92 protein-coding genes, 1 tRNA gene and 2 pseudogenes (2 of these 95 cut by a window edge) are annotated in these 115,343 nt (G+C 66.8%); 45 read left to right on the top strand and 50 right to left on the bottom strand.

The window, feature by feature from the left end; translation table 11 throughout:
* Positions 1 to 148 carry the beginning of a response regulator transcription factor gene (locus tag QE385_RS09060; RefSeq protein ID WP_307101071.1) on the bottom strand. The gene continues 533 nt to the left of window position 1, outside the view, so 148 of the gene's 681 nt are visible here — the first part of the coding sequence; it begins with the start codon at positions 146 to 148; its stop codon lies off the left edge, out of view.
* 218 nt (positions 149 to 366) lie between these two features.
* Between QE385_RS09060 and QE385_RS09055 the strand changes: the two genes are divergently transcribed.
* The 8 genes from QE385_RS09055 to pelF are packed head-to-tail and all read left to right on the top strand — an operon-like array spanning position 367 to position 12,525.
* Positions 367 to 3,729, top strand: a complete 3,363-nt coding sequence (locus tag QE385_RS09055; RefSeq protein WP_307101069.1) for a M10 family metallopeptidase C-terminal domain-containing protein — start codon at positions 367 to 369, stop codon at positions 3,727 to 3,729.
* Between the two features lie 21 nt (positions 3,730 to 3,750).
* Positions 3,751 to 5,148, top strand: a complete 1,398-nt coding sequence (gene pelG, locus QE385_RS09050; protein WP_307101066.1) for an exopolysaccharide Pel transporter PelG — start codon at positions 3,751 to 3,753, stop codon at positions 5,146 to 5,148.
* Complete coding sequence (locus QE385_RS09045) at positions 5,148 to 6,029, top strand: endo alpha-1,4 polygalactosaminidase (RefSeq protein ID WP_307104650.1); 882 nt, start codon at positions 5,148 to 5,150, stop codon at positions 6,027 to 6,029. Before pelG ends, QE385_RS09045 begins: the two co-directional genes overlap by 1 nt.
* Complete coding sequence (locus QE385_RS09040) at positions 6,026 to 7,741, top strand: hypothetical protein (protein ID WP_307101064.1); 1,716 nt, start codon at positions 6,026 to 6,028, stop codon at positions 7,739 to 7,741. Before QE385_RS09045 ends, QE385_RS09040 begins: the two co-directional genes overlap by 4 nt.
* Positions 7,738 to 9,228 (top strand): hypothetical protein, encoded by a 1,491-nt coding sequence (locus tag QE385_RS09035; protein ID WP_307101062.1) that lies wholly within the window; start codon positions 7,738 to 7,740, stop codon positions 9,226 to 9,228. The genes QE385_RS09040 and QE385_RS09035 overlap by 4 nt, the downstream gene beginning before the upstream one ends.
* Entirely contained in the window at positions 9,225 to 10,172 is a 948-nt protein-coding gene (locus QE385_RS09030; protein WP_307101060.1) for a hypothetical protein, read from the top strand. The genes QE385_RS09035 and QE385_RS09030 overlap by 4 nt, the downstream gene beginning before the upstream one ends.
* Entirely contained in the window at positions 10,169 to 11,041 is an 873-nt protein-coding gene (locus QE385_RS09025; protein ID WP_307101057.1) for a hypothetical protein, read from the top strand. Before QE385_RS09030 ends, QE385_RS09025 begins: the two co-directional genes overlap by 4 nt.
* Positions 11,038 to 12,525 carry a GT4 family glycosyltransferase PelF gene (gene pelF, locus QE385_RS09020; RefSeq protein ID WP_307101055.1) on the top strand — a complete coding sequence of 496 codons (1,488 nt, stop codon included), beginning with the start codon at positions 11,038 to 11,040 and terminating at the stop codon, positions 12,523 to 12,525. Before QE385_RS09025 ends, pelF begins: the two co-directional genes overlap by 4 nt.
* A gap of 128 nt (positions 12,526 to 12,653) precedes the next feature.
* On the opposite strand, the gene QE385_RS09015 is transcribed toward pelF, so the two are convergent.
* The 4 genes from QE385_RS09015 to QE385_RS09000 all read right to left on the bottom strand — a co-directional run bounded on the left by QE385_RS09015 (position 12,654) and on the right by QE385_RS09000 (position 18,652).
* On the bottom strand, positions 12,654 to 14,246 hold the full coding sequence (locus QE385_RS09015) for a TolC family outer membrane protein (RefSeq protein ID WP_307101053.1): 1,593 nt from the start codon (positions 14,244 to 14,246) through the stop codon (positions 12,654 to 12,656).
* A complete protein-coding gene (locus tag QE385_RS09010) occupies positions 14,236 to 15,579 on the bottom strand; it encodes an HlyD family type I secretion periplasmic adaptor subunit (protein WP_307101052.1) in 1,344 nt (447 codons plus the stop codon). The genes QE385_RS09015 and QE385_RS09010 overlap by 11 nt, the downstream gene beginning before the upstream one ends.
* Entirely contained in the window at positions 15,576 to 17,333 is a 1,758-nt protein-coding gene (locus QE385_RS09005) for a type I secretion system permease/ATPase (RefSeq protein WP_307101050.1), read from the bottom strand. The genes QE385_RS09010 and QE385_RS09005 overlap by 4 nt, the downstream gene beginning before the upstream one ends.
* Before the next feature lie 83 nt (positions 17,334 to 17,416).
* On the bottom strand, positions 17,417 to 18,652 hold the full coding sequence (locus QE385_RS09000; RefSeq protein ID WP_307101048.1) for a histidine-type phosphatase: 1,236 nt from the start codon (positions 18,650 to 18,652) through the stop codon (positions 17,417 to 17,419).
* 199 nt (positions 18,653 to 18,851) lie between these two features.
* Between QE385_RS09000 and QE385_RS08995 the strand changes: the two genes are divergently transcribed.
* Together QE385_RS08995 and QE385_RS08990 are read left to right on the top strand one after the other, a co-directional pair.
* The gene (locus QE385_RS08995; RefSeq protein ID WP_307101046.1) at positions 18,852 to 21,659 is read left to right on the top strand and encodes a TonB-dependent receptor; all 2,808 of its coding nucleotides are present in this window, start codon (positions 18,852 to 18,854) and stop codon (positions 21,657 to 21,659) included.
* Between the two features lie 187 nt (positions 21,660 to 21,846).
* A complete protein-coding gene (locus QE385_RS08990) occupies positions 21,847 to 22,602 on the top strand; it encodes a DeoR/GlpR family DNA-binding transcription regulator (RefSeq protein WP_307101044.1) in 756 nt (251 codons plus the stop codon).
* On the opposite strand, the gene QE385_RS08985 is transcribed toward QE385_RS08990, so the two are convergent.
* Positions 22,560 to 23,864, bottom strand: coding sequence for an MFS transporter (locus tag QE385_RS08985; protein ID WP_307101042.1), 1,305 nt, complete (start codon positions 23,862 to 23,864; stop codon positions 22,560 to 22,562). The two genes, QE385_RS08990 and QE385_RS08985, sit on opposite strands and share 43 nt — an antisense overlap.
* 115 nt (positions 23,865 to 23,979) lie before the next feature.
* Here QE385_RS08985 and QE385_RS08980 point away from each other — a divergent pair, with 115 nt between their 5' ends.
* A complete protein-coding gene (locus QE385_RS08980) occupies positions 23,980 to 24,915 on the top strand; it encodes a glutaminase (RefSeq protein ID WP_307101040.1) in 936 nt (311 codons plus the stop codon).
* Here the strand turns inward: QE385_RS08980 and QE385_RS08975 are convergent.
* Genes QE385_RS08975 through QE385_RS08965 form a run of 3 tightly spaced genes read right to left on the bottom strand, consistent with a single transcriptional unit; the run spans position 24,821 to position 27,076 of the window.
* Complete coding sequence (locus QE385_RS08975) at positions 24,821 to 25,195, bottom strand: hypothetical protein (RefSeq protein ID WP_307101038.1); 375 nt, start codon at positions 25,193 to 25,195, stop codon at positions 24,821 to 24,823. The genes QE385_RS08980 and QE385_RS08975 overlap by 95 nt on opposite strands.
* Complete coding sequence (locus tag QE385_RS08970) at positions 25,188 to 26,753, bottom strand: PepSY domain-containing protein (protein ID WP_307101036.1); 1,566 nt, start codon at positions 26,751 to 26,753, stop codon at positions 25,188 to 25,190. Before QE385_RS08970 ends, QE385_RS08975 begins: the two co-directional genes overlap by 8 nt.
* A complete protein-coding gene (locus QE385_RS08965) occupies positions 26,750 to 27,076 on the bottom strand; it encodes a hypothetical protein (protein WP_307101034.1) in 327 nt (108 codons plus the stop codon). The genes QE385_RS08970 and QE385_RS08965 overlap by 4 nt, the downstream gene beginning before the upstream one ends.
* Before the next feature lie 82 nt (positions 27,077 to 27,158).
* On the opposite strand from QE385_RS08965, the gene QE385_RS08960 reads away from it, so the two are divergent.
* The 4 genes and pseudogenes from QE385_RS08960 to QE385_RS08945 all read left to right on the top strand — a co-directional run bounded on the left by QE385_RS08960 (position 27,159) and on the right by QE385_RS08945 (position 34,122).
* Positions 27,159 to 29,444, top strand: a complete 2,286-nt coding sequence (locus tag QE385_RS08960; protein ID WP_307101031.1) for a TonB-dependent siderophore receptor — start codon at positions 27,159 to 27,161, stop codon at positions 29,442 to 29,444.
* An 85-nt stretch (positions 29,445 to 29,529) separates the two neighbouring features.
* A pseudogene (locus tag QE385_RS08955) lies at positions 29,530 to 30,343 on the top strand (ferredoxin--NADP reductase).
* A 131-nt stretch (positions 30,344 to 30,474) separates the two neighbouring features.
* Positions 30,475 to 33,351 (top strand): TonB-dependent receptor, encoded by a 2,877-nt coding sequence (locus QE385_RS08950; RefSeq protein ID WP_307101028.1) that lies wholly within the window; start codon positions 30,475 to 30,477, stop codon positions 33,349 to 33,351.
* Between the two features lie 294 nt (positions 33,352 to 33,645).
* The gene (locus QE385_RS08945) at positions 33,646 to 34,122 is read left to right on the top strand and encodes a hypothetical protein (RefSeq protein WP_307101026.1); all 477 of its coding nucleotides are present in this window, start codon (positions 33,646 to 33,648) and stop codon (positions 34,120 to 34,122) included.
* A 24-nt stretch (positions 34,123 to 34,146) separates the two neighbouring features.
* Here QE385_RS08945 and QE385_RS08940 read toward each other — a convergent pair whose 3' ends face one another.
* From QE385_RS08940 to QE385_RS08870, 15 genes are all read right to left on the bottom strand, one after another.
* On the bottom strand, positions 34,147 to 34,440 hold the full coding sequence (locus QE385_RS08940; RefSeq protein WP_307104648.1) for a hypothetical protein: 294 nt from the start codon (positions 34,438 to 34,440) through the stop codon (positions 34,147 to 34,149).
* Positions 34,441 to 34,442: 2 nt separating this feature from the next.
* A complete protein-coding gene (locus tag QE385_RS08935) occupies positions 34,443 to 35,456 on the bottom strand; it encodes a chemotaxis protein CheB (RefSeq protein WP_307101024.1) in 1,014 nt (337 codons plus the stop codon).
* Positions 35,457 to 35,506: 50 nt separating this feature from the next.
* Positions 35,507 to 35,950, bottom strand: a complete 444-nt coding sequence (locus QE385_RS08930; RefSeq protein ID WP_307101021.1) for a chemotaxis protein CheW — start codon at positions 35,948 to 35,950, stop codon at positions 35,507 to 35,509.
* A gap of 25 nt (positions 35,951 to 35,975) precedes the next feature.
* The gene (locus QE385_RS08925) at positions 35,976 to 36,353 is read right to left on the bottom strand and encodes a response regulator (protein WP_056436364.1); all 378 of its coding nucleotides are present in this window, start codon (positions 36,351 to 36,353) and stop codon (positions 35,976 to 35,978) included.
* A 32-nt stretch (positions 36,354 to 36,385) separates the two neighbouring features.
* Positions 36,386 to 36,976, bottom strand: a complete 591-nt coding sequence (locus QE385_RS08920) for a chemotaxis protein CheD (RefSeq protein ID WP_307101019.1) — start codon at positions 36,974 to 36,976, stop codon at positions 36,386 to 36,388.
* Between the two features lie 8 nt (positions 36,977 to 36,984).
* Positions 36,985 to 38,001 carry a chemotaxis response regulator protein-glutamate methylesterase gene (locus tag QE385_RS08915; RefSeq protein ID WP_307101016.1) on the bottom strand — a complete coding sequence of 339 codons (1,017 nt, stop codon included), beginning with the start codon at positions 37,999 to 38,001 and terminating at the stop codon, positions 36,985 to 36,987.
* Entirely contained in the window at positions 38,001 to 38,858 is an 858-nt protein-coding gene (locus tag QE385_RS08910) for a protein-glutamate O-methyltransferase CheR (RefSeq protein WP_307101014.1), read from the bottom strand. The genes QE385_RS08915 and QE385_RS08910 overlap by 1 nt, the downstream gene beginning before the upstream one ends.
* The gene (locus tag QE385_RS08905) at positions 38,855 to 41,050 is read right to left on the bottom strand and encodes a chemotaxis protein CheA (RefSeq protein ID WP_307101012.1); all 2,196 of its coding nucleotides are present in this window, start codon (positions 41,048 to 41,050) and stop codon (positions 38,855 to 38,857) included. Before QE385_RS08905 ends, QE385_RS08910 begins: the two co-directional genes overlap by 4 nt.
* 13 nt (positions 41,051 to 41,063) lie before the next feature.
* Complete coding sequence (locus QE385_RS08900; RefSeq protein WP_307101010.1) at positions 41,064 to 41,333, bottom strand: lipid asymmetry maintenance protein MlaB; 270 nt, start codon at positions 41,331 to 41,333, stop codon at positions 41,064 to 41,066.
* An 89-nt stretch (positions 41,334 to 41,422) separates the two neighbouring features.
* Positions 41,423 to 42,883 (bottom strand): methyl-accepting chemotaxis protein, encoded by a 1,461-nt coding sequence (locus tag QE385_RS08895; RefSeq protein WP_307101008.1) that lies wholly within the window; start codon positions 42,881 to 42,883, stop codon positions 41,423 to 41,425.
* Between the two features lie 159 nt (positions 42,884 to 43,042).
* On the bottom strand, positions 43,043 to 43,555 hold the full coding sequence (gene gloA / locus QE385_RS08890; RefSeq protein WP_307101004.1) for a lactoylglutathione lyase: 513 nt from the start codon (positions 43,553 to 43,555) through the stop codon (positions 43,043 to 43,045).
* A 99-nt stretch (positions 43,556 to 43,654) separates the two neighbouring features.
* A complete protein-coding gene (locus QE385_RS08885) occupies positions 43,655 to 44,080 on the bottom strand; it encodes an organic hydroperoxide resistance protein (RefSeq protein ID WP_307101002.1) in 426 nt (141 codons plus the stop codon).
* A gap of 116 nt (positions 44,081 to 44,196) precedes the next feature.
* Positions 44,197 to 45,582, bottom strand: a complete 1,386-nt coding sequence (locus tag QE385_RS08880) for an efflux transporter outer membrane subunit (RefSeq protein ID WP_307101000.1) — start codon at positions 45,580 to 45,582, stop codon at positions 44,197 to 44,199.
* Complete coding sequence (locus QE385_RS08875) at positions 45,579 to 46,757, bottom strand: HlyD family secretion protein (RefSeq protein WP_307100998.1); 1,179 nt, start codon at positions 46,755 to 46,757, stop codon at positions 45,579 to 45,581. The genes QE385_RS08880 and QE385_RS08875 overlap by 4 nt, the downstream gene beginning before the upstream one ends.
* Complete coding sequence (locus QE385_RS08870) at positions 46,754 to 48,406, bottom strand: MFS transporter (RefSeq protein WP_307100997.1); 1,653 nt, start codon at positions 48,404 to 48,406, stop codon at positions 46,754 to 46,756. The genes QE385_RS08875 and QE385_RS08870 overlap by 4 nt, the downstream gene beginning before the upstream one ends.
* Positions 48,407 to 48,632: 226 nt before the next feature.
* Between QE385_RS08870 and QE385_RS08865 the strand changes: the two genes are divergently transcribed.
* Both QE385_RS08865 and QE385_RS08860 read left to right on the top strand, forming a co-directional pair.
* Complete coding sequence (locus QE385_RS08865; protein ID WP_307100995.1) at positions 48,633 to 48,935, top strand: helix-turn-helix transcriptional regulator; 303 nt, start codon at positions 48,633 to 48,635, stop codon at positions 48,933 to 48,935.
* A gap of 6 nt (positions 48,936 to 48,941) precedes the next feature.
* Positions 48,942 to 49,112: a metallothionein gene (locus tag QE385_RS08860; RefSeq protein WP_307100993.1), complete on the top strand. Its 171-nt coding sequence runs from the start codon at positions 48,942 to 48,944 to the stop codon at positions 49,110 to 49,112.
* A 58-nt stretch (positions 49,113 to 49,170) separates the two neighbouring features.
* Here the strand turns inward: QE385_RS08860 and QE385_RS08855 are convergent, their stop codons facing one another.
* Positions 49,171 to 51,699, bottom strand: a complete 2,529-nt coding sequence (locus tag QE385_RS08855) for a PAS domain-containing sensor histidine kinase (protein ID WP_307100990.1) — start codon at positions 51,697 to 51,699, stop codon at positions 49,171 to 49,173.
* Between the two features lie 295 nt (positions 51,700 to 51,994).
* Here QE385_RS08855 and acs point away from each other — a divergent pair, with 295 nt between their 5' ends.
* A complete protein-coding gene (gene acs / locus QE385_RS08850; protein ID WP_307100988.1) occupies positions 51,995 to 53,947 on the top strand; it encodes an acetate--CoA ligase in 1,953 nt (650 codons plus the stop codon).
* A 177-nt stretch (positions 53,948 to 54,124) separates the two neighbouring features.
* Here acs and QE385_RS08845 read toward each other — a convergent pair whose 3' ends face one another.
* Positions 54,125 to 54,994 (bottom strand): peptidylprolyl isomerase, encoded by an 870-nt coding sequence (locus QE385_RS08845; protein WP_307100987.1) that lies wholly within the window; start codon positions 54,992 to 54,994, stop codon positions 54,125 to 54,127.
* A 96-nt stretch (positions 54,995 to 55,090) separates the two neighbouring features.
* Here QE385_RS08845 and QE385_RS08840 point away from each other — a divergent pair.
* The 5 genes from QE385_RS08840 to QE385_RS08820 all read left to right on the top strand — a co-directional run bounded on the left by QE385_RS08840 (position 55,091) and on the right by QE385_RS08820 (position 59,415).
* Positions 55,091 to 55,181, top strand: a tRNA-Ser gene (locus QE385_RS08840).
* Positions 55,182 to 55,361: 180 nt separating this feature from the next.
* A complete protein-coding gene (locus QE385_RS08835; RefSeq protein WP_307100985.1) occupies positions 55,362 to 56,279 on the top strand; it encodes a hypothetical protein in 918 nt (305 codons plus the stop codon).
* Complete coding sequence (locus QE385_RS08830) at positions 56,279 to 57,994, top strand: RNA-directed DNA polymerase (RefSeq protein WP_307100984.1); 1,716 nt, start codon at positions 56,279 to 56,281, stop codon at positions 57,992 to 57,994. The genes QE385_RS08835 and QE385_RS08830 overlap by 1 nt, the downstream gene beginning before the upstream one ends.
* Positions 57,995 to 58,164: 170 nt before the next feature.
* Positions 58,165 to 58,791, top strand: coding sequence for a recombinase family protein (locus tag QE385_RS08825; protein ID WP_307100982.1), 627 nt, complete (start codon positions 58,165 to 58,167; stop codon positions 58,789 to 58,791).
* Positions 58,792 to 59,076: 285 nt separating this feature from the next.
* The gene (locus tag QE385_RS08820) at positions 59,077 to 59,415 is read left to right on the top strand and encodes a hypothetical protein (protein ID WP_307100980.1); all 339 of its coding nucleotides are present in this window, start codon (positions 59,077 to 59,079) and stop codon (positions 59,413 to 59,415) included.
* A 142-nt stretch (positions 59,416 to 59,557) separates the two neighbouring features.
* Here the strand turns inward: QE385_RS08820 and QE385_RS08815 are convergent, their stop codons facing one another.
* The 3 genes from QE385_RS08815 to QE385_RS08805 form a co-directional block, all read right to left on the bottom strand.
* On the bottom strand, positions 59,558 to 59,860 hold the full coding sequence (locus tag QE385_RS08815; RefSeq protein ID WP_307100978.1) for a hypothetical protein: 303 nt from the start codon (positions 59,858 to 59,860) through the stop codon (positions 59,558 to 59,560).
* A gap of 16 nt (positions 59,861 to 59,876) precedes the next feature.
* The gene (locus QE385_RS08810; protein WP_307100976.1) at positions 59,877 to 60,419 is read right to left on the bottom strand and encodes a MucR family transcriptional regulator; all 543 of its coding nucleotides are present in this window, start codon (positions 60,417 to 60,419) and stop codon (positions 59,877 to 59,879) included.
* A gap of 100 nt (positions 60,420 to 60,519) precedes the next feature.
* The gene (locus QE385_RS08805) at positions 60,520 to 61,521 is read right to left on the bottom strand and encodes a hypothetical protein (RefSeq protein ID WP_307100975.1); all 1,002 of its coding nucleotides are present in this window, start codon (positions 61,519 to 61,521) and stop codon (positions 60,520 to 60,522) included.
* A 99-nt stretch (positions 61,522 to 61,620) separates the two neighbouring features.
* Here QE385_RS08805 and QE385_RS08800 point away from each other — a divergent pair, with 99 nt between their 5' ends.
* Positions 61,621 to 62,385 (top strand): hypothetical protein, encoded by a 765-nt coding sequence (locus tag QE385_RS08800; RefSeq protein WP_307100974.1) that lies wholly within the window; start codon positions 61,621 to 61,623, stop codon positions 62,383 to 62,385.
* Between the two features lie 598 nt (positions 62,386 to 62,983).
* Here QE385_RS08800 and QE385_RS08795 read toward each other — a convergent pair.
* The 4 genes from QE385_RS08795 to QE385_RS08785 all read right to left on the bottom strand — a co-directional run bounded on the left by QE385_RS08795 (position 62,984) and on the right by QE385_RS08785 (position 67,014).
* A complete protein-coding gene (locus QE385_RS08795; protein ID WP_307100971.1) occupies positions 62,984 to 64,336 on the bottom strand; it encodes a hypothetical protein in 1,353 nt (450 codons plus the stop codon).
* A 752-nt stretch (positions 64,337 to 65,088) separates the two neighbouring features.
* Positions 65,089 to 65,274: a helix-turn-helix transcriptional regulator gene (locus tag QE385_RS19845; RefSeq protein WP_373424711.1), complete on the bottom strand. Its 186-nt coding sequence runs from the start codon at positions 65,272 to 65,274 to the stop codon at positions 65,089 to 65,091.
* A gap of 113 nt (positions 65,275 to 65,387) precedes the next feature.
* Positions 65,388 to 65,759, bottom strand: coding sequence for a hypothetical protein (locus tag QE385_RS08790; RefSeq protein ID WP_307100969.1), 372 nt, complete (start codon positions 65,757 to 65,759; stop codon positions 65,388 to 65,390).
* A 47-nt stretch (positions 65,760 to 65,806) separates the two neighbouring features.
* A protein-coding gene (locus tag QE385_RS08785; protein WP_307098189.1) for an IS3-like element ISGbe2 family transposase occupies positions 65,807 to 67,014 on the bottom strand; the annotation gives its coding sequence in 2 pieces (ribosomal slippage) (positions 65,807 to 66,690 and positions 66,690 to 67,014; 1,209 coding nt in all).
* A gap of 388 nt (positions 67,015 to 67,402) precedes the next feature.
* On the opposite strand from QE385_RS08785, the gene QE385_RS08780 reads away from it, so the two are divergent.
* From QE385_RS08780 to QE385_RS08750, 7 genes and pseudogenes are all read left to right on the top strand, one after another.
* Positions 67,403 to 68,041, top strand: coding sequence for a hypothetical protein (locus QE385_RS08780; RefSeq protein WP_307100967.1), 639 nt, complete (start codon positions 67,403 to 67,405; stop codon positions 68,039 to 68,041).
* Positions 67,974 to 68,378: a hypothetical protein gene (locus tag QE385_RS08775; RefSeq protein WP_307100965.1), complete on the top strand. Its 405-nt coding sequence runs from the start codon at positions 67,974 to 67,976 to the stop codon at positions 68,376 to 68,378. Before QE385_RS08780 ends, QE385_RS08775 begins: the two co-directional genes overlap by 68 nt.
* Complete coding sequence (locus tag QE385_RS08770; RefSeq protein ID WP_307100963.1) at positions 68,318 to 69,781, top strand: terminase gpA endonuclease subunit; 1,464 nt, start codon at positions 68,318 to 68,320, stop codon at positions 69,779 to 69,781. The genes QE385_RS08775 and QE385_RS08770 overlap by 61 nt, the downstream gene beginning before the upstream one ends.
* 56 nt (positions 69,782 to 69,837) lie before the next feature.
* Positions 69,838 to 71,033 (top strand): annotated as a pseudogene (locus QE385_RS08765) (IS3 family transposase).
* Positions 71,034 to 71,760: 727 nt separating this feature from the next.
* Positions 71,761 to 73,326 carry a TonB-dependent receptor gene (locus QE385_RS08760; protein ID WP_307100961.1) on the top strand — a complete coding sequence of 522 codons (1,566 nt, stop codon included), beginning with the start codon at positions 71,761 to 71,763 and terminating at the stop codon, positions 73,324 to 73,326.
* Entirely contained in the window at positions 73,327 to 74,502 is a 1,176-nt protein-coding gene (locus QE385_RS08755; protein ID WP_307104645.1) for a TonB-dependent receptor domain-containing protein, read from the top strand. It begins immediately after the preceding gene.
* Positions 74,503 to 74,945: 443 nt separating this feature from the next.
* A complete protein-coding gene (locus tag QE385_RS08750; protein ID WP_307100959.1) occupies positions 74,946 to 76,691 on the top strand; it encodes a methyl-accepting chemotaxis protein in 1,746 nt (581 codons plus the stop codon).
* A 26-nt stretch (positions 76,692 to 76,717) separates the two neighbouring features.
* Here QE385_RS08750 and QE385_RS08745 read toward each other — a convergent pair whose 3' ends face one another.
* Complete coding sequence (locus QE385_RS08745; RefSeq protein WP_307100957.1) at positions 76,718 to 76,918, bottom strand: DUF3606 domain-containing protein; 201 nt, start codon at positions 76,916 to 76,918, stop codon at positions 76,718 to 76,720.
* Positions 76,919 to 76,933: 15 nt separating this feature from the next.
* Positions 76,934 to 78,142, bottom strand: coding sequence for a Na+/H+ antiporter NhaA (gene nhaA, locus QE385_RS08740; protein WP_307100956.1), 1,209 nt, complete (start codon positions 78,140 to 78,142; stop codon positions 76,934 to 76,936).
* 416 nt (positions 78,143 to 78,558) lie between these two features.
* On the opposite strand from nhaA, the gene QE385_RS08735 reads away from it, so the two are divergent.
* Together QE385_RS08735 and QE385_RS08730 are read left to right on the top strand one after the other, a co-directional pair.
* Positions 78,559 to 79,236, top strand: coding sequence for an ABC transporter ATP-binding protein (locus QE385_RS08735; RefSeq protein ID WP_307100954.1), 678 nt, complete (start codon positions 78,559 to 78,561; stop codon positions 79,234 to 79,236).
* Between the two features lie 15 nt (positions 79,237 to 79,251).
* Complete coding sequence (locus QE385_RS08730; RefSeq protein WP_307100952.1) at positions 79,252 to 81,678, top strand: ABC transporter permease; 2,427 nt, start codon at positions 79,252 to 79,254, stop codon at positions 81,676 to 81,678.
* On the opposite strand, the gene QE385_RS08725 is transcribed toward QE385_RS08730, so the two are convergent.
* Entirely contained in the window at positions 81,675 to 83,162 is a 1,488-nt protein-coding gene (locus QE385_RS08725; RefSeq protein ID WP_307100950.1) for a PAS domain-containing protein, read from the bottom strand. The two genes, QE385_RS08730 and QE385_RS08725, sit on opposite strands and share 4 nt — an antisense overlap.
* 135 nt (positions 83,163 to 83,297) lie before the next feature.
* On the opposite strand from QE385_RS08725, the gene QE385_RS08720 reads away from it, so the two are divergent.
* From QE385_RS08720 to galA, 3 genes are all read left to right on the top strand, one after another.
* Complete coding sequence (locus QE385_RS08720; protein ID WP_307100948.1) at positions 83,298 to 84,473, top strand: zinc-dependent alcohol dehydrogenase; 1,176 nt, start codon at positions 83,298 to 83,300, stop codon at positions 84,471 to 84,473.
* 11 nt (positions 84,474 to 84,484) lie between these two features.
* Complete coding sequence (locus tag QE385_RS08715; RefSeq protein ID WP_307100946.1) at positions 84,485 to 85,078, top strand: hypothetical protein; 594 nt, start codon at positions 84,485 to 84,487, stop codon at positions 85,076 to 85,078.
* A 292-nt stretch (positions 85,079 to 85,370) separates the two neighbouring features.
* Positions 85,371 to 88,346 carry a beta-galactosidase GalA gene (gene galA, locus QE385_RS08710; RefSeq protein ID WP_307100944.1) on the top strand — a complete coding sequence of 992 codons (2,976 nt, stop codon included), beginning with the start codon at positions 85,371 to 85,373 and terminating at the stop codon, positions 88,344 to 88,346.
* A gap of 91 nt (positions 88,347 to 88,437) precedes the next feature.
* Here the strand turns inward: galA and QE385_RS08705 are convergent, their stop codons facing one another.
* The 5 genes from QE385_RS08705 to QE385_RS08685 all read right to left on the bottom strand — a co-directional run bounded on the left by QE385_RS08705 (position 88,438) and on the right by QE385_RS08685 (position 96,790).
* Positions 88,438 to 89,553 carry an acyltransferase family protein gene (locus tag QE385_RS08705; protein ID WP_307104643.1) on the bottom strand — a complete coding sequence of 372 codons (1,116 nt, stop codon included), beginning with the start codon at positions 89,551 to 89,553 and terminating at the stop codon, positions 88,438 to 88,440.
* A gap of 5 nt (positions 89,554 to 89,558) precedes the next feature.
* Positions 89,559 to 91,844, bottom strand: coding sequence for an alpha-N-acetylglucosaminidase (locus QE385_RS08700; RefSeq protein WP_307104641.1), 2,286 nt, complete (start codon positions 91,842 to 91,844; stop codon positions 89,559 to 89,561).
* Between the two features lie 81 nt (positions 91,845 to 91,925).
* Positions 91,926 to 94,709 carry a TonB-dependent receptor gene (locus QE385_RS08695; RefSeq protein ID WP_307100943.1) on the bottom strand — a complete coding sequence of 928 codons (2,784 nt, stop codon included), beginning with the start codon at positions 94,707 to 94,709 and terminating at the stop codon, positions 91,926 to 91,928.
* Between the two features lie 576 nt (positions 94,710 to 95,285).
* Positions 95,286 to 95,597: a hypothetical protein gene (locus QE385_RS08690; protein ID WP_307100942.1), complete on the bottom strand. Its 312-nt coding sequence runs from the start codon at positions 95,595 to 95,597 to the stop codon at positions 95,286 to 95,288.
* Positions 95,594 to 96,790, bottom strand: coding sequence for a hypothetical protein (locus QE385_RS08685; protein ID WP_307100940.1), 1,197 nt, complete (start codon positions 96,788 to 96,790; stop codon positions 95,594 to 95,596). Before QE385_RS08685 ends, QE385_RS08690 begins: the two co-directional genes overlap by 4 nt.
* A gap of 110 nt (positions 96,791 to 96,900) precedes the next feature.
* On the opposite strand from QE385_RS08685, the gene QE385_RS08680 reads away from it, so the two are divergent.
* The 5 genes from QE385_RS08680 to QE385_RS08660 are packed head-to-tail and all read left to right on the top strand — an operon-like array spanning position 96,901 to position 101,328.
* Positions 96,901 to 98,496: a sensor histidine kinase gene (locus tag QE385_RS08680; RefSeq protein WP_307100938.1), complete on the top strand. Its 1,596-nt coding sequence runs from the start codon at positions 96,901 to 96,903 to the stop codon at positions 98,494 to 98,496.
* Entirely contained in the window at positions 98,493 to 99,089 is a 597-nt protein-coding gene (locus tag QE385_RS08675; protein WP_307100936.1) for a response regulator transcription factor, read from the top strand. The genes QE385_RS08680 and QE385_RS08675 overlap by 4 nt, the downstream gene beginning before the upstream one ends.
* Positions 99,090 to 99,118: 29 nt before the next feature.
* Positions 99,119 to 99,487: a hypothetical protein gene (locus tag QE385_RS08670; RefSeq protein WP_307100934.1), complete on the top strand. Its 369-nt coding sequence runs from the start codon at positions 99,119 to 99,121 to the stop codon at positions 99,485 to 99,487.
* The gene (locus QE385_RS08665) at positions 99,477 to 100,997 is read left to right on the top strand and encodes a DUF2779 domain-containing protein (protein WP_307100932.1); all 1,521 of its coding nucleotides are present in this window, start codon (positions 99,477 to 99,479) and stop codon (positions 100,995 to 100,997) included. Before QE385_RS08670 ends, QE385_RS08665 begins: the two co-directional genes overlap by 11 nt.
* A gap of 10 nt (positions 100,998 to 101,007) precedes the next feature.
* Positions 101,008 to 101,328 (top strand): hypothetical protein, encoded by a 321-nt coding sequence (locus QE385_RS08660; RefSeq protein WP_307100931.1) that lies wholly within the window; start codon positions 101,008 to 101,010, stop codon positions 101,326 to 101,328.
* 21 nt (positions 101,329 to 101,349) lie between these two features.
* Here the strand turns inward: QE385_RS08660 and QE385_RS08655 are convergent, their stop codons facing one another.
* The gene (locus QE385_RS08655; protein ID WP_307100929.1) at positions 101,350 to 101,721 is read right to left on the bottom strand and encodes a hypothetical protein; all 372 of its coding nucleotides are present in this window, start codon (positions 101,719 to 101,721) and stop codon (positions 101,350 to 101,352) included.
* A 193-nt stretch (positions 101,722 to 101,914) separates the two neighbouring features.
* On the opposite strand from QE385_RS08655, the gene QE385_RS08650 reads away from it, so the two are divergent.
* The gene (locus QE385_RS08650; RefSeq protein WP_307100927.1) at positions 101,915 to 102,826 is read left to right on the top strand and encodes a crotonase/enoyl-CoA hydratase family protein; all 912 of its coding nucleotides are present in this window, start codon (positions 101,915 to 101,917) and stop codon (positions 102,824 to 102,826) included.
* Here QE385_RS08650 and QE385_RS08645 read toward each other — a convergent pair whose 3' ends face one another.
* Complete coding sequence (locus QE385_RS08645; RefSeq protein WP_307100925.1) at positions 102,827 to 104,788, bottom strand: bifunctional diguanylate cyclase/phosphodiesterase; 1,962 nt, start codon at positions 104,786 to 104,788, stop codon at positions 102,827 to 102,829.
* 118 nt (positions 104,789 to 104,906) lie between these two features.
* Positions 104,907 to 105,152, bottom strand: a complete 246-nt coding sequence (locus QE385_RS08640; protein WP_307100923.1) for a hypothetical protein — start codon at positions 105,150 to 105,152, stop codon at positions 104,907 to 104,909.
* Positions 105,153 to 105,334: 182 nt separating this feature from the next.
* On the opposite strand from QE385_RS08640, the gene QE385_RS08635 reads away from it, so the two are divergent.
* A complete protein-coding gene (locus tag QE385_RS08635; RefSeq protein WP_307100921.1) occupies positions 105,335 to 107,704 on the top strand; it encodes a membrane-bound PQQ-dependent dehydrogenase, glucose/quinate/shikimate family in 2,370 nt (789 codons plus the stop codon).
* A 19-nt stretch (positions 107,705 to 107,723) separates the two neighbouring features.
* On the opposite strand, the gene QE385_RS08630 is transcribed toward QE385_RS08635, so the two are convergent.
* The 5 genes from QE385_RS08630 to QE385_RS08605 all read right to left on the bottom strand — a co-directional run bounded on the left by QE385_RS08630 (position 107,724) and on the right by QE385_RS08605 (position 111,850).
* Positions 107,724 to 108,662: an amidohydrolase family protein gene (locus tag QE385_RS08630; protein WP_373424650.1), complete on the bottom strand. Its 939-nt coding sequence runs from the start codon at positions 108,660 to 108,662 to the stop codon at positions 107,724 to 107,726.
* A 121-nt stretch (positions 108,663 to 108,783) separates the two neighbouring features.
* Positions 108,784 to 109,557, bottom strand: a complete 774-nt coding sequence (locus QE385_RS08620) for an SDR family oxidoreductase (protein ID WP_307100919.1) — start codon at positions 109,555 to 109,557, stop codon at positions 108,784 to 108,786.
* A complete protein-coding gene (locus QE385_RS08615; RefSeq protein ID WP_307100917.1) occupies positions 109,554 to 110,465 on the bottom strand; it encodes a Brp/Blh family beta-carotene 15,15'-dioxygenase in 912 nt (303 codons plus the stop codon). Before QE385_RS08615 ends, QE385_RS08620 begins: the two co-directional genes overlap by 4 nt.
* Positions 110,462 to 111,175, bottom strand: a complete 714-nt coding sequence (locus QE385_RS08610) for a bacteriorhodopsin (RefSeq protein ID WP_307100915.1) — start codon at positions 111,173 to 111,175, stop codon at positions 110,462 to 110,464. The genes QE385_RS08615 and QE385_RS08610 overlap by 4 nt, the downstream gene beginning before the upstream one ends.
* Positions 111,176 to 111,334: 159 nt before the next feature.
* Positions 111,335 to 111,850, bottom strand: a complete 516-nt coding sequence (locus QE385_RS08605; RefSeq protein ID WP_373424649.1) for a DUF882 domain-containing protein — start codon at positions 111,848 to 111,850, stop codon at positions 111,335 to 111,337.
* A gap of 200 nt (positions 111,851 to 112,050) precedes the next feature.
* Between QE385_RS08605 and QE385_RS08600 the strand changes: the two genes are divergently transcribed.
* The gene (locus QE385_RS08600) at positions 112,051 to 113,481 is read left to right on the top strand and encodes a L,D-transpeptidase family protein (protein WP_307100914.1); all 1,431 of its coding nucleotides are present in this window, start codon (positions 112,051 to 112,053) and stop codon (positions 113,479 to 113,481) included.
* A gap of 138 nt (positions 113,482 to 113,619) precedes the next feature.
* The gene (locus QE385_RS08595; RefSeq protein ID WP_307100911.1) at positions 113,620 to 114,540 is read left to right on the top strand and encodes a DUF1080 domain-containing protein; all 921 of its coding nucleotides are present in this window, start codon (positions 113,620 to 113,622) and stop codon (positions 114,538 to 114,540) included.
* A gap of 13 nt (positions 114,541 to 114,553) precedes the next feature.
* On the opposite strand, the gene QE385_RS08590 is transcribed toward QE385_RS08595, so the two are convergent.
* Positions 114,554 to 115,343, bottom strand: the 3' portion of a protein-coding gene (locus QE385_RS08590) for a type 1 glutamine amidotransferase (RefSeq protein ID WP_307100909.1). 53 nt of this gene lie beyond the right edge of the window; only the last 790 of its 843 coding nucleotides appear in the window; its start codon lies beyond the right edge, outside the window; it ends in the stop codon at positions 114,554 to 114,556.

Here is a 115,343-nt window from a genome sequence, read left to right as displayed (position 1 = left end):
CCGCATCATATTGTTCGCGGTCGAGCGCGGCGAGCGCCTGTCGTCCGTCGCCGACATGCTCGACCCGGTGATCCAGCGCATGCAGCGCCCGGACCAGATGGTCCGCATATTCGACATCGTCCTCGACGAGGAGCAGGTGCAGGCTCATTCGAGTCTTTCCAAAAACCAGACGGGCTTTTGCCCTATCGAGCAAAATTGTGCTGGCAAGATCGTCCCGTCCGTATCGCTGTGGAACAGGCGGGACAAAGGCGGCGCGGACTCCGTCATATCGCCGCGCGTCCCCCGCGCGTACGAGCCGGACTAACACAGGCGAACCATGCCCGCCGGGCGGGGCGTCATGGGGCCGCGGGGGGCAACGGGGAAATCATGGCGACGACACCGATCAACGTGGATGGCGACCTGTCCGACTGGAACGCGGCCGACCGCATCGATACCGGGCTGGGCGAGGGCTATTCCATCTATGCCAGGAGCGACGGCAGCGACTTCGTCTTCGCGATGACCGCGCCGATGGCGATCGGGGCCAACACCACCGCCTGGTTCAACACCGACCGCAACGCCGCGACCGGATATCAGGTGTTCGGCTTTGCGGGCGGCGCCGAATATAACGTCAACTTCAACGCCGACGGCACCGTCTCGCTCTATCAGGGCGGGGCGGGCGAGACGCTGGTGATGGCGGGGTTGCAGGCGGCATGGTCGGCGGACCGCAAGACGGTCGAGTTCCGCGTCCCCAAGGCCGCGATCGGCAATCCGCAGGCGATCGACACGCTCTATGACGTGAACGACCAGGTCTTCCTGCCAGGCAATTATTCCGCCAAGCCCTTCACCGTCTTCAACGACACCGGCATCGTCGCCGACCCCTCGCACCGCATCGCCATCGTCTGGTCCGAGACGACGGCCAACGCCTATTTCAGCAAGACCGCCTATTCGCAGCTGTTCATGGCCGCGCAGAGCCAGGCGATGCAGGCGGGCACCCCCTTCGACATCATCACCGAAGACGACCTGACCAACCTGTCGACGCTGGCCAAGTACGACTCGATCGTCTTCCCCTCGTTCCGCAACGTCCAGGCGGACAAGGTGGACGCCATCGCCCACACGCTGGAACAGGCGACCAGGCAGTTCGGCATCGGCCTGATCGCGGCGGGCGAGTTCATGACCAACGCCGCCGACGGCACCGCGCTGGCGGGTGATAGCTATGCGCGGATGAAGCTGCTGTTCGACGCGACCCGCGTGACCGGCGGCTGGCCCGCCGACGTGACGATCAAGGCGGCCGACGCCAATCACAGCGTCCTCGACGGCTATGCCACCGGCGAGACGATCCGCGACTATAAGGGCGTCGGCTGGAACGCCTTCACCAGCGTCAGCGGCACCGGCGAGACGATCGCGACCCAGACCGTGAACGGCCAGGACTATGCCGCCGCCATCGCGACCAAGACCGGCGGCCGCAACGTCATCTTCTCGACCGAAGCGGCGATGGCCGACGACAATCTGCTGCAAAAGGCGATCAGCTATTCGGTGAACGGCTCGGCCAGCACCGGCGGGCTGAAGGTCGGGCTCCAGATGACCCGCGACGCCGGGCTGTTCGCGGCCCGTGTCGACATGGACCAAAGCCAATATTCGGACGAGGTGAAGCCCGAGGACGGCTCGGCCGGCATCTATACCAAGCTGCTGCCCATCCTCGACCAGTGGAAGTCGCTCTATAATTTCGTCGGCAGCTATTACGTCAATATCGGCAACGACCCGGCGCAGCAGCGTTCGACCGACTGGTCGGTCTCCGCGCCGATCTATGCCAGGATGATGGCGGCGGGCAACGAGATCGGGCTGCACAGCTATACCCATCCCGAGGACACCAATGTCCTGACCACCGAACAGATCGCCTATGAGTTCGGGGCCGAGCGCGCCGAGCTGGAAAAGCAGATGAGCGCCTATCTGGGCCGCCAGGTCTCGCTGGGCGGCGCGGCGGTGCCCGGCGCGCCCGAGACGATCGCGACCAGCCAGGAGATCATGAAGCATGTCTCCTATCTGTCGGGCGGCTATACCGGCGTCGGCGCGGGCTATCCCAACGCCTTCGGCTATCAGACGCCGGGCAATGCGGCGGACGGCAAGGTGTATCTGGCGCCCAACACCATGTTCGACTTCTCGCTGATCGAATTCCAGAAGAAGACGGTCGCCGAGGCTGAGGCGGAGTGGGCCAGGGAGCTGGCTTCGCTGACCTCGCATGCCGATGCGCCGGTCATCGTCTGGCCGTGGCATGATTACGGCCCCGCCATGTGGACCGGCGATGCCGCGCAGGCGAGCCCCTATGTCACGTCGATGTTCACCAACTTCATCGCCAAGGCGGCCGCCGCCGGGGTCGAGTTCGTGACGCTGGCCGATCTGGCGAGCCGCATCTCGACCTTCCACAAGGCGTCGATCACGACCAGCGTGTCGGGCGACACGATCACCGCCACCGTGTCCTCGACCGAGGGGCTGGGCACCTTCGCGCTCGACGTCGACGGGCAGAAGGCGGGGCAGGTCATCAAGGGCGTGGCAGGCTGGTACGCCTATGACGCCGACAAGGTGTTCCTGCCCAAGTCGGGCGGCACCTATACCATCACCATGGGCCAGGCGGCGGACGATGTGACCCACATCACCGACCTGCCGATGCGCGCCTCGCTGATCTCGCTGAGCGGCGACGGCCGCGACCTGAGCTTCTCGGTCGAGGGCGAGGGCAAGGTCGTGATCGACCTGAAGGCGCCGGGCACCGACTGGACCACGGTCAAGGGCGCGACCGTGACCAGCCTGGTCGGCGAGATCCTGACGCTCGACATCGGGTCGATCGGCCAGCATGACGTGACCATCGGCCATGTCGCCAATAGCGGCCCGACCATCACTGCGTTCGGCGGCGCCGATACGGCCAGGCTGTCGATCGCCGAGAACGGCACCGCGGTCGCGACGATCACCGCGACCGACGCCGACATCCCGCTGGGCGACAGCGTGCATTATGCCATCGCGCAGGGCGGCGACGGCGCGGCCTTCACCATCGACGCGACGACCGGCGTGCTGAAGTTCGTGAACGCGCCGGATTATGAGAATCCGACCGACGCGAACCACGACAATGTCTATGACGTTACCGTGCTGGCGATCGATTCGAAGGGCGCGGTCGACACCCAGACGCTGTCGGTCGGCGTCACCGACGTGGTGGGCATCACCAAGACGGGCACTATCTTCAACAACACGATCAACGGCACGGGCGAACAGGACGTGCTGGATGGCGGCTGGGGCAATGACGTGTTCAACGGGCTGGGTGGGAACGACAAGCTGGTCGGCGGGCTGGGCAACGACAGGCTCAATGGCGGCGACGGCGACGACCTGCTGATCGGCGGCTGGGGCAAGGACGTCCTGACCGGCGGCGCGGGCAAGGACGTGTTCCGCTTCGAATCGACGATGGACAGCCTGGCCTCGTCGCAGCGCGACGTCATCACCGATTTCCGTTCGGGCGAGGACAAGATCGACCTGTCGGCGATCGATGCCAACATCTCGCTGTTCGCCAGGGGGGATCAGGCCTTCACCCTGCTGACCACGCCGGGGGCCAGGTTCACCGGCGCGGGCCAGCTTCGCTTCAGCTACCAGATGATCGACGGCAAGGAATATACCATCGTCGAGGGCAATACCGACGCGCTCGCGCTGCCCGATTTCTCGATCGCGCTGCTCGGCCATCACACCCTGACCGCGAACGACTTTTATTTATAATTGAAGGCTAAAGTCGCCATCATGGCGGGCATAGGTTTCCAACTGGCCAGGATGGCGCGCGAAGGCGGGGTCGGCGGTATCGCCGGTGCCGCGCTTCACGGTGCCGTCATCAGCGCGGGGCCATGGCTGATCACCGCGATCGCGGTGGCGCTGCTCCAGCATTGGGCGCCGCAGGCGATCGGGGTGGCCGATGCGCGCATGGTGCGCACCGTCCTGATCTATGGCTTCAGCCTGTCGGCGCTGACCGCCGGGCCGATCGCGATCCTGGCGACGCGGCTGGTCGCCGACCGGCTGTTCGCGCGCGATGCCGGGGGCGTGCCGGGCATCCTGCTGGTCGCGCTGGCCGCCGGGGGCGGGGCGGCGATGGTCATGGGCGCGCTGGTCTTTGGCGGGCTGGCCGGGCTGCCGCTCGGGCAGGCGGCGCTGGCCAGCCTGCTGCTCGCCTGGCTGACCCAGATCTGGATCGCCGCGCCGATGCTGACCGCGCTGCGCCATTATCGCGCGGTGCCGGTCGCCTATCTGATCGGGATCGGCGTCGTCGCGCTCCTGCTGGCCGCCTGGCCCGCGCCGAACGGGACGATCGTGCTGGCCGGGGTCACCGGGGGTACGGGGGTGACGCTGGGCGCGATCATGCTGCTCCTCCGCCGCTATTTCACCGCGCCGCCGGTCATGCCCTCGCGCGGGCTGATCGCGTGGCGGCTGGCGCTGATCGTGGCGGCGGCGGGGCTGGCGGGAGCGGTGGCGCTGTGGATCGACAAATGGCTGCTCTGGGGCGGCCCGGCCAGCGTCGCGATGCTGGGGCGGTTGCGGCTGAACCCGATCAACGATGCGGGCAGCTTCCTGGGCCTGCTGACGCTGGTGCCCGGCCTGACCCTGGTGCTGATCGTCAGCGAGACGCGGTTCGACCAGGCGTTCGGCAATCTGATGGCGCGGTGCACCGGCACCTCGACGCTGGCGCGGATCGAGGAGGCGCGGGCCGAACTGATCGAGACGCTGTTCGACGGCCTGCGCCTGCTGGTGCTGATCCAGGCGCTGGTCGCCGCGCTGGCCTGGGTGCTGGCGGTGCCGCTGTTCGAACTGATCGGCGCGGACCCGCGCGGCATCTTCGCCTTTCGCCACAGCGCGGCGGGGGCGGTGTTCCATCTGGTCGCGATCGGCGCGACCATCGTCCTGTCCTATTACGACCTGTTCGCGCGGGTGGTGCTGATCTGGACCAGCTTCGCGCTGGCGAGCGTGCTGGCGGTCTGGCTGCAATGGGATGCGGGCTATGCCGCTTTCGGCTGGGGCTATATGGCCGGGGCGATCGTCGCGGCGTCGGTCGGGATCGCGCTGGTCGCCGATGCCACGATCCGCCTGGTGTATCTGCTGTTCGTCGGTAACAACCCCGCCGTGGTCGGGTGCGAGGGACGGTGGGCGTGATGAACGGGATGGCGGCGATGGTGGGTCGGCGCGCGATGCTCGTGCTGGGGGCGGGCGCGCTGGGGCTGACGGTCGCCGGGCGGCAGGCCGGTCGGGGCGATGGCGGCGCGCCCTGGCGCTGGGGCGTCGATTACGGGCCCGCGACCGATCCGGTGCTGGCCCGGCAGCTCGACCTGCTGGTGCTCGAGCCGGATCACCCCCGCGCGATCGACCGGCTGCGCGGTCCCGGCGGCCTGTTGCTCGGCTATGTCAGCCTGGGCGAGGTGCAGAAGGCACGCCCCTATTTCGCCGCGCTCGACCGTGCCGGAGCGCTGCGCGCACCCAACCCGCATTGGCCGGAGGCGCGGCATGCCGATCTGCGCCATCCCGCCTGGCGTGCCGCGCTGCTCGATAGCGTCGTCCCGGCCATTCTGGCGCGCGGCTATGACGGAATCTTCATGGATACGCTCGACAATGCCGAGGCGATGGAACAGGCGGACCCGATAGGCAGCAAGGGCATGGTGGCGGCGGGCGCGGCGCTGGTCGCGGCGCTGCGCGCGCGCTTTCCGGGGATCCGGCTGATGCTGAACCGGGGCTATGCCGCCTTGCCCGAGGTCGCGCCGCATATCGACTATCTGCTGGGCGAATCCATGGCCTCGCGCTGGAGTTTCGCGGACAAGCGGTACGAGATGCTGTCGGACAGCGACTGGGCCTGGCAGGCCGCGCGGCTGCGCGCCGCCAAGGCGCGCCATCCCGATCTGGTGCTCACCACGCTGGACTATTGGGACCCGGCGGACAGGCGCACCGTCGTGGCGCTTTATGCGCGTGAGCGGGCGGCGGGCTTCAGCCCCTATGTCGCGACGCTGGCGCTCGATCATCTGGTGGCGGAGCCGGCGGGATGAGGCGCCAGTCGTCGCAGCGCTGGATGGCGGTCGCGCTGCCCGTCGGGGCGGGTGTGTCGGTCCTGGCGCTCGGCCTGTTCCTGATGCCCAGCGCGCGCGAGGTGGAGCAGACCGCACGCCGCGCCGCACCGCCGCCCCCGCCGGTCGCATCGCCCGCGCCGACCCCCGCACCCGCGCCGCCCCCGGTGCCACCCCATCCCGAACTGGCCGCCATGCTGCCGACCGCCGATGCCCCGACGCTCGCGCGGCTGACCCGGACGCTGATCGAGGGGGGCGTGGCGACCAGCAGCCTGCAGGTCGCCTATGACCTGGTCGCCGCCGGGCGTCCGGCGGTCGCCATCGCCTATCTGGCGGCGCGAACCGATGGCGCGACCCCCGCGACCTGGGCCTTCCGGGTCGAGACGCTGCGCAAGCTCGGCCGCCGCGCCGAGGCGGAGGCGCTGCTGGCCGAGGCGGTGCGCAGGCCCATCGGGGTCGCGCCGCCCGCGATCGTCGCGGCGGGCTATGCGCTCGACCGTCCCGACCTGCTGGTCGTCGCTGTCCGCTCGGGCGCGATCCCGCCGCCCGATGCCCGACTGGCGCATGATCTGGCCCAGCGCGCCGAGGCGCAGGGGCATGGCGACTGGATCGTGCAGCTCGACCAGGCGGGGGCGGCCGACTGGCGCGCGGCCGATCCCTGGCTGGCGCTGCGGGTCGCTCAGCGCATCGGCGACCGCGCCGCCGCCGAGCGTGCCATCGCAGCCCTGCCCGCCGCCGAACGTGACGGCGCGCGGGCCGACTGGCTGACCCGCACCGGCGACCGGGCGGGGCTGCACCGGATGCTGCTGGCGCGGGCGGCGCAGCCCGGTGCCGTCCTGCCCGATCTGGCCGAGCGGTTGCTGGCGCTGGGCGCGCGCGACGATGCGATCGCGCTGCTGCGCCGCGCCGTCGCTGGACAGTCGCCCGCCGCGCCCGAGGGGCAGCGGCTGCTCTATCTGATGGGCCCACGTCCCGCCCCGGCGGATCGCGAGTGGTTGCGCCACCAGGCGCTGTCCGGCCCGGCCGACGAGCAAGGCCGTTGGCTGGCCGCCTATGCCGAGCGCGACGCGCCCGCCGCTGCGCTGGCCTTTGTCCAGCGGCATCCGCTGGCGGCGCGGACCGATATCGCGATGCTGCGGCTGGGTCTGGCACAGGCGGCGGGGGAGCGCGGTGCGGCGCGTGCGGCGATGGCGACGCTGCTCGATGGACGGACGCTCGACCCGGCCACGTTGCGGCGGGTTTCGGCATGGGCCGGGGGGCTGGAGCCGACCCAGGCGCGGGCGCTTGCCGAGCGGCGGGTCGCGGCCGGGATGGCGGGGCCGCGCGACCGGCTCGATCTGGCCTGGGCGGCGTGGAATGCGGGGGATGCGGCGCACACCCGTGACCTGCTGCGCGACCATCTGGCCGAGACGCCGGGCGATCTCTCGGCCCTGCGGCTGATGGCGGACGCGCAAGCCCGGCTGGGCGGCGCGGCGGCGGCGCGGCCCTGGCTGGAACGGGCGCTGGCGCAGGCCCCGGCCGGGCGGGTGCGGGCCGAACTGCTCGACCGGCTGGGCCGTCGTGGCGAGGCGCTGGCGCTGGTAACGGATTTGCGCCGTGCCGCGCCGCGCGACACCGAACTGGCGGCGCTTCAGGCGCGGCTGCTGATCGCCGCGGGCCAGCCGGGGCGCGCGCGAGCGGTGCTGACGCCATGACCCTGGACGACCTCGCGGCGAACGGCGGCGCGCCCATGCCCCAGCTGGTGGTGCCCGACACGGTCTTTGTCGATCGCCGCATCGTCGCGCCGGGCGAACCGCATCTGGTCTGGCCCGCCGGGGTCGTGCTGTCGCTGGAGCGGAGCGGGGGCGAACTGGTCGTCCGCTATGACCGCCCGCCGAGCGAACAGGCGATCCGGGACTTTCGCGAGGCGGCGGGCGACATGCTGGGCGATCTGCGCTGGAACGACGTGACGCTGATGCTGCGCCCGGCGGCGGGATGGCGGATGGATGCGCGGGTCGTCGGCCCGGCGCTGATCGTCGGCTTCGCGCTGGTCGCCGCCGACACCGACGACGCCCAGGCCGCGCCCGTCGACCCGGCGCGCGAGCTGGCCCATGCCGCGATCGAGGCCGATCTGGCGGCGGGCTATCCGGGGCGCGGGCGGCGTCAGGCCCGGGCGCTGCTCGCCCACGATCCCGGCGATACCCGCGCCGCGCGTCTGCTGGCCGATGCGCGCGCGATCGATGGCAACGCGGCCGGCGCGGCGCGCGGCTATCGCGCCCTTGCTGCCGACGACAGGAGCGCCCGGCGGACCATCGCGGCGGGGGGCGGCACCGCCGCCATGGGGCTGGTCGCGCGCGAGGGCGGCGATCTGGGACAGGTCGAGGTCAGCCTGCGAGCCGATGCCCCGGCCGCCGATGCGGTCGCGATGGGCGGCGGCCTGCGGCACCTGCAAAGCCGGGTCGATACGCCCGAGGGGCGGCGGGACCGGGCGGCGACGGTGGCGGATGCCAGCCTGGCGGTCGCGCTGGGCGATGCGGCGCGGTTGCAGCTTCTGGCCTCCGCCGCGCTCGACGACGGCGTGACCGGCGGCGGCGCGCGGATCACCTATGGCCCGGCCGAGGCGCAATGGCGGCTGACCCTGACCCGCCATATGCCCGACTATGCCACCCCCGCGCAGGTGCTGGCGGGCGGCTATCTCTCTCGCGCGGCGCTGGGCGCGACCTATCGCCTAAGCTCGGGGCTGGTGGCGCAGGGCGAGGTGGGGCTCAACCGCTACGGTCTGGCCGGTGAACGCGCGGCGAGCGACACGGTGACGCTCTCCGCCGGGCTCGAATATCTGATCCGCCGCCGCTATCTGCTGCTCGGCCTCAGCTACCGGGTGGAAGCCGAATATGTCCGCCGCGCGCTGCTGGACGCAGATGGTGCGATGGCGATCCCGCTGGCGGATCGCGAGAATCACACGGTGCAGGCGATGCTGGGCGAGGCGCTGGGCGCGGTGCAACTGACCGGGCTGGCGGGATGGACGGTCGACCGTTTCGGCGGCGACGGCCCCAATGCCAGCCTGGCGCTCGCCGCGCCGATCGGGCTGGTCTGGCGCGTCGAGGCGTCGGGCGGGCTGACCTCGATCAGCCGACCGGGCTTTTCGGGACAGCAGCTGTTCGGCCGCGCCGTCCTGACGCGCAGCCTGGGACGGCCCCGGTGAGCGCGGCAACGACCGAAGAGGCGCGCGATCCTGTCCGCCGACCCGGCTGGCGACGGGGGCTGCGCATCCTGGGCGAGATCGCGCTGGCGTTCGGCGCGCTCGCATTGCTCGACCATCTGCTGACCGGGGGGACGGGCTTTGCCGATGTGCGGCCCAGCCCCTATTGGATCCCGGTGCTGGTCATGGCGCTGGTCTATGGCACCGGGGCGGGGGTCGTCGCGGCGGCGATGGCCTCGGCGTTCTGGCTGGTCGCGGCGCATGGCGACGGGACCGAGCGCGACTATCTCGACATGCTGCTGCACCTGTCGCTGCCGCCCCTGCTCTGGGGGATCGTCGCGGTCGCGGTGGGCGAGGCGACGCTGGTCCGCAAGCGGCGCTATAGCCGGGCGGAGCGGCGCGCGGCGCAGGCGACGCGCGATATCGGGCGGCTGACCGACGCGCATGAGCGGCTGACGCGCACCAATCGCGCGCTGCAACGCCGGGTCGCCTCCGACCCGCGCACCATGGGCCATGTCGTCGCGGTCGCCACCCGGCTGGCGGCGGCGGATGCGGCGGAACGGTGCGCGGCGATCGCGCAGCTGATCGCGCTGGCGGCGCGCAGCGAGGATTTCACCGTCTATCGCATCGTCGGCGACGGGGCGCTGGTCTGGCTGCGCGGCGCGGCGGTGCAGGGGCACAGCCCGGGCCGCCCCGACAGCCTGTCTCCGGCCATGGTCGAGGCACTCGCGGGGGACGACCGCATCCGCCATGTCGCGCGCCGCGCCGATCGCACCCGGCTGGCCGGGCTGGGCGTCGCGGCGGTGCCGTTGGCGGGTGAGCGCGGCGCCGTCATCGGCGTGCTGCTGTTCCACACCATCCCGATCGAGGCGTTCAACGCGCATCGCATGGCCGAGCTGACCGAGATCGGCGGCTGGCTGGCCCCGCTGATGGACGGATCGGCGTGACCCAGCGTTACTCTGCACTCGCCATTCTGGACCTGGCGTGGATCGTCCTCGTCATGGCCTTCGTCCCGGCGGGCGGGGCGGGGGTGGCGATCGCGCTGCTCGGGCATGCCGCGCTGAGCCTGGTCACCTATGCCGTCTGGCTGCGGTCCGATCCGCATGGCGGCTATGCGGCGGCGATATTGGGGCTGGGCGGGCCGATCGGGCTGATGCTGGGGCAGGGGCTGGGCCGGATGGGCGAGCGCTGGGCGACGGGCAGCGCGTGGCATGACCGGCTCGACCGCATGTTCGGCGCGCGTGCGGTGCCCGCACGGCGGCGCGGCGCGGCGCTGGAGATGGCGCGGCTGCTCGATGGGCGGGTCTATCATCCCGCCCCCGAACGGCTCGATTCGCTGCACGGCGTCCTGCGCCATGGCCCGGTCGCCGCGCGTCGCCGCGCGCTGGAGACGGTGGTCCGCGCCTTCGAGCCGGGCCTGTCGCCGCTGGTCGCGCAGATGCTGAATGATCCCGACCAGACCATCCGCGCGCTCGCCGCCGCCGCCTCGGCGCGGATCGTCCAGAATCTGATCGAGCAGCGCGCCGCGCTGGAGGCGCGGGTGGCGGGGGGCGATAGCCAGGCAGCGGTGACGCTCGCCCGGTTGCTGGCCGAGCATGGCCGCGCCAACCGCCTGTTGTCGGATACCCAGCGCCAGCATCTGTGCGAGGATGCGGCCACGTTGCTGCGCGCGCATGGCCTGGGTGCGGAGGCCGATGCGCTGGCGATCGAGGCGGCATGGGCGGCGCAGGACTATGCCGCGATCGACCGGCTTCACGCGCTGGCATGCGAATCGGACGACGATGCCCTGTGGTGGCGGATGGAGGCGGCGCGATGACCCGCATGGGCGAGGCCGACGACCTCGACGCCGATGTCTGCCTGATTGTCGAGGGCGCCTATCCTTACGTCATCGGCGGTGTGTCCGGCTGGCTTCAGGACCTGATCACCCATTTGCCCGAGATCCGCTTCGCCGTGGTCGCGATCAAGGCGGGCCCCGCCGCGCTGCCGTTCCGGATCGCCCCGCCGCCCAATGTCGTGATGGTCCGCGAGATCGGCCTGGCCCCCGCTGCCGCCGCGCCGCGCGCCATCCCCAACCGGGTCGCGACCCGGATCGCCGAGGCGCTGATGGCCTTTGTCGCGACCGGCGAGCGGGCGGCGATCGCCACGCTGCTCGACCTGTTCGCCGGGCTGGACCCGATGCCCGAGCCCGGCGACATATTGGCGCATCCCGCGACCTTCCAGCGGTTGCAGCGCCATTACCGCGCGATCCTGCCGCGCGCGTCCTTCCACCATTATTTCTGGGCGATGCGCACGCTGCTGGGCGGGCTGCTCGCGGTGCTGATCGCGCCCTTGCCGCGCGCGCGGGTCTATCACACCATCTCGACCGGCTTTGCGGGCCTGCTCGCGGCGCGTGCGGCGCAGGCGACGGGGCGGCCCGCCTTTATCACCGAACATGGCATCTATCTGCTCGAACGGCAGATCGAGGTGATGATGGCCGAGTGGATCGGCGACCAGATCGACACCGGGCTGGAACTGGAGCGCAGCGTGCGCGACCTGCGCGACCTGTGGGTGCGCGCCTTCACCAGCTATGCCGAGGCTTGCTACGCCGCCTGCGACCCGATCGTCGCGCTCTATGGCGAGAATAATGCGGTGCAGCGGCGGCTGGGGGCGGGCGCGGAGCGGGTGCGGGCGATCCCCAACGGCGTCGATGTGCGGCGCTTCTCGCATCTGCCCGACCGGCGCGACCCCGCCCGGCCGGTCGTCGCGCTGCTCGGCCGGGTGGTGCCGATCAAGGACGTGAAGACCTATATCCGTGCCGCCGCCATCGTCCACGCCGCGCGCCCCGACATCCGCTTCGTCGTGCTGGGGCCGGAGGACGAGGACCCCGAATATGCCGCCGAATGCACCGCGCTGGTCGCCGAACTGGGGCTGGGCGAGGCGCTGAGCTTCGAGGGGCGGGTCCGTATCGAGGACTGGATGATGCGGATCGACCTGCTCGTCCTGACCAGCCTGTCCGAGGCGCAGCCGCTGGTCATCCTGGAGGGGGGTGCGAGCGGCATCCCGGTCGTCGCGCCCGATGTCGGCAGCTGCCGCGAGATGATCGAGGGGCGCGGCGGCGCCGATAGCGGCCATGGCGGGATCGTCACCCCGCTGGTCAACCCGGCCGCCACCGCGCAGGCGATCCGCCGGATCATGGACGATCCCGACCTGCGCACCCGGATGGGCGAGACGATGCGCGAGCGCGTGGTGCGCGATTACGACCATCCGGCGATCATCGGGGCCTATCGGCAGTTGTACGGGGAACTCGCGGCGCGCCTCTAAAAAGGGGAGGGGACCATGCGCAGCATGGTGGAGGGGTATAACTCCATCGAGAGCGGGACACCCCTCCGTCAGGCCTTCGGCCTGCCACCTCCCCTTGCAGGGGAGGAATGGCGACATGGGATCGGTCCTTAGCGTGCCCCGCCGGTTACCACCGTATCGCTGAGGTCGCCGAAGGAGGGGGCCGGAAGCACCGGCATCGGCGAGACCGGCAGCGATTGACCCAGCCCCGTCGGCGGCGCGGGCGTCGTGGGCGCGCGCAGCACCGGATCGGTCGCCGCCGCCAGCACGGGCGCGGGCTTTGCCACCGCTGAGGGGCGCGCGGCGCGGTCGATGGGGGCGAGGATGGGGTCGAAGGGGCCGAAGACCTGCGTCTTCACCTGTCGGATATGGGCCGAGGCGTCATAGGTCGGTACCCCCGCCTCGATCACCCCCGCCTGCAACCGGCCCAGCGTCGCCAGCAGCCGCGCCTGCGCGACATAGCCCGAATAGCGCGCATTGGTCTCGACGATCTGGGCGTTCAGCAGCCGCTGTTCCGAATCGAGCACCTCGAAATTGGACCGGAAGCCTTCCTGGAACCCGCGCCGCACGCCGGTCAGCGCGGCCTCGGCCGCCTGGGTGGCCAGCTGGCCCGAATCCTGTTGGGTCTGCGCCGCGACCGACTGGTTCCAGCTGTCCTGGACATTGGCGAGCGCCTGTCGCCGGGTGCTCTCCGCCTCGAAGCCCAGTTGCTGGCGCTCGGCAACGGCGGCGCGGATGCGCGACCCGATCAGCCCGCCCGTCAGCAGCGGCATGGTGACGCTGACGCCCCCGGTCGCCTGTCCGCCCAGGTCGCGGGTCTGATAGGAATAGGGGCTGGCATAGCCATAGCCGCCGGTCAGCGCGACGATCGGCGCGCGCTCGGCACGTTGCGCGGCGATCCGGGCGTCGCCCGCGCGCGCGGCCATGATCGCCTGCCAGATGGCGGGGCTTTCCTTTTCGGCGATCTGGAAGGCGGCGTCGAGCGAGGCGGGGCTGCCCGGCAGGCGCGGCGGCGGGGCGAGGCGGCCGGGATTGCGCCCGACGAGCGCGGCAAAGCGCGCGCGGCTGGATTGCAGATTGGCCTCGACCTGGGCCAGCTGCGCGCGGATGATCTCGCGCTGGGCGCGGGCCTGCGCGATGTCGGTGCGGGTCAGGTCGCCGCCGCGTTCGCGCGCGACCGCCTGGTCCACCTGTCGGCCATAGCTGTCGAGCGAGCGGGTCTGGATCGCCACCAGCGCCTGGTCGCGCAGGACCGAAGCATAGGCGTCGACCACCGCGAGCAGGATGTCGTTCTCGGTCTCGCGCAGCCGCTCGCGCCCGGCCAGCACGGTCGCCTCGGCGGCGGACACCTGCGCGGCGGTCCGGCCACCGTTCAGCAGGATCTGCGAGGCGGAGATGGTCGCCCCCATGGTCCGCGACCGCACTGTGCCGAACTGGTCGAGCAGGTTGCGCTGGTCCTGCTGGCGATACTGGAAATTGACGTTCACCCCGACGCTCAGGCGGTAAGGCGAGCCCGCCTGGATGATCTGTTCGTCGAGCGCGCGCAGCTGCGCCCGCCCCGCCTCCAGCGTGGGGTTGGTGCGATAGGCATCGGCGATCGCGCGGTCGAGCGTGTCGGGATCGTACAGCTCCTGCGCGGCGGCCGGGGCGGCGGCCAGCATCAGCGGCAGGCAGGCGAGGCGGCGCAGCGCGTCAGCGTTCATGGAAGGACTTCGCAAAGGCCTCGGTCAGCGGATCGAGGATATATTGCAGCGCGGTTCGCTTGCGCAGCGGCACGGTGACCGCGACCGGCACGCCCGCGCGGATGCCGGTATCGCCGCCGCGCACCGCCGCGATGCGGGCGATCTGGTCGCGCGGCACCGCGACCTCGGCGGAGAAATAGCTGCGGCCCGAGGCTTCGTCGCGCAGCGCGTCGGCCGACACCGAATGGACCGTGCCGGTCAGGATCGGCAGCCCCCGGTCGTGCAGCGACAGGAACTTCACCTCGGCGGGCCGCCCCGCGACGACGCCGTCGATGTCGCCGGGCGCGAAATTGGCGCGCACGATCAGCGGCGCGGCATCGGGCACGATGTCGAGGATCGGCTGCCCCGCCTGGATCACCCCGCCGACGGTAAAGACGCGCAGGCCGACGATCCGGCCCGAAACCGGCGCGCGAATCTCGGTGCGCGCGAGCTGCTCGCGGGCGGAGGCCCATTTGGGCTGCATCTCGTTCAGCTGGAACTGGGTGTCGCGCAGGGCGGCGGCGGCGTCCTCCACCTGGCGGCGGCGGGTCTGAACCATCTGCGCGCGGGTCTGGCCGATCTGTTCGCGCGCGGCGGCGGAGCGCGAGCTGTAATCGGCATCGGCCCCCTCCAGCTGCTGCATCGAGCGTTCGATCGAGCGGACCGTGTTGCGCGAGACATAGCCCTCATCGGCCAGCCGCCTCGTGCTCTCCAGCTGCTGGGCCAGGCTCTCGCGCTGGCGGGCGGTGGCCTGGGCCTGGGCGTCATAGCCCGATGTCTGGCGGCTGACCTCCGCGGCCTGCTGGCGCAGCACCTGGTCGCCGGCGGCAAGCGCGGCGTTGCGGCTGCGCAGCTGGGCCAGTTGCAGCGCCTCGGCGCGCGCAATCAGCGGGCGGTCCTGTTCGGGCGCGGTGGCGAAGTTGGCGGGCCAGACGACGGCGCGGCCCGCAATCTCCGCCTCCAGCCGCGCTTTTTGTGCCTGGAGATCGATGACGCTGGCGGCGAGCGCACGTTCGCTGGCGGCGACCTCGGCCCCCTCAAGCCGGAACAGGATCTGGCCCGCCGTCACATGCTGGCCGTCGCGGACCGCCATCGCGCGGACGATACCGCCGTCGCGATGCTGCACGGTGCGGCGATTGCCGGACACCGTGACCTGGCCTTCGCCCGCCGCCGCCGCGTCGAGTCGCGCGACCGCCGCCCAGCCCAGGCCGACGACGAAGAACAGGAAGGCGATGATCCCGCCCAGCCGGATCGCGGCGCGCGGCGAATCGTCGAGGTGCAGCCGTTCGGCCAGCTGGGCACGGGCGGGGGTCATCGGACGCTCCCGGCATGGACGAAGCCTTCGTCGGGGCGGCCGGGCGTCTGCGACCGGATCACCTTGGCGCGGTCGTCGAACAGCTGCACCTTGCCGTCGCGCAGCAGCAGCACCTTGTCGACGATCTGGAGCAGGCCGGTGCGGTGGGTCGAGACGATCACCGTCGCCTTGCGTTCCCGAAGCGACAGGATGCAGCGCGCCAGCCGCGCCTCGCCCTCGCTGTCGAGATGCGCATTGGGTTCGTCGAGGAACAACAGGGTCGGCCGCCCGAACAGCGCGCGGGCCAGCGCCACCGCCTGGCCCTGTCCGGCGGACAGCCCCGCCTCGCCGCGTTCCAGCATCGTGGCATAGCCGTGCGGCAGGCCCAGAATCACGTCATGCGCACCCGCCTCCTGCGCGGCGGCGACGACCTCGGCGTCCAGCGCCTCGCTCTCGCCGTCGACGACACCGCGGAAGCGCGCGATATTGGTATGGACGGAGGCGGGGAACAGCGTCGGCGCCTGTGGCATGAAGCCGAGATGGCGGCCCAGCTGCTCGCGATTCCAGTCGGCCAGCGACGCGCCGTCGATCCGCACCTCGCCGCCATCGGGCACTTGCGCGCCCGCCAGCACGCGCAGCAGCGTGGACTTGCCCGCGCCGCTGGGGCCGACCAGTGCGACGACCTCGCCGGGATTCACCGCAAAGCTGATGTCCGACAGGATGGCGCGGTCGCCGCCGGGTGCCCGCACCTCCAGCCCGCGCACCTCGATCCGGCCGATGGGGGCGGGCAGGGTGGTGGTCGTGCGCTCGGGGCCGGGGCGGCGGCAGAAACCGTCGAGCGAGCGCCACGCCTCGCGCGCGGCGGTCAGTGGCTTGATTGCGCCGAGGATTTGCTCGACCGGCTGGAGCGCGCGGCCCAAGAGGAGCGAGGCGGCGAAGATCGCGCCGCCCGAAATCTCCTGCTTCACCGCCAGCCAGGCGCCCAGCGCCAGCGCCAGCGATTGCAGCAGCTGGCGCAGGAATTTGGTGACCGCCAGGAACTGCCCCGACCGGCGCGACAGCGACGCCTGCCGCCGCGCCAGATCGGCGCGCTCCAGCAAATGGCGGGTGACGAGCGCGTCGCGCATCCCCAGCGCCTGCGCCACGTCGGAGGCGAGGATCGAGGCGTCCTGCTCGCGCTGCGCCAGCGCGGTGCGGCCGCGAAGCGCGACGACGCTGGATTCGGTCATCCGCTCGCTGGCGATGGCGATCGCGCCCAGCAGCAGCGCGCTGACCAGGGTCAGCACGCCGATCCAGGGGTGCAGCAGGAAGGCGATCAGGATGTAGATCGGGGCCCAGGGCGCGTCGAACAGCGCGATCACGGGCGCGCCGGTCAGGGTGGAGCGGACCGTGTCGAAATCGCGCATCGCCTGCGCGCGCTCCATCGCGGTGCCGCTTGGCGACCCCAGGATGCGCAGTAGGATGGCGGGCGCCAGCCGCCGCTCCAGCCGGATGCTGGCGCGCAGCAGCAGCCGCATCCGCACCGCGTCCAGAATCGCATAGACGCCCAGCGCGATCGTCAGGATCAGCGTCAGGAGCAGCAGCGTCGGCACGCCGCGCGTCGGCACCACCCGGTCATAGACCTGGAGCATGAAGATCGACGGCGCGAGGTTGAGGAGGTTGATCAACCCCGAAAACCCCGCCGCCGCGATCAGGTGCGGACGACAGCCGCGCACCACCGGCATCAGGCCGGGGCTCGGCGATCCGTGGGACGGAACGGAATCGGGGGGCGACATGATCGCCGCTATAGGCCCCAAAGAGTAAGCGAAGCCTTTAATCCGCCATCCATTCCGTCCCGGATTACGACACCCGGCCGGGCTTACCGGCCCAGCGGCGCCAGACGGCGGCCGAACAGCGCGACGAAGCGGTCGAGCGGGCAGGGCGCGGCGGCGGGACAGCCGGGCACGCGGATCGGCGTGACGGTCACGTCCGCCGACTGGCGGCGCAGGCGATCGGGCGATTGGGTGCGATAGGACAGGGTGACGAAGCGTCGACCCCGGCGATCATGCCAGCGCTCGATCATCACCGCCCCGCCCGGCGCGGCATCGTTGGTCGCATAGCCCGGCGCGACGAGGTCGAAGCCGAGCAGCCCGGCCAGCGCGGTGACGTTGGTGTCGTGCCCGACCAGCATGTCGACCTTGCGCCCGTCGCGGGCGGTCAGCGCGTCGATCATGTGGCGGCCGAACGCGGCCGACTGGTGCGCCGCCATATAGGGCGAGCGCGAATAGACGTCGAACAGCGCGGCATGGACCGCACCCAGCCGGGCCAGCACCGCGCCGTCGACCGGCACGCCGCCGACCGAGGGCGACAGCCCCTCGGCATATTGCAGCAGCAGCACCTGCGCGGTGCCCGAGGCGGTGCGGATCGGCCCCGACAGGTCGATGCCCTTGCCGTCCGCCGAGGGCGTCAGGCGCGGCGCGCCCGCCGGATCGCATCCCTTGGGATCGCCGCAGCCCAGCACCGAATCGAGCAGGCGTAACGCGTCGCGATGCCGCGCGGCCAGCGCGTCCATGCCGCCGGTGAAGCGGTCGATGTCCGCCACCGCCGCCGTCGCGTCGAAGCGGGTGGCACGGGCGCGCAGCGGCTCGAACAGCGGATCGGCCTCGCCCACGGGGCGATGGCCGATGGTCAGCGTACAGCCCGGGGCGAGGCCTTGGGCATAGGCCTGTCCGCTGGCGATGGTGCGCGGCGAACTGTTGGTCCAGATGCGGATGCTGTCGGATGCCGGGCATCCTTTGGCGGAGAGCAGGCCGCGTGCCGCCCAGTCGGCGCGGTCGGCGCGCGCCTCGGTCGCCAGCGCCTCGGCCCCGCGCGGGGTCAGCTGGCTTTCGGGCGTCGTCCAGTGCGGCCAGGGGCTGGCGGTGCGGGTGCCGTGCGGCACTTCCCCATCCAGCGGCGCGCGGACGCCGTGGCGCATCAGCAGGACCACCCGGTCCAGGGTCAGGCCCGTGGTGCTCGGTGCCTGCGCCGCGACCGGCGCGGCCAGTGCGGAGGCGGTGATCAGGAAAAGCGCGGATCGCAGGTGGCGGCGAAGGGTGGCGGAGATAGGAGTCATGTTGAAGCTTTGAACCGTTTCCGGGTCAGGACTGTGACATTGGCCGGACGGATCGTGCCGAAGCGCCTATCCCACAATCATTTTTTCAAATTCATCAAAATTCGGTCAATAAGTCATCGGACTGTCACAGCCCGTCTCTAGCGGGGCCGTCGAAGGCGCCCGGGGGGCGTCGCCATCACGATGTCCCAGGGGGAAAACCATGACCGCTTCGTTCAAGCGGGCGCATGTCGTGCGCCTATTGTGCGGCACCGCCGCCACGCTGATGCTGGCCGCTCCGGCGCTGGCCGCCGATCCGACCGATCCGATCGCCACGGCCAATGCGCCGACCGTCACCGACACCGATCCGCAGGTCGGCGAGGATGTGGTCGTCAAGGGCCATCGCCAGGCGGTGGTCGACGCGCAGGACGAACAGCTGCGCAGCCAGTCGCTGGCCACCGTCGTCTCGGGCGAGGAACTGCGCCTCCAGCCGCAGCAGAATCTGGCCGACCTGCTGACCCGCCTGCCGGGCATCAGCTCGTCGGTGGACCAGTCGCGCAACGCGGCGGCGACGGGCGAGGCGCAATATGTCTCGATCCGCGGTCTCGACACCTCGTACAACGCCTATTCGCTCGACGGCGTGCGGCTGGCGCAGACCGATGCGCGCACCCGCGCCATCTCGATGAACCTGTTGTCGCCCTTCTCGCTCCAGACGGTGCGCGTCGACAAGGCGCCGACCGCCAAGTACGATGGCGACGCGATCGCGGGTATCATCGACATGGTGCCGATCACCGCCTTCGACCTGCCCAACCATCGCAGCCAGATCCGCCTGCAGGGCCAGGTGGCGGGCCGTGCCGTCGCGCGCGGCGAGGACCCCTGGGGCGGCACCGCGCAGGTCGAGACCGCGCAGCGCTTCGGCAATTTCGGCATCTATGCCTCGGCCTATTACGGGCTGAAGCATGTGCTGGGCGAGTCGACCGCGGTCCAGCATGACTGGGAAAAGTACAACACCAACATCCCGGGCATGATCCGCGACAATCTGGACAATCTGTTCGCGCGCGGTGTCCAGTGGCAGTCGTTCCGCAACCGCATCGAGCGGATGGGCGGGACGCTGAACCTCGACTGGAAGGGCGAGAGCACCGACCTGTACCTGCATTCCACCTATGGCCGCTACCAGCTGAAGAGCTGGATGGACCAGACCGCGCTGCGCCAGACCAGCCTGGCCCCCGACCAGATCAACCCGAACCCCAACAAGGGCTCGTACGACGCCGCCGGCTATCGCGCCGATTACGGCCTGACCGCGACGCATTATTTCCGCACCGAGCACAGCAACCAGGAACTGGTGACGACCAAGCTGGGCGGCCAGACCCGTTCGGGCGACTTCACTTTCGACTATCACGGCGCCTATTCGCGCGGATCGCAGGATTATCCCTTGCGCATCCAGTCGGGCTTTGCGGGCCGTCCCTATATCGGCACCGCCGACAATACGGGCGTCGCCAATTACCGCATGGTCACCTCGATCGGCCAGCGCACCTTTCCGCAGGTCGTGCTGACCGACGCGGCGCGCGCCTATCTGAGCGACCTGACCAAGCTGAAGCAATGGTATGTCACCCAGCAGTTCGAGAACACCTGGGAACGCCGCCTGGAGGGACAGTTCGACACGACCTGGCATCATGCCGACCAGGGTCTGGTGTCCATCTCGGCGGGCGCCAAGGTCGAGGATGCCAAGCGTTACGCCAATGCGCTGGGCGATGACGGCGCGCTGCAATATACCTTCCCCAATGCGGACGGCAGCAATTCGCCGCGTTACGCCGCGACCGGCCCTGCGCTGACCTCGCTGCCCGGCCGGATGCTCGGCGGGTTCATGAACAATGCCGCGCAGGTGCCGATCTTCCTGATCGACACCGGCTATATCGAGAACCAGGTCCGCCAGCTCTCGACGCCCAAGCTCGCCAATCTCGATCCGGTCAAGCTGAAGGAGAACCGCCTCGACGGTCGCGAGAACCGGCTGAGCGGCTATGCCATGGCGACGATGCAGTTCGGCGACCTTCAGGTCGTGCCGGGCCTGCGCTACGAATATAACCGGTTCAAGGGCACCTATTGGCAGGACCAGGGCAACGACACCGGCAAGTTCGCGACCTCCAGCCGCAACTACGACATGTGGCTGCCCAGCGTCATCGCCAATTACCGGCCGAACGACGACATGGTCATCCGCGCCTCGATCCGGAAGAGCTATTCGCGGCCTGCCTTCGACCTGCTGCTCGGGCCGACGCAGGTGACCCGCAACGATCTGGGCGAGGTGACGGGGGTGTTCATCCCCAACCCCAATCTGAATGCCCAGACCTCGTGGAACTACGACGCCTCGGTCGAATATAAGGGGCAGGGCACCGACTTCTTCTCGATCAGCCCCTTCTACAAGCAACTGAACCACGTCCTGTTCGCGACCGGCACCACCAACGCGACCGGCGATTATAACATCTGGGGCAACCCGCAGTCGGAACAGCAGGGCGGGGTCGAGGTGTCGAGCCTGACCACCAACGCCACCGGCAAGATCTATGGTGTCGAACTGTTCGGCCGCTATGCGCTGAAGGGGCTGCCGGGACTGCTCGACGGGCTGGGCCTCCAGGCCAATGTCACGGTGCAGCGCGCCAATGCGCGCGTCTTCGTCAACGGCCAGATGCGCGACCAGCGCATGACCCAGGCGCCCAAGATCATGTACAACGCCGCGCTGTTCTACAGCCATGGCGGCCTGTCGGCGGAGTGGAACTACAATTACACCGGCGACCGCCTGTACGATCTGCGCTCCAGCCGCCCGGACACCTATATCCAGCCGACGACGATCTCCAACCTGATCGTCAACTATGTCCTGCCCTCGGGCCTGACGGTCGGCATGTCGGTGCAGAACCTGTTCAACGAGCATAGCTACTGGGCGACGACCAGCGAGCGGAAGGCCTATCTCTCGAACGACCGCAAGGGCGGCTATGTCGAGACGGGGCGCATCTACATGTTGAACCTGACCTACGCCTTCTGACCCGATGCTTCTCCCCGATCCGATACGCGCCCCCCCGCGGGTATCGGAGCGCACCTCACGCCGATGGCCCGCAAAGCCATCGGCGTCTTTGTGTGCGGCCTGTGGCGTTTCTGGCCGGATGCGACGGCCGATTGACCGAAACGCCCCGCCGTCTAGCATGACCCCGATAGCAGGAGCCCGAACAGCCATGATGAAACGCCAGCGCCGCCAGACCGAGATCGTGGCGCTACTCGGAGAGGGGAATTTCCGCGGGATCGGCGATCTGGCGGCGGCGCTGTCGGTGTCCGAGGAGACGATCCGGCGCGAACTGCGCGTGCTGGAGGCATCGGGCGCGGTCGTGCGCGCGCACGGCGCGGTGCGGCTGGCCAAGGTGGAGACGGAGGGCTCGTTCGCCACCCGCCTGCAACGCCATGCCGAGGCCAAGCAGCGGATCGCGGCCGCGGTGGCGCAGATCGTCGCGGACGGCCAGACCCTGTATATCGATGCCAGCACCACCGGCCATTATGTCGCCCGCGCGCTGCGCGATCACCAGCGGCTGACCGTCATCACCAATGCGGTGGGGGTCGCCGCCGAGCTGGGCGGGCGCAACGACAACCGGGTGCTGCTGGCCGGGGGCGAGCTGGATTACGAATATCGCGCCTGTTTCGACGCGACGGCGCGCGACTATCTGGCGATGTTCACGCCCTCGCTGGCGATCCTGTCGGTCGAATCGGTCAATCTCGACCATGGCTTTGCCGATTATCATGCGGGCGAGGCGGCGGTGTGCCGGATGATGATCGCGCGCGCCCGCCGCACCGTGATCGCGGCCGATGCCAGCAAGTTCGACCGCCACGGCACCGTCCAGGTCGCCGCGCTCGACGGCGTCGCCATGCTGGTGACCGACGTGCCGCTGTCGCCCGCTTATGCCGAGGCGCTGTCGGCGGTGGAGGTCGTCGTCGCCTGACCGCGCGGAATGGCGAGCGCGGTGGCGGCGCCCGCCAGCGCCAGCGCGACATGGATCATCCAGAAGCTGGGCGCGCTCATCACCGGATAGAGCGTGCCCAGCTGCCCCACGACCAGATGCGCGACGAAGCCGTGGAGATAGAATAGCCCGGTCATCATCCCCCGCCGGCCGGGCGGCGCGGCGGCGGTGACGATCGCCAGCGCCGAGGGCCAGGACAGCACCACGCCGATGCCGAGCAGCAGGATCGCCGCCAGCGGCCCCGCCAGCCCCACCGCGCCGACCCGCATCGACAGCAGCGCGATCAGGCCATAGCCGAGCGCGATCGCTACGCCGCCCAGCGCCAGCTTGATCCCCGCAGCGGGCTCGCACCGCCGCCGCGCGAGCCAAGGCCAGAGCCGATACGCTCCCAGCGCCAGCGCGATGGTGAACAGTCCGTCCGCCGCCGCCAGCCAGCCGGGCGGCACGGCGAACCCGCCGACCGACAGCGCGACCCGCGCCTCGGCCCAGACCAGCACGATATTGGTCAGCTGCTCATAGGCGCAGAAGCACAAGGTGACGGCGACGATGGCGGGCACCACCTGTCGCCACGCGACGGCCGCGCCATCGTCCTGCGCCGCCGCTGGGACCGTGACGCGGGGGGCGGCGCGCAGCAGCAGCACGGCCACCGCCATGCTCGCCGCCATTGCCGCGAAGGCGGTGCCGAACCCGTACCGCTCGGCCAGCCAGCCGCACAGCAGCGGCCCGAGCAGCGCGCCGCCGTTGAGGAACGCCAGATAGGCCGCGAACAGCCGCTCGCCCCCCGCCGACCCGCGCAGCGCGCCGACCTCGGCGGCCAGATTACCCTTGAGCAGCCCGATCCCACCGACCAGCAACCCCAGCCCGACCAGCGCCAAGGGCCGCCCCGTCAGCGCGACCAGCCCCGCCGCCATCAGCCCCGCGCCGACGAACATCGCGACCCGCCGCCGCCCGCTGCGATCCGCCAGCCATCCGCCCAGCGGCAGGATCAGATAGGTCAGCGCGCCGTACAGTCCGTAAAGCTGCGAGGCGAAGGCGATGTCGCCTCGCGTCCCCGTCACCCCCTCGATCGCGGCGCGCAATCCGGCCAGACCGAGGACCGGCGGCCCCGAGGGGCGCAGCAGGTCGGTCAGCAGGAACAGGGTAAGGAGCGACTTGGCGCCCTGAATCGCGAATCGCTCCCATGCCTCGACCCCGGCAAGGGTCCAGAATCCGGGGGCGGGCGGGGGCGTGTCCCTGTCGCGCATGGCGTTGCTGTCGGTCCGTCGTCGGGCTTGGGGAGGAAGCGACGGCTCCCTAGCGGCGGTTTGTGACGGGTTCGCGGCGCTCGACAAAGTGTCGCGCGCACGGCACGACGGCGCCATGGACCTGTCCGCCATCGTCGCCGACATCGCCGCCGAGATGGCGGAGGCCCCCGACCGGGGCAAACCGGCCGATTACATCCCCGCGCTGGCGGGCATCGATCCGCGCCGGTTCGGTATCGCCATCGTCGAGGCGGACGGCCAATGCCATCTGGCGGGCGATGCCGAGGAGAGCTTCTCGATCCAGAGCATCTCCAAGGTCTTCGCGCTGACCCTGGCGCTGGGCGCGGTCGGCGACCAGCTTTGGCGGCGGGTGGGGCGCGAGCCGTCGGGCACCGCGTTCAACTCGATCGTGCAGTTGGAAACCGAACAGGGCATCCCGCGCAACCCGTTCATCAATGCGGGCGCGATCGTCGTCGCCGACGTGCTGCTGGGCGGTTATGAACCGCGCGAGGCGATCGGCGAGATGCTGCGCTTCGTCCGCGCGCTGACCGGAGAGGACGACATCGTCATCGACGCCGCCGTGGCGCAGGCCGAGATGGAGACGGGGCACCGCAACCAGGCGCTGGCGCATTACATGCGCGCCTTCGGCAATCTCCACCATCCGGTCGACCGGGTGCTGGGCGTCTATTTCCATTTCTGCGCGCTCGCCATGAGTTGTCGGCAGCTGGCGCTCGCCGGGCGCTATCTGATGGCGCGGGGCCTTCATCCGGGGACGGGGCGCTCGGTGGTGTCACCGCAGCGGGCGCGGCGGATCAACGCGCTGATGATGAGCTGCGGCCATTATGACGGATCGGGCGAGTTCGCCTTTCGCGTCGGCCTGCCGGGCAAGTCGGGAGTGGGGGGCGGCATATTGGCGATCGTGCCCGGCCGGGCCTCGATCGCCGTATGGTCGCCGGGGCTCAACGCGCGCGGGAATTCGCAGCTTGGTACGCTGGCGCTCGAACGGCTGGTGCAGCGGACCGGCTGGTCGGTGTTCGACCCACAAGCCGGTTGACCGCGCGCAAGGGGGCGAAGGCCGCATGCGCGCGCACCGACAGGATCAGGTTGAGCGCGACGCCCGCGATCGAGGCCGCCCCCGCCAGCCGCACGATCCGCTCGCCCGTGATCGCCGTGCCGCTGCCCCACAAGGCGAGCAGCAGCACCGTCGCGCCGAGCAGCTTCAACCCGGTGCGAAGCCGGGCATCGTGCAGCGTCCCGGCGTCGCGCGCGTGGCGATGGGAACCGGCGGCAAGCAACCAGAAGCCGACAAGGCACAGGGCGATCGTATCAAGCATGGGCAGGCTCCGAAAAGCGGCGGGTCCGTGTGGGAGTACGGGCGGCGGGACGCGCGCTGACCCGCGCGGCGACGGCGAAACCGGCACCGATGGCGAGGCAGGCGAGATCGAAGGCGAGGAAGACCTGATCCCCGTCGAGCAGCGACGGGATCAGCCAGCGGGTGTCGGTCAGCGCGTTGACGACCGGGATCGCGCTCCAGAACAGGCCTGCGACGCCGAACAGGATCGTCCAGGCACGCCGCGCGGGCAGGCCGAGCTGGGCGAGCGCGAGCAGGCCCCAGGTCCAGAACATCGCCGACACTTCCATATCGGCGCGACCCGCCATCCCCGCCGGGATCAGCCGGTTGGCGAGGAGATAGGCCGCCATGCCGCACGGGAAGGCGGCGATGACCGCGATGTTCAGCCGCTCGGCCAGCCGAAGCCCGAAAAAGGGCGCCGCGCCCGGCTTGCGCCGCTTGGCGGTCCAGAGCAGCAGCCCGGTGCCGACCATCGCCGCGCCGGTCAGCCCCATGACGAAATAGGCCCAGCGCAGCGCGGGCCCGGCGAATTGCGCCAGGTGCAGGCCCAGCAGGACGCCCGCCGTCTGGATCGCCGAGGCGGGCGCGCCGCTCCGGCTGAGGAACCGGCCGGTCGCGCCCTCATAGACGACGATCGGGGTCTGCGCGCTGATCGCGCCATGCTTGGCCTGCGCGATCGTCACGCGCGCGGCGGCGTCGCCCGGATTGGCGACGATGACGCGGGTGGCGGGGCCGCCCAGACGGCGCTCGGCATCCTGGATCAGCGGCGCGATCGCCACGAGCGGACGGCGCACGCCGCTGGCGGGCACGTCGTCGGGCTGGCCATAGGCGGTCTGGACGAACTGCGCGGGCTTGGCGTAGTTCATCACGATCGGGTACGGCATGTACATGGTAATCAGGGTGATCAGCCCGGTATAGGTGATCATCGCATGATAAGGCAGGCCGAGCACGGCGGTGACGTTGTGCGCGTCGAGCCAGCTTCGCTGCCCCTTGTTCCAGCGCAATGTGAAGAAGTCGGCGAAGATCCGCTTGTGGGTGATCACGCCCGAGATGATCGCGCCCAGCATCGCCATCGCGCACAGCCCCGCCAGCCAGCGGCCCCAGGGGTACGGCAATTGCAGCTGGAAGTGGAAGCGATAGAAATGCTCGCCCCCGCGCGTCTCGCGCGCGGTCAGGGGCGCGCCGCTGACCGGATCGAGGTCCAGCTCGGTCCCGCGCGCCTTGGGATCGGGCTTGGCGGGGATGCGGAAGACGCGGGTGGCGATCGTCCGCGCGTCGGGCAGATAGATATACCATTGCAGGTCGTCGCTGCCGACCCGCGCGAGGTGGCGGACCGCCGAAGTCGCCGCCTGTGCCGGGGTCGCGACGGCGGGGCGGATCTCGGGCTGCATCCACTGGGTGATTTCGGGGCGGAAATAGGCCGAGGTCCCGGTCAGGAACATGGTGAACAGGATCCACCCGGCGATCAGGCCCAGCCAGCCATGCGCCCAGGCCATGGTCTGCCGCCAGCCGCGCTGCACCGGGGCCGCCGCCTCGCTCACGCGCGGACCCCCAGCCACCAGAGCAGCGCCGCCATGACCAGCGCGCCGCCCCAGATCACCGCGGCAACGCGCGCCAGCCTTATCTCGTGCAGCGCCCACAGCCCGACGCCCGCATAGACCAGGAAGGACAGGATCATCGGCCATCCGGTCGCCTCGACCCGCGACTGCGCGTCCGACACCGGCAGGATGCGCGCGGTCAGCATCGCGGCGGCCACCACGAATCCATAGCCGCCGACCGCAGCGGTCAGCCAGCGACAGCCCATGGCGACGCCACCGCGCCACCCCGAAGGAGCCTGTCCGTCCATGGCCTGGCGTGACGCCACCCGCGCTTTCCCCTTGTCATCTCGATGTCATCGCTTTAGCAGCATTTGAGAGTCACTATCAATAGCGGTTAAGGGAAATATCATGCGGAGATTTCGTGCGGCATGGCTGGCGGCCTGCGCCACGGGCGCCCTTGTCGGCGTCGCCGGGCCCGCCATCGCCAAACCTGCCATCGCCGCGCCCACTCCGGGGGACGACGATCCCCAGCGGCTGCGCAACGAGGAGATCGTGGTCGAGGGACAGCGCGAGAAGAAGAGCGCGGCCTCGGGCACCAAGACCGACATTCCGCTGATCGCCACGGCGCAGAGCATCACGGTCATCGACCAGGGGGAACTGACCCGACGCAACGCGCTGTCGATCAACCAGGCGCTGGGCTATGTCGCGGGGGTCGCGCCCAACCAGCGCGGCAATGTCGCGACCCGGTACGACCAGCTCTATCTGCGCGGCTTTTCGCCCGGCGTGTTCATGGACGGGATGCGCCTGCTGGGCGGCGTCTATGCCATTCCGCAGGTCGACTTCCATCTGGTCGAATCGGTCGATGTGGTGAAGGGCCCGGCGGGCGTCACCTATGGCTCGGGCACGCCGGGCGGGCTGATCAACCTGACCAGCAAGCTGCCCTATGCCGGGGCGGGCGGCCGGATCGAGCTGGCGGCGGGCAATTACGCGCTGCTGCGCTCCAGCATCGACGTGAACCAGCCGCTCGACGCCGACAATCGCTGGCTGTTCCGGATGATCGCGGGGGCCGAGGAATCGGACGGCTTCATCCGATCCACCGCCAATCGCCGTTACTATGCGCGGCCGATGCTGACCTTCGCGCCCGACAAGGCGACCAGCGTCACGCTGATCCTCAACTATCAGCGCGATCCCGAATCGGGGTCGTATAGCGGTGTGCCCGTCTATGGCTCGGCGCTGCCCAATCCGTTCGGTGTGCTGCCGGTCGATTTCAACACGTCGGAGCCGTCCTATGAGGCGTTCGACCGGACGCAGAAATCGGCGACGATCCTGTTCCGCCACGACCTGAACGACCGGCTGAGCTGGACGACGAACGCGCGCTATCTGGCGATCGGGCTGCATTATCGGCAAATCTATGGATCGGGCTTCCTGACGCGCGGCACCGGCGCCAATGCGAACAGCGACCTCTCTACCCTGCAACGCGGCGGCGGCGGGTCGGACGAGGCGTTCCAGACCTTCACCGTCGACAATCACCTGGTCGGCAAGCTCGATACCGGGCCGGTCCGGCACACCATCCTGGGCGGCGTCGACTGGCAGCATAATCGCGGCGAGAATTATCAGGCCTTCTACACCGGCACGAACGCGAACCCGGTGTTCAACATCCCCAACCTCAGCCTGTTCGCCCCGGTCTACGGCGTGCCGCTGCCCAGCTTCCCGCTCACCCAGACGCACAATTACACCAAGCGCGATCAGGTCGGCCTCTATCTACAGGACCAGATCGCGATCGGCGGGCTGCAACTGATCGCCAGCGGGCGCTGGGACAGCTACAACCAGACGACGCAGAATCTGAACACCAACGCGGTCTCGCGCCTGAACCAGACCGCCTTCACCACCCGGCTGGGCGCGCTGTACGAGACCCGGTTCGGGCTGGCCCCCTTCGCCAGCTATTCGGAGAGTTTCGAGCCGCAGACGGGCAGCACCTGGGACGGGCGCAACTTCACCCCCGTCACGGGCCGCCAATATGAGGCGGGGCTGAAATACCAGCCACGCGGCACGACCGCGCTGTTCACCCTGTCGGCCTTCGACCTGCGTCGCCGCAACGTGCCGGTCGCCGATCCGAACGCGGGCACCGGCAATATCCCGACCAATTCGCAGGTGCAGATCGGCGAGGTCGCGATCCGCGGGATCGAGCTGGACGGGCGCGGCACGCTGGCCCCCGGTTTCGACGTGACGGTGGCGGCGACCTATACCGATCCGCGCGTGACGCAGGGGTCGCCCGTGGTCGGCACCGGCGACCAGCTGAGCGGCGTGACCGGCACCCGGCCGCTGGGCGTGCCGCAATGGAGCGCGTCGAGCTTCCTGTCCTATGATCTGGGCAAGGCGGGTATCGCGGGCGCGCCGGGCGGGCTGAGCATCGGGGCGGGCCTGCGCTATGTCGGGGAATCGGACGGGACGGCGACCACCGTCGCGGCCGGGAAGACGGTCGTCCGCCGTTTCCAGTCGCCCGATTACTGGCTGGCCGACCTGATGCTGGGCTATGACCTGGGCCGGGTCAGCCCGGCGATGGAGGGGCTGAGCCTGACCGCCAATGTCGCCAATCTGTTCGACAAGCGCCACATCACCAGCTGTTTCTTCAACAATGGCTGCTATTACGGGGCATCGCGGACCTTTGTAGGCAGCCTGCGCTATTCTTGGTAAGGGCGCATCCGATTCATCGAAACTGACTGTTCGCCCGCCCGCCGATCGACCGGCGGCGCGGGGCGGGCCCCAAGGAGTGCGTGGTTTGTCGACCGATACTGTTCTGCCCGAACTGACCCCGACCGCGGCGCTGAGCGTCGAGACGGTTCAGAGCGTCCATCACTGGAACGAGCATCTCTTCTCCTTCGCGATCTCGCGCCCCGACAGCTTCCGCTTCCGCTCGGGCGAGTTCGTGATGATCGGGTTGCAGGGCGACAACGGCAAGCCGCTGCTCCGCGCCTATTCGGTGGCCAGCCCCTCCTATGACGAGAAGCTCGACTTCCTGTCGATCAAGGTCGAGGACGGCCCCCTGACCAGCAAGCTGCAAAAGGTGCAGCCGGGCCGACCATATCTATCTGGGCCGCAAGCCCACCGGCACGCTGGTCGCCGATGCGCTGCTGCCCGGCAAGCGGCTGTTCATGCTGTCGACCGGCACGGGCCTGGCCCCCTTCCTGTCGGTCGCGCGCGATCCGGACATCTATGACATGTTCGACGAGGTGGTGATCGTCCACTCGGTCCGCCGGGTCAGCGACCTGGCCTTCCACGACGAGCTGGCGGGCAAGCTGGCCGAGGATCCCCTGGTGGGCGAGGTTGCGGCGGAGAAGTTCCATTACGTCCCGACCGTCACGCGCGAGCCGTTCCACACCACCGGCCGCATCGACGCGCTGATCGACGATGGCCGCTTGTTCGCCGGGCTCCCCAGCGCGCACGGCTTCAACCCCGAGACCGACCGGATCATGATGTGCGGCAGCATGGAGATGATCAAGTCGCTGGGCGCCAGGTTCGAGGCCATGGGCTTCCCCGAAGGCTCGAACGCGCAGCCGGGCGCCTATGTGATCGAAAAGGCGTTCGCGGGCTGACCCGTTCCTCCCCGCAAGGGGAGGAATGACCATCGCTCCGCATCCCTGCGACATTTGTCGTCGCGGGCGGCACATTTGTGCGACATTTGCGTCCTAACGCCCAACGACAGGATTTGGGAAAAGGGCGAACGATGCGGCTTTGGGCGGGTTTGATGCTGGCGAGTGCCATGCCGGCGATCGCACAGGCGCAGGAGGCCGCGACGCCGCAAGGTCCGACCGCCGCGACACCCGCCCCAGCCACTGGAAATGCGGCTACCGGAAATGCGGCCGCCGCCCCGGTCGCCACCGCTCCGCAGGCGGAGAAGCCCCAGGGCCGGACCTCGGGCGCCCAGGCCCCGCAGGCCGAGGCCGAAGAGGAGGAAGGCGGCGAGGGCGACGTCGTCGTCAATGGCCGCCGCCCGCCGGGCACCGTGCCGGGCGACATCCCGCCCGACCAGCAGCTGAGCCCCGCCGACATCCGCAGCTATGGCGTGTCGAGCGTCGCCGACCTGCTGACCGAACTCGCGCCGCAGACGACCAGCGGGCGCGGCGGGTCGCCGGTGATCCTGCTCAACGGACGGCGCATCGCGGGCTTTCAGGAGATTCGTGACCTGCCGACCGAGGCGATCCTGCGCGTCGACATCCTGCCCGAGGAAGTGTCGCTCAAATTCGGCTATCGCCCCGACCAGAAGGTCGTGAACTTCGTCCTGCGCCCGCGCTTCCGCTCGCTGGCGGCCGAGGCGATCGCGCTGGCCCCGACCGAGGGTGGCTCGGCGCAGGGGCAGGGGCGGCTCGACTGGCTGGCCATCCGGCGCGACAAGCGGCTGAGCATCCATGCCGATTATCAGGAAACGTCGCGGCTGATCGAGGCCGAGCGCGATATCACCGCCCCCGCCAGCAACGCGGCGCTGGGCGGCAATCTGGTCAGCAGCGATCCGGCGCTGGTCGCGCTGACCGGCCGGACGCCCAGCGTGGTCGGCATCCCCACCGGGCTGACCGCCGCGCCGACGCTGGCGCAACTGGCGGCGAGCCCGGCTAACAGCACCGACGTCACCCCCTATCGCACGCTGCAATCGGCGCAGCGCCAGTTCGGCGCGAACATCGTCTATGCGCGCAACATCTTCGACAAGGTCGCGGCCTCGTTCAACGCGCAGCTGGAGACGACGCAGAGCAACAGCTGGAACGGCCTGCCCTCGGCCAGCCTGACGCTGCCGGCGGGCAATCCCTACTCCCCGCTGTCGACCAATGCGACGATCAGCCGGTTGAGCGATGCCTATGGCCCGCTGGTCCAGGACAATACCGGCCTGACCGCGCATCTGGGCACCGTGTTCAACGGCGATCTGGGCCGGTGGCGCTGGTCGCTGACCGGCGCCTATGACCGGACCGAAAGCCGTGTCGCCACCGACACCGGGCTGGACGTGACGGGGCTTCAGGCGCGGTTGAACGCGGGCGATCCGACCGCCAACCCCTTCGGGCCGCTCGACGGGCTGGGGCTGGCGGCGCGCAACTATGCGCGGTCGACCTCCTCGACCGGCGAGATCGACGCGCTGCTCAACGGCCGGGTCTTCGCGCTGCCTGCGGGCGACGTGCAGGCCAGCGTCAAGCTGGGCGGCGAGACCAATAATTTCTCCAGCCGCTCGACCCGGTTCGGCACCGTCCAGACCGGCGAGGTGTCGCGCGACATCGTCAACGGGCAGGTCAATCTCGACTTCCCCATCGCCAATCGCGATCGCGGCATCCTGAGCGCGATCGGCGACCTGTCGCTGAACGTCAATGGCGGGGCGGATCATCTGTCGGACTTCGGCACACTGACCACGGTCGGTTACGGCGCGAACTGGTCGCCGCTGGAGGGGGTGCGCTTCATCGCGTCCTGGACCGATCAGGAGGATGCGCCCACCCCGCAGCAGCTGGGCAATCCGACGATCACCACACCCAATGTCCGGCTGTTCGACTATGTCAGCGGCACGACCGCGACGGTGACGTCGGTCAGCGGCGGCAACCCGGCGCTGGTCGCGGACAATCGCCATGTCATGAAGCTGGGCGCGACGGTGAAGCCGTGGAACGACCGCGACATCAACCTGACCGCCAATTATTTCCGCATCTCGACCGACGATCCGATCGCGTCCTTCCCGACGCCCACCGCCGCGATCGAGGCGGCCTTTCCCGACCGGTTCACCCGCGATGCGGCGGGCAATCTGCTGCGCGTCGATTCGCGCCCGATCAACTTCGCGCGGACCGAGCGGTCGCAGCTGCGCTGGGGGATCAACTTCTCCAGGCCGATCAAGTCCAAGATCCAGAAGGAACTGGAGGCGTTCCGCGCCGGGACCGGCCCCAATCCCTTTGCGGGGATGGCTTTCCCCGGCGCGCGCGGTGGCCCCGGCGGACCGGACGGTCCACGTGGCGAGGGGCCCGGCGGTGGACCGGGCGGCGGCCCCGGTAGTCCCGGAGGCCCCGGCGGCCCCGGTGGTGCCGGACCGGATCGCGGGCCGGGCGGCGGTGGCGGTTTTCGCGGAGGCGGCGGCTTCGGCGGCGGTCGTGGCGGCGGCCGTGTGCAATTCGCGCTCTATCACACCTGGACCTTCGCCGACCGTGTCACCGTCGCCGATGGCGGCCCGGTCCTCGACCTGTTGCGCGGCGATGCGGTCGGGTCGAGCGGCGGCAGCTCGCGCCACCAGCTGGAGGCGCAGGCGGGCTATAACAATAACGGGCTGGGCCTGCGTTTCTCGGGCAACTGGCGCAGCGCGACGCGGGTCAATGGCGGCACGGCGGCCAATCCGCAGGCGCTCGACTTCGGCAGCCTGGCGACGGTCGATTTCCGCCTGTTCGCCGATCTGGGCCAGCGGCTCGATCTGGTCCGCGCGCATCCCTGGGTCCGGGGCATGCGGGTCAGCCTGTCGGTCGACAATCTGTTCAACCAGCGCCAGCGGGTGACCGATTCGACCGGCACGGTGCCGATCGGCTATCAGCCGGGCTATCTCGATCCGCTCGGGCGCACCGTCCGCCTGTCGGTGCGCAAGCTGTTCTTCTGACGTTTCAGCGGCAGGCCTCCCATTCAGGATATTCTGTGGGAGGCCGGGTGGGGGGAGCGGGCCGGTGCCGCCCAAACGCGCCTCCAGCGCGTTTCCGACGGACTCTCCCGTGCCGATCGCTCCGAAGCGGGAGCAAATTCGCCCCTTTGCGGACAAGTTTCTGATTAACTTAGGGCAGATTAGCTGACATCTTTCCGTTCATGAATTGTGGCGCCGCGGCATAACCGGAATATATCGCGACGCGCCGCAAGGACGGTTTGGGGGATCGATGGAATGGGCTGGGGAATGCAGGTCATGAGCGACCGCTTCGATATCGGGGCGGAACCTGTGTCCGAGGGGATCGACGACAGGCTGCGGCGGATTCGTGCCGAGCTGGAGGCGGTGGAAACCCTGGTCCGCTCCGAGGCGGAGGCGCGCATCACGCCGGTCGAGATCGGGCGGGTGGTCCGCTCCGCGCGCGAGGGGATCGGGCGCTTCTTCGATTCGTCGCTGTTCGCCGATCCGGCGTTCGACATGCTGCTCTTCGTCTTTCTGGAGGAAGAGGAGGGGCGACAGGTGGAAACCAGCGCCTGCTATCGCGCCTCGGGCGTGCCGCGCACCACGGCGGTCCGCTGGATCAACATGCTGTTGTCGATGGGGATGTTCGAGAATGCGCCGCATCCGACCGATCGTCGGCTGACGCTGTTGAGCCTGAGCGAGCAGGCCCGCACCGGGATGCGCCAATGGCTGGGCAGCATGCGCCCGCTGATCGAGCGTATGGCCGCGCGCTGATCGCCCGGCGGGTCGGATAAGGGGTCAGGCGGCGCGCGCGGTCCGTTCGCGCAGGCGATCCGCCAGCGTTTCCAGCGTGACCCCCTCGATCCGCGCGGCCACCGGCGCGTCGGATCGCAGGATGTCGGCGATGGCGAGCTGGGTCTGGGTGATCCGGTCGACCGACTGGATGCTGACCATGTGGCGGCGCAGCGTGTCGCTGTCGCTGCCCAGGTCATAGGCCAGCTCGGCCAGGGAGCGGGTCAGGTCGACCAACTCCTCGGCCAGCGCCAGCGCCAGCTCGCGCTCCATTCCCGGCATGGGATCGTGCGCGACCATGGTCACTTGCTACAGAGCTTGAGGATGTTGGCGGCGATCGCGTCGCCCGCGATCGGTTGCGACGCCATGCCCTTGGACAGGGTGAAGTCGGTGCCGTTGCGCCCGATGGCATAGGCCCCGCCCGCCATCATCGCGCGCAGGCCCGCCGCGCCGTCCTCGTCGTCCAGCGCGACCAGCACGCCCAGGCTGTTGCTCCCCGCCGCCTTGGCGACCGAGGCGAACAGCAGCGAGATCGAGGGCCGCTCGCCCGCCACCGGCTCGCGCGCGAGCAGGCGGATGGAGCCTTCGGGCCAGCTGTCCACGACCATGTGCGTCTCGCCCTGCGGTGCGAAATAGATGGTGCCCTGTTCGACCTTCATGCCGTCGGTCGCCTCGACGACCTTGGGCGCGATCTGTTCGCGCAGCTGCTCGATCATCGGACCGAGCAGGCCGGGGCTCATCTGCTGCACGACCAGGGTCGGCGGGCAGTTGGCGGGGAAGGTCTGGAACAGGTCGAACAGCGCCTGGGTGTTCGCCGCATCCGCGCCGATCGCCAGCAGGCGGCCATTCCAGTTCATGTCGGCGGCGGGCGCCTTGCGCGCGGCGGCGAGCTTGCCCGCCTTGGCGCGCTTCAGATCGGCGTTGCGCGCCGACTTGATCCGCTTGCCCAGCTTGCCGATGATGTCGTCCAGTTCGGCCTGCACCGCGACCTTGGGCTTGGGGAAACAGTCGATCGCACCCAGCCGCAGCGCCTCGACCGATTCGGCGGCGCCCGCGGCGGTCCGGGTCGAGAACATGATGACCGGCATCGGTCGTTCCGTCATGATCTCGGCCAGATAGTCCAGCCCGCTCATGCCCGGCATCTCGACGTCGAGGGTCATCACCTCGGGCCGATACTGGTCGACCATCTTGCGCGCTTCCTGCGCACCGTCGGCCGCACCGACCACGGTCACGCCCTTGATCCGCTCCAGCGCGCCCGAGATCAGAACCCGCATCGTCAGCGAGTCGTCGACGACAAGAACCTTAACGTCCGCCATTACCCAATACCTTCCAACGGATCCGCCGCTATCATCCAGAAACGAGGGATTTATGCGGCTTCGGCGGTTAACGAAACGCTATCGGACAGGCGGTCGAGCGCCAGGATCAGGATCAGCCGCTGTTCGATCGTGGCCAGCCCTTCCAGGTAATGCGCCGCCGTCGCCTCGCCCATGTCGGGCAGGGGCTGCATCGCCTCGGGCGGGATGGTCACGATGTCGTTGACCGCATCGACGATCAGGCCCTGGAGCTGCTCGCCGATCCGCACCACGATGATGACGTGCCGAGCGCTCGGATCGGTCACGCCCCAGCCCAGCCGGTGCCGCAGGTCGAGGACCGGCAGGACCACGCCGCGCAGGTTCACCACGCCGCGCACATGCGCGGGCACGTTGGGCAGCGGGGTCGCGGGCGACCAAGCGCGGATCTCGCGGATGGCCATGATGTCGACGCCCAGTATCTGGTCGCCGAGCTGGAAGGTGATGAGCTGACGCGACATGGTCGGGTTCCTCGGGATCAGGGGATCAGTGCAGCACGCGGCGGATGGCCGCGGCGAGCTTTTCGGGGTTGAAGGGCTTGACGATCCAGCCGGTCGCCCCCGCCTCGCGCGCGCGGGCCTTCTTCTCGTCGGAGCTTTCGGTGGTCAGCACCAGGATCGGCAGGTTGCGGTGGCCGGGCTGGCGACGCAGCGCCTCGATCAGGCCGAAACCGTCCATGCGCGGCATGTTGATGTCGGTGATGACCAGATCCGGGGCGGTGTCGGCGGTGACCCCGTCCAGCGTGTCGAGCGCATGAACGCCGTCCTCGGCCTCGAGCACCCGATATCCCATATCGGTGAGCGCGGCGCGCAGAAGCATTCTCATGCTGGGCGAATCGTCCACGGTCATGATGAGTTGGGACACGAATGGGCCTTTCATGGAGGTATCGAGGGTCATCAGAAGAATTCCACGTCGCCGGTCGCGGCGGGTGGCGGCGGCGGAGCGGGGCGCGCGGCGCGCGGCGCCGGAACCGCCGTGTCCGTCACATGGCGGCAGCGGGCCAGGCCCAGCGCGGGGCGGAACTCGACGCGACGCGCACTGATCCCGCCGACATCCTCGCCGACCAGCGCGATCCGCTCGTCCGCCAGGAAACGGCGGGCGAATTGCGCATTGGCCGCGCCGATGTCGCGGAACCCGTCGCGCATCATCGCCCCGCCGAACAGCCGGGCCTTCAGGCTGTGCCGCTGGGCGCCGAGCGCCATCATCGCGTTGATCAGAACTTCCATCGCATAGACGCCATAGCGCTGCATGGATTTAGGATCGGTTTCCGCGGCACCCGGTTCGGCGAGCAAAAAATGGTTCAGACCGCCGATTCCCGCGACCGGATCGTACAGGCAGGCCGAAATGCAGCTGCCCAGCACGGTGGTCAGCACGACCTCCTTGTCCTGGCTGACGCGGGTCTCTCCCTGGATCACGTTGATCCGGCGAAGACCGTCGCGATGCGCCAGCCGGGTGAATGGCGGCGGCGGCGGAAAGGACTGGGCCATGGCGACGATCACGCCCGGCACCGGTCGATCAGCGCGGGCGCGATACGCGTCAGCGTCAACTGCTTGGTCACCGCACCCACCTCCTGCGCGACGCCGGGCATGCCATAGACGACGCAGCTGTCCCGGTCCTGGCCGACGGTGAAACAGCCCTTGCCGCGCATCGCGAGCAGGCCGTCGGCGCCGTCGCGGCCCATGCCGGTCAGGATCGCGCCGACCGCCTTGGTGCCGACATTCTTGGCGACGCTGTGGAACAGGCGGTCGACCGAGGGGCGGTGGCCGCTGGTCGGATCGTCGGGGATCAGGCGGGCGCGATACTGGCCCTCGGTGCCGCCGACCTCCATGTGATGGGTGCCGCCGGGCGCGAGATAGACATGGCCGGGCAGCAGCGGTTGGCCGTGGCGCGCCTCGGCCACGGTCGGCTTGGACAGCCGGTCGAGCCGGGCGGCGAAGCTGGTCGTGAAGGTCGCGGGCATATGCTGCACGATGACGGTCGGCGGGCAGTTGGCGGGAAAGCCGCTCAGCACCTGGATCAGCGCCTCGACCCCGCCGGTCGACGCGCCGATCGCGATCAGCGAGCCGGGGATCGGCTTGAAATCGGCCATCGGCACCGGCGCGGCGGGCGTCATGTCGCGCACGCGGATGCGGCGGCTGCTCGCGGCGGCCTTGACGCTTTCGGCGATGCGCGGATCGACGCAGTTGGTCGCGGGCTTGGCGCAGCATTCGACCGCGCCCAGTTCCAGCGCGCGGATGGTGGTGTCCGCGCCCGCCTGGGTCAGCGTCGAGAGCATGACCACCGGCATCGGACGCAGCCGCATGACGCGTTCGAGGAAGTCGAGCCCGTTCATGTCGGGCATCTCGACGTCCAGCGTGATGACGTCGGGGTCCAGCGCCTTGATCATCTCGCGCGCCTGGTGCGGTCCATTGGCCGCGCCGACCACTTCGATATCGGGGTCGCGGCTGAGCATCCCCGCGATCAAGGCGCGCATGGTGGGGGAGTCGTCGACAATCAATGTACGTACGGCCATCAGGATACTTTCTGGAAAGCGGTGCGACCGATGCAGTGAAAGCGCGCCGCTACTTCCGGCGGGATGCGTTCGGCGTGACCAATGTAGAGGATGCCGCCGTCGACCAGCTGGTCGGCGAAGCGGGCAAGCAGTTGGGCCTTGGTCGGTTCGTCGAAGTAAATCATGACGTTGCGGCAGAAGATCACATCGAATGGCCGCCGCATCGGCCATTTGCGGAGCAGGTTGAGCTCGCGGAACGCGATCGGTTCGCGCAAGACGGGCGACAATTCGTCCATGTCGCCGACCCGGCGGCACCAGGCCGATCGCATCGCGGCGGGCATGGCGCGCGTCGTGTCGAGCGGATAGCGGCCCGCGCGCGCGGTCGCGATGACGCTGGGCGACAGGTCGGTCGCCAGCACCCGGAAATCCTGCCGCGCCAGCTTGTCGGCGGCGCGGGTGTCGGTGCCCAGGATCGTCATCATCAGCGAATAGGGTTCCTCGCCGCTGGAACAGGCCGCCGACCAGACGCGCACGCGCCCGCCCGAGGCCAGCCGTTCGGCAAAGCCCGGCCAGAGCGATTCCCGGAAATGCTCGAAATGATGATTTTCGCGAAAGAAGGCGGTGTGGTTGGTGGTCAGCGCATCGACCGCGCGGGCGCGCTCCCCGGCATCGCTGGCGACCAGCGCCAGATAATCGGGAAAGGTCGACAGCCCGCAGGCGCGCAACCGCCGCGCGAGCCGCCCATAGATCAGCTTGGCCTTGGTATCGGGCAGCAGGATGCCCGATTCGGCATAGATCAGATCCGCGATCGCGCGATGGTCGGCCGCCGAGAAGGCGAACTCCATCTCGCGTTCGGGAAGGGCGGCGAAGGCGTTCACGCGGCCAGGTCTTCGATGAAGGCGCCCGAGCTGCGCCCGTCGCGCCGCCAGCGGCCGATCAGCGCATCGACGTCGAGGATCAGCGCGACCCGGCCGTCGCCCAGGATGGTGGCGCCCGCCAGGCCATGGATGGCGCGGTAATTGGCCTCCAGGCTCTTCACGACGACCTGGCGCTGGTCCTGGATCGAGTCGACCATCAGCACGGCCTGGCCCTGGTCGCTTTCGACCACGATCAGCACCGCATCCTCGGGCTGCCGCGTCGCGCCGCCCACGCCCAGCTGTTCGCCGACGCGGTGGACCGGGACATAGGTGCCGCGCACGTCGAGCAGCGGCGACTGGCCGCCGACGAAATGCACCTCGTCCACGCCGGGACGCAGGCTTTCGACGATATGGGTCAGCGGGATGACGAAGGTCTGGTCGCCGACCGTGACGATCATGCCGTCCAGCACCGCCAGCGTCAGCGGCAGGCTGAGCGAGAAGCTCGACCCCTTGCCCAGTTCGGACTGGATGCCGATGCGGCCGCCCAGCGCCTGGATGTTCTTGCGCACCACGTCCATGCCGACGCCGCGCCCGGAGATGTTGGAGACGACGGCGGCGGTCGAAAAGCCGGGGGCGAAGATCAGATTGTCGATCTCTTCCTCGGACAGCTGCGCATCGGGGGCGATGATGCCGCGCTCGATCGCCTTGGCCTTGACGCGCGCGCGGTCGATGCCGCGCCCGTCATCGGCCACCGTGATGACGATCCGGCCCGACTGGTGCGCGGCCGACAGCGTGACGACGCCCTCACTGTCCTTGCCCAGCGCCTTGCGGTCCGCCGGGGTTTCCAGGCCATGGTCGACGGCGTTGCGGATCAGATGGGTGAGCGGCTCGCCGATGCGCTCGACCACGGTCTTGTCGACCTCGGTCATCTCGCCCTCCACCTCCAGGCGGACGCGCTTGCCGGTTTCGACTTCGAGTTCGCGGATGATGCGCGGCACGCGGCTGAACACCGTCTTCATCGGCTGCGCGCGGATCGCCATCGTGGAATCCTGAAGCTCGCGCGTCAGATGGTCGAGATCGGACAGCTCGGAGATCGAACCCATGTCGTTCTCGGACAGGCGCTGCGCCAGCATCGCCTGGGTGATGACCAGCTCGCCGACCAGATTGACCAGCCGGTCCAGCTTGTCGAGGTCGACGCGGATCGTCTGCGCGGCGGCGGCGGCGACACGCGGGCTGTTTGCGGCCTCGGTCACCGACACGACGGGGGCGGCCTCGGGCAGCGGCGGGGCGGCGGGGGCGGCGACCACCACCGGCGCGGCGGGCTCGATCACGACCGGCTTTGCGGGGGCGGCCGCCTCGACCGGGGCGATGGGGAGCGGTTCGGGCTCGGCCACGGGTTCGGCGACCGCTTCGGGCTCGGCCGATACGGCGTCGCTGCGGGTGACGGTCAGGCGGCATTGCGGATCGGCGAAGTCGAACACCGCGCGGATGTCGTCCTCGTCGATTGCACCGGGCAGCGCCATGGTGACGCCGATATAGGCGCGCTCGGCATCCATTCCGTCGAGCAGCGGCAGCTCGGACAGGTCGGCGGACAGGGTGCGTCCGCCCATGCGCGCCAGTTCGCGCAGCGCGAGCATCGGCTCGGCCCCGTGATCGAAGGCGCGCGGACCGGGATAGACGGTGACGATCCACTCGGGGGCGGCCGCCTCGACCGGGGCGACGGGCTCTTCGAGCATCGCGAACAGCGCGTCGAAATCGTCCAGCGCGGCGGCGGCGGCGGGCGACTCGGGGGCGGCGGCCGGCTCGACGACCGGCTCGGCCGTGCTGCTGGCGATCTCGCCCTTCGCGGCGGCGTCCAGCCGTTCCAGCATCGCCTCGTCGGCAGGCACGCCGCCCTCGCCGCGCGCGGCGGCGACATGGTCGGCCAGCGTGTCGAACGCGGCGACGATCAGGTCGATCAGCGACTCGCCCAGCGGCAGGGTGCCGTTGCGGATCAGGTCGAGCACCGTTTCGTAATGGTGCGAGAAATGCTGGAGCCGTTCATGCCCGAAGGCGCCCGCGCCGCCCTTGATCGAATGGACCGCGCGAAAGACGGTGTTGATCGTCTCGTCGTCGTGACGGCCGCGCTTCAGATCGGCAAAGGCGGTTTCCAGCGCGCCGAGGCCTTCTTCGCATTCCTGGAAGAAGATCTGCTGGATCTCATCGAGATTCATCGAGTCGGGCCTTTCAGGCAGCGGCGACGAGGGTGTCGAGCCCCGCCAGTGCGATCATCGAAGCCAGCGCTTCGGAGGGGTTCTGGAGTTCGAAGTCGGTCCGGATCGAGGCCGCCATCGCCTGCGCGCTGGCCAGCACCTGGAGACAGGCCTGCCCCGCCTGGGTCACCTGTGCGCCGTCGAGCGCGATGGCATCGCCCGATGCGATCAGATCGAGCAGCGCCTGGCGCAACGGGGCGGCGGCGGTGGTGTCGAGCACGGGGGCGAGGGACAGAGCGGTCACGGGAAGACTCCAGACGCGGGGTTCGATGACAGAATGGATCAGAGGTCGTTAAAAAAGCGTGGGTTGCGCCATATTCAGGCGCGCGCCGGTCAGAACTCGGTCCAGTCGTCCTCGTTGACCGCCAGCGCGGCATTGCCGGTCGACGGGGCGGACGTGCGCGCCGTCTGGACGATGCGGCGTCCGGCGGCGGCGGCGCGTTCCTGCATCTGGTGGACCGGCTGGGGTTGCGGCTGCGGCCGGGGCGCGGGCGCCGGGGCGGCAAAGCCCTCACCCGAATGGGGATTGACCCGGAAGCGCGCGATCTCGCGGGCCAGGCTGTCGGCCTCGACCGCCAGCGAACGGGCGGCGGCGGTCGCCTGTTCGACCATCGCGGCATTCTGCTGGGTCACGCCGTCCATCGCGGACACGGCGATGTTGACCTCCTGCAGCCCGTTGGCCTGTTTTTCCGCCGAACCGGCGATATTCTCGACCAGCGTGCTGATCTCGGCGATCTGGCCGATGATCCGCTCCAGCGCCTTGCCGGTCTCGCTGACCAGGCTGACCCCCGCCTCGACCTGTTCGGAGCTGGCGAGGATGCGCGACTTCACGTCCTTGGCCGCGTCGGCCGAACGCTGCGCCAGCGCGCGGACTTCCGATGCGACGACCGCGAAGCCCTTGCCCGCGTCGCCCGCGCGCGCGGCCTCGACCCCGGCGTTCAGCGCCAGCAGGTTGGTCTGGAAGGCGATGCCGTCGATGACGCTGATGATCTCGGAGATTTCGCTCGACGCGCGTTCGATCCCGGCCATGGCCTCGACCGCGCGGCGGACGACGGCACCCGATTGTTCGGCCTCGATCCGGGCATCGGCGACGGCGCGGTTGGCACGGGTGGCGCCCTCGGCGGTCTGGCGGACGGTCGAGTTGATCTCGTCCATCGCGGCGGCGGTTTCCTCCAGGCTGGCGGCCTGCTGCTCGGTGCGCTGCGACAGGTCGTCGGAGGCCTGGCGGATGTCGCTGGCGCCCGAATTGATGCCATGGGTGGCCACCGTCACCGCGCTCATCGCGCGCGACAGCGCCTCGACCGCGCGGTTGAAGTCGCTGCGCAGCCGTTCGTAATCGGCGGGGAAGGGCGCCTGGATCGCCACGGTCAGATTGCCCTCGGCCAGTTCGCCCAGCCCCTTGCCCAGCGCACCGACGACGATCTGCTGCGCCTCGGCGGCCTGCTGGACATTGGCGGCATTGCGCTGGAAGACCTCCATGGCCTTGGCGATCCGCCCGATGCAGTCGCGGTAATCGGTGTACCGGATCTCGCGATGGACATCGCCCGCGGCCAGCGCCTCCATGGCGACGACCGAGCCGACATAGGGGTCGCAGATCAGCTTGCGGCTGACCCGCATCACCAGGATCGACGCGGCCAGCGCCAAAGTCGCGGCGATGACGGGCAGCGTGAACGAAAAGCCGCCATTCGCCGCAATGGTCGCGCCCAGCCCGACGGCACCAAGCCCGCCATAGACAATGGTCAGCACGTCGAACTTCAGACGGATCGGCGCCGTCTTTTCAAACCAGGACAACATCGGGGTACACCCTCCAAAAACTCATGCGCAGGGAGCTGCGCCTGGGGTACGGAGGATAGGGGCCCTGTCCCGGCTCCTCCGGCCTATATGGCCATATTGGACAGCACCGGTAAAAATCCCGTTTCGATATGGTCAGTAAAGCCGGAGCAATCCGCTCTATTATTGATTAGGATCAAGAGTTCGCGTCATTCCGGATGCAGAAAGGATTTCGATCCAATAGCCATCGGGATCGGTGATGAAGGCGATATCCTTCATCTTGCCGTCCTGGGGACGCTTCTTGAACGTTACGCCCAGCGACTCGAATCGTGCACAGGCCTGGGCGACATCGGCGACGCTGATCCCGATATGGCCGAAGCCGCGCGGTTCGGCATTGCCGTCATGATAGCCCTGGAACGCCGCGTCCGACTCGGTTCCCCAATTGTGCGTCAGCTCGAGCGTCGTCTCGCGGTTGAAGATGAAGCGCGCGCGCTCGGCGGGGTCCTCGGGGACGGTTTCGCCATCGGCCAGATAGGCCAGGAAATAGAGCGAGAAGCGCATCTCCTCGAAATCGAGCTGCTGCAACAGGGTCATGCCCAGCACGTCCCGGTAGAAGGCGAGCGAGGGCTTGGGATCGCGGATGCGCAGCATCGTCTGGTTGAGCGCGAAGGATTCGGTGCCGGCGGGGCGGGGCATGGTTGGTCCTTGTCGAAAGGGGGCGAGAGGGAAGGGCGAAACGACCAAGGCCCCCCGCCACCGGGGCGAAGGGCCTTGGGATAGAGATGGCGAACGGGCTCAGGCGAGGGTCAGGCCGACATCCACATTGCCGCGGGTCGCGTTGGAATAGGGGCAGACCTGATGCGCGGCGTGCATCAGCCGCTCGCCATCGGCGGGCTCGACGCCGGGCAGGGTGACGAGCAGGTCGACGGTGATCCCGTAGCCGCCTTCCTCACGCGGGCCGAAGCCGACCTCGGCGGTGACGGTGGCATCCTGCGGCACCTTGACGCCTTCCTTGCCCGAAACTGCCTTCATCGCGCCCAGGAAACAGGCCGAGTATCCGGCGGCGAACAGCTTTTCCGGATTGGCGCCATCGCCGCCCGGACCGCCCATTTCCTTGGGGACCACCAGCTTGACGTCGACCGAGCCGTCCTCCGACCGTGCCGCGCCGTCGCGGCCGCCGGTGGCCGTCGCCCTGGTCTTGTAGATCACATTCACGCCCATATCGGATCTCCCATTGGTCCATCGGTTCGCGGCATTAGCGCGCCACGCCGACCTGCGTTCCATGACCGATCATGACCCGCGAAACCGATGGCGGCAACCGCGCAAGGCCCCGGCCCCTATTGCCGGGTCGCGCGGATCGCCGCGTCGGACCAGCCGCCGCCCATCGCTTGGTACAGCGTGATATAGGCGGTCAGCTGGCTGGCCTGCGCCTCGGCCAGCGCCAGTTCGGCGTTCAGCAGCCCGCGCTGCGCATCCAGCTGTTCCAGATAGGAGGAATAGCCCGCGCGGTAGCGGTTGGAGGCGATGCGAAGCGCGTCGGCCAGCGCGGCCCGCTGTCCGGCGAGTGCCGCCGCCTGCTCGCCCGAGCGGCGGACCGAGGCGAGGCTGTCGTCCACCTCGCGAAACGCGGTCAGCGCGGTGCGGCGATAGGCGAAGGCGGCCTGGTCGCGCCGCGCGGCGCTGGCATCCGCCTGGGCGCGCAGCCGGCCTGCGTCGAAGATCGGGGCGAGCACGCTGCCCCCGATCGAGAAGATCGTCACCGGATCGGCCAGCGCGCTGGACAGTACCACCCCCGCCGTGCCCGTCAGCCCCAGACTGGGCAGCATCGCCGCGCGCGCGCTATCGAGCGAGCGGTCGGCGGCGACCAGCGCCTGTTCGGCCTGGAACAGGTCGGGGCGGCGGCGGAGAAGGTCGGCGGGCAGCCCGTCGGGAATGGCGGGACGGACCAGCCGGTCGATCGCCAGCCCGCGCGGGATCGGCCCCGGCGTACCGCCGACCAGTACGCTCAGCGCATTTTCCTGACGCGTGACCGCCAGCCGCGCGGCGGCGACCAGCTGTTGGGTCGAGCGAAACTCACTCTCGGCCTGCCGCAATTCGAGGTTGGAGGTATAGCCGGTCGTCGCCCGCCGCCGCGCGATGCGCAGCGCCTCGGTCCGCGCGTCCAGCGTTTCCTCGGCGATGTGCAGCCGGTGGTCGAGCGCGCGTAAGGTGACATAACCGCTGGCCACCCCGGCGGCGAGCGCGAGGCGGACCGTGTCGCGCGCCGCCTCGGTCGCCAGCAGCTGCGCGCGTGCGGCGGCGCGGGCGCTGCGCAACCGGCCGAACAGGTCGAAGTCATAGCTGGCTTGGACCAGCGGCTGCGCGCCGAACTGGTCGAGCCCGGTGCCGAAGGCGGTGACGCTGCGCCCCTCGCTCAGCGGGAGGCCCGCCGTGACGTTGGGCGACAGCTGCGCGCGCGCCAGTCGTTCCTGCGCGCGCGCTTCCTCGACCCGCGCGGCGGCGCTGCCCAGATCGGGGCTGTCGGCCAGCGCGCGGGCGACGAGCGCGGTCAGCTGCGGATCGCCGAACGCCTGCCACCAGTCCGCCGCGATCGGGCTGCCGGGGCCGAGCGCGGTGCGCCAGGCGGGCGGCGGCACCACCGCGCTGGTCGCCGGAGCCTCGGGACGCGGGCCGATACAGGCGGTCAGCATCAGCGCGGCGGCGAGGGGTAGCGCGGCCCTCATCGCACCGCCGGCCCGCCCGACGTGTCGACCCGCGCCTGCACCGACATGCCGGGGCGGAGGCGCTGGCTGAGCGGCTGGCCCGGATCGACGCGGATGCGCACCGCGATACGCTGCGGCACCTTGGTGAAGTTGCCGGTGGCATTGTCCGACTTCAGGACCGCGAATTCGGAACCGGCCGCGGGCGAGATTCGCTCGACATGGCCGGTCAGCCGCGCATTGTTCAGCCCGTCCACGGTGAAGCTGGCGGGCTGTCCGACCGCCATGCGCGCGGTCTGGCCCTCCTTGAAGTTGGCGATGACCCAGGTCTCGGGGGGCACCAGGAACATCAGCTGCGACCCCGCCGTCACATATTGGCCCAGCCGGACGCCGACTTCGGACAGGCGGCCATTTTCGGGGGCGCGGATGACGGTGTTGGCGAGATCGATCTGCGCCAGCCGGAGCGCGGCCTCGGCGCCCGAGACGCCCGCCTGCTGCCCGCCGCGCCCGACCACGACGGTGCGCACATCCTGTTGCGCGATGGCGCGCGCCGCCTGCGCCTGCCGCAATCCGGCCTGCGCCTGGCGCAGCGCGGCCAGCGTCTGGTCGCGTTCGCGCAAGGATACCGATCCGTCGGTGACGAGGTCGTTGACCCTCGCCATGTCCGCCTGCGCGCGCATCAGCTGCGCCTCGGCATTGGCGACGGCGGCGTCCTGCGCCGACAGGCTGGCGACCCGCGACGCCTGGGCCTGGCGGCTATTGGCCAGCGTCGCCGCCTGCGCCGCGACCTGCGCCCGCGCCTGGTCGACCCGCTGGCGATAGATGCGGTCGTCGATCCGGACCAGCGGCTGGCCCGCGCGCACCGTCTCGAAATCCTTGACCAGTACGGCGGTGACATAGCCGCTGACCTGCGGCGCGATCACCGTGGTGCGGCCGCGGACATAGGCATTGTCGGTCGCCTGGGTGTCGCTTGCGAAGGGCGGCAGCCGCCACGCCGCCAGCACCGCCGCGACGCCCCCGATGACCAGCAGCGCGATCAGTGCGCGCGAACGCCATCCGCCCGAAGGCGGCCGCCAGGCGGACGAGGGCGGCGGAGCGGGCGGGGACACGGGCGCCGGGGCGGGGGGCGGCACCCCGGCCTCGGCGGCGGCCTGCTCGGTCATGGGGGTGGGCGATACGGGCGAGCTGGTGTCGGTCATGGCTGTCCCCTGGCCGCGACGCGGGCGCGGCGGGCGCGCCGCCAGGTCAGCAGCGCGAGGAAGAGGGTGACGGCGGCCGCCAGCGCGGCGACCAGCCGGAAGACGTCGTTATAGGCGCGGATATTGGCCTCGCGCGTGGCCGCCTGCGACAGCAGCGCGGCGCCCTCCGCGCGGGCGAGCGTCGGATCGCCGACCACCCCCGACACGCGCGCGCCGCCCGCCGCGATACGCTGCGTCACCTGCGGGTCGGTGGGGTCGATATTCTGGACGATGGCGGCGCTGTGCGCCTTTTCGCGGATGGTCTGATAGGTGCCGAGCAGCGCGGTACCGCCCAGGCTGCCGACCGAATTGAGCATCCCGAACAGCGCGATGAAGCTGATGACATGGCCCGCCCCCTGTTGCAGCGCGCGGGTCATGCCGAAGAGCAGCGACGGGCCGAGGAAGAAGGTCGTCGAAAAGGCGATCAGCGCCTGCGTCGCGTAGAGCTCGGGCGCGCGGGTCAGGTTGGTCGAGAAGCTGTCGGCAAAGGCGGCGATGGCGACCAGTCCGATGGCGAACATGATCGGATGGGTCAGCCGCGTCACGTCCAGCGTCACCGCGCTCGCCACCACGCCCGCGACCGAGGCGATGAAGACGATGGTGAACAGCGTCCGGAACTGGTCGTTATTCTGGCCCAGCGTGGTCAGCAGCCCGACCGCGCCGTAATTCTGTTCGGACAGGACGATCCGCGCCATCAGCGTGACGATGGCGAAGCGGATGATGTCCATCGATCCCAGCCAGCGCGTGTTGAGCAGCGGATTGGTGCGGTGATGCTCGATCCACAGCGCGGCGGCGAGCAGTGGGATGGCGAAGGCCAGCGCCCAGCCGATCCAGGCCGCCTGCGTCCACCAGACCAGCCGCCCCTGGCCCAGCACCGCGCAGAACAGCCCGATGGCGGGCGCATAGAGCGCGAAGGTCAGGAAATCGAGCGGCTCGAACGCCTTGACCCTTTGGGTGGGCGGCAGGCGCAAGCCGATGATCGCCGCCAGGCTGACCGCCGCCAGCCCGAACTCGAACAGATAGAGCGTCCGCCACTGCGACATGGCGAGCAGCTCGGGCGAGAAGAGCCGCGCCAGCGGCGTCGCGCATTGCGGCACGCCGATGCCCAGCACGATCGCCTTCAACCGCCATTTCGCGGGCAGCGCCTGCATCATGTAATAGAGGCCCAGCGACGACAGCGCCGCCGCCGCCATGCCGCTGGCCGCGCGCACCGCGATCGCGGTCGAGAAGTCGCGGACGAACAGATGCCCGAAGGCCAGGATGGTATAGAGCCCCGCGAACAGCAGCGCGAAGGGACGCAGGCCGAATTGCTGGCGGAACTTGATGAGCAACAGGTTGATCGACGCGTTGGTCATCACATAGACGATGGGCAGCCACGCGATCTCGGTCGGGTCCAGCCCCAATGCGCCCTGCAATTGCAGGGTGTTGACCGACACCAGCGCATTGCCCAGCCCGCCGGTCAGTCCGATCAGCACCGCGATCAGGCCATAGGCGATACGGCGCCGGTTGGGGTGGCTGAAATTGCCGGGCGATCCGGGAATGGTCGGCCGTTCATGGGGCGCGAAGGACCATTCCTCCTCGCTCCAGAATTGCCGAAACCGTGATGCCATCCCCGTCCTTTCGTGCCCCCGATCTTTCGGACCCGGCCACCCAACGCGCAACGTATCGAATCGGGTGCAGAACGAGAACCGCGCCCGGCGAAGCGTCCCTGCCGGGGCGGACCCGCACCCGGATTCACCAACAGCCTGTGTTCCATGGGAAATGCTTGCCAAGCCGCCCGCTTGACATCAGTATTGATGTATATATATTAGGATGTGTTCATATGTTGATGTTTGCATGACACCGGATGAAGGCGTTTTGCTCGCCGACGTGTTCCGCCTGCTGGGCGAACCCAACCGGCTTCGGCTGGTGGTGGGATGCCTGGACGGTCCGCGCACGGTCGGCGACCTGACCGAGGAAGTGGGGATCAGCCAGAGCCTGGTCTCGCAGCATCTGCGGCTGCTGCGGGCCGGACGGTTGCTCAAGCAGAGCCGTCAGGGCCGGAACGTGTTCTACGAACTGCCCGACTGCCATATCCGCACCATGCTGACCAACATGATGGACCATGTACTCGAACCCGATCACGCCCTTGAGGAGTAAGTCGAAATGACCGTTACCGTCGAACAAGTGAAGTGCGCCTGCACCGACTGCGTCTGCATCGTCAGCGTCGGCAAGGCCGTCGAGGCCGAAGGCCGCACCTTCTGCAGCGATGCCTGCGCGCAGCATCATTCGGGCGGTACCGGCTGCGACCATGCCGGTTGCGCCTGCCACGGCTGACCGGATCGGAGCCGGGTGATCGTGCATCCGGCTCCATCTCCCCCCTCGCGGCCTTCGCCTACCCGTCCAGCATCGCCCGGATGCGCGCCGCCAGATCGGCGAAGTCGAACGGCTTGGTGATCAGCGCTACCCCTGCGTCCAGCCGCCCGCCATGGACGATCACGTCGCGGGCATAGCCGGTGGTGAACAGCACCTTCAGATCGGGGTGGAGCGAGCGCGCCGCCGACGCCAGGTCGGCGCCCGTCATCCCGCCGGGCAGCACCACATCGGAAAACAGCAGCGCGATCCGCGACGCCTCCGGCGCGTCGAGCAGCGCCAGCGCGGAGCCGCCATCCTCCGCCTCCAGCACGTCATAGCCCAGTTCGCGCAACGCCTCGGTCGAATAGGCGCGGACATCGGGATCGTCCTCGACCACCAGGATCGTCTCGGACCCCCGGTCGGGGCGGATGGCGGGGGCGGGCGCCGCGTCGACCGACGCCACATCGCCACAGAAACGCGGCAGGAACAGCGAGACACAGGTGCCCTGGCCGGGGCGCGATTCGATCTGCACCTGACCGCCCGATTGTTTGGCGAAGCCATAGACCATCGACAGGCCCAGCCCGGTGCCCTTGCCCACCTCCTTGGTGGTGAAGAACGGCTCGAACACGCGGCCCAGCGTCGCGCGGTCCATGCCGATGCCGGTGTCGCTGACGTCGATCGCGACATAATCGCCCGGATCGGTGGGATAGGGGACCGGCCCCGCGACCATCGACGTCATCCCGTCGAGCGTGGCGTTGCGCAGCGTGATCGACAGGGTGCCGCCATGCGGCATCGCGTCGCGCGCATTGACCGCCAGGTTCAGGATCGCGCTTTCCAACTGGTTGGTGTCCGCCTCGGCGGGCCAGAGGTCGGGCGCGGCCTCGATCACCAGCGACACCTGTTCGCCCAGCGTCCGGGTCAGCAGGTCGGACAGCCCGTCGACCAGCCGGACGGCGTCCACCGATTGCGGCGCCAGCGGTTGCCGCCGCGAAAAGGCGAGCAGCCGCTGGGTCAGCGTCGCGGCCCGCTTCGCGCCGGTCATCGCGTTGGTCGCCGCCCGCCTGGCGCGCGGATGCTCGTCGATCGGCAGGAAGCGGTCGAGCATCTCCAGATTGCCGACCACCACCTGGAGCAGGTTGTTGAAGTCGTGCGCGATGCCGCCGGTCAGCTGGCCGACCGCCTCCATCTTCTGGCTCTGGCGCAGTTGCGCCTCCATATCGGCCAGCCTTTCCTGCGCGGCCAGCCGCTCGGACACGTCGGTCGCGAACTGATAGGCGCCGATCGGCGTGCCGTCGGCCGCGATCAGCGGGCTGAAGCGCAACTCGTAATGCCGCCGCTCACCGGCCATGTCCTCCAGCGCCTGAATGACCGAGAAATCCTCGCCCGCCAGCGCGCGGGTCCAATAGTCGCGCATGATCGACAGGATTTCGGGACGCGCGGCCATTGCATCGCTCTTGTTCTGGCCGATCTGCGGGCGGGTGCCGAAGATGCGCTCCAGATCCTCGGCGGCGGCGCGGTTGATCGCCAGATAGCGGTGGTCGAACCCCAGCACCTGGACCATCGTGCCGGTCGAATCGATGATGTCGGCGAACAGCTTGCGCTCGGCCAGCGCCTCGACCACGCGGCGTTCCAGCACGGCGTTGACGTCGCGCAGCGTCGCCTCCGCGCGGCGGCGTTCGTCGGTGTCGAACACCGATCCGACCATGCCCATATAGGTGCCGTCGTCGTCGATCCGGGGAATGGCGGTGACCATCGCCCAGCGATGTTCGCCATCGGCGCGGAGCAGGCGGAATTCCAGGCTGAACGCGGTCCGATCCCGCGTCGCTTTGCGGAACGCCCCCTCCACCGCCGCGCGGTCGTCGGGATGCAGCGCCTTCAGCCACTGAAAGTCCAGGCCCTGCTCGACCGCCAGCCCCGTCTGGGCGGTCCAGGCGCGGTTGAGATAGGTGCAGTGACCCTCGGCATCGGTCAGCCACATGATGATCGGGGCGTGATCCGCCACGTTGCGGAACCGCCCCTCGCTCTCGCGCGCGGCAGCACTGGCGGCCTCGCGCTCCTGGCGGTCCCGCATCCGCGTGCTGCTGTCGATCAGGGTCGCCATGATGCCCGCAGGGGCCCCGTCCTCGTCGGGGATCGGGACATAGTCGAGGTCCAGCCAATGCTGTTCGGGCGCGTCCCGGTGGCCCAGCAGCATCGCCTGGTCGCGAAAGGCCAGCGCCCGGCCGCTCAGGCCCGCCGCGACGACCTCCGCATGGAAGGCCGACGACTCGGGCCAGGCCTGGATCAGCGGGCTGCCCAGGATCGCCGGATGCCGGTCGCCCGCCATTTCGGCATAGCCGGCATTGTAGAGCAGGATCGCCTCCGGCCCCCAGATCGTCGCCATCGGGATGGTGGAGGCCAGCATGATGCCGATCGCGGTCCGGCGGCTTTGCGGCCATGCGGCGATCGGCCCCAATGGGGTGGCGGCCCAGTCGAATGTCGCGATCAGCCGCCCCATCTCGCCGTTCCGCGCCAGAACAGCGGCGAATCCAGCAGGAATGTCGATGGGGTGATAGGTAGTCGCGGCCATGCTCTGTCCACCTCCCTCCATAGACAATGCAATAGCTGCTGTAGCGTTGCTTTTTCACGAGGAACAGAGGGATTGCCGATATCTTGCCCTGTGTGGATGTAATTTATTCGGGGACCTCGCAAAGCATTTGCCGACCCCCTTGTTTTTCGGTCGCGCCGCCGATTACGCTTGGCCACGAAAGCCGGGGGCGATCCGGTATCGGGCCGCGTCGCCGCCGTGCCATACTTTGTCATGGACCCGATAGGCATCTGCCATGTTCGACTGCTAAAGATCGGTCAAAATAGGAGAGACAGGCATGACCGCACATCTTCATCCGGTGCCGGAGTGGGCCGACAGGGCGTCGATGGATGCCGACGCCTATCGCGCCGCCTATGACGCGGCGCGGCGCGATCCCGACGGCTATTGGGGCGAGCAGGCCAGGCGGCTCGACTGGATCGTGCCGTTCGCGACGGTGAAGGACACCAGTTTCGACGAGGCCGATTTCCGCATCAACTGGTTCGCCGACGGCCAGCTGAACGTCGCGGCCAATTGCATCGACCGCCACCTCGCCACCCGCGCCGATCAGGTTGCGATCCTGTGGGAAGGCGACACGCCCGGCACCGATCGCCGCATCACCTATCGCGAACTCCATGAACAGGTCTGCCGCCTCGCCAATGCGCTGAAGGATCTGGGCGTGGCCAGGGGCGACCGGGTCACCATCTATCTGCCGATGATCCCCGAGGCGGCGTTCGCCATGCTCGCCTGTGCGCGGATCGGGGCGATCCACTCGATCGTGTTCGGCGGCTTCTCGCCCGAAAGCCTCGCCAACCGGATCGTCGATTGCGACTCGCGCATCGTCATCACCGCGGACGGCGGCTGTCGCGGGGGCAAGTCGGTGCCGCTCAAGGCCAATGTCGACGCCGCGCTCGATCATGACGGCGTCGCGGTCGACCATGTCGTCGTCGTCCGCCACAGCGGTACCGATGTGACGATGAAGGACGGCCGCGACCTCTGGTACGGCGATCTGGTCGAGGCCGCCACGACCGACTGCCCGCCCGAGGCGATGGGGGCCGAGGACCCGCTGTTCATCCTCTACACCAGCGGTTCGACCGGCAAGCCCAAGGGCGTGCTGCACAGCAGCGGCGGCTATCTGCTCTGGGCGTCCTATACCCATCAGCATGTGTTCGATTATCGCGAGGGCGAGGTCTTCTGGTGCGCGGCCGATGTCGGCTGGGTCACCGGGCACAGCTATGTCGTCTATGGCGCGCTCGCCAACGGTGCGACGACCCTGATGTATGAGGGCGTGCCCAATTATCCCGATTTCAGCCGCTTCTGGCAGATCGTCGACAAATATCAGGTCGCGACCTTCTATGCCGCGCCGACCGCGCTGCGCGCGCTGATGCGCGAGGGCGATGGCTGGGTGAAGAAGACCGACCGCTCGTCCTTGCGCGTGCTGGGCTCGGTCGGCGAGCCGATCAATCCGGAAGCCTGGGAATGGTATTATCATGTCGTGGGCGAGGGGCGCTGCCCGATCGTCGACACCTGGTGGCAGACCGAGACCGGCGGCCACATGATCGCGCCGATTCCCGGCGCCGTGGCGCTCAAGCCCGGCTCGGCCACCCTGCCGCTGCCCGGTATCCTGCCGCAGATCGTCGATGCCGAGGGCAAGGTGCTGGACGGCGCGGTCGAGGGCAATCTGGTCATCGCGGACAGCTGGCCCGGCCAGATGCGCACCGTCTGGGGCGATCATGACCGCTTCTTCCAGACCTATTTCACCACCTATCCCGGCAAATATTTCACCGGCGACGGATGCCGCCGCGACGAGGATGGCTATTACTGGATCACCGGCCGGGTCGATGACGTCATCAACGTCTCGGGCCACCGCATGGGCACCGCCGAGGTCGAGTCCGCGCTGGTCGCGCATGCCAAGGTCGCCGAGGCGGCGGTGGTCGGCATGCCGCACGACGTGAAGGGGCAGGGTATCTACGCCTTCGTCACGCTGAACGCGGGCGTCGAGGAGGACGAGGCACTGCGTGCCGAGCTGGTCCAGTGGGTCCGCCGCGAGATCGGCCCGATCGCCACCCCCGACGCGCTGCAATTCGCGCCCGCTCTGCCCAAGACCCGTTCGGGCAAGATCATGCGCCGCATCCTGCGCAAGATCGCCGAGAATCAGGTCGATGCGTTGGGCGACACCTCGACGCTGGCCGATCCGGCGGTGGTGGATCACCTCGTCGCCCATCGGATCGAGCCGGGGAAGAAGGCGGCGTGATGCCGGATGGGGCCGCTTCTCGGTAAGCGGCCCCGTCTTGCCCGTGGCGCTTTGCAGCCTGGCCTTCGACGGCGCTCAGGCTGAACGGCTGCCGGGGGCAATCCGAATTTCCTTCCCCCGTTCAGCCTGAGCGAAGTCGAAGGCCACGTCCAACCCTCACCCCTCAACCCAAACCGATCAAGGTGCCTTCCGAACCGGCGGCAAGGCCGCGCAGATATCCACGCCCCCCGCGGGCACGGTGAAGAAGTCGTTCTTCCGATTCTCCCGCCCCTTGATCCAGGCGGCAAAGCGAGGCGAAGCCGTCTCGCGATACTGGTAATGCGGCCGCTGGGCGGCGGGCAGTTCGCTCGCCAGCCGGGCCGACACGATCGGCAGGCGCTGGGCCTCGTCCTTGTAGAAGCCCAGATCGCCCGTCCCGCGCGGCAGGGTGGACAGCGCCTCCATCCCGTCGATCACCCGCCCGGCCACCGCGATATTGCGGTCCAGCCCTCGCGGCGAGTGGCCGATGATCGTGTAGAGCTCGGCCCCGGTCCCGGTGCTGGGCGCCAGATCGCGCGCGACGCCGACCATGCCATAGCAATGCGGAACCCACTCCGACGCCGCATCCCCCGCCAGCGGCCAGCCATCGCGGCTATAGCCCGCCCAGGCGGCATAGGGATCGGGCCGGCTCAGCCGCGCGACCGCGCTGTTGCCCGCGCGGATATATTCGGCCGGGGGATTGGCGACGATGCCGGGGGGCAGCGGCTTCTTCTCGGTCGCATCGCCCCATTGGGCGACATAGTTTTCCTGCACGCGATAGACGCTGGTCCCCGCATCCCACCAATGCGCCCGCGCCAGCGCGCGGATATTGGCGACATGGACCGGCGCCTGTCCGGCGGCGAGCCGCACCGTCACCGTTCGCCCGTTCGACAGGGTGAAGATCAGCACCTCGTCATCGGGCACGGCGATCCAGTCACCGGGCAGCGGATCGCTGGCCTGCGTCGCGGGGGGAGCGGGAGAGGGCGAAGCCTGCGCCAGCAGCGCGGCCAGAAAGAGTGCGATCGTCATCGCCGCAAAGACTGCACGAGCCCGCCGCCCCACGCAATCGCTTGCGCGCCGCCGCGAAGCGCATTAGGGGCGCGTGTTCCAGGCATGAACTCATGCGGAGCGGTGGCCGAGTGGTCGAAGGCGCTCGCCTGGAAAGTGAGTATACGGCAAAACCGTATCGAGGGTTCGAATCCCTCCCGCTCCGCCAATGCTAACACTAACCCCCTATAAAGAAACAAGAAAAACGGGTTTAGGGCGCGCAGACCAACATAAAGTACAACACTCTTAAGCCGATGGCGTGAGAGGTTGCGAAGGTTGCCCCCGATGGCAGAGCGTGCTTCTATCGCGACGTAATCAGCTTTTTGTTGCAATAATCGCGTGGAGGTTCATGAAATTACCGGCTTCCCTGCACGATGGTACGCGACTCTTGATCGCCCCGTCGCTAGCCGCTGCGTACTTAGCTTCTTTAAACGCGCATGGTCTTGAAGGCTTATCGAAGGAACCTCGACCTGATCCAGCACCGGTTGGCGGCCTAACAAAGGAGGCAACTGATGCGCATTACGCTCACGCCTTCGATGGTTCGGCTGCAAGGGCGCAACTAGCGTTATTGGACCCGACGGGGGAAGTTAAAACTACCGCGCAAACCCTGAAAAGGTTTCTCACCGCGGGAACGCTTACCTTCATCGATGTTCCAGCTGGCGCGGGTGCGGCAGCTTTGGCAATCATATGCAGTATTGCGACACTTAGGGAGGAGCACCGGCTGCCTCGCCTTCCGTTGCACATTCATCTGATATGGGGTGAGATATCCGTTCCTGCCCGTGCCTACGCGGTTGATCTGATTGAAAGGATTCGACCTGCGCTCGAAGAGCAAGCTATTACCTTGGACTGCTTTGTGTCGTCATGGGACGTATTGTCTGAATTGAGCAACTCTGCTCTTGTCGAAAAGATTGTCTTGTCGAAAGCTGCAACGCAGCAGACGCTTCTGCTGATATCGAACTTTAACGGCTTTTTAGAAAAAGACGGCAAGAAAAAAGCTGCGTATCCGCAGCTTGCCGAATTACTTAAGTACTCTTCGGGAAAACTGAACGCGGCTGTGTGGATCGAGCCGAATATGAACACCGCCAAAAAAGGGCTTTTCCCCTTTATAATGAAAAGTCTTGCGAAGCTTACTAGCTTTGCAACGCCGCAAGTCGCCGCATCGGGCAACGAAGAGTGCAACTACAAGTTCTCTACGCCGGCGCAGCCATCAAACACAGCTAATGTTCGTCTGTGCGTTATGCCGATCGATCTGATTAAGGCGGGATAATGAACAAAGTAGGTAGTATCGCCAGTGCATGCATAAATCAGTATCGTTCTCGAGATATATTTGCGTATCTTGGCTTAAGGTACTGCCTTGAAGCAGAGGTGGCTAGGTCTGATGATTGGGCGGAAGGTAGCGCAGTGCAAGCTGTGTTCGCAAAGAAGGAGGGTGCTTACCTTCGCTCCTACCACTTCAAACAAGTTACGGAAGACGGCGGCTTTGAAGACCGCGAACTTTTCATTCCGTCGATCCCGGAGGCTCTGGCAGAGGTAGCGTTATTACGTAAATGCGCTGACTACTACAATGCCGCTCTTTCGAGTCGCGTGTTCAGCTATAGACTTGATACCGTAGAAAGCAGCGCAGGAGCCTTCGATCCTTACATGAAGGGTCTACGGGAACGGCAATCTCAAATAGCAAAGGTCTGTAGAGACATTCCCGATGGTGAAGTACTATACATAGACATAAAAAAGTTTTATCCGTCAATCAGACCTGAAAGCGCACGAGCTGCGTGGCTCCTATTCTGCGAACAGGCTAAACTTGACGAGTTGTGGACTGATTTAGGTCTAAAGCTAATTGCTAACTATGAAGTAAGATCGGAAAGCAAATCTATCCTGACCGGTCCAATGTTTAGCCACTTTGTAGCAAATTTGGTACTACGTGAAGTAGACGAACTCGCGAAGGAGTTCGAAGTCGAATATTTTAGATATGTTGACGACATTACTGTTGTTGGCAAGTCAGAGCATGTAGCCAAAGCGGTCGTTGTTTTACGTGAAGAACTAGCGAAACGCGGCTTTGATATACACGGCATGGAGTCGCCGAAGACGTTGCGGCTCACAACCGGTGATTGGATCAAAAGCTCAAACGACTTCTCTCCGGAAGAACATTCCGTAGCCTGGATGAGGCTTGTCGGTGACATTAAAAAGTTTCTTATATTTAATAATGGTAAAATGGGTGACCTTGAAGACGCGTTATTTGTTTTAGGTGTGCGGCTCCCTATTCCTGACTATGCGGAAGCGATCAAAGAAGCGTCTTCTTATCAGAAGATTAGACGATTAGGTTTATGGAATTGGCTACGCTTTAAGACGAATGCCGTATCCACTTCAACAATCTTACGTGATGTGGAGGGCTTGGCAAAGCGCCTCTACAGTCAGGCTAACGAAGCTTTAAATCAGCCTTGTCCTGCTGATGGCTATGAGCGTAAGAGGGCGGTTTCACAACTAAGATACCGCCTTGGCCGCCTGTTGTTACTTGGGCAGGAGCAAATGCTTGAATTACTTATTCCAAAGCTACAGGAATGGCCAGAGCTCACTTACCATCAGGAAATAATGAAAGCTCTGATAACAGGAGACTGCACAAATATCGTGGCTATGGGGTCTAACGTATCCCAAGCGGTAGCGCAAATATTCCGACCCTCTTTGAAGACTGCTAAGTTTTCAAACATCATCAAAGGCGACAAGGAAACGCAGGGACTGGCGGTATTCTTATTGAATGGGGTGACTGTAGAAGCGAAAGTAGCAAACGTGGAGCATCCAATACTGCGATTTGCGCGAGGTCCGGTAGATAAAGAACTTATGGGTAGTCCGAGAGGGTTATTGCAAGAAATAGCGTGTTTGCACGGGCTTGGTGACGCTCGACATCCGGCGGTCCTTCGAACCGCCTTTGATATAGACGAAACCATGATCTTCGACGCTCTCGAAATGGACTATGGCTATTCGCTGTAGATGCTGGTCCAGCCGCTAGCTATTTAGGCAATAGGCTTTTGCAGGTGCTCAATAGAGTAAACCCTAACGGGACAATCGAACGAGACAAACGAATCGTCTCAATAGGGTTGACTCCGGTATGTTGAGACATCAGGATTGGAATGTCTAAGAGGCAATTGGGACATTCCACTATGTCGACCATCATCGGTTACGCCCGTGTTTCGACCGACGATCAGGATTGTGAAATCCAAGAGGCAGCGTTGCGTGCCGCTGGGTGTTCGATCATTCGTTCGGAGAAGCGGACGGGCACGACCGTAGAGGGGCGTGTCGAGTTAGACACGGTTCTGTCGTTCATCCGCGCTGGCGATACGCTCATGGTCACCCGGATTGACCGCTTGGCTAGATCGGTAGCGGATTTGGAGAAGATCGTTGCCGTTCTGAAAGAGCGTGGGGCGTTCCTCCGGGCAACGGAACAGCCAATCGATACCTCCACCCCTGCTGGCGTTGCCTTTCTTCAAATGCTTGGCGTATTCGCACAATTCGAAACGGCAATCCGTAAGGAACGCCAAGCCGAAGGTATCGCGAAGGCTAAAGCCGCTGGCGTCTACAAGGGGCGCAAACCTTCGGTTGATATCGCTGCAATCAACTCCCTCCGTGCCGAGGGTATTGGCGCTACCGAAATTGCAAAGCGGTTGGGTATCGGTCGTGCCAGCGTTTATCGGGCCTTTGCCGATGATGCCTATTGCCGAAGCGTGGCAGGTCGAACCCGTTTGAGGGGGCAGCTGATAGATGCGCTGGTTGCTGCCGAGGAAGATTGAAGCGTGGCGGGGGAGGGGGCGGTGTCTCCCGTACCGCTATTCAGCAGACGGCATAGTAGCTGCTAGACACCCGTAGCGACTGCGCATACGAAGCATGTGTCAGTCCGATCTTGATCGTGAGGATTGGCCCGCAATCGGCGGTGAACACAGGCACTCGACCAGACAGGTCGGGCGGCCTGCCGAATATAACACCGAAAGGGAATACGCAGGGCGCGGTTCCCTGTGTTCCCGCGCGATCAACCGTCCCGACTGTCGGGCCGGAGCGGTCGAACGTGGGATAAACATATGCGGAAGTCCGTCGTGGCTATCGTAGCTGCGTGCCTGTCAGTGCCTGGCACGGCACAAATCACTAATTCTGGCGACAATCCTAGCCTTAACCAGTTTTTCGACCGTGCCAATCAGTGTCTTTCCGATTTCGACATGAAGGCAAAGGCTAAGAAACTGTCTGTAGATAGCTATAAGGCTGCGGTTGATGGCGCTTGCGTTGACAATATTAAAACCCTCCGAGCCCTGTACATGCTTAGCATGGAGAGGAATCCCAATCAGGATTATCATATCGAACGGTTCGATGCCAATGTGAAGGACACAAAGGCAAAGATGGTGTCTGACTACGCAATGCGCTGATAACGTTTTTAGGGGACGGGCTATGCGTGCCTTGGGTGTTATCATGTGGCTTGGAGGGGCGTTGCTGGTCGCCTATGCCACATTTGTATTTGATACCTCCATATCGGGAGGAATGTTCGGGGGCAGGGTCGTCAACCTTGCCTTACAACAGCAGCAAATGACGATGGTTATATGCGGTGCTGCGCTTTTTCTGTCCGGTGTAGTGCTTCACGCTTTCGATGTAGTCCGCACGGGGCAAGGTGGCCAGTCGGGTTCGGATCGGCGGTCCGTATGGCAAGCTTATCGTGACGAAGTTAGCCGTATCGATGCCGAAGCTAGCGAAGATGGGCAGCCTGACCCGCGTGCCGATCATAGCGAGGTGGATACCATTGGCGTACAGGGCGTCGATGATCGGCAGGATCGACGCTATCATATGCGTTGACTTCGAATGATAGGGGCGGGTCACTCCCGCCCCATTTTCGTTATTCGCCAGATATACCCAAATGCGCCTGGGCAGCAGCCTTAGCGTCCGAAATCGACTTGCCTTTACGAGCGGGCTTAGCACCCACCTTATTAGTTTGCTCTGCCTTCGGGCTTTGACCGGGCTTACGACCGAGACCAATCTTCTTCGCCATGGCACGACGGCTTTCCGAATAGGTTTCGGATACCATCGGATAATCAGCCTTAAGGCCATAGCGATCCCGATATTCCTCCGGGGTCAGGCCATTGGTAGCAAGGTGACGGCGTAGCGTCTTGTAGGGCTTGCCGTCGATCATCGAAATAATGTGATCTTTGGACGCCAGCGACTTTCGAACCGATACAGCCGGGGTGTATTCGGTGGGGGCAGCTTGTTCCGTGGCTGGACCACTGCCGCCGCCGAGCAGCGCTGAAACCGTTTCGTGCATCTTGCCCAGGAAAGCCGGAACCTCATTGGCAGGCGTGCGGGTGTTGGGGTTGCCCAACCAAGCTATAGTCAGGTCCGTTGCCAGCTCTGCGGCATTCACGTTTACGGCTTCGTCCGCCATGGTCGCTCCTTTGCTATGACCGTGTAATCATACTGGTAGCGGAAGGTTGCGATCACTTTGACTCGCCGTCAGAAAAACTTACTAGGAAATCGAGGCATGCTCAAGGAAGAGGCGTTGGGAGAATGCCGACTACTACCAAGCGTTTGACCTTTTCTGCGCGATCGCGAACAAAGTATGTCTTTAAGTAAACCAAATCCCTCTTCATGCTGTCAATTAAAGTTTGACGAATTGACGGAAGAACGTCGGACGGTATACTAAAGCTTACAGTTTTTGCTCCATTTTCTATGCGTAATTTACCCCAGCCATTTTCCTTATTAAACTGGGAGACGTCCCCAAGTATTGGGGTGATTTGGCGGTCAACAATTGCCGTCTCGATATCGCGAGCCATTTTTCGGTCAAGGAAAAGGACCGATTTAACTGGGCCTCTTTTTTGTGTAGTAACCTCAAGCGTCGTTGCGCTCTTTCGTAGCGCAGTTCCCATTTCAACTATAAGGGGAGCAGCCATCGCGACTAATTTTTGGCTTTGAGATTCCGAAATTTGAGAAATCGACCGAGCCGTAGCGGTCAAGCGTCGTTCACGATAGATTTCTGCGACGCGGCGTTTTACAATACTTGAAGTCTCACGCGGAAGTGCCGCCGTCAAATTATCCCCAGCCAGTACGGCATCTGCCATATTGTCAATCTGATTAGGCTCCAATTCGGTTGAAAAGACCGGAGCGACGTACTCCTCATCGTCATCTTCATCAACATAACCTAAAGAATCTAAAGGGATATGAGAAATCGTTGATTCGTCCAATTTCTCTATTACGCGTTCCGCTACATATGCGACGAGATCGGAAAGTCGTACATTCAGAAATGTATCGCCAACTAGACCGGATTCCTCGACATTGTAATTAAAAGAGCCGGACCTTTGGGCGATTAATTCAATATCATGATTACTCTTATTACTTATACTTTCGGAAAATTTTCCGTCTGCTCTGAATTGTGCGATCTTAACAAGGAGTCGCGCGGCAGCGTATTGAAAGCGTGCGGCTTCGTAAAAATTCATACGGTGGGCGTCGGCCTTCTCGCCTTCAAAATGGAAAGTTATGCGTTCAACCATCTCGCTCCCCGTTGTAAAAGGCCAGTGACCTTCTTGCGTTGCGGCGTCAAACCTCGCATTCTCGGCGATATTTGCGCAAGATAGAAAACGAGAAAATTGATGAACGATATAAGTATCGGGGCGGTAGGGGCCGCGATTGTCGCGGGACTCGTATCGATACTTGGCCTGGTGATCAGTAAAGAGCAAAAGATTTCTGAATTTAGGCAGGCCTGGATCGATGATCTGCGTAAGTGCATGGTTGCGTATCTTGTACAGATAAATGCTATTTCCGATGCTATTCGCGCCCGCCCCCAGCAGGGCTCTCCGAATACGGCAGCTATCATAGATAGTTATAAGGCTCTTAACGAGGCTAGTCATGGTATTGTATTACGAGTTAATAGCGAAGAAAAAACTGCTATAGAACTTCTTAAAAGTATGGAATCATTCGAAAGCTTGGCCTCTATTAACGCAAATCTCACCCCTAGTAATATCAAGGCGGCAGAGGAGAATTACATTCAAGCATCTAGGGCGCTTCTAAAGCATGAATGGAAGAGGGTTAAGAGAGGGGAGTGGACGTATCGTGTATCAAAGTACATCGTTATATTTTGTATAGTAATAATGCTATTTGTAATGATATATCTTTGGCGATCGTATGTGCCAAAAAATGATGATTTGGGGTCGAAAGCCCAGACTATAAATAGCGAAGTGGTTTGCTATATTGAACGAACTGCACAATCAGCGCCAACCACTGGTAGCGTACCATTCAGAGCCGGTGAAAGGCATGTCACAAGGCGGAAGAATGTTGAACGGAATGGAGCAAATGCTTGTGAAGCATCTCCATTAATTTCTCCGGCGCCTACAAAAATTTCCCAAAATGTGCGTTAGGCTTTTGGGGTACTTGATTGTTTGCTGCTGCCCGAAGCTCATTATGGCCTCTGACGGTCTTGGCTCATATTGGTGTGTGGCGACAATGCTGCCTATGCATTCCTGACCACCGGCTATGAGGGCGATCCCGCTACCCATGTGGTTGGAGCCACCCACCCCAAGGCCATGCCCATCATCCTTCATGATGATGACCATGAGCGCTGGCTAACCGCGCCTGTTGAGGATGCCCTGGGGCTGGCTGTCCCGTTCCCATCGCAATTATCGAGCGTCTTGTAACTCAACACCCTTTAAATTGCCATTAGAGGGCTGTGGGGCGCGATTCTACCGCTTCAGCTACCCGTGTAGTCAATCATCAATAAACCATCTGTGCGGCCTTGAAATCAAATAATGGTCTAACCTACCCTTGTTCATCTGTGTTGAGGCATATTCGTAAAGCAAAGGTCGAAGTCCTAGGGCAGATTTCGACCCTGCTTTCCTGTCCATTCGGATTTTTAAGGTAAAATTATCTGTATCCTCACTGTCCTTCTGATTCCTTGATCCAGCTAAGGTCTATTGGAATGAGGAAAGAAGAGAGAGACAGATATATTATAGAGAGAAATTACTTAATTATAGGCCGAATGTTGGTATTTTTGAAAAACATATCACTTAATACCGCTTTAGCGACCGCCGCATTAGCAACAGGAACCCTGATGGCGTCATGGACGGGTAGGGCGGTAATTCCATGGTCATAGGCCAAGCAATGAACCGCATCTATGACGATGGTACTTTCAATGTAAAAAAGGTCAGCCCAGCTATGGGCGCTATCAACCCATTCTTTAACGATGGGAAGATTATTCAAAGCATTCTCTCTGACTAGAGCGATTGGAAATCGTGCCCGAACATTGGGTATGCCTTTCTTCTTATCAAGGAAATCGACAGTCTCCTTTGGCCATGACTTGTGATAACCGGAATTTCCTATCGTCAGGTTCACCCACGATTTGACGATTTCGCGTGGATAAGGCGAAAAATCGTACAAATCTACATTGTTAGAAAACTGTTTGCCAAGTAGGAAGTGCAATATTGTCAGAAAGCACGCGCTAATATCCACTTCTACGGTTTCCTGTCCATTGATCCTGATCTTTGCCCGCTCTTCGCGATTAAAGTTTTGGAAGATGGCATGTGCGCGACCGCCCTTTCTGAAATCATGGCAGGGTTGATCGCCAAGGTTGAAAGCGCGATATAGGGCAATATCAAGCTCTTCACCATCTGGCCCGATGATGACTTGTTTAGCGTAATGGCGGTTGATTTCCCGGATTTGGCGGCCGTGGTCCTGTACGGCTGGATTTGTCCAATCGACCGGAAGCAGCGCGCCGCGCTCACGGTTGCGCCCCTTGCGTTTCGAGGTAGCCCGAAGCTGGATGGGCGGAATGTCCTCGGCTGCGCGGCGGTACGTAAAATGAGAGCGACGGTTGGCGGGCGTGATCCCGTGGACTGCTAGGTGGTCGGTTAGCTTAGGCGTCACGTAAATCCGGGTGATGATGCCCAGGATATCGTTGTAGCCACGTTTTCCTGCATCGATGCGGACAAAGCCGTTCCGCTGCATGTCGTCCATGACACGCTTAAAGGATTGATAGCCAACCGCATCGGCCCTGGATGCGTCAGGGTCCTTAGGGGTAAAGGTGTTGGCATCCATGGGGCGGAAGCAGGGGCGAACAGGGGTGTGGGACGCAGCCCGTACAAGCTCGGCAACCGCTGCCCCAAGGGCAAGCATATACTGGTCGCTTGGCTTTTTGCGATTGCCCCGAAGCTCGATGATTTGGCTAGCCAGCGCCACGGTTGCATCCATCGCCGCCTTACTTCGGAGGCGGGACGTAAGGTGCATGGGGGCGGTAGGTTGGTCGCGGAGGTCTAGCGCTGTGGGGCTAGGGTGTTCGGCGTTAGGTAGTGGTAATTCAAGTTCAGTATCGGTCATTTGAGGCTCCGTAAGCAGCAGGATCGCTGCGGGAGCGCATTCATCTACACATATTCGACGCCAAGAAAACAGATCGTAGCGGAGTTAGTGTCGAATTTAATACTAAGGTTACTAGTTTAGAACCGTGAAAGTGCAATAAAGTTAAAAAACATTTAGGTATATTATGCAATATGGCTGATTTATAAAGTGGTTTTGTCAAAAGAATAGTAAATTAATAAACAAATTAAACATCACACAATCAAATTGGGATGGACGGTAAGGGCTGAACTGATATAAGATGATGGTTGTAAAGGCTCCATTGTTTGGGAAATTGCGTCGTTTCCCAAGACTCACATTGCGTATTGCGTCATTGATATATTGCGGATGCTCTAATAAGATAGGGTATTATCCCATGCTTTTATCGGATTTGGACGGCTAGCTCTATTGTGCCTCTCGTCCAAATTTTTATTGTTTACGCAGGTATATTCATAATGCCTTTGCTACGCGACCTGTTGAGTTTTCGTATGACGCGCTATCCTTGCCGCTAATACGAGCTGTGTCATTTTTATATTCTTAATTGCGCGATCCAAACGGTCGCGTTCCTGCCAATCCAAGGCCTTGCTATCTAAACAAGAAGTAATACTCGAAATAATATCGTTGAGCATATTCACGATTATCAGCGACTCTTTAACTACTACGTTATACATATTTTCGTTGCGAAGATTACATATTCCAGATATTTTCATCTATTAATTTTGGGTCCTTGATTGAATTCAATGAGACGTCGGGCGGCTTGATAGCCATTCAGTGACAACGCTGCGGCTCCATCCAACGGCCCGCTTGCCCAAGATCATTGGGCGCGGGAAATGGCCATCAGCCATCCAGTTATACAGCGTTGATCGGCTTACGCCGATGATATTCAAAAGTTCTTGTCTTCTTATGACCGCGTTTGGCGGCATACTCATGCTCCTCTTTTGGAGTCGTATAAATAACAGGAATGCTAAACAAAAAAACCGTTAGTATGATATTGCGCAAAAATGGGAATTTGATTTTGTAAAATTACTATCTAGGCTTACTGTATGCTATTGCTGTTTTGGTTATCGCTTGTTTCGGTAGATATGAAAGCTGCCCAATCATTCATCAGGGCGCGGCGTTTGTCGAAGAGGTCGGATCGCGCATAGGCAGCTTCCGCCTTGTCCTTAATGACGTGGGCTAAGGCGAACTCGATGACCTCGCGCGGATGCGCGGTCGTCTCCCCAGCCCAATCACGGAAGGAAGATCGGAAGCCGTGTGGAACGGCTGCAATCTTCAAATCCTTCATGAGCTTGGAAAGCGTCATGTCGGACAGGGGCTTGGTGTCCTTCGTGCCGGGGAACACCAAATCATCCGTATCGCGCTTCAATGTCTTAGCTTCGGCAAGGATAGCGAGGCAGCGGGTCGACAACGGTACGCGATGCGGCTTTGATCTGGCCCCCGTTTCACCGGACGGATTCAGGCGGTTGCAGAAACCAGTGCGCGATGTTCGCGCGGTGAACGCATTTTGAGCCCTGAATGGGGGTGGTTGTCGTTGTAGTCCTCGATCCATCCGGCAAGCGATGTCAACGCGGTGGGAGCATCAGGCAGCGGCGAGACGCGGACGTAATCGCGCTTGAGGGTATGAACGAAGGCCTCCGAGATGCCGTTGGACTGCGGGCTGCGAACGGGCGTGAAGCAGGGTTTGAGGCCCAGCTGCCGGGCAAAGGTGCGTGTTTCGCGGGCAGTATAGGCCGAGCCGTTATCGGACAGCATCTCGACCGGCACGGGCGCGCGCATACCGCCGAAGCGGGTTTCCACGGCTTCCAGCATGATGTCGCGCACGTCCGAGCCGCTGATGCCCGCATTGGCGATCGCGCGCCAGGCGATGATCTCGCGGTCATGGGCGTCGATGATGAAGGCGCCGCGCACGACCTCGCCGTTCCAGCAGGTGAACTCGAAGCCGTCCGAGCACCAGCGCAGGTTCGAGCGGATCGCCACCACGACGCCGTCATGGCCATAGTCGGCCCGCTCGGTGTAGCGCCGCGCCAGCAGCAGGCGGTCCGCGGCCATGATGCGATAGACGCGCTTGTGATTGACCGGCGCCAGTCCTTCGGCGCGTTGCTGTCGATTGAGGACTGCCGCGATGCGGCGGTAGCCGTAGGTGGGCCGCTGCGCGGCGATCTGGCGTATGCGGGGCAGCAGGTCCGCGTCGTCGGCCTTGGCGTACGGCCCGCGCGTCCGGGTGCGGCCGGTCAGGCGGTCGTACACCGTCGAGCGCCCGACCCCGAGCGTCTTGGCGACCAGGCTCACCGGATAGTCTCCGGCAACGGCGAGTGCATGAGCAAGCTCGCTTTTTTTGGGCGTGAGCGCTCCAGCGCCTCCTTCAGGATCTCGACCTCCAGCGTCTTGCGGCCGAGCTGGCGCTCCAGTTCGCGGATGCGGGTCTCCATCTCGCGGACCTGGCGATTGCTGGTCACGTCGTCGTCGCCGGCGACCGCGACGCTCCCGCCCTCCAGCATCAGCCGCCGCCAGCGGTACAGCAGGTTCGGCGCCACGCCGTTGCGGCGTGCCACCACCGATATGCTCTCGCGACCATCGAGCGTCTCCTCGACGATCCTCAGCTTCTCAGGCGTGCTCCAGTGACGGCGACGACCGCCGTCGGTGATGATTTCGGACACGGACATAAGCCTATGCTTAGGGGATAGCCCCAAGCCTCCTTCTTAGGCTTGAATCCGTCCGGTCGAAATGGGGGCCAGCTCAGTCCGCCAGTTCACGCTGGCAGTAACGCTGGGCAGATACCGGAGTGCTTGCCGCGCCAAGTAACATGGCGCCGGTGACGGCTGCGAGAACGGCACGCTTATTGATAGCCATTGTACTCTCCCGATTCGCTGGGAATGCCAGCGTGGCGAGTGTGACAGGCAATCGTGTCGCTGCAAGGTTTTGGGAAGGCTGGAAATCCTTTGACACGGCGTTCTACCCATCCTGCCCTTTGGGTCCTTCCCCGACGGGTTGGATACGGGGGGCGGCAGCGCGGGGCGCCCCCAGCTATGAATGCCGAAAGGTGTTTCCACTATGGCTGAGCCCGTATCGGTCCGCGCGTTCGCGAAATTGGATGGCTGCTCTCACACCCTGGTCAGCAAGGCCATAAAGCGCGGGAATCTGCCGGTTACGGCCGATGGCCTGATCGATCCGGCGCTTGCCGGGACAGGCTGGCGTAAGCGGAATCGGGTGGAAACACCTGTGGAAACCCAGGGTGGAAACACCGCAACTGTTTCCACTGGTGTTTCCACTCCGGCCGCCCAAGTGGAAACACCCAGGCGGCAGCGCGGCAAGGCCGGAGCCCAGCCGGTCGAGGCCATTGACCTAGGTGATGACGACTTCGTCGATGCCGTGCTCAATGGCCGGTTCGTCAGCACCGCTCAGGCGGAGCAGATCAAGGAGAACGGGCTCGCCGCCAAGAACCTGCTCGCCGCTCGCAAAGAGGCGGGCGATGTGGTCGACCTGGAGGTGGCTGGGCAGGTGTTGTTCGCACAGGCGCGCGCGTTTCGCGATGCCTGGCAGAACTGGCCCGCGCGCACCGCGCCGCTGATCGCGGCCAAGCTGGGCGTGCCCGTCGAGCCGGTGCTGGAGGCGCTGACCGAGCATGTCCACCAGCAGCTCGTCGAACTCGGCGATCCCGAAGCCGATTTCTCCGACGCAAGCGAAGCTTGAGCGCCTAGAACTTTCCTGGCGGCGCGGCATGACGCCGCCGCCGTACATCACGGTTCCCGACTGGGCCGACCGCTTCCGCAAGAAAGCCGCCGGGGCCGGTTCGACTATCGGGCAATGGCGCACGGGCGATGTCGAGATCGCGCGCGGGCCGATGCTGGCGATCACCGAGCCGGGTGTCGCGACCATCACGGTGATGGTCTGCACCCAGCTGATGAAGACGGCGCTGATCGAGCATGCGTTCGGCTTCTTCGCCACCTCGACCCGTCGCCGATGCTCATGTTGCAGCCCAAGGAGGATGCTGCGGAGCAGTTCTCGAAGGAGCGGATCACCCCGCTGATCAAGGCGACGCCGGTGCTGCGCCGTCTGGTCGGCACCCGGAAGACCCGCAACTCCGACGAGACGATCCGCTACAAGTCGTTTCCCGGCGGCTTCCTCGCAATCGAGGGCGCTGGCAGTCCCGACAACGTGGCCCGGCGCCCGATCAAGCGCGTATTCTGCGACGAGATCGACAAATATGTCCCCACCCGTGAGGGTGATGCGGTCGGCCTGGCCGAAGAGCGCATGGGGACGTTCGTCGGGGCGCAGTCGATCCGGGCGTGCTCTCCGACGATCGAGGGCGAGAGCGCGATCCACGATAGCTATCTGGAGGGCGACCAGCGGCAGGCGTCGGTCGAATGCCCGCATTGCGGCCACCGCCAGTTCCTGGACTTCTTCAAGCACATCGAATGGGACAAGGAGCACGACGCCGAGGGGCATGTCGTCGGCCACCACCATAAGACGGCGGCGGTCCATTGCGAATCCTGCGGCTGTGCATGGAATGAGGCACAGCGCCGCGCCGCGCTTCAGACCGCGCGCTGGCACCAGACCAAGCCCTTTCGGTGCTGCGACACGTATCAGGACCCCATGGCCGCGTATGAGGAGGCATGGCGCGCACCGCAGGAAGTCCGCCCGGCCGATCCGGTCGGCGTTGCCTGGGAATGGTGGCAGGGGCCGCGCTGGGCGGTCTACCGCGCCCGTTGCTCGAAATGCGGCAAGTGGCCGGTCGACAACGAGCATGCCAGTTTCACGGCGGGCAAGGAGTTCTCCCCCTGGCACCGCGACGCGCCGCCGAAGATGGCCCGCAAATGGCTGTTGTGGAAGGACGACCCCGACCAGCGGGTGAAGTTCGACAACACCCAGCGCGGCAAGCCGCATCGGCGCGCAGGCGGCAAGGTGCTGCTGGCCGAGTTGCTATCGGCGCGTGCCGAGACCTGGCCGGGCGAGGTGCCTGACGGCGTCGGGATCATCACCGTCGGCGGCGACACCCAGGATGACCGGGTCGAACTGGAGTTCGTCGGCTGGGGGCGCGGCGAGGAAAGCTGGTCGCTGCTCTATGTCGTCATTGAGGGCGACACCTCGACCGACGCGCTATGGGACCGGGTCGACCAGCAGTTGCTGCGCACGTTCCGCCGCGCCGATGGTCGCGAGTTCAATGTGTCGGCGGCCTGCATCGATTCCGGCGGCCACCGCACCAACGAGGTCTATCGGTTCGCGCAGGCCCGCCTCGGCCGCAAGGTCTGGGCGATCAAGGGCGCCTCCGAGCGCAGCGGCACCCGCCAGCCCATCTGGCCGACGGTCAAGTCGAGCAACCGCGAACGGGCCAAGTTCAAGCCGGTCAGCATCGGGGTCAACGCTGCCAAGGACACGATCCGCGCCCGGCTGGAAAAGACGGATGAGCCGGGCCCCGGCTATATGCACTGAGTAGCCCCTAGATTTCTGGACGCCTTCGATCCTAATTTTGAGGACAGGAGGCGATGATGGGGAAGCCGAATTTCAGCGAGGCCTTCAAGCGTGACGCGGTGGCCCAGATCACCGAGCGCGGGTATCCGGTAGCGGAGGTCTCACAGCGGCTCGGGGTCAGTGCGCACTCGCTGTATGCGTGGAAGCGGCAGCTGGCGAAGGCCGTATCCGGCGATGCCGGCAAGGACGCCGAGATCCGCCAGCTGAAGCGCGAGTTGGCTCGGGTAACCGAGGAGCGCGACATCCTAAAAAAAGCCACCGCGTATTTCGCTCGGGATGCAAAGTGAGATACGCGTTCATTGCCGAGCATCGTGATCACTTTGGCGTGCGGGCAATGTGCCGCTGCCTCGCCGTGCAGCCCAGCGGTTTCTATGCTTGGCAGAAGAGCCCGCTGAGCCGGTGAGCTCGGGAAGATGCGCGGCAAACGGAGCTGCTGCGGCGGGCCTGGCACGACAGTGGCAAGGTCTATGGCTACCGCAAGCTGCACGACGACCTGCTGGATCACGGCGAAACCTGCTGCCCGAACCGGGTTGCCAGGTTGACCGGATTGGCGGACATCAAGGCGCAGATCGGCTATAAGCGCCGGCCCGGCAGCCATGGCGGCAAACCGTCCCTGGCGGTCGACAACACGCTGGACCGCCAGTTCGACGTCGCTGCGCCGGACCGGGCCTGGGTGACGGACATCACCTACATTCGCACCCTGGAAGGCTTCGCCTATCTGGCGGTCGTGACCGACCTGTACTCCCGCCGCGTGGTGGGCGGAGCAGCCAAAGGTTCCGGCGATGCGGAGCATCGTTGGAAGGGCTGCGGAGGGTGGTCGATGCAGAGCCGACAGACCACCGATGTGGTGCTGCAGGCGCTGCACATGGCGGTATGGCGGCGCAAGCCGAAGCAACGGGTACTGATCTACTCCGACCAGGGCTCGCAGTTCACCAGCATGGAGTGGGCTGGCTTCATCCGGGCTCACAATCTTGAGCACTCGATGAGCCGACGCGGCAACTGCCATGACAATGCCGTCGCCGAGAGCTTCTTCTCCTCGCTCAAGCGTGAGCGCATCCGGCGCTGCACCTATAAAACCCGTGAGGAAGCCCGGCAGGACGTGTTCGATTACGTCGAGATGTTCTACAACCCTGTACGCAAGCAGGTCAGGAACGGGATGCTGTCGCCCGTCGCGTTCGAACGGCAGCAGGTTTTGAACGCGGAAGGCGTCTAGAAAACTAGGGGCTACTCAGGCTTGATCTCAACATGTTAATCGCAGCGCAGGGATACCTCCCGCTCCGCCATTACCTTCCAGCAAAGCTTTGAAAATCTGAGGCAGTTTGTGTCGTCGGATCACGCGAGTGATGGCCGTGCCTGGCGGCAGGGGGGATCGCAGGCAGACGATCATGCCGCCTATTGTGCGAGCCGCTCGATCTTTTCCCATCAATCGCCTCGCTGATTTCCGCACCGGGCGACCGATCCATCCATTGGTCCTGACCATGAACCGGCAGCACGGTAGCTTTGTTCTGAAAATCACTCGCAAGTATTGGCCGGGCGCGGTGGAAGAATGTCGCAAGACGGATCAAGTTATTGACACCGTACGATAATGTTCGAACTTTTGGGCGAGAGCATATCCCAACCTGCAGCCTATGTTTTGCGTTGACAGACATTACCAATATGGGTCAGCATTGGAACTATAAGATAACAACATCCCTCCGCAGGAAGACATATTCGATCGATCGTTCATGTCGAACAGACCGGGCAGATCCGGCTGGGGGCGTGTCGATGGTCGATACAGGGGCTTCGCAGTTCAGCGCAGCATAGGATCGGGTGAAGATGCTCGTGCGCGGCATGGCCGTCACGGCCGATGCTGTTCCTTGCCTGCGGACGACGAAGGCCCTGCCGTTTTTTGGGCAAAGCCGGCTGCATCCTGTCGCAGCCGGGCGGCGAGGGGGAAGATCATGACTCGGTTTCGGCGTATCGACGAACGACGTTTGCGGCGGGTGGCATTGTTTCATACGGCAACCTGGCTGGTGATGGCGGCCGGGGCCATGCCCGTCATGGCGCAGGCCCTGGCGTCTGCCGGTCCGGCTCTGGCGGGCTCGGAAGGTGCGGCCGATGCGGCGCAAGGCGATGTCGTCGTCACGGGCTATCGCCGGAGCATCGCATCCGCCCTTGCCACCAAGCGCAAGGATATCCGGGTCAGCGACGGCATCTCCGCGGAGGATATCGGCAAATTCCCCGCGCAGAACATCACCGAGTCGATCCAGCGCATCTCGGGCGTGCAGATGCAGAATATCAACGGGCGGGGCGCCACGATCAGCATCCGGGGGCTGGGCCCGCAATATGCGCTGACGACGATCAATGGCCAGACCTTCAAAAGCGCCGATTTCACCGACGGCTTTCGTTACGACATCATCCAGACCGAACTCGCCAATGCGGTGCAGGTCATCAAGTCGCCGACCGCCGACATGGATAGCGGAGGACTGTCGGGCACCGTCAACATCAACACGGTCAGGCCGCTCGACTATGCGACCCGCAAGATCGTGGTGTCGGCCAAGGCGCAGAACTCGGCCTATGCGGGCCGTGCCGTCACCCCGAAATTCGGGGTCAGCTATGTCGACCAGTTTCTCGGCGGGACGCTGGGCGTCTATCTGAACCTCGGCTATCAGAAGCTGAAGGACCGCGCCGACTATCTCTTTCAGGACCGCTGGGCGACGCAGAACGTGGGGGGCGCGACGATCGCCGTGCCGCGTCGTCCGCGCTATCGCCGGATCGACCGTTCGATCGACCAGATCATGGGCAGCGGCGGCGTGCAATGGCGGCCGAACGACCAGTGGGAGGTCGACGCCACCGCTATCTATGCGCGCGACGACACGCGTTACGACGTCAACCAGCAGGTGTTCCTGTTCAACACCGCGCGGCTGACCCCGGTCAGCGTCGCCAACACCGCGTCCATGGTGACCACCGCGACCAATTTCACCATGGAGAACAACCGGCAGGAGGAGACGCGCAAACTGTCGAGCCAGGGCTATACGCTTAGCGCCCGGTGGAAGGGCGAGGATGGCTGGACCGCGCGTGCCGTCGGCAACTATACGCGGGGGCATGCCTATTCGCGCGAGGATGCCGCGATCCTGGGCATCACCATCCCGTCGGCGACGCTCGACATCAGCGACCCGTACAAGGTCAAGTTCAACGTCGCCGCCAATCTGGACGATCCGTCGCTCTACACCCGGTCGAGCCTGGTCCGGAACGAGTTTCCGGTCGGGGCGACGCGCAAAACCACGGGCAAGGAAATATCGGGTCAGGGCGACATCACCAGGGATGTCTCGCTGGGGCCGATTTCGCAATTCGCGGTCGGCGCGAAATATCGGCATGAGAGCTTCGTGCGCGATGTCGGTCGCCACGATCTGGCCTCGCTCGCCAACCGTCCCTCGGCGACCGCGAGCGTCTTTCCCGCCCTGTCGACGAGCAGCTATGCGGTGGGCGGCTTCCTGAACGGCGTAAGCGGTATCCCGACCGCCTAGATCGCGCCTGACATTGGCGCCTATCGACAGGCTCTGGCCGGTGCCGGGATCAGCGTCCCCGACCTGCCCGCGCCGGAATCCAGCTATACCGTCGACCGCTATATCCCGGCGGCCTATGCGATGGCGAATATCGACACCATGGTCTTCGCCATGCCGCTGCGTGGCAATCTGGGGGTGCGCTACGAGCATACGTTGCAGGTGGTGAAGGGCAATGTCACCGCACCGCGCACCGGCTCCTACACCAATGTCACCACCAAGATCGGCGACTATGCGGCGCGTCAGGACTATCAGAATGTCCTGCCCAGCCTGAACCTCGTGCTGGAGCCGACCGCCAAGCTGCAACTCCGCTTCGCCGCCGCCAAGGTCCTGGTCCGCCCGATCCTCGATGCCAACACATCGATGGCGCAGACGACGTCGTCGGTGGCCAACACCTTCCCGGCGGGCACCAACACCGTCACCGTCGATCTGGGCCAGGCGGGGCTGAAGCCGCTGACCGCCGATCAGATCGATCTGGGCGCCGAATGGTATTACGGCGCGGCCAGTGCGTTGTCGGTCAACGGCTTCTACAAATGGGTGAAGAACGGCACCTTCTCGTCGCTGGTCTGCCCCGCATCGTTCCGCGGCACGGCGCTCAACCGGGCGAGCAGCGGCGATTGCGTCGACGGCTCGGGCAATATCTACAATGTCACCCAGACGTCGAACGACCCGCGCATCATCCGCATTCGCGGTGTGGAAGTCAGCTGGAATCAGTCGCTCGATCCCATCCTGCCGGTCGACGGGTTCGGCTTTATGGCCAATTATACCCGCGTCATCCCGACCCGTGTCGCGATCGGGACGGGCTTTACCGTGCGGAACCTGTCCAAGGATACGGTCAACGTCACGCCCTATTGGGAAAACCGGCATTTCAGCCTGCGCCTGTCGGCCAATTATCGCAGTTCCTATGTCCAGAACGGCGCCGACAGCTTCTTCGCGACCGAGGGGCATACGGTGGGCGGCCGGACCCAGTTCGACCTGAGCGCAGGCTATACGCCGAACGAGACGCTCAGCTTCGCGGCGGGCATCATCAACCTGAACAACAGCCGCGAACAGGCCTATTACAACAACAATCCGGCGATCTGGCAGGAAACGAGCTTCTACGGTCGTTCCTTCTATTTGTCGGTTTCGTCGAGGTTCTGAGCGTATCCAGGGAAGGCGAGTCGCCTACGGGGCGGCTCGCCTTAATATCAGTCGCGACGTCTTCGCATCATGGAAAGCGTGGCGTCCGCGCTATTTGTCTAAAACAGCGCGAATGTTGACTGGAGATCGCGAGTAATGCTTGAAGTTGAAATTGGTTCCCTGAAAATCGGGAATCAATTCAAAAAATATGGGCGGCATTTTCTCTCCGCATCTGCGGGAGGGGTTATGATTTGTTAAGGGGCCGGATTTATTGGCGCTCGGGTGTGAGGGCTGGATGGCTATCGGGGCGGATATCGGGCGATATTCGCAATGCCTGTGGCCGGAACAGGCCAAGTCCCAGTGAGCTTTATCGCCGATTGCCAGGCCTGTGCATGAGGCGACCCATTACCGGAACTGAGTATATGCGCTTTTTTGATAACCTTTCGATGGTAAGAAAACTTACCTTGTGTCTGGGTATTATTCTGGCGCTGACGGTCACGACGAACCTCGTCATCTACGCCAAGAAAAACCAGGTGCGCGAGACGACGAATATCAATGAGCATACGTATAAGGTCATCATCGCCTCGAACAAACTCGTCGAGGCGATGGTCAATCAGGAGACGGGGCTTCGCGGCTATCTGCTGACGGCCGACCGACATTTTCTGGCCCCCTATGTCCATGGCGCGGCCGACTTCGCTCGGGCGATGGCCGAGGCGCGGCGACTGACCGCCGACAATCCCGAACAGCAGGGCCGCCTGACCAAGATCGGCGCGCTGGCGCAGCGTTGGCGCGGTTCGGTGGCCGAACCCAATATCGCGCTGATGAACGCCGCCGCAACGCAGGCCGAGGCCCGCGCGAGCGCGGCGGGGGGCAAGGGCAAGGCGCTGATGGATCAGCTGCGGGCCCAGGCCGGCGCGGTGATAGGCACGGAAAACCTGCTGCTGGCCCAGCGGCAGGCGTCGCAGGAGGCGGCGTTCGGTACGATCTCCAAGGCCATCTTCGGCGGGATGCTGCTCAGCCTCTTGCTGGCGATCGCCATCCTGGTCCTGCTGGTCCGGCAGATCGCCCGTCCGGTGAACGCGGTCACCACCGGCCTGACTGCGCTCGCGAGCGGGGATATGGCGGTCACGACGATCGCCGAGGATCGCCGCGACGAAGTCGGGCGGCTGGCGGAGGCGCTCAACAATCTGCGCGGGCAGCTGCTGGCCGCCGACGAGGCCAAGACGGCGCAGACCATCCTGATCGTCGACAGCGTGGGCGCCGCTTTGTCCCGACTGGCGGAAGGCGATCTGCTGTCCCGCCTGGACAGCGATCTCCAGGGGCCGTTCGCCACGATCAAGCGCGACTTCAATCGCGCCGCGGATGCGCTTCAAAGTGCGATGGCGCAGGTTTCGGTCTCGACCGGCGGCATCATCAACGGCGCATCGGACATTCGACAGGCCTCGGACGATCTGTCGCAGCGCACCGAGCAACAGGCCGCCAGCCTGGAGGAAACCGCCGCCGCGATGGACGAGATCACCGTGACCGTCCGCAAGACCGCCGAACAGGCAGGGCTGGCCCGGCAGATGGTGGGCCAAGCCAAGGACGAGGTGCAGCATTCGGGCCGGATCATGGAGGATGCGGTGACCGCCATGAACGGGATCGAGCGGGCCTCGACCGAAATCTCCGACATCATCTCGGTGATCGACGGCATCGCCTTCCAGACCAATTTGCTGGCGCTGAACGCCGGGGTCGAGGCCGCGCGCGCCGGGGATGCCGGCAAGGGCTTTGCCGTCGTCGCGTCCGAGGTCCGCGCGCTGGCCCAGCGGTCCGCCGATGCCGCCAAGGACGTGAAGGCGCGCATCTCGGTCTCGGCCGAGCAGGTGGAGGCGGGCGTGGCGCTGGTCAACGAGACCGGCAAGGCGCTCGGCCGGATCGTGACGCGCATCGCGGAGATCAATCAGCTGATCAACGATATCGCCGTCTCGGCGGAAAACCAGAGCACCGGGCTGCAACAGGTCAATCTGGCGGTCGGCCAGATGGACATGGTCACGCAGCAGAACGCCGCCATGGTCGAAGAGGCAACGGCGGCGGCGCGGAGCCTGGCGGGCGAGGCCGACGAGCTGTCCCGCCAGATGGCGCGCTTTTCGATCGCGCGGACGATGGAGCGCAGCCCCAACCCGGTCGCCAGCCTCGACGATCATCGCTATCGGCGCGCGGCTGTCGGATAGGAGCGGATCGCCCGGAGGGCGGTCCTCTACCGGGCGTCCTTCCGGCCCTTCATCGCCTCGGCGGCGGCATCCAGCTTGGCGCGGTCATTGCCGATGCGGGCGATCAGGTCGCGGGCCTGTTCCTGCGTCAGACCATGCTTAGAGGCGAAATAGGCGACCTCATAGGTCTCGCCACCGGCAACGCGGCTGCGATCTTGTTGACCTTGCTTGGTTTTATCGTCGGGCATGATGCTCTCCTATGGTCAGGAGCGCAACGTATCGGCGCCCTGATCGCTCCCTCGCCCGGCCCGGCGCAGGATCGCATAGCCCAGCATCCCGGCCGCCAGCGATCCCGCCAGCACGCCGATCTTCGCCTCCGCCTGGAGCAACGGGCTGTCCGGGAAGGCGAGCAGCGTGATGAAGATGCTCATCGTGAACCCGATCCCGCACAGACAGGCCGTGCCCAGCATCTGGAGCCTGTCCGCCCCTGCGGGCATGGCCGCCAGCCCGAGGCGGACCGCGATGGTCGCAAAGCCGAAGACGCCCATGATCTTGCCGATCAACAGCCCGGCCGCGACGCCGAGCGTGACCGGCGCGGGCAGCGCACCGGGCGGCAACCCCAGGACCGGGACCGCCGCATTCGCCAGCGCGAAGATCGGTACGACGAGAAAGGCGACCGGCCGATCCAGCCGGTGTTCGAGCTTGCGGAGGGGACTGACGTCGTCCCCGTTCCCATGCCCGTCGGATCGGCCGGGCGTGCGGTCCATCGGAATGGTGAAGGCCAGCATCACCCCGGCCAGCGTCGCATGGATGCCCGAACGCAGCATCAGCCCCCAAAGGACCAGCCCGACCAGCATATAGGGCGAAAGGCGCCGGACGCCGAGCCGGTTGAGGCCGATCAACACGAGCAGCGCGACGGCCGCTCCGGCGAGGTCGGGCAGGGACAGATGGGTGGTATAGAACAGGGCGATGATCAGCACCGCGCCCAGATCGTCGATGATCGCCAGCGCCGCCAGAAAGATGCGCAGCGAGGCGGGCACCCGCCGACCCAGCAAAGCGGTGACGCCGAGTGCAAAGGCGATGTCGGTCGCCATGGGTATCGCCCATCCGGCGGCGGTCGGGCCGCGATTGAGCGCAAGATAGATCAGCGCGGGAACGATCATCCCGCCCGCCGCCGCGATTCCGGGCAGGATGCGCCGCGGCCATGTCGAAAGCTCGCCCTCCAGCATCTCGCCCTTGATCTCCAGCCCGACGAGCAGGAAGAACAGGGTCATCAGGCCATCGTTGATCCATTGCTCCAGCGAGAGCGGGCCAAGCCGGGCATGCAGCATCGTCGCATAGCCCGGTCCGATCGGCGAATTGGCGAGGGCAAGCGCCCCGATAGCCGCCGCGATCAGGACGAGCCCGGCGGAGGATGGAGAGCCCAGGAAGCGCCGGATGATGTTGGGGCGGGGGCGGTCGGGGTTCGTCATGTCGTGTTCCTGACGCGGGTCGGCCGCGCTGGCGGCCCGACCAACGCGACACCCTGTCCGGGACGGCGCACCGACCCCAGACACCCACGGCCCCTATCGCATTGGCGGACGGGCGGAGCAACGCATGCGTGCATGGGCCTGTCGCCGGGAGGCTTCGGGCCGGTTGACACGGCATGCGACTGTCCGGTTCCGGTCATAATGTTCAAGGCCGGTTCGCCATGGCGTGGCCGCCGACTCGAAAAACGCCCCGTCACAGGGCATTGGCCTTTTCCGCCTTGGACAGTGACGCTCGGCCCATGACGATGAACCGACCACCCGCGCCAAGCAGCGCACACCGCCAGCGCGCGCATCGTCACCAGCCCGCCGTCGCTTGCGAAGGGCGACATCCTCAACATCCGGTGACAGGGACGCTATCCGTGATCCGTCTTCAGAACATCCAGCGCCGCTATGTCTCCGACGAGGTGGAGACGACCGCGCTGCACGATATCGACCTGCATGTCGCGGCGGGCGAGTTCCTGGCCATCATGGGGCCCTCGGGCTGCGGCAAGTCGACCTTGCTCAACACGCTGGGCACGGTCGACCGGCCGACGGGCGGGCGATACCTGTTCGGCGACCGCGATCTGGCGGCGATGGACGAAAAGGAACTGGCGAAGTTCCGCGCCGAGACGCTGGGCTTCGTCTTCCAGAGCTTCAACCTGATCGACGAACTGACCATCGAGGAGAATGTCGCGCTCGGCCTCGCTTACCGCAGCGATGCGGGGGATCGTCGCAGCCGGGTGGCGGCGGCGATGGACAAGGTCGGCATCGCCCACCGCGCCCGCCACTTCCCGCACCAATTGTCGGGCGGCCAGCAGCAGCGCGCCGCCATCGCCCGCGCCATCGTGGGCGACCCCAAGCTGATCCTGGCGGACGAGCCGACTGGAAACCTCGATACCGCCAATGGCGAGCAGGTGATGAACATCCTGACCGGGCTGAACGATGCGGGGGCGACCATCGTGATGGTCACCCACTCGCCCAGCCATGCCGACCTCGCCAAGCGCCGCATCGACATGCTCGACGGCCGCATCGTCGCCAGCGCCATGCGCGCGATCTGAAAAGGAGCAGACCCGATGAACGGCCTTGCGCTCACCTCGCTCTACCGCTCGCTCACGCGCCACCCGCTCTATGCCGCGCTCAATATCGGTGGGCTGGCGGTCGGGATCGCGGTCTTCTTCGTCCTGGCGCTCTATGTGCGGTTCGAGACCAGTTTCGAGCGGTGGCTGCCGCACCATGACCAGGTCTATCTCGTCCAGACCGAGTGGAAACGCGCGGACGGTCCGTTCACCGGTACCTATCCGTACACCATGGGCGGCCTGCTCGACGCACTGCGCCAGGATCTGCCCGGCATCGTCGGCACGCGGTTCATGGGCGGCACCGATATGGACGGCAAGGACGGTGGAAGCGTCGTGCGCAACGGTGTCGCGACCTTCGACGATATCGGCCAGGTGGATGCGAGCTTCCTGCGCGTGTTCGACCTGCCATGGGTGGCGGGTGACAAGGCGTCAGCGCTGGCCGATCCGACCAGCGTCATCCTCAGTCGATCGGCGGCCAGGAAATATTTCGGCGATGCCGATCCGATCGGGCAGACGATGACGCTCTCCCTCGACAAAGTCGCCCCTTACCGCGTGACGGGCGTGTTCGAGGATCTGCCGAGGACCAGCGACTTCAAATTCTCCATCCTCGCCCGCCTGCCCACCACCGATCTGGGCGACTGGTGGGACCATTGGGGCAGCACCTCGCTCAAGACCTATCTGCGTTTCCCCGACGAGGATGCGGCAAGGGCCTTCGAGCGGAAGATGCCGGGGTTCGTGGCGCGCCGCGGTGCCCGCGATCTGGGGAAGGATGCGGCGACGCGGATGGCGCTGCCGCTTCTCCCGTTGGTCAAGGCGCATCTGCAACCCGCCGGCCAGGCGAGCGCGACCCGGAAGATGACCATCGCCACGCTGGGGCTGGTCGGGGTGCTGACCCTCTTCATCGCGATCGTCAACTACGTGAATCTGGCGAGCGCACGGGCGGGCCTGCGCGCCCGCGAAGTGGCGATGCGCAAGGTGCTGGGCGCGAGCCGTGGCATGCTGATCCGCCAGTTCATGGGCGAGGCGGTGCTCGCCGCCGGGCTGGCGGCGCTGTTGGGGCTGATGCTCGCGGAGATCGGCCTGCCGATGATCAATGCCGCCAGTGGACTGTCGCTGACCATGCCCTATGCCGTGATCGTCCCGGTGCTGCTGGTGCTGGCGATCGGCATCGGGATTCTGGCCGGCTGCTACCCGGCCATGTTGCTGTCGCGCTTTCCAGCGGCGGCGGTGCTGGCCTCGGCGCGTACGCCGGGCGGCGGGCGCGCGGGGGCGAGGGTGCGCGAGGCGCTGGTGATGGCGCAGTTCGCGGTGGTCATCGCCTTCCTGATCGGCACGGCGGTCCTCGTGGCGCAGACCCGCCATGTCCGTAACGCCGATCTGGGCTTCCGACGCGAAGGGCTGCTCGTCGCGCCCTGGCTCGGCTATGTGGACCAGGCCAAGCAGCCGGCGTTGATCGCGGCGTTCCGGACCGTGCCGGGGGTGTCGATGGTGACGACGTCGGACACTGGGGTCGGCAATGTCGGCAACAACAATGGCGACAATCTCCTGCTGCCCGGTCGCCCCGCTCCGGGACCGGCGGTCCGCCACATCCATGTCGGGTCCGACTTCTTCCGGCTGTTCGGGGTCCGGCCGATCGCCGGGCGATTGCTGGACGACGCGCACCGGATGGACGACCGGCAGAACAGGGAAAAAGGCGTGCCCGGCAACATCGTGATCTCGCGCACGGCCGCCGCCGCGCTGGGGTTCCGCACGCCCGCCGAGGCGATCGGCAGGAGGGTGGTGGAGCCTCGGCCGATGACCATCGTCGGCGTCGTCGAGGATCTGCGCTTCTTCTCGCCGCGCCTGCCCGCAACGCCGGTCTATTACACCTATGCCCATGGTATCGTGCCCTATCCCGTCGCGACGATGCGTTTCACAGGCGACCCGCGCGCGGTGAAGGAGGCCGTCCGCGCGGCCTGGATCCGGATCGCCCCCGAAGCGCCCTTCCGCGCGGATACCGGCGACCGGCTGCTCCAGAATTTCTATGACGACGACGATCGCGCCACGCGTCTGTTCGGCATCGGCGCGGGCCTGGCCGTCCTGATCGGCTGCGTCGGCCTGTGGGGGCTCGCTTCGTTCAATACGCAGCGCCGGGTGAAGGAGATCGGCATCCGGAAAACGCTGGGCGCATCCTCGGTCGACATCATGCGGCTGCTGGTCGGGCAGTTCCTGCGGCCGGTGCTGCTGGCCAATCTGGTCGCATGGCCGCTGGCGTTCGTGGCGATGCGGACATGGCTGGCGGGATTTGACGACCGCATCGCGCTGTCACCGCTTCATTTCCTCGGCGCGACCGCGCTGGCGCTCGGCATCGCGGTGCTGACCGTGGCTGGGCAGGCCGTTCGCGCCAGCCGAATGGAGCCGGCCTGGGCGCTTCGTCATGACTAGGCGTCCGGCCCCGGCGGGGTCGGGACCGGCCTGCGGGTCGCATGGTCCTCGCCGGGCGGAGCGACCCCCGCCGCCAGCGCGATCTGGATGAGTTCGGCCAGATTGCCCGCGTCCAGCCGGTTCATGACCTGGGCGCGGTGCAGCTCGACGGTGCGCGGGCTGATGCCCAGCTTCTTGCCGAGCAGCTTGTTGGTATTGCCCCCGACCAGCCCCAGCAGCACCTCGCGCTCGCGCGGGGTCAGCCGGGCGATGCGCGCGCTGGCGGTCTCGTCGCGGGAGACGGGGCGGACCGCCGCCAGGCAGTCGGCGATCGCGTTCGACAGGCCGGGGTGCAGCGCCGCGTCGTCCTGCGCGACGATATAGTCGGTCGCGCCCGCCTTCATCGCGGCGACGGCGGACATCAGGTTCGTGCCCGCCCCGTCCAGCACGATGCTCGGCAAGGCGATCGACCGGGCCTTGAGCTCGCGGGCGACCGACAACCCTTCGGGCTTGGCATGGCGCAGGTCGACCAGCACGCAGCCGGGCGCCAGGACGGCGGCGATGTCGAGGAACGCCGTCGCGTTCTCGAACAGGCGCGCGCGATACCCCATCGCCCGCACCAGCGCGGCCAGGCGACGGGCCTCGGTCGCCCTGGGGCTGACGATATAGACCTGGCCGCTATCCTCCTGCGTCAGATCCTCCGCGATGCCGCCGATGCGGGTGATCGCGCCCTGCGCGTCGGGAATGGGAAAGCTGGTGTCGCGCAGGCGGCGGACGGCCCCGTCGCCGGGGCGGACGATGCGATACGCATATTGGGTGACGTCCCCGGCCATGACGCTGGCCAGGGCATGTTCGACCTGTACCCGGTCGTCGGGATGCACATCGTCCAGCCAGCATGCGATCGAAGGCGAGGCGCCGTCGCGTGGGATGCCCCAGATGCGATCGAAGGCGGCGCTTCGATAGAGTATGTCCCCGGTTCGCGGATCGGCGATCCAGAGGAGGTTGCTGCTATGCGCGGCAAAGCTGCTGAACTGCGCTTCGCTGGCGCGGATCGCGGCTTCGGCATCGCGCTGCTCGGTCATGTCGATCGCCGCGCCGAGGAAGGCGATCGGATGGCCATGGGCGAATGTCGTCCGGCCCGATGTCGCGATGTGGCGGACGATGCCGTCGTCGCGGCCGATGACGCGATATTCGATCCTGTAGCGTCCATCGCCTGACGGATCGACACAGGCCGCGATCGCCGCGCGGACCCGTTCCCGGTCGTCGGGATGGATGCCCGCTTCGAACAGTTCCTCGTCGATCGCGGTGCCGGGCGGGATGCCCCACATCGCGCAGAGCCGTGCGTCCCATTCAAGCGCGCCGGTGCCCGGGTCCCAAGCATAGATGCCGATGCCGACCAGCTCGGTCGCGGCGCGCAGGCGCGCCTCGCTCCTGTGCCACGCCGCCTCGGGCCCTCGGCGGAACACCGCGTTCCGGATGGACGTGTCGTGCGAAACTTCGTCCATCGGGCCGGCTCTCCTCAGGCTTTGCCGGTCCCACCGGCAAGCGTCCGCGACCGGGTAAGGTTCCCTAGGGATCGCCCGGATGGGCCTGGCGCCTTGCCGTCCATAACTCTGCCCCACGCAATCGAGGAGAGCGGCATGAAGGCCCTGGTCTGGCACGGCAAGGAGGACATCCGGTACGACACGGTGTCCGACCCTGCGATCGAACATCCGCGCGACGCCATAATCAAGGTTACGAGTTGTGCGATCTGCGGGTCGGACCTGCATCTCTTTCACAATCTGGTGCCCGCGATGCTGCCCGGCGACATCATGGGGCACGAGACGATGGGCGAAGTCGTCGAGGTCGGCAGCGCCGCCGGGGGGACGTTGAAGAAGGGTGACCGCGTCGTCATCCCCTTCACCATCCAGTGCGGCGAGTGCGACCAGTGCCGTCGCGGCAACTTCTCGGTGTGCGAGCGGACCAACCGCAAGAAGGAACTGGGCGACAAGGCGTTCGGCCATGCGACGGCGGGTCTGTTCGGCTATACCCACCTGACCGGCGGCTATCCCGGCGGGCAGGCCGAATATCTGCGCGTGCCCTTTGCCGACACCACGCACATCAAGGTGCCGGACGGCATCGACGACGAGAAGTTGCTGTTCCTGTCCGATATCCTGCCGACCGGCTGGCAGGCGGCGGTGCAGGCGGACATCCAGCCCGGCGATACGGTCGCCATCTGGGGCTGTGGCCCGGTCGGCCAGATGGCGATCCGCGCGGCGATCCTGTTGGGCGCCGAACAGGTGGTCGCGATCGACCGGCTGCCCGAACGCCTGTCGATGGCGGCGGCGGCGGGCGCGATCACGATCGACTTCGAGCAGGAAAGCGTCGTCGAGCGGCTGAACGAACTCACCGACGGCAAGGGGCCTGAAAAGTGCATCGATGCGGTCGGCACCGAGAGCCATGTCCATTTCGCCCAGCCCGACACCGTGCTCGACCGCGCCAAGCAGATGCTGATGGCGGAGAATGACCGCCCGCATGTGCTGCGCGAGATGATCTATGTCTGCCGCCCCGGCGGCGTCATCTCGATCATCGGTGTCTATCTGGGGCTGGTCGACAAGATCCCGATGGGTCAGGCGATGAACAAGGGGCTGACCTTTCGCATGGCGCAGGCGCATGTCCCGCGCTGGACGGGCGACCTGCTCCGCCGGATCGAGGACGGGCAGATCGACCCCTCCTTCGTCATCACCCACAAGGTCGATCTGTCCAAGGGCCCCGAAATGTACGCCACCTTCCGCGACAAGGCGGACGGGTGCGTCAAGGTCATGCTCCAACCCTGAAGGAGGGCGTCATGCCACTCACCAACATCACCGGCATCGCCCGTTCGGAGGGCGACCCGCGCGTCGAGCATAAAGGGCCGAGTTCGCTGTCGGGTGCCGACCGGCTGGCGCGCGCGCTCGGCTGGTTCTCGGTCGGGCTGGGCATCGCCGAACTGGTCGCCCCCGGCCGCCTGGCCCGCACGCTGGGGCTCGAGGACAAGGAAGGGCTGATCCGTGCCTATGGTGCCCGCGAACTGGCCAGCGCCGTCCCGACGCTGTCGATCGACAAGCCGGTCGGGCTGGCCGCGCGGATCGCGGGCGACGCGCTCGATCTGGGCACGCTGGCGACCGGGCTGCACCGCGACAACCCCAAATGGCGCAACGCCGCGATCGCGACCGCGCTGGTCGCGGGGATCACGCTGCTCGACATCGCAGCGTTGAAGGGCGTGAAGGCCGCCCATCGGCGCGAACCCGGTGCCGGTCGGGACTATTCCGACCGGTCGGGACTGCCCAAGGGGCGGGAAGCCTCGCGCGGGCTGGCCCGCAAGGACTTCGACATTCCTCCCGACTATCGCGCCGAGGGCAGCGTGGCCGATGCGGTGCCGTTGCTGCCGTCCCAGGCCTGACTCCCGAAACCCAAGCGGCACCATGGCGGTGCTGAATTGGTCAGACAAATCGTCTTTACAGCCCGCATCATCGGGGTAGACTGATCCCTCGACCATGGGGTGCGGGGGATGAAGCGGGCTGGGATCGGCGTCATGGGTGCGGGCCTTGCCTCGACAGGGGGCATGGCCTCACCGACCCGCGCCTCGACCATGTGCGACGCCTTCGCCCTCTGGCTTTTCACGATCAAAGAAATGGCGGCGTGCCTGCGGGGCGCCGCCTTTTTTGATTCGCCCGTCCGACAGGACGCACGCCGTGCCGCCGGATGATGCCGTGCCCGGCATGGCCCGCGCCACCCTACCGCCCAAGACCTTCCCTGCCGGAGACCGCCCGATGACCGTGACCCGCCGCACTCTCCTGGCCAGCGGACTGACAACGGGGCTCACCGCCCCGACGCTCGGTGCGCCCGGCCTTGCGGCGGGCCGTCCGCTCGAACTCGACAGCGGCGATGCGCCCGCGCCGTTCGACGCGATGCCCGAGCCGCCCTTCATCGCCGATCCGAGCCTCCTCCGGCTCGATGACGGCTGGCTGTTCCACAAGGGCGATATCGTCGTGCCGCCGATCCTGGGGCATGAGGAAAGCTATCAGAATGCCAAGGCCGGGATCGCGCAGGGCGCGGCGGCGGTCGGCTATGACGATAGCGACTGGCGCGCGGTCGAACTGCCGCATGACTGGGCGATGGAGGAGGTGGTCGACCCGAACGCCAATGTCGCGCAGGGCTATCGGCGGCGCGGCATCGGCTGGTATCGGCGCACGCTCAAGCTGCCCGTCGAATGGCGCGGCCGCTATCTGGAGGTGCAGCTCGGCGCGGCGGCGACCAACGCCAAGGTCTGGTTCAACGGCGTCCTCGTCGCGCACAGCTTCAGCGGCTACACCGCGATCCTGATCGACATCACCCCCTATGCCCGGTTCGGCGAGGAGCTGAACACGCTGGCCGTCCGCGTCGATGCCGAGACGATGGAGGGATGGTGGTATGAGGGCGCCGGGCTCTATCGCCACAACTGGCTGGCGGTGCGCGATGGGGTCAGCATCGTCACCGATGGCCTCCACGCCGATCCGCGCAAGGGGGATGGCGGCTGGACGGTGCCGGTCGCGCTGACTGTCTCAAACATCCAGAAGGCGGCGGCAACCGTCCGGGCGGAGGCGGTGCTGATCGACCCGTCGGGCCGCACCATCGGCCGTGCCGAGACGGACATAAGCGTCGATCCCCTGAAGACCGCCGAAGCGAACATGACGATCCCGGTCGCCGATCCACAGCGTTGGTCGGTGGACCATCCGACGCTCTATCGGGTGGAGACACGGCTGCTGCGCGACGGCAAGGCCATCGACGCCCGCGCCACCCGGATCGGCTTTCGCCAGATCCGCTTCGATGCCGCCACCGGCTTTTATCTCAACGGCGTGGCGACCAAGATCAAGGGCGTGTGCGTCCATCAGGATCATGCCGGGGTCGGCGTCGCCATGCCCGATGCGATGTGGGAATGGCGCATCCGGCGGCTGAAGGCGATGGGGTGCAACGCGCTGCGCTGTTCGCACCATGCGCCCGCACCCGAATTGCTCGATGCGTGCGACCGGCTGGGGATGCTGGTCATGGACGAGAACCGCAACTTCAACCCCAGCCCGGACTATCTGCGCCAGTTGCAATGGCTGGTCCGCCGCGACCGCAACCGGCCGAGCGTCTTCCTGTGGTCCGTCTTCAACGAAGAGCCGATGCAGGGCACCGAACAGGGTTACGAGATGGTCCGCCGCATGGCCGAGGCGGTGAAGGAACTCGACACCGCGCGCCCCGTCACGGCGGCGATGAACGACGGGATGTTCTCCCCGCTCAACGTCTCCGACGCGGTCGACGTCATGGGCTTCAACTACCAGCATCGCCGCTACGACAAATTCCACGCCGCGCATCCGGCCAAGCCGATGACCAGTTCGGAGGATACCAGCGCCTTCATGACGCGGGGCGTGTGGAAGACCGACATGGCGCGGCATGAGGTCAGTTCCTATGACACCGACGCCGCCGAATGGGGCCTGACCCATCATGAAAGCTGGCGGATGATCGACACGCGGCCGTTCGTCGCGGGGACGTTCGTGTGGACCGGCTTCGACTATCATGGCGAGCCGACGCCGTTCGAATGGCCGACGACCAGCAGCGTGTTCGGCATCATGGACCTGTGCGGTTTCGCCAAGATGGCCTTTCACCTGCGCCGGGCGCAATGGGTGGACGATGCCCCGGCCCTTGCCATCGCGCCGCACTGGACCTGGCCGGGGCGTGAGGGGGAGGCGATCCGGGTGATCGCGCTGACCAATGCCGAGACGGTGGAACTGCGCCTGAACGGCCAGAGCCTGGGGACCAGGACGGTCGACCGGCTGGCGATGCCCGAATGGCAGGTGCCCTATCGCCCCGGACGGCTGGAGGCGATCGGCTATCGCGCCGGGCGGGCGGTGTCGCGGACCTTTGTCGAGACGGCGGGTGCGCCGGTCGCGCTGCGGCTGGTCGCCGATCGCGGCGGGATGCTGGGGACGGGTAGCGACGTGCAGCCCTTCACCGTGATGGCGGTCGATGCGCAGGGGCGGGTGGTGCCGGATGCGGCGGCGCAGGTCACCTTCCGCGTGACGAGGGGCGCGGTGATCGGGGTGGGCAATGGCGACCCCAACGACCATGACTCCGAGGTCCTGCCCGCGCGCCGCCTGTTCCATGGCCTCGCCCAGGCGCTGGTCCGGGCCGAGGCGGGGGCGGGCACGCTGACCCTCGAGGCGAGTGCACCGGGGCTGAAACCGGCGCGGGCATCGGTGCGGGTGATCGCGGCCCGGCCTCTGCCCGCGCTGCCCGCGACGCGGCCGGTCGCGATGCTGACCGACTGGAAGCGGAGCGACTTTGCCGCGACCCGGCCCGATCCGCTGCGCCACTATGCGGGCAACGACATGAACAGCCTGGTCTATGCGCGTCCCGGACGGCTGGAGGGACCGGGCGAGGGGGTCTGGTCGACCTATCGCACGAGCGTCAAGCCGCGCCGCCGGGTGGCCGAGCAGGGCGGCGCGGTGGTCTTCGCCGAGGTGGTCGGGCGGGCCGAGGCCTGGGTCGACGGCGTGAAGCGGGCGGAGAAGACGGCGTTCGCGGGCGGCCCGCTGGTGGTGCCGTTCCCGGCCGGGGCGGGGGAGCGGCAGGTGGTGCTGGTCGTCGAGGCGGAGCCGGGCAAGGCGTCCGGCCTGGGACGGACGGTGTCGGTGCGGGAGAGGTGATTCCCTTGGCCTTCGACTTCGCTCAGGCTGAACGGGTGGGGGATATTGGTCCCGACCTCCGTTCGCGCTGAGCGAAGTCGAAGCGTATGGGTCAGACCTTCAGAATGATCCCCTTGCGATCCAGCACCCACCCGAAGCCGCAGCAGACCAGCGTATAGGCCAGCGCGCAGAGCAGCGAGCCGACCGGCCCCGGCGCGATCGGCTGGAACCCGTTCAGCCCGATCCAGGTATAGAGCCCGACGCCGTCGACATGGACCAGCTCCAGCACGACGACCAGCAGTTCGGAAAACAGATAGATGGCCAGCGGATTGCGCCCCAGCATCTGGAGGAAGGACCGCCCGAGCGTCACCCCCCGAACCTCGACCAGCCAGAGAACCGCGCCGAGCAGGATCAGGTCGAGCCCGACGGTCAGTGCGACGAACGACCCGGTCCACAGCTTCTTGCCGATCGGCAGGATGGGCGACAGCAATAGCGCGACGACGACCAGCCCCGCCCCGATCGCCGCCAGCCGTCCGACCGTGGCGGCATGCTTGCCCCAGCGCTGGATGGCCAGGCCGGTCAGATAGCCTGCGATCACATTGGCGGTCGCGGGCAGCGTGCCGAGCAGCCCCTCGGGATCGAAGCCATGGTCTTTCTTGTACAGATGCTCCGGCCCGATCAGCCACAGGTCGAACAACGTCCCCGCATTCTTGTACCGCCCGAACGCCTCGCCCGCCGGGCTCAGGCCCGTCAGGATCGCCCAGTGCGCGACGACCAGCCCGACAGCGACCACCACCAGATGGCTGGGCCGCAGATAGCGGGCGAGGAGCGCCCCCAGCAGATAGCAGAGCGCGATGCGTTGCAGCACGCCGGTCAGCCGCGTGTCGGCAAAGGGCTTGGCGACCCAGCTGCCGTCCGCCTGGTGCGTGACGAAGGGGAACCAGTACATCAGCACACCGAGCAGGAAGATCAGCGCGGCCCGCTTGAATATGCGGCGCAGGAAGACGGGCTCGGGCATCGGCCGGGTCAGCGCGAAGCTCATCGCATTGCCGACCGCGAACAGGAAGCTGGGATAGATCAGGTCGGCCAGCGTGAAGCCGAACCACGGCGCATGCTGCAACTGGGTGAAGGCCCCGCCCGCGCCCGCCGTGTTGACCACGATCATCAGGAAGATGGTCGCGCCCCGGAACATGTCGAGCGAGGCGAAGCGCTCGGGTCTGGCGGTCATGGTCGTCACCGGGCCGTCTCCGTCATCAGCGCGCGGGCCTCGGCCACCGGGTCGGCGGGGGCGCTGGCCTTATAGGGGCGGGGATCGGCGACCCAGGCCCTTTCCCAGTCGAGCAGCTTCGCGGTGAAGGCCGCATCGTCGACCGGCCGCCTGGCGAGCGCGGCGGCACGCGCTTCGGTCAGGTAGCGCGTCCAGCGCGGCAGGTAATAATCGGCATACATGCCCGCCCAGGCCTTGGATGCATAGTCGCCCAGATGCCCGCGCCCGCCCCAGATCGTCACCTGCGCCTTGGCATTCTGCGCATAGGCGGTCTTCTCGGCGGGCGTGTCGCCATAGCCGCGCGCATCGGCGATCCAGCTGGCCAGGCTTTCCTGCTGCCCGCCGATCAGGTGATCGATGGCGAGCGCCAGCGCCTTCATCCGCGCCGTTTCCCGGTCTCCGGCGGCGACATCGCCCCGCTGATAGGCGGCGACGGCGGCCTTGACCGTGTCGTCCAGCGACAGGCTGGCGGCATGGCGGGTCAGATCGACCAGGTCGTAGCGATAGAGCGGGCTTTTGCCATAAGCGGGGGCGAGCTTGAGCATCGCCGCGATCCCGGCGCGCAGCTTCGCGCGGTCGCCGGGCTCGGCGGGATAGGTCGGCGCATCGGTCGCCGGTCGCTTGAAGAACAGATAGGCGCCCGCGCGCTCGTTCCACCAGCGTGGGGTCCAGTAACGCACGTTATAGGCGCCCGCGACCACATCCTGCCAGGCCGCGACCATCGCCGGGTCGCTCCGGCCGTAACGCGCGGCGGTATAGCGGCTCAGCCACGGCGCCATCGCCATGTCGCCGCCGCCGGGCCAGGCCACGTCATAGGCATAGTCATAGACCAGGCTGTTGCTGTGCAGCCCCTCCGGAAACAGGCCGAACCCGCGGACATTCCCGCGCGCGCCGTCGGCGAACAGCGCAGTCACGTCGCGGCGGTAGAAATCGGGCGCGCCATAGACCGGGTTGCTGCCGCCATAATTATGGACATAGCCATAGACCCAGCTCTTGCCGTCGAACCCGTTCGTCGTCTTCCAGATGCCGGGATAGCGGTCATTGCCGATGTCGAGGATCAGCATCTTCCGGTCCGGCACGTCGCGGAGGAAGGCGGCGATGGCATCGGGCGTCCAGAATTTCTTGTCCGCGCCGAACAGCCAGCCCTGCATCACCCAGGTCGCATCGGGCCGCGCCGCCGCGATCGCGGCATAGAGCCGCTGGCCATAGGCGGCCAGCCGCGCGTCGCGGACCTCGCGGGGCAGCGCCGCCGCCCGGGTCGCGGCGTCGAGCGCGGGCGTGTTGGCGGTCGCATCGCCATATGAGGCATGGGCGGTGTCGCTGCCGTCCTCGGCGATCGGCGGCACCATCTCGTTAAAGGCATCGGCGAGGTAATATTGCCCCGGCCCATATTCGGCGGTGTAGAGGTCCAGGAACCGCTTGGCGAGCGGCGCGAACAGCGGGTCGGACGGGTCGAGCCAATAGGTGCCCTCGAACCCCTCCCAGGACCGCATCTTGTAGATGCGCGCCTTGGGATGCGCCTCGGCAAAGGCCTTGGGCACGTAACCGGCGAAGGCGGGGAGGATCGGCGTCATGCCCAGTTCGCGCATCCGCGCCAGGATGCGCTTTTGCAGATCGCGCTTCTTGTCGATCCACCCGGTCGGCAGCGGCGCGCGATAGCCCTCGATATTGCCCATGCGCTGCCAGGGCAGGAAGGCCGGGCCGGAGAAATGCTGCGCCAGTTGCGCCTCGCTCAACCCCTGTTCGCGCCAGAGCTGGCGCCAGACATAATCCTGCCCCTCCATGGCGAGCGGCATGTCGACGCCGTGGACCGCCATCGCGTCGATCTCGCGCTCCCATCGCGGCCAGCCCCACCAGGGGGTGGTATAGCCATAGGTGCAGGTGTTCAGATAGGCGCGAAAGCCGAAGGGAGAGGCGACCCAGCCGCTGTCACCGGGGGTCAGGCGGGTCATCGGGCCGACGCGATTACCCTCCCAGCTGACCGACAGCCGTCCTTGCGCGGTCAGCGCCGCCGCCGCGCCGCGCACCGCCGCGACCGGCGAGGACGCCTCGACCCGCAGCCGGTCGTGATCGATCCGGACGCGGTAGCGGGGATCGGGCGAAGGCTGGATCGCCACCGAAAGCTGACGCTCGGGCACGCCGAGCCGCCGGAGCGCATCGCGCGCGGCCTGCCCGCCATCGCCCTGCGCATGGGCCGTCGAGGCGGTGAGCAACAGGGTGCCGATCAGGCCGAGCGTCTTGGGGAAAGTCATCACGAAGGTCTTGTTCCCGGCAAAGGGCGGAAAGGGAAGGGCGGATCGACCCGTGCGGCCGTCCGCCCTTCAGGGGGGAGATCAGAACCTCGTCGATGCCGACAGATAGAAGGTGCGCCCCGTCCGGCTGGCGAGCTGGAAGGTGTTCGCATTCGTCTGATAGGCGTCTTCATGGGTGTTGTTCAGATTGATGATGCCGCCCGTGAAGCTGAGATAGCTGGTCGGATTGAAGCCCAGCGCCAGGTCCATCTGGGTACGCGGGCGCACGACATGGGTCAGGCCGCTATTGACGAAGAAGCTCGACGCCGCATCCTGCACATAGGAGCTGCGGTGGTTGACCGACAGCCGCACGCTGAACATCTCGTCTTCCCAATAGGGCGTCAGGTTCCAGGTCAGCTTCGACAGGTCGCGCAGGTTGAATCCGGTGCCGATCGCGCTGGCATCGGTGTCGACCACGGTGACGTTGCCGACCGCGCCGAAGCCCTTCACGGGAAGGATCGCATCGAAATTCTGCGACGCGCCCAGTTCCAGGCCCTTGATATGGATGACCCGGTCGTCGTTCAGCACCCGGCTGAAGCTATAGTCGGTTTTCAGGTCGGCCGACTGGCAGTCGCTGACCACGCCGTTCAGCGCCACGCCGTCATAGGAGGACGGGCAGTAGAATTGGGTGAAGGTGCCGTTCTTCACCGCCTTGTAGAAGCCGGCCAGCGTGATCGAATTGCCCTTGCCGTGATAATATTCCAGGCTGAGGTCCAGCTGGTTGGCGGTCAGCGGTTTCAGGCGGCTCTCGCCCTGCGCCACCGAGACGCTGGGGCGCAGGCTGGTGGTCACGCGGGTGATGGTGTCGGCCATCTGCGTCTGGCTGTTGAGCAGCGGGCGGACCAGCACCTTGGCCGCCGCGATGCGCGCGACCAGATGCGGCGTCACGTCCAGCGCGAAGCTGGCGCTGGGCAGGACATTGCCATAATCCTGCACGACATGCTGCTGGCCGAGCAAGGTCGCGTCGCTGCCGGTGCCGTTGGTCAGGCTGCTGGTGACGTTCTGGTGGGTATGTTCGTACCGCACGCCGACATTGCCGCGCACCGGCAGGTCGAACAGCGTGCCGTCGATATTGGCCATGGCATAGAGTGCCGGGATATAGCGGTCGACCTTGTAGGTGTTGGGCCAGTCGGGCGTGTCGGGCACGGTGATGCCCTTGTCGCGCAGGATCTGCTGCCACAGCGGCGCATTGACCGACAGGAAGCTGTGCGGGATCGCCATCGACCCGCCCAGAAAGTCGTTCACCAGCACGCCCGTCTTCGACAGGTCGGGAATCCAAGCATATTCGGGATAGGTCACCGGATCGCTGACATCGGCGTCGCGGTCGTGGCGATAGGCCTTGGTGTCGAAGCTCTCGTGATGATATTTCGCGCCGAAGACCAGCGCCTTGATCCCGTGCCAGTCGAGATCCTGGGTCAGGTCGGTCTGCACCGCGCGGTCGCGCGCCGACTGGATATGCGTCGCGCCGTCGACAAAGGCGTACCAGGTGCGGTTGCCCATATTGTAGATCGAGCCGTCGGTCAGGCTGGCGGTGTTCCACTTGACGTTGAACGGATCGGAAATGTCGAGCGTGCCGCCATTCGCGAAGCGCACCTCGTCGATGGTCGCCCATTCGTACAGCTTGGCATCACCCTGGGTATAATGGCCGATCGCGCGGATATGGGTGGTGTCGGTCGGGCTCCAGCTGACCGTGCCGGTATAGGCCTGGGTCTGGAGCTTGCGCAGTTCGGGCTGGTCGTTGTTGTCGACGTTGAAACTGCCGATCGAGATGTTGTTCGCGACGCCGTTGGCCGAGCTGTTGACCTTCACCGCCGAGGCGGCCCAGCGGCCGAAGACCATCTGGCGGGTGTCGTAACGGGTATGGTCGCGCGAATATTCGCCCTGGAGCAGCACCTCGAAATTGTCCTGCGGCTTCCACTGGATCGCGCCGCTGCCCATCAGCTGCTCGGTGTCGCGTTCGATCCGGCGATAGCGCAGATTGCCCGGCACCTGCACGTCCGACGCGCCCGCCACGGCGCCCGGCTGATACCAGTTCTTGATGAACAGATAGTCGCCGCGATCCTTCAGCTTCTGATAGCCGACGTCCAGCATGACGCCGATCGTGTCGTTGGCGAACCGCTTGATATAGGCGGCGTTGACCTTGGGCGTGACGTCGCCGCGATAGTCGGAATAATAGCCCTTCACGCCTGCGATGAAGCTGGGGCCCTTATAGGCCAGCGGCTTGACCGTATCGATGTTGACCGTGCCCGCCAGGCCGCCCGTGTCCATGTCGGCGGTCGGCGACTTGATGACCTGGATCGCGCTCGCCAGGTCGGTCTGGATGATGTCGTAGCGGAAGCCGTCCTTGAAGTCGGCGCTGGCGAAGGTCTGGCCGTTGATCGTGGTCCGCGCATATTGCGGACCCAGGCCACGGATGCTGATCGTCGAGCCGCGTCCGTTGATGTTGGACATCTGGACGCCCGCGATACGCTGGATCGCCTCGGTGATGTTCTGGGCGGGGAACTTGCCGATATCCTCCGACGAGATGCCGTCGGTGATGCGGATGTCATTGCGCTTGGCGGCCAGCGCGGAGGCGATGCTCTGGCGATAGCCGGCGACGGTGATCTCGTCCTGCCCGCCATCCCCGGCGGTATCGGCCTGGGCGGCGGTCTGGCCTGCCCCGGCGGCGGTCGAGATGCTGGTATTGGCGGCGGCGGGGCCGCTCGTCTGCGCCAGGACGGGCGCGGCGATCATCGCCGAGGCCAGCCCGGCGGCGGTGAACGCCGTCGTCTGGAGCAGGCATTTGCGGCCCGGACGCGACACGCCGTTACGCGGTGACGTAATCATGCATTTTCCCTCCTCTGATCCCGACGCGCGCTCGTCGTGCCGGGCTTCCCCGAGACTGTGCCGGAAAGGGCATCGGCAATCGGCGGGAGGCAGGAGGCGTCATCGACCGGAACGCGAGAAGCGTTCACGAACCGGGATCGACGGTCTCATCTGCTGCGCTGGGACGCGAAGCCTGTCCGGTGTCCATCGTCGCGTCCGTCGTCCGGCCTATGGGCCGTGTACGGCGAATCGCGGCATTGGACCGAAAATGTCTTCCTGCATCACGTTCTTGTAATCTTATGGTCTTATCGGTGACATGGAATGGTCATGCCTGTCAACATGGTGACAACCGGTTTCGCCCCAAAATCGGCATGAGGCATGACCGATCGGGGATTGTGGCTGTATTACAGAGGGATGAGGTCATGAATTTTTCGTCATGATCGCTGGGCGGACGGCATCGCCGTTGTTCGTCGCCCGTCCCGAAAGGCGCCCCGGGTGTCGGAGCGAACCGGGCGGCCCATCGAGTCTAAATTGGTACTGCCCTTGCTGGCTTGGCCAATTGGCCTGTCCGGCCATGGGGACGGGAGGGCGAGCGGATCAGTCGCCCTCCTCGCGCCATCGCTTCGCGCCCCAGCGCATCAGGTCGCGCCCCGTCGAGACGAGGCAGAGGTCGGCGACCGCAAAGCCCAGGCCCAGGCGCGGCCAGCCATGCGCCAGCAGGACCAGCGGCCATGCGATCGCCGCGAGGATCAGCAGGATGCCGAGCGGCCGCGTCACCCGGTTCCACCATCGGCGCGGTTCGATCTCCTGCTCCCAGATGATGACGCCGCCATCGGGCTGGCGCCAGATACCGCGTACTTCCCGCCCGGGATCGCTGCTGACGAAGTTACCGGGCGGGTCCCAGGTCACTTCAGGCTGGCCCCGACCAGGACGAGGAGGATGCCGGGATCGATCTTTGCGGGATCGATATAGAAGCTGGTCGACATGGGGTCGTTCGCGAGGACCGCGACGTCTTCGAAGCCCAGCTTGCGGCATTTTTCGGGATCGACGCGGGTATAGCAGCGCAGACGCTCACCTGCGGTCGTCAGGCGGACCGCGATGGTCCGTTGCCCCTTGATGCGCATGCGCAGATCCGGAATCTCGGTGAAATAGAGTTCCAGACCGGCCGGGGAGGCATCGATCAACGTATTGATGAATTGGCTTCCCGCCGGGCTCAACCCGTTGCGGAATGTAAGCTCGCTCAAACTCAGTCCTTCCTCTTCTGCGATTTCAAGCGTCTCGGCATCGGACGTATCGAGATAGGCCTCGACGACGCCGGCGGGGGCAGGGGCGTGCTGTGCGTTGCGCTGTTCAGATTCGGCGCGCTGGAAGGCGGCAAGTTCCTGCGGCAACGCCGCCGCCATCGCCGCTGCGACCTCGGCCTCGCCGATAGGGGCGCGCTGTGTGCCGAGCGCGATGGCCGCATTGCAGATCGGCCGGAAGCTGTTCACCAACAGCGTCTCGGCGGGGCGCAGCCATTGTTCGCGCGCCCATGCGCCGCGTTCGCGCCCCTCCGCGCCAGCCAGCCGCTCCGGCCACCCTGCCGCGACGGGCTGGAACAGACAGGTGATGCGGTCGAGCATGTCATCCTCATGGCCCGGCCCGAACACGTCCCAGTGGCGCGCGGCGAAGACGGCCTTTTGCGCCGTGCAATGGGCTCCGCTGAGCAAAGGATGCGCGGGCAGCGCGGCAAGGTCGGTCGCGCGCCCCTGCGGCAGGCAGGCGGCCAGCGCCTCGGTGACCGGATCGCCCGCCTGCGCGGCGAGCAGGCGGCGCAGCGATGCGCGGCTGAAGCTGATGCGCGGCGATCGCATCGTCTGCCCGACGACGTGCAGCACCCAGCGATGAAGGACGGAATAGTCCGCGCCCGCTTGTTCGCCGACGTGCAGCCCGATGTAGAAGAGCGCCCCGTCGAGGAACAGGGCATAGAGCCCCGGCCCGCACAGATCGTCCGGGATGCGATCGACCGCCACGTCGGCGATCTGGTTCGCCCAGTCCGGCTTGCCGTCCGGCGGCGTGACGGTTCGCAATTTCATGAGCTGTGATGCGCGATAGATGGGCATTGCGGTTCCTTGCCAGTGACCGCGCGGTCATCGGCGCAAGTGGCGCGCACGGCCTATCCGGGAAATACCCCGATAGCCGCTGGCGAACCGATCCGGCTAAGGAGTCGGCGATGATCCCGGTCCGCGCTTTCCTGTCGTCCCTGCTCCGTTCGGTACGCCCCCGCCGCGCCGACCTGCCATGGATTGCGGGCTATGCGGTCGCGTTCCTGGTGTCGCACCATGTCGCGGCGATGTGGGGTGGGCAGGGCTTTTACTCGCTGCTCTATCCGGCCGCGGGTCTTCGGATCGCGTTGCTGTGGAGCCGGGGACCGCGCCTGACCCCCGCGATCGCCATGGCCGAGTTGGTCGTTCAGACGGTCAACGGCGTGATCGTGCCGGGCGCGCCGGGCTGGATCATGGCGATGATCGGCGTCGCGCGACCGCCGCTGACCTATGGCGCGGTGGTGTGGGCGGTCCGGCGATTGGCGCCGCATCTGCGATCGACCCTCGGCGTCGCGCCGATGCCGCTCGCCATCGGATCGGTCGCGGCCCCGGTCGCGGCTTCGCTCGCGTCGCTGCCCTGGGCTTTGTGGCATCCCGAACTGACCGGGGCGGACGGCGCGTCGCGCCTCGTCGCGTCGCTGACCAATTTCATGGTCGGCGACCTGCTGGGCGTCATGCTGGTGGCGCCGCCGCTGCTCTGGGCGGTGCAGGGCGCGCCCGGATGGCGACGGGTGGCGCGGATCGATCGGGGGCGGATGCTGGCGCTGGGCGAGGCGGCGCTGGTGCTCGGCACGGCGATGGCGCTGGCGGTGCTGCTGGCGGCGGTCGGGCTGGGCACGCCGGTGACGCCGGGGCTGCTGGCGGTGGCCTGGATCGGGCTGCGCTTCGGGCGGACGGCGGGCTGGTGCGCGGTGCTCGTCGTCGCGGCGATCACCCTGCCGTTCACCACCGGCCCGCTGCCGCTGGCCGAGCGGCTCGCGCTGCACATGAGCTTGGCGTCGGTGGTCGTGGTCGGCTATCTCGCGGGCAGCTTTTCGGACGCACAGGCCAAGGCGCAGGTCGATCTGGCCCGGCGCGACCGGATGCTGTTCCAGGCCGAGCGGCTGAAGACGCTGCGCGCCATGTCGGTCGCGGTCATCCACGAGATCAGTCAGCCCCTGTCCACGATCGCCATCGAGGCGAGCCATTTGCGGGTGATCGCGGCCGATGCCGATCCCGAAATCGCCGAGGCCGCCGCGCTGATCGACCGCAAGGCCGCGACCCTGTCGCAGCTGGTGCGCCGCCTGCGCCGCTTTGGCGGGCGCGCGGTGGACGAACCCAGCGCGCTGCCGGTCGCGGCGCTGATCGATATGGTCGCCGCGCTGGTCGGGCCGGAGGCGAAGGCGGCGCGGACCGTGCTGACCATCGATCCGATCGATCCGAACCTGTTCGTGCTGGGGCAGGAGATCGAATTGTCGCAGGCCATGGTGAACCTCGTCCGCAACGCCTTGCAGGCTTGCGATGGTTCGGTCGGGATCGCGGCGGCTCGAGAGGGGGACATGGTCCGGATCGGCATCCGCAACCGCTGCGCGCCGGACCAGGCGATGCGGCCGGGCATGGGGGTCGGCGGGCTGGTGGCGCGCGCCATCGTCGAGGCGCATGGCGGGACGCTGACCCGGCAAGCCAATGCGGCGGGGGATGTCTGCGCCGCGCTCACCCTGCCGCTCGCGGGGGCGGGGCAATGAGCGAGGGGGGCCCGGACACCGCGCGCTCGATCGTCTATATCGTCGATGACGATCGCGACCTGGGGGCGGCGGTCGCGCGGCTGCTGGTCCGCCATGGTCATGCCGCCGAACCGTTTCTCGACCCCGCCATCCTGTTGTCGGCCTATGCCGATGCGCCCGCGCACTGTGTCGTGACCGACATCATGATGGGCGATCTCGACGGTTTCGGTTTCGCCGACCGGGTGCGCGAGATCGATCCGGCGGTCGCGATCGTGTTCATGACGGCATGGCCGACCACCGCCAATGCGGTCGACTCGGTGCGGCGCTATGGCGGGCTCGACTATCTGGAAAAGCCGTTCGATGAGCGCCGCCTGATCGCGGCGGTGGCCGAGGGGGTCGCCTGGTCGCGGCATCAGCGCGCCGTTCGCGCGCGCACCGCCGCGCTGACCGTGCGCGAACGGCAGGTCTTCGACCTGGTGGTGCTGGGCCATAGCAGCAAGGTGGTGGCGCACCTCCTGGGGCTCAGCATCAAGACGGTCGAGGATCACCGCGCCGCGATCATGGCCAAGACGGGGGCCAACGGCCTGGCCCAGCTGATCGCGCTCGCCCGCTAATGCTCGTCCCGCAACACCCAGGAGGAACGATGCCGACCCTGCCCAGTCCCGAGGAGACGCGGATGGATGCCGTGATCCTGGCGATGCTCGACCGAGAGCGCGAACTCTATCCCTCGCAGATGTTCGCCGTCCTGCGGCGCGACCATGGCGACCTTCCCCTCCGGCGGACCCGCGCGGTGCTGGCGCGTCTGTTCGCCGAGCGGCGCGTGGCCCGGTTGTGGCAACGTTATCTGCTGCCCCGCGACATAGAGGCCGTCCGCGCCGACTGGCTGGCCAGGATCGATCGCCATGCCGCGCTGCTCGATGCCATGGAGGATGACGAGGCGTCGGATGACGCGCGCGACATGGTCCGCCGCTGGACGGGATGGGGTGTGGAGGGCTGCGACTTTGCCTCGTGATCGCATGGTGATGACGCCCGCCCGGCTGGCCGCCTTCGAACGCTGCCCGCGCCTGTTGTGGCTGATGCGGTTTCGCCCCGATGCGGCGTCGGTCGAGGAAAATGCCGAGGCCGATGCCCGCCGCGCCGCCGCGCAGGCGGTCAAGGCCGAGGCGCAGCGGCAATGTCCCGGCGCGACGGTGATCGATCATGGTCGGGGCTGGCCCGCCGCAGTCGCCGCGACACGCGCCGCCCTGGCCGCGCGGCGCCCGGTCCTGAACGCCGCGTTCGAGCGCGACGGGCTCTGCGCGACGATCGCCATCGCCATGCCCGCGAGCGACGACCGCTGGCGCCTGATCGACGTGCGCAGCGCGACCAAGGCCAAGCCCGAGCATCTGGGCACCGTCGCGACCCAGTGCTGGGCGGCCGAGGGGAACGGGCTGACGATCGCCTCGGCGGCGGTCCGTCACCTCGACCGGGAATTCGACCTGCCGCCCGGCGGCGACCTTTCGGGCGTCTTTGCGGAAGCCGATGTGACCGATCGGATCGCCGGGGTCGTCGCCGAGCGATCCGCGACCCTGGGCGGCGCGCGGGAGGTGCTGGCGGGCGACGAACCGCAGACGTTGCCGGGCGATCAATGTCGGGCGCCGCATCCGTGCGGCTTCCACGCGCATTGCAGTGCCGGCCTGCCGCCCGGCCCCGAATGGCCGGTGTCGATCCTGCCGCGTGGCGCGGGAAAGCGGTTCGCGGCACGCGGCGTCGACGATCTGACCCGCGTGCCCGTGGACGAACTCCGGTCCGATACCGACCGGCGGATCCAGCGGGCGACGATGACGGGCGCCGTCGAGCATGATCCGGCGGGCGCGGCGGCGGCGACCCGCGACTGGGCCTATCCCCGCATCTGGCTCGATTTCGAAACCGTGTCGCGCGCGCTGCCGGTCTGGCCGGGCAGCCGCCCCTATGAACAGGTGCCGTTCCAGTTCGTCGCCGATATCGAGGAGGCCGATGGCCGCATCGCCCGCCGCGAATTCCTGTCGCTCGACGGCCTTGATCCGCGTCGTGCCTGTGCCGAGGCGCTGGCCGCGCTGCCCGCCACCGGCGTGGTGATCGCCTGGCATGCCAGTTTCGAGCGCGGGGTGGTCGAACGGCTCGCGCTGTGCTTTCCCGATCTGGCGGCACCGCTGACCAGCCTGGCGGACCGGATCGTCGACCTGCTGCCCGTCGCGCGCGATCACTGGTATCACCGCGACCAGCGCGGCAGCTGGTCGATCAAGGCGGTGCTGCCGACGATCGCGCCGCATCTCGACTATGCCGGGCTGGCGGTGAAGCAGGGTGGCGATGCGGTCGAAGCCTATCTGGAGGCCAGTGCGCCCGACCGCTCGCCGGGTCGCCGCATGGCGCTCGACCAGGCCCTGCGGCTCTATTGCGGGCGGGATGTGGAGGCGATGCGGGTGATCCATCGTCGCCTGATCGAATCCGCGACTCCGACCGGCGGGGCGGTGGTCTGGGCGAAGCACGGGTCGGCATGCTAGGGCGCGCGCCATGTCGAAATCCCGAAACAATGCCGGTACGGTCGAAGTCGATGGCGCCCGATATGACTGGCACCTGCACAGCGAACCCCATCAGTCGGATGACGAGGGCTGGAAGGGCATGACGATCGGGCTTCTCCAGCACGATGCCAAGCGCGAAGCCCTGGTCGAATTCCCGCCGCCCAAGCGGCTGTTGAAGGGGTTGCCGCGCGGCCGCCTTCAACTTGACGATGCGACGATCACGCGCTGCGTCCGCGCGGCCCTGTCCGCGGGCTGGGAACCGACGTCGCGCGGTCGGCCGGTGGTGGTCGTGGTCGACTCCGACGGCAATTGATCCGGGGGCGGGGCCTGCCCGTCACGGGCTGGGCGGGGCGCTCTGCATCTCGAAGGTGAACCACGCCCCGTCGGCGTGATCGTATAGCTGCACCATCTGGTCGGCCACCTTGGCGGTGAAGTGGCTGGCGCTGCTCCTGTCATAGCCCCGCGCCGCGTCGTCCTCGACCTCCATATGGATCGCGGCGTCGGCCCCGGTGTCGCGCAGTTCGGGCAGGGTGCCGCCGAACTTCGCGTTGCGCTCTCCGTCATAGCCCTGGAGATGCGGCCCCCGCGCCTCCGCCGCGATCCGAAGATGCCGGGCCGTGGACTGGTCGTAGAGCCCGGCAACCTTCCGGCCGGTGACGAAGGCATGGACCGAGGCGGCGACGATCGCGCGGATATGGGGTTGCATGGCTTTGCCTGACACAAGCCATGGGCGGGATCAACATGGCATCGGCCGCCGGGCGGCCCGCCGATGGGCGGGTGGAGCGAAAATATAATGCGTTAAGTCTTTGTCGGCGCGGCATTTTGCCAAGGGTAGAGGCTGGCCCGCCGGGCTTATCTCCATCGTGCAGCAATGGGCTGCACGACAGAGAGTATGATCCATGACCGCTTACGACATCAATCTGGCCGCCGACCGTCGCGATCGGCCAACCGCCACGGCCGCGGTGCCGACGGCCAGCGCCATGCTTCGCTTCGAGCAACTCGACACCGACTATGACCCGGACACACAGACCCTGTGGACCGATATGCGGGCGCGGACCCGGCCCAGCTTCAACCCCGATCTGCTGCAGGATTTCGTCCGGTGGCAGGACGACATCACCCAACTCGTCGATACGGGGGCGATGCCGATCCGCTATCTGGTGCTCAGTTCGCGCTTCCCCGGCGTCTTCTCGCTGGGCGGGGACCTGCACCTGTTCGCGCACGCCATCCGCACCCGCGACCATGCCGCGCTGGTCCGCTACGGCCATCGCTGCGTGCAGATCCTCTACCGCAACATGCGCGGGCTGGATCGCCCGATCGTCACCATCGCGCTGGCCGAGGGCGATGCGCTGGGCGGCGGGTTCGAGGCGCTCCTGTCCTTCCACGTCGTCATCGCCGAGCGCGGCGCGAGTTTCGGATTGCCCGAGACCATGTTCGGCCTGTTCCCCGGCATGGGGGCGCATTGCTTCCTGTCGCGGCGGCTGGGCGCGGCGCGGGCGGAGCAGATGATCCTCAGCGGCCGGACCTACAGCGCCGAGGAACTGTACGAAATGGGACTGGTCCATGGCCTCGCCGCGCCGGGCGAGGGGCGGCGGATGGTCGTCGACTATATCCGCCAGAACCAGAGGCGGCACAGCGCGCATTGCGCCATCTATGAGGCGTCGCGCGCGGTCAATCCGTTGCCGCTCGAGGAGCTGGAGGCGGTCGTCGACCTGTGGGCGGATGCCGCGCTCCGGCTGACCGAGGGCGATCTGAAACGGATGGAGCGGCTGGTCGCCGCACAGACCCGCCTGCGGGACAAGGCGGCGCGCTGATCAACCGGCCTCGGGCAGGGGATGCTCCTGCCCGGGGTCTGGCGCGGCGACCGCGTGGTCGGTGAACAGCCCGGCCATCTGCTCGGCGGTCATCGGCCGGGCCAGCAGGAAACCCTGCACCGCATCGCACCGCGTCCGGCGCAGCTGGTCGAGCTGGGCAGGCGTCTCCACCCCCTCGACCACGGTCCGCATCCCCAGCTTGGCGGCGAGGTCGACGATCGTCTGGATGATCGCGATCGAGGCGGGATTATGTTCCAGGTCGACGACGAAGGACCGGTCGATCTTCAGCGTCTGGAACGGAAACTGGGTGAGGTAGCTGAGCGAGGAATAGCCCGTCCCGAAATCGTCCAGCGTGGTGCACACGTCGATCCGGTTGAGTTCGGTCAGCGCCGCCAGCGAGCGTTCGACATCGTCGAGCAGGACCGTCTCGGTCACCTCCAGCGTCAATCGCTTCGGGGGCAGGCCGCTGGTGCGGAGCGCGCTCAGGACCGTGGCGGTCAGGTCGGGCGTGCGCAGCTGGACGGGCGACAGGTTGACCGCGACCGTGACCTCGGGCGGCCATGCGCTGGCGGTGCGACAGGCCTGGTGCAGGACCCAGTCGCCGATCGCGACGATCAGGCCGTTCTCCTCGGCGATCGGGATGAACTCGCCCGGCGAGATCGGGCCGAATTCCGGGCTGTTCCAGCGCAACAGCGCCTCGCAGGAGGTGATGCCGCCCTGCGCCAGCCCGTAGATCGGCTGGAAGAGCAGGTGGAACTCACCCCGCTCCAGCGCGCCCTCCATCGCCGCGTCGAGCTGGCGACGGCGTTCGATCTTCTCGTCCATCAGCGGCTCATAGAGGTGGAAGCGCCCGCGCCCGCTTTCCTTGGCGCGGTACAGCGCCAGATCGGCATTCTTCAACAGGGTGTCCGCGTCGCGGCCATCGTCGGGCGCGACGGCCGCGCCGATCGAGGCGGAACTGCGCAGCCTGTGCCCGCCGAACGGCACCGGCTGTCGCACCAGATCGAGGATCGTCGTGCCGATGCTCTCGGCCGTCTCGGTCTGGGCGATATGGCACAGCACCGCGAATTCGTCGCCGCCCAGCCGCGCCACGATGCCGCTGTCGCCGAACCGCGCATCCAGCCGCCGCGCGACGGCGACCAGCAACTCGTTGCCCGCCAGATGGCCGAAGGAATCATTCACCTCCTTGAACCGGTCGAGATCGAGCCAGAGAAGCGCCAGCTTGCCGCCCGATGCGGACAGCCCGCCGAGCCGCTCCTCGAAATGCTCGCGAAAGGCGGTGCGGTTGGCCACGCCGGTCAGGTCGTCGCGCCGCGCCATGCGCGCATGATGCTCGGCCAGCGCGGCCTTTTCCTCGGAGGCGACGGTGGCGCGCAGGATGACGGCATAGGTCTGCTGGGTGATGTCCAGCATCGCGATGACGAAGAGCAGGATAACCGCCGCCATAAGCGCCTTGAGCGGATGCAACGGGATCAGCAGCCCCAGCGCCAGCGGCAGCGAGGCGCAGCAGAGTTGCGATAGCGCGATCAGCGGCCGCCCGGCATTGCGCCCCGCAATCCCCGCCGCATAGCCGATCGCGGTCGTGACGGACAGCAGGTGGAGGACGCCGTCCTCGGTCCGGGTCAGCGTCAGCAGCCCGAACAGACCCAGCAGCGCGGAATAGCTCAGGGCCCCCAGGCGATAGCCGCGTTCCTGCTCGCGCACCGTGATCGATCCGCGCGTCGATAGCGTGTCGATGATACGGCCCAGCCCGACCAGGCCGATGCCGATCGCACAGGCGATCAGCCAATGGTCGTCGCTATACCAGGCGACCACCGCCGCGATCGCGCTGCTGGTCAGCGCCCCGATGACCAAGGAGCGGGGAGACGCATAGAGCGAGTCCACCAACACGGCGCGAACCTGCGACGAGATTTGGTGATCGGCCTGCCGCAATCGCTTCATCCGGAGGATTATGCGTTTCATATCAATCTCCTGACCGGTGACTAACGCATCTTTTCCGGGTGTCGATAGGGCTTTGGTCCTCCCTTATATCTGCGGATGCGGGCGATGGGGCGCCCGGTTCGCCGGAACGCCGTGGTCCCTATCGCTTCAGCCGGGCGGCCAGGGCCAGACCCGCCGCGATCTGGAGCAGGCCATAGGTGCGTCGCCGCATCGGGTGCCCGGCGAACGGGCGGACCAACCCGTCCACCGCGCCGACCCGCGACCGCCACAGCGCGACATGCCGTGTCGGCTGCAACAGGCCCAGCATTCCGTCGCCGATCATGAAGACCGCCGCCATCTCGCCTGCGCGGCGGATGCCGATCCGGCTTGTGCTGGGGTCGATCATGATGGCTCTCCAAAAAGGCCCCAACGCGGCAGATTGGGATCGGTACCATGGCCGATCCGCTATCGGACATTTCGTGACGCGTATCGCATCGGCGGCGCCTCGCCTTTGATGAAAATCAATTTATCTTGGGACTTCAAGACCCTTGGCGCGTTGAGGCGCTTACAGAAACAAGGGGCAAGACGATGGCGCGGATATACCGGCTGGTCCTCGCATGGTGCGTGGCGATCCTGGGCGGCTTCTTTGCGGTGGCCGGGGGCGTGCTCGCATCGCTGGGCGGATCGCCCTATTATCTGGTCGTCGGTGTCGCGATGGTCGCGAGCGGGGCGCTGCTCGGACGGGGGAGCCCGCTGGGACGCTGGCTGTTCGTCGCCATCTGGGTCGGGACGCTGATCTGGTCGCTCTGGGAGGTGGGGCTGGACGGGCTCCAGCTCGTCCCGCGGCTAGTCGCGCCGACCGTGCTGCTCGGCCTCGTGTTGCTGACGGGGCTGCATGGCCGATCCTGGCGGTCGCGCGCGCGCGCGGTGCCCGCGCTGGCGGCGGGGCTGGTCGCGCTGGGGATCGGCGCCTGGGGGCTGCGAGGGCAGGGCGTCGAGGCGCAGCAGGCACCGACCGGCGTCGCGCTGCCCGCCGCGCCGACCGGGGAAGCGGATGGCGACTGGCGCGATTATGGCGGCACCCTGTCGGGGCGGCGTTACTCGGCGCTGGCGGACATCACGCCGCAGAATGTCGGGCGGCTCGAACTCGCCTGGACCCAGCGGACCGGCGACCTGCCGATGGCGGCGGAGAGCCAGGCGCACAAGCGCGAATATCATTCGGAAGCGACGCCGATCCATATCGGCGACACGCTCTATACCTGTACGCCGCATTCCTTCGTCCAGGCGATCGACGCGACGACCGGCAAGACGAAATGGAGCTGGCACGAGGACGCGCCGATCCAGGGCAACAACTATCTGGTGTGCCGTGGCGTCACCTATTTCGAGGCTCCCGAAGGGACGCCTTGCCCGCATCGCATCTTCGCGCCGACCTTCAACGCGCGGCTCGTCGCGCTCGATGCGGATACGGGGCGGCCTTGCACCGGCTTTGCGAACAACGGCGCGATCGACCTGCGCACCAATATGGGCACGTCGCGGCCCTCCGACCAGATCGGCACGACGCCGCCGGTCGTGGTCAATGGCCGGCTGATCATCGGCGAGCGGATCATCGACAATGTCAATCGCGACATCCCCTCGGGCGTGGTGCGCGCCTATGATCCGGTATCGGGCGCGCCGGTCTGGGCCTGGGACGTGGGCCGGTCGCAGGATGCGATCGCGCCGCTGCCCGAAGGCCAGACCTATACGCGCGGCACCCCCAATGTGTGGGGGGCGATCACCGCCGATGCGGCCAACGGCATCGTCTATCTGGGGACGGGCAATGCCTCGCCCGATTACTGGATCGGCTATCGCCGTCCGTTCGACGACCGGTTCGGCTCGTCGATCGTCGCGCTCGACATCGCCACCGGCAAGCTGCGCTGGACGCGGCAGCTGGTCCACCGCGACATGTGGGACATGGACCTGCCAATCGGTCCCTCGCTGTTCGACTATCGCGCGCCCGACGGCCGGGTGATCCCGGCGCTGATCCAGACGACCAAGATGGGGCAGGTCTATTTCCTCAACCGGCTGACCGGCGCCCCGATCGCGGCGATCACCGAAAAGCCGGTGCGCACCGACGGCGCGACGCCGGGCGTGCGCGTGTCGCCGACCCAGCCCTTCTCGACCGGGATGCCCAGCTTCACCCCGCCCGCGCCGACCGAGGTCGCGACCTGGGGCGCGACGCCGATCGACCAGCTCTTCTGCCGCATCGACATCCGCCGCGCGCAGGGGACGGGCATCTATCAGCCGATGGGCCTGCGGCCGATCATCGGCCACCCCGCCTTTGACGGCGTCACTGACTGGGGCGGGGCCGCCGTCGATCCGGTGCGGGGCATCATGACGGTCAACACGATGGAGATGCCGTTCAAGCTGTGGCTGATGCGCCGCGACGACCCGCGCGTCGCATCGCTGATGAAGCAGAAACAAGGCGGCGAGAATGCCAAGCAGGCGCAGCTCCAGACGCAGTACAACACCCCCTATGTCGCGGTGGTGAAGGCGTGGGTGGGAATCTTCGGCGCGCCTTGCGTCGCGCCGCCCTGGGGCCATCTGACCGCGGTCGATCTGGGCACCCGGCGCATCCTGTGGAAGAAGGTGCTGGGCACCGCACAGGATACCGGGCTGTTCGGATCGCATCTGGGCGTGCCGTTGAAGACCGGGGTGCCCAATCTGGGCGGCTCGATCATCACCGCGGGCGGGCTGGCGTTCATCGGCGCGACGACCGACCAGTATCTGCGCGCCTATGACCTGAATACCGGCAAGGTGGTGTGGCGGGCGCGGCTGCCCGCCGGGGCGCAGGCGACGCCGATGACCTATCGCGGGCGCGACGGCCGCCAATATGTCGTCATCACCGCCGGTGGCCATGGCGCGCTGGGCACGCGTTATGGCGACTATACGCTGGCCTATGCGCTGCCCAAGGCGAGCTGAGGGGGCCGGGCGGGCCGCTCTATCCGACCGCGCCGGTCAGCCTTTCCCAATTGCCATGCGCCAACCCTCGCCGTGCCGCCTCGTCGAGCGGGACGGTATCGAGGAACCGGCGCGGGGCCCCGCCGGGCCGGTATTGATAGGGGAAGTCGGTCGAGAAGAGCAGCCGCTCCGGCCCGACGATCTCGAGGCAGCGTTGCAGATAGGCCTCGCTCCACATGCCGCTGCCGGTGACGTAGAGATTGCGCCGGGCATAGTCCGCCAGCGGGCGTTGCAGGGTGAGCGCGCGTTCGAAGACGGCGGCGGTCCGCTCCAGATAGAACAGCACGACCTCGCCCCAATGGCCCAGGATGATCTGGAGGTCGGGCAGCGCATCGAAGACGCCGGCCGCCGCCAGCCGGATCCATTGCAGCCCGGCCTCGTAATGCCAGCCCAGCCCGAAGGCGGCGAGCGCGAGGTCCGCCGTCTCGCCGATCCCCGAATAATTGGCCCGGCGCACCTCGGCCAGCGGCGTCTGCGGATGGATGAACAGCGGCACGCCAAGCGCCGCCGCGCGGGCCAGCAGCGGGCGGAAGTCGGGATGATCCAGATGGCGCTCGCGCGTCCGCCCGCACAACAGCGCGCCCTTCAGCCCCAGCTCGCGCACCGCGCGCTCCAACTCGCGCGGCGCGGCGCGGCGTCCGCGTCGGGCGTCGGCAGCGCGGCCAGCCCCTGGAAGCGGTCGGGATGCCGCGCGCACGCCTCGGCGATCCGGTCGTTGACCCGCCGCGCCATGTCGACCGCGACGCCGGGCGCCAGATTGTGGAGCCCCGGCGTGGTGAGCGACAGGACCTGCACGTCGACGCCCTGCTCGTCCATCAGCGCGATCCGCGCTTCGCCCAGATCGGCCAGCCGCCGCCCATTCTCGCCGCCATCGGCAAAGGCCGAGACGGGGTCGTGCGGCGGCGGGGCCGCCTGCCACGCGTCGCGCACCTCCTGGGGAAGGATATGTTCCTCGATCGCGATCAGACGCATCGGCAGGTCCTTACGAAGAAGGCATTTATAGCCCTGCGCCCGGCGTGCGGGAAGCGCGGCGGCGCGGGTCAGGCATCGCCCGCCTTGCGTTGGGCGGCGGCGCGTTCGGTCAGCGTCTTGAGCGTTTCGTCGAACCGGCCCTCGCGTTCCGCCTGACGCAGGAACTGGACCTCGTCGACCAGGATCTCGGACGGAGTCGGGTCTTGCGCGAACTGCGCGGCGACGGCATCGGCAAAGGCTTCCAGCGGCATATAGCCCGGACGCCTGGCCTGGCCCGGCGTCAGGTCGGTCTGGACGCCCGGCGGGGCCAGTTCGATGACCTCGACCTTGCCCGCCAACTGGGTGCGCAGCGAGACGGTGTAGGAATGGATCGCCGCCTTGGTCGCCGAATAGGTCGGCGTGGCCACCAGCGGCACGAAGGCCAGGCCCGAGGTGACGTTGACGATCGCCGCATCGGGCTGGGCGACCAGATGGTCGATCAGCGCGTTGGTCAGCCGGATCGGGCCGAGCAGGTTGGTCGTCACCGTCGCCTCGGCATCGGACAGGTCGCGTCGGCCGGTCAGGTCCTCGAACCGCATGATCCCGGCATTGTTGAACAGGATGTTCAGCGCGGGGAAGTCGGCGACGATCTGCCGCGCAAAGCTCTGGACGGCGGCATCGTCCTCGACGTCCAGGACCGCGGTATGGATACGCTCCCGCCCCGCCGCCGCGCGGTCCAGCGCGTCCTGCCGCCGCCCGGCGATGATGACGGTATCGCCGCGATCGTGGAACCGGTGCGCCAGCGCTTCGCCGATGCCGCTGCCGCCGCCGGTCATCAGGATCGTATTGCCGTTGGTCTTCATGGGGTTGCTCCTTCCCGCCGGGGCGGGATCATGGTCGGGGGAATCCTCGGCAGGGGAACTCGATACGATCCCTGCCTGTTCCGGGGCCAAAGCGGGCGGCCATGCGTTCGATCGCGGCCAAAGGCGGGGGTGACCAGCAGATGCGGCATGGCCAGTGCCGCGATCGCGGCGAACAGGCCGCGAATACCGCTCGCCTCGACATGCAGGAACAGCGTCACGACCAGCCCGGCGAGCAGCACTGCCGCGCCCAGGATCGGGCCCGTCCGACGCAGATAGGCACGGTGGCTCGCACAGCCCATCCGCCGTCGCCGCTCGTCGGTCTGCGGCAGCGCGTGGAGAAGGAGGAAGCCGACCGAAAACCCGACCAGCGGCGGCAGGAGAAACAGCGCGGCGGTGGTGATCGCCAGCAGCGGATCGCGTCGCCGACCCGCGCGAAGGAACAGCAACCCGCCGGCGACGCCCCCTGCGGCGATCAGCGCGGCCAGGACGGGGGAGGGCACCGGCATGCCGCCCGCCAGCGTCAGCAGCGCTTCATAGCCCCGGGGATGGAGCACCGCCGGTATCGCAATCAACCCGACCCCGAGCGCCCCGCGCTGGAGCCGCGAAATGGCGGCGTCCTCTTCCGCCGCGAAATGCAGCGCGGAGGCGATCAGGAACAGCGGCAGCGCGATGGCGGGAAAGGCGCTCCACCAGGCCAGGCAGATCAGCGACACGCCGCCGTACAGCGCGAGGAAGGATCGTCGCTTTGGGGGAGGCACGACTGCCAGGTCGCTCGCTCCATGCGCCATGCCGATGACGCCGATCGCCAGGATCGCAAAGCCGAGTTGCACGCCCAGCGAACCGAAGGAGGCGGCCAGGGCCGCCCCCGCCAGCACGCCCCGGCCGAGCGCCAGGGCAGGCCGCGTCACGCGCGCGCGTCGCGGTGGTCGGTCCCGGACCGCAGCGCGTCGTCCAGATTGCGGGCCGCATAGAAGGCGTAGACGACCTTCGCGACGACATCCATGATCAGGATCGCCCAGACCGAGGTCGGGTCGGAAATGATCTTCAGCCCCTCCGGCCCGATCAAGAAGACGATCGGATAGAGGAACCAGATCACCGTCAGGAACGCGACATTCTTGCGATAGGCGGCCCCCATCGCCGCGCCGCGTTCGACCGCCATGGCGCGCAGCGGCCCCCAGAGCAGATAGAGGACACCGGCAAAGGCGGCGCAGGACCAGAGATACCAGACCCATTTCAGCACCGGCACCATCGCCAGCGACGAGATCAGCCCGGTCGCGATCATCAGCACGTCAAGGACGATGATCGCGGTCAGATAGCCGCCGACTTCCCCCGTCTGCCCGCGATCATGAAAGGCCAGCAGCACCAGCCCCGCCAGCAGGATCGGCGTCGTCACCGACCAGTCGGCATAGCGCGCCAGATAGACCACCGATCCGTCGATATGGACCAGCGTACCGATCCCGAACGTCATGGCCAGATAGGCGGTGGCGGCGATGAAGGGCACCGTCGCGTGCAACATGGTGTGGTGCAGGGCGGGGGGCGTCTTGCTGCCCTTGGCATAGATGGCGAGCGAACCCAGCGACATGATCGTAAAGCCGACCAGAAATGCGATCCATTCCATCGACCACTCTCCCGTTACGGGACGACGGCAGGCCGACCCTGTCGACTTAACCGAGGTTTGGCGGTGTCGATCCGGCATGACGGAAATGTTAATCGGCGGCGGCCCCGTACCGGCTTGCACGAGGATCGCGGCGCGCGCCCGAACCGGCGGTCGCCCCGGTCAGCTCCAGTGGCGCAAGGGGCCGGTGTCGACATGGACGAAGCCGTCATGCGGATAATAGCCGACCCCGCCGCCACGCAGCGACAGCGCCGCGTCGCGCAGCCGGTTGAGCGGCACGCCCGGAATGGCAATGTCGGTCGCCTTGCCCAGCATGTGCTGGCTCTTGCTGGCGACGCCGTGCGAGCGGGCATGCATCGCGCCGTTGGTCTTGGGGCTGCGATAGCCCGACACCAGCCGCAACGGCTTGTTCGGCGCGATGTCGAGCCGGTCGCGCAGATGGACCAGCAGGTCGAGCAGCCGGGGGTCCATCGTCCGCGTCGCACCGGTCCGCCAGTCGCGCATGGCATGGTTCAGCTCGGCCAGCCCGTCGGCGCGGTAGCGGCCATTGGCGAAGAAGCACACGTCGCAGCGTTCGCGGGTATTGGCGTTGACCAGCGCCAACCGACGCTCCGGCGTGCGCGCCGACACGCGTTCCGACAAGGCCGCCATCACCAGCGCGGCGGTGCCGCCGCTCATCAGGTCTCGGCGTGAAAACAAGGAGTTGGACAAGGTTCGATTCCGTCGAAGAGGGATGGCCGCTTCTACCGCAACAGGGCTTAACACCGTCGCCCGGCCGCATGCCCCTTGTCGCACCGACGCCACCATTCGCCCGATCCGCAGGCTCGGGAGCCGCTTCGCTCCCCGTGCGTTTCAGGAGCGGAATGAGGGAGTTGCACGTGCATAAACGGATGGGGACGTCACTGGCATTGGGCCTGATACTGTCGGCATGCGGTGGCCAGGTCGCTTCGGATCAGAATGCCTCCGCGCAGGCGGACCAGCCTGCGGGCCCCGCGACCTGGAGCGACCGTACCCGGTCGCAGCTTCGTCAGGCGATCGAGGGACGCGTGGCGCATGGGCTCGACCACATGGCGTTCGATGCGACGGCCAGCGACGACGCCGCGCTGAACGAACAGGCGCTGCGCTATGCCGCGGCACTGGCGCGCGGCGCGACCGACCCGACCAAGCTGTACGAGGTCTATACCGTGCCCCGGCCCTCGCCCGACCTGAAAGCCGGGCTGGCCGCCGCGCTGCGTGCCGGTAACGTGACCCAGTGGCTCGACGGCCTTGCGCCGCAGGACGCCAATTACAAGCGCCTGTCCGACGCCTATGGGAAGATGGTCCGCCAGCCGCAAAATCCCGACACCCGGATCGAGGGCAATGGCGAGGCGATCAAGCCCGGTGCGACCGATCCCCGCCTTCCGGCGATCGCGCGCGAACTGGTCGTGCTCGACTATCTGGTGCCCGACGCCGCGCGGGGCGACAGCTATGCGCCTGCGATGGTCGATGCGGTGCGCCGGATGCAGGCCGATTACGGGATGAAGCCCGACGGCATCATCGGCAGCGAGGCGCTCGCCATCCTCAACATGTCCGATGCGGACCGCGCGCGCGCGGTGGCGGTCGCGATGGAGCGGCTCCGCTGGCTGGAGCGCCGCCCGCCTGCGACCCGGATCGACGTCAACATCGCCGCCGCGCGCCTGACCTATTGGCGCGACGGCAAGATCGTCGATGCCCGCAAGGTGGTTGTCGGCGAGCCGGATACCGAGACGCCGCAGCTCGGATCGCCGATCTTCCGGCTGGTCGCCAACCCGACCTGGACGGTGCCCCGCTCGATCGAGAAGAAGGAGCTGGCGAAGAAGGGCCCCGGCTATCTCCGCGCGAACAACATGGTGTGGAAGGACGGCTGGATCGTCCAGCAGCCCGGACCCAAGAATTCGCTGGGGCTGGTCAAGTTCGACATGCAGAACGACCATGCCATCTATCTGCACGACACCCCCGCCAAGGCGTTGTTCGGCATGGTCCAGCGACAGCGCAGCCATGGCTGCGTCCGGGTCGACGACGCGCTGGGCTTTGCCGAGATGCTGGCCAGGGACGAGGGCGTGCTCGACGAATGGCACAAGGCGCGCGAGACCGGCAAGGAGACCTTCGTCAAGCTGCCGCACCAGATTCCCGTCCGGCTGCTCTATCAGACGGTCTTGTTCGACGATGACGGCGAACCGATCGTGCGCAATGATCCCTATGGCTGGGACGACCGGGTCGGTGCCGCGCTGGGCTTCAAGGCGGGCAAGGCCCTGCGGGTCCAGAGCGGCGCGGCCGATGTCGGTCCCTGATCGGCCGACCGCGTCGCCGGGAGTGTGATCCGCCGCCGCGAAATCGGGCTCGCCTGTTAGCGATAACGCGCTATGATCGCTCGACAATCACCGAACGGGTGGGAGAGGGGAGCGATGATGCGGTTCGATCGAGCATGGATGGCGCTGGCCGTCATGGCCACACCGGCGCTGGCGCAGGATTCCAGGGAACAGGCGCGCGCCATCGCAGGCGAGCCGGTGACCGCGCCGCAAAGGCTGCGGCTGGTCGATCTGCCCAAGGCGACGGGCAGGCGGGTCGCACTGTTCGACGGACGCAGTCTGACGGGCTGGTCCCCCTGGCTGGGCTATGCCGATCCGGCGATCACCTATCGCGCCGATCCCGGTGCGCGCCCGATCGGTACCGGTCGCGATACCGGCGGCGATTTCGCGGTCCGGCAGGTGGACGGCGCACCGGCCATCTGGGTGAAGGGGCAGACCTGGGGCAGCCTGGTCCACCGAGCCGATCTGCGCGACTATCATCTGCGGTTGCAGTTCAAATGGGGCGCCAGGACCTGGGCACCGCGCGCGGATCAGCCGCGCAACAACGGCCTTCTCTATCACAGCCATGGCGTGCCCGGCGAGGTGTTCGGCACCTGGCGACCCTCGGCCGAGTTCGAGATCATGACCGGATCGACCGGCATGATCGTCGCGGTCGGGGGCAAGGTGCGCGGGCATACCGATGTCGCCTTCGACCCCAGGCTGATCGCGCCGCACCTGCGCTATCGCCTGGGCGGGCGGCAGGTCGATATCGTCAACGGGACGCCGACCTGGAATGTCGAGGCGACGACCGATGCCGAGCGCCCGGTCGGTGCCTGGAACACGCTCGACCTCTATGTCGTCGGCGATCATGCGGTGCATGTGGTCAACGGCGTGCCGGTCGCCGAGGTGCGCGACCTGGCGACGATCGCCCCGGACGGCTCCCGCCAGCCGCTGACCCATGGCCATATCCAGCTTCAGTCCGAGGGCGCCGAAACCTGGTTCCGGGCGATCACGGTCGAGCCGATCAGGACGCTGCCCCGGATCGTCGCGGCAAGGCCATAGGCAGCAGCGGGGCCTAACCCCGCAAGCCGGGCAGATTGTCGAGGAAATTGGCGATTTCCCGGCGGCGCAGCCCTTCCTCGGCAAATTCCCCATCGACTCCCAGCCGCCAGCGCAGGGTGCGGCTGTCGGGGGCGTCGTGCAGCGCATCGATCTCGGCGGCGCGGGCCCGGACCTGGTCTTCCTGCTCGGCCAGCCCCGCCTCGACCAAGTCGGCCGCCTGCGCCGCGATCGCGATGGCGATCTCGCGCAGGGCGAGTTCGGGATGATATTGCACGCCCCAGAAGACGCCCCGGTCGAAGCGTATCTCGGCGGCCTGCACCCGGGTCACCGCATTGCTCGCCAGCAGCGTGGCGCCGGGCGGCAGCTCCAGCACCTCGTCGCCATGGACCGCCGGGGCGTCCCAACTGGCCGGACGGCCCGCGAGCAGCGGATGCGTCCGCCCGGCTTCGGTGGCGCTGATCCGGCGGGCGATCCCCGCCTCCATCCGCTCGGGCATCTTGCGCACCCGCCCGCCCGCGGCGGCGACGGCGATCTGCAACCCCGCACACGACCCGAAGGAGGGCACGCCCGCGGCAAAGACCCGCGTCATGAAGTCGAGCTGGCGGCGCACCTCGGGCCCGTCGTCATAGACGTGCATCGGCGACCCGGTCAGGAATATGGCATCGAACGCCGCCAGCCGCTCGACCGAGGGCATCGCCCCGTCCTCATCGGCGGGCGAGACGATGCTGGTCTCGACCCCCGGCTGCATCTGCTTCAGGGTTGCGGCATAGGTTTCGCCCGAACTCTTGCCAGCCCGCTTGCGC

Source organism: Sphingomonas sp. SORGH_AS_0950 (assembly GCF_030818415.1).
Classification (GTDB): domain Bacteria; phylum Pseudomonadota; class Alphaproteobacteria; order Sphingomonadales; family Sphingomonadaceae; genus Sphingomonas.
Note: the sequence above shows the minus strand (reverse complement) of the source record. Positions and strands in the feature narration are given on the sequence as shown.

Coding starts and splice junctions, on each gene's coding strand:
- QE385_RS09055 (WP_307101069.1), top strand. CDS start 367: ATGGCGACGACACCGATCAACGTGGATGGCGACCTGTCCGACTGGAAC.
- pelG (WP_307101066.1), top strand. CDS start 3,751: ATGGCGGGCATAGGTTTCCAACTGGCCAGGATGGCGCGCGAAGGCGGG.
- QE385_RS09045 (WP_307104650.1), top strand. CDS start 5,148: ATGAACGGGATGGCGGCGATGGTGGGTCGGCGCGCGATGCTCGTGCTG.
- QE385_RS09040 (WP_307101064.1), top strand. CDS start 6,026: ATGAGGCGCCAGTCGTCGCAGCGCTGGATGGCGGTCGCGCTGCCCGTC.
- QE385_RS09035 (WP_307101062.1), top strand. CDS start 7,738: ATGACCCTGGACGACCTCGCGGCGAACGGCGGCGCGCCCATGCCCCAG.
- pelF (WP_307101055.1), top strand. CDS start 11,038: ATGACCCGCATGGGCGAGGCCGACGACCTCGACGCCGATGTCTGCCTG.
- QE385_RS09015 (WP_307101053.1), bottom strand. CDS start 14,246: ATGAACGCTGACGCGCTGCGCCGCCTCGCCTGCCTGCCGCTGATGCTG.
- QE385_RS09010 (WP_307101052.1), bottom strand. CDS start 15,579: ATGACCCCCGCCCGTGCCCAGCTGGCCGAACGGCTGCACCTCGACGAT.
- QE385_RS09005 (WP_307101050.1), bottom strand. CDS start 17,333: ATGTCGCCCCCCGATTCCGTTCCGTCCCACGGATCGCCGAGCCCCGGC.
- QE385_RS09000 (WP_307101048.1), bottom strand. CDS start 18,652: ATGACTCCTATCTCCGCCACCCTTCGCCGCCACCTGCGATCCGCGCTT.
- QE385_RS08995 (WP_307101046.1), top strand. CDS start 18,852: ATGACCGCTTCGTTCAAGCGGGCGCATGTCGTGCGCCTATTGTGCGGC.
- QE385_RS08990 (WP_307101044.1), top strand. CDS start 21,847: ATGATGAAACGCCAGCGCCGCCAGACCGAGATCGTGGCGCTACTCGGA.
- QE385_RS08985 (WP_307101042.1), bottom strand. CDS start 23,864: ATGCGCGACAGGGACACGCCCCCGCCCGCCCCCGGATTCTGGACCCTT.
- QE385_RS08980 (WP_307101040.1), top strand. CDS start 23,980: ATGGACCTGTCCGCCATCGTCGCCGACATCGCCGCCGAGATGGCGGAG.
- QE385_RS08975 (WP_307101038.1), bottom strand. CDS start 25,195: ATGCTTGATACGATCGCCCTGTGCCTTGTCGGCTTCTGGTTGCTTGCC.
- QE385_RS08960 (WP_307101031.1), top strand. CDS start 27,159: ATGCGGAGATTTCGTGCGGCATGGCTGGCGGCCTGCGCCACGGGCGCC.
- QE385_RS08950 (WP_307101028.1), top strand. CDS start 30,475: ATGCGGCTTTGGGCGGGTTTGATGCTGGCGAGTGCCATGCCGGCGATC.
- QE385_RS08945 (WP_307101026.1), top strand. CDS start 33,646: ATGAGCGACCGCTTCGATATCGGGGCGGAACCTGTGTCCGAGGGGATC.
- QE385_RS08940 (WP_307104648.1), bottom strand. CDS start 34,440: ATGGTCGCGCACGATCCCATGCCGGGAATGGAGCGCGAGCTGGCGCTG.
- QE385_RS08935 (WP_307101024.1), bottom strand. CDS start 35,456: ATGGCGGACGTTAAGGTTCTTGTCGTCGACGACTCGCTGACGATGCGG.
- QE385_RS08930 (WP_307101021.1), bottom strand. CDS start 35,950: ATGTCGCGTCAGCTCATCACCTTCCAGCTCGGCGACCAGATACTGGGC.
- QE385_RS08920 (WP_307101019.1), bottom strand. CDS start 36,976: ATGGCCCAGTCCTTTCCGCCGCCGCCGCCATTCACCCGGCTGGCGCAT.
- QE385_RS08915 (WP_307101016.1), bottom strand. CDS start 38,001: ATGGCCGTACGTACATTGATTGTCGACGACTCCCCCACCATGCGCGCC.
- QE385_RS08905 (WP_307101012.1), bottom strand. CDS start 41,050: ATGAATCTCGATGAGATCCAGCAGATCTTCTTCCAGGAATGCGAAGAA.
- QE385_RS08895 (WP_307101008.1), bottom strand. CDS start 42,883: ATGTTGTCCTGGTTTGAAAAGACGGCGCCGATCCGTCTGAAGTTCGAC.
- gloA (WP_307101004.1), bottom strand. CDS start 43,555: ATGCCCCGCCCCGCCGGCACCGAATCCTTCGCGCTCAACCAGACGATG.
- QE385_RS08885 (WP_307101002.1), bottom strand. CDS start 44,080: ATGGGCGTGAATGTGATCTACAAGACCAGGGCGACGGCCACCGGCGGC.
- QE385_RS08880 (WP_307101000.1), bottom strand. CDS start 45,582: ATGAGGGCCGCGCTACCCCTCGCCGCCGCGCTGATGCTGACCGCCTGT.
- QE385_RS08875 (WP_307100998.1), bottom strand. CDS start 46,757: ATGACCGACACCAGCTCGCCCGTATCGCCCACCCCCATGACCGAGCAG.
- QE385_RS08870 (WP_307100997.1), bottom strand. CDS start 48,406: ATGGCATCACGGTTTCGGCAATTCTGGAGCGAGGAGGAATGGTCCTTC.
- QE385_RS08865 (WP_307100995.1), top strand. CDS start 48,633: ATGACACCGGATGAAGGCGTTTTGCTCGCCGACGTGTTCCGCCTGCTG.
- QE385_RS08860 (WP_307100993.1), top strand. CDS start 48,942: ATGACCGTTACCGTCGAACAAGTGAAGTGCGCCTGCACCGACTGCGTC.
- QE385_RS08855 (WP_307100990.1), bottom strand. CDS start 51,699: ATGGCCGCGACTACCTATCACCCCATCGACATTCCTGCTGGATTCGCC.
- acs (WP_307100988.1), top strand. CDS start 51,995: ATGACCGCACATCTTCATCCGGTGCCGGAGTGGGCCGACAGGGCGTCG.
- QE385_RS08845 (WP_307100987.1), bottom strand. CDS start 54,994: ATGACGATCGCACTCTTTCTGGCCGCGCTGCTGGCGCAGGCTTCGCCC.
- QE385_RS08835 (WP_307100985.1), top strand. CDS start 55,362: ATGAAATTACCGGCTTCCCTGCACGATGGTACGCGACTCTTGATCGCC.
- QE385_RS08830 (WP_307100984.1), top strand. CDS start 56,279: ATGAACAAAGTAGGTAGTATCGCCAGTGCATGCATAAATCAGTATCGT.
- QE385_RS08825 (WP_307100982.1), top strand. CDS start 58,165: ATGTCGACCATCATCGGTTACGCCCGTGTTTCGACCGACGATCAGGAT.
- QE385_RS08820 (WP_307100980.1), top strand. CDS start 59,077: ATGCGGAAGTCCGTCGTGGCTATCGTAGCTGCGTGCCTGTCAGTGCCT.
- QE385_RS08810 (WP_307100976.1), bottom strand. CDS start 60,419: ATGGCGGACGAAGCCGTAAACGTGAATGCCGCAGAGCTGGCAACGGAC.
- QE385_RS08805 (WP_307100975.1), bottom strand. CDS start 61,521: ATGGTTGAACGCATAACTTTCCATTTTGAAGGCGAGAAGGCCGACGCC.
- QE385_RS08800 (WP_307100974.1), top strand. CDS start 61,621: ATGAACGATATAAGTATCGGGGCGGTAGGGGCCGCGATTGTCGCGGGA.
- QE385_RS08795 (WP_307100971.1), bottom strand. CDS start 64,336: ATGACCGATACTGAACTTGAATTACCACTACCTAACGCCGAACACCCT.
- QE385_RS19845 (WP_373424711.1), bottom strand. CDS start 65,274: ATGCCGCCAAACGCGGTCATAAGAAGACAAGAACTTTTGAATATCATC.
- QE385_RS08780 (WP_307100967.1), top strand. CDS start 67,403: ATGGCTGAGCCCGTATCGGTCCGCGCGTTCGCGAAATTGGATGGCTGC.
- QE385_RS08775 (WP_307100965.1), top strand. CDS start 67,974: ATGTCCACCAGCAGCTCGTCGAACTCGGCGATCCCGAAGCCGATTTCT.
- QE385_RS08770 (WP_307100963.1), top strand. CDS start 68,318: ATGTTGCAGCCCAAGGAGGATGCTGCGGAGCAGTTCTCGAAGGAGCGG.
- QE385_RS08760 (WP_307100961.1), top strand. CDS start 71,761: ATGACTCGGTTTCGGCGTATCGACGAACGACGTTTGCGGCGGGTGGCA.
- QE385_RS08745 (WP_307100957.1), bottom strand. CDS start 76,918: ATGCCCGACGATAAAACCAAGCAAGGTCAACAAGATCGCAGCCGCGTT.
- nhaA (WP_307100956.1), bottom strand. CDS start 78,142: ATGACGAACCCCGACCGCCCCCGCCCCAACATCATCCGGCGCTTCCTG.
- QE385_RS08730 (WP_307100952.1), top strand. CDS start 79,252: ATGAACGGCCTTGCGCTCACCTCGCTCTACCGCTCGCTCACGCGCCAC.
- QE385_RS08725 (WP_307100950.1), bottom strand. CDS start 83,162: ATGGACGAAGTTTCGCACGACACGTCCATCCGGAACGCGGTGTTCCGC.
- QE385_RS08720 (WP_307100948.1), top strand. CDS start 83,298: ATGAAGGCCCTGGTCTGGCACGGCAAGGAGGACATCCGGTACGACACG.
- QE385_RS08715 (WP_307100946.1), top strand. CDS start 84,485: ATGCCACTCACCAACATCACCGGCATCGCCCGTTCGGAGGGCGACCCG.
- QE385_RS08705 (WP_307104643.1), bottom strand. CDS start 89,553: ATGACCGCCAGACCCGAGCGCTTCGCCTCGCTCGACATGTTCCGGGGC.
- QE385_RS08700 (WP_307104641.1), bottom strand. CDS start 91,844: ATGACTTTCCCCAAGACGCTCGGCCTGATCGGCACCCTGTTGCTCACC.
- QE385_RS08695 (WP_307100943.1), bottom strand. CDS start 94,709: ATGATTACGTCACCGCGTAACGGCGTGTCGCGTCCGGGCCGCAAATGC.
- QE385_RS08685 (WP_307100940.1), bottom strand. CDS start 96,790: ATGCCCATCTATCGCGCATCACAGCTCATGAAATTGCGAACCGTCACG.
- QE385_RS08680 (WP_307100938.1), top strand. CDS start 96,901: ATGATCCCGGTCCGCGCTTTCCTGTCGTCCCTGCTCCGTTCGGTACGC.
- QE385_RS08675 (WP_307100936.1), top strand. CDS start 98,493: ATGAGCGAGGGGGGCCCGGACACCGCGCGCTCGATCGTCTATATCGTC.
- QE385_RS08670 (WP_307100934.1), top strand. CDS start 99,119: ATGCCGACCCTGCCCAGTCCCGAGGAGACGCGGATGGATGCCGTGATC.
- QE385_RS08660 (WP_307100931.1), top strand. CDS start 101,008: ATGTCGAAATCCCGAAACAATGCCGGTACGGTCGAAGTCGATGGCGCC.
- QE385_RS08655 (WP_307100929.1), bottom strand. CDS start 101,721: ATGCAACCCCATATCCGCGCGATCGTCGCCGCCTCGGTCCATGCCTTC.
- QE385_RS08650 (WP_307100927.1), top strand. CDS start 101,915: ATGACCGCTTACGACATCAATCTGGCCGCCGACCGTCGCGATCGGCCA.
- QE385_RS08645 (WP_307100925.1), bottom strand. CDS start 104,788: ATGAAACGCATAATCCTCCGGATGAAGCGATTGCGGCAGGCCGATCAC.
- QE385_RS08640 (WP_307100923.1), bottom strand. CDS start 105,152: ATGATCGACCCCAGCACAAGCCGGATCGGCATCCGCCGCGCAGGCGAG.
- QE385_RS08635 (WP_307100921.1), top strand. CDS start 105,335: ATGGCGCGGATATACCGGCTGGTCCTCGCATGGTGCGTGGCGATCCTG.
- QE385_RS08620 (WP_307100919.1), bottom strand. CDS start 109,557: ATGAAGACCAACGGCAATACGATCCTGATGACCGGCGGCGGCAGCGGC.
- QE385_RS08610 (WP_307100915.1), bottom strand. CDS start 111,175: ATGGAATGGATCGCATTTCTGGTCGGCTTTACGATCATGTCGCTGGGT.
- QE385_RS08605 (WP_373424649.1), bottom strand. CDS start 111,850: ATGAGCGGCGGCACCGCCGCGCTGGTGATGGCGGCCTTGTCGGAACGC.
- QE385_RS08595 (WP_307100911.1), top strand. CDS start 113,620: ATGGCGCTGGCCGTCATGGCCACACCGGCGCTGGCGCAGGATTCCAGG.